At 44.8% G+C, this 114359-nt stretch carries 122 protein-coding genes, 5 pseudogenes and 1 riboswitch (2 of these 128 running past the window's edge); of the genes and pseudogenes, 91 read left to right on the top strand and 36 right to left on the bottom strand.

What is annotated here, in order from left to right:
* The 3 genes from Y79_RS0102980 to spo0E form a co-directional block, all read left to right on the top strand.
* Positions 1-251, top strand: the 3' end of a protein-coding gene (locus Y79_RS0102980) for a methylthioribulose 1-phosphate dehydratase (RefSeq protein ID WP_016936355.1). Its footprint begins 379 nt before the window's first position; 251 of the gene's 630 nt are visible here — the last part of the coding sequence; its start codon lies off the left edge, out of view; its stop codon occupies positions 249-251.
* Positions 252-266: 15 nt separating this feature from the next.
* Positions 267-806: a 1,2-dihydroxy-3-keto-5-methylthiopentene dioxygenase gene (locus Y79_RS0102975; RefSeq protein ID WP_016936354.1), complete on the top strand. Its 540-nt coding sequence runs from the start codon at positions 267-269 to the stop codon at positions 804-806.
* A gap of 270 nt (positions 807-1076) precedes the next feature.
* Positions 1077-1337: an aspartyl-phosphate phosphatase Spo0E gene (gene spo0E / locus Y79_RS0102970; RefSeq protein ID WP_016936353.1), complete on the top strand. Its 261-nt coding sequence runs from the start codon at positions 1077-1079 to the stop codon at positions 1335-1337.
* Between the two features lie 207 nt (positions 1338-1544).
* On the opposite strand, the gene Y79_RS0102965 is transcribed toward spo0E, so the two are convergent.
* The gene (locus Y79_RS0102965) at positions 1545-3062 is read right to left on the bottom strand and encodes an ATP-binding protein (RefSeq protein ID WP_155816700.1); all 1518 of its coding nucleotides are present in this window, start codon (positions 3060-3062) and stop codon (positions 1545-1547) included.
* A 200-nt stretch (positions 3063-3262) separates the two neighbouring features.
* On the opposite strand from Y79_RS0102965, the gene mhqR reads away from it, so the two are divergent.
* The gene (gene mhqR, locus Y79_RS0102960) at positions 3263-3709 is read left to right on the top strand and encodes a MarR family transcriptional regulator MhqR (RefSeq protein ID WP_016936351.1); all 447 of its coding nucleotides are present in this window, start codon (positions 3263-3265) and stop codon (positions 3707-3709) included.
* A gap of 35 nt (positions 3710-3744) precedes the next feature.
* On the opposite strand, the gene motB is transcribed toward mhqR, so the two are convergent.
* From motB to clpE, 3 genes are all read right to left on the bottom strand, one after another.
* Complete coding sequence (gene motB / locus Y79_RS0102955; protein WP_016936350.1) at positions 3745-4530, bottom strand: flagellar motor protein MotB; 786 nt, start codon at positions 4528-4530, stop codon at positions 3745-3747.
* The gene (motA, locus tag Y79_RS0102950) at positions 4502-5317 is read right to left on the bottom strand and encodes a flagellar motor stator protein MotA (protein WP_016936349.1); all 816 of its coding nucleotides are present in this window, start codon (positions 5315-5317) and stop codon (positions 4502-4504) included. Before motA ends, motB begins: the two co-directional genes overlap by 29 nt.
* Positions 5318-5483: 166 nt before the next feature.
* Positions 5484-7580, bottom strand: a complete 2097-nt coding sequence (gene clpE / locus Y79_RS0102945; RefSeq protein WP_016936348.1) for an ATP-dependent protease ATP-binding subunit ClpE — start codon at positions 7578-7580, stop codon at positions 5484-5486.
* Positions 7581-7927: 347 nt separating this feature from the next.
* On the opposite strand from clpE, the gene Y79_RS0102940 reads away from it, so the two are divergent.
* From Y79_RS0102940 to queF, 6 genes are all read left to right on the top strand, one after another.
* Entirely contained in the window at positions 7928-8974 is a 1047-nt protein-coding gene (locus tag Y79_RS0102940) for a YkvI family membrane protein (protein WP_016936347.1), read from the top strand.
* Positions 8975-9063: 89 nt separating this feature from the next.
* Positions 9064-10185 carry a hypothetical protein gene (locus tag Y79_RS0102935; RefSeq protein ID WP_016936346.1) on the top strand — a complete coding sequence of 374 codons (1122 nt, stop codon included), beginning with the start codon at positions 9064-9066 and terminating at the stop codon, positions 10183-10185.
* Between the two features lie 111 nt (positions 10186-10296).
* Positions 10297-10341, top strand: a riboswitch (PreQ1 riboswitch).
* A gap of 96 nt (positions 10342-10437) precedes the next feature.
* Positions 10438-11097, top strand: a complete 660-nt coding sequence (queC, locus tag Y79_RS0102930) for a 7-cyano-7-deazaguanine synthase QueC (protein WP_003154679.1) — start codon at positions 10438-10440, stop codon at positions 11095-11097.
* Positions 11098-11538, top strand: a complete 441-nt coding sequence (gene queD, locus Y79_RS0102925; protein ID WP_016936345.1) for a 6-carboxytetrahydropterin synthase QueD — start codon at positions 11098-11100, stop codon at positions 11536-11538.
* The gene (gene queE / locus Y79_RS0102920; protein ID WP_016936344.1) at positions 11531-12262 is read left to right on the top strand and encodes a 7-carboxy-7-deazaguanine synthase QueE; all 732 of its coding nucleotides are present in this window, start codon (positions 11531-11533) and stop codon (positions 12260-12262) included. The genes queD and queE overlap by 8 nt, the downstream gene beginning before the upstream one ends.
* An 18-nt stretch (positions 12263-12280) precedes the next feature.
* Positions 12281-12775: a preQ(1) synthase gene (queF, locus tag Y79_RS0102915; RefSeq protein ID WP_003154673.1), complete on the top strand. Its 495-nt coding sequence runs from the start codon at positions 12281-12283 to the stop codon at positions 12773-12775.
* A gap of 467 nt (positions 12776-13242) precedes the next feature.
* Here queF and Y79_RS01000000119930 read toward each other — a convergent pair.
* Positions 13243-13596, bottom strand: a pseudogene (locus tag Y79_RS01000000119930) (winged helix-turn-helix transcriptional regulator); the annotation flags it as partial.
* 168 nt (positions 13597-13764) lie between these two features.
* Here Y79_RS01000000119930 and Y79_RS0102900 point away from each other — a divergent pair.
* The 4 genes and pseudogenes from Y79_RS0102900 to Y79_RS1000000121920 all read left to right on the top strand — a co-directional run.
* Positions 13765-14511 carry an SDR family NAD(P)-dependent oxidoreductase gene (locus tag Y79_RS0102900; RefSeq protein ID WP_016936341.1) on the top strand — a complete coding sequence of 249 codons (747 nt, stop codon included), beginning with the start codon at positions 13765-13767 and terminating at the stop codon, positions 14509-14511.
* Between the two features lie 155 nt (positions 14512-14666).
* Positions 14667-15276 (top strand): annotated as a pseudogene (locus Y79_RS1000000120570) (peptidase G2 autoproteolytic cleavage domain-containing protein); the annotation flags it as partial.
* Positions 15277-15415: 139 nt separating this feature from the next.
* Positions 15416-15709 (top strand): annotated as a pseudogene (locus Y79_RS0102885) (hypothetical protein); the annotation flags it as partial.
* Positions 15710-15737: 28 nt separating this feature from the next.
* Positions 15738-16150, top strand: a pseudogene (locus Y79_RS1000000121920) (M15 family metallopeptidase); the annotation flags it as partial.
* A gap of 68 nt (positions 16151-16218) precedes the next feature.
* Here Y79_RS1000000121920 and Y79_RS0102875 read toward each other — a convergent pair.
* Together Y79_RS0102875 and Y79_RS0102870 are read right to left on the bottom strand one after the other, a co-directional pair.
* The gene (locus Y79_RS0102875) at positions 16219-16581 is read right to left on the bottom strand and encodes a DUF1433 domain-containing protein (protein ID WP_016936338.1); all 363 of its coding nucleotides are present in this window, start codon (positions 16579-16581) and stop codon (positions 16219-16221) included.
* A gap of 156 nt (positions 16582-16737) precedes the next feature.
* Complete coding sequence (locus Y79_RS0102870) at positions 16738-17100, bottom strand: DUF1433 domain-containing protein (RefSeq protein WP_016936337.1); 363 nt, start codon at positions 17098-17100, stop codon at positions 16738-16740.
* Positions 17101-17150: 50 nt separating this feature from the next.
* Here Y79_RS0102870 and Y79_RS0102865 point away from each other — a divergent pair, with 50 nt between their 5' ends.
* Together Y79_RS0102865 and Y79_RS0102860 are read left to right on the top strand one after the other, a co-directional pair.
* Positions 17151-18566 (top strand): hypothetical protein, encoded by a 1416-nt coding sequence (locus Y79_RS0102865; protein WP_016936336.1) that lies wholly within the window; start codon positions 17151-17153, stop codon positions 18564-18566.
* Positions 18567-18578: 12 nt separating this feature from the next.
* On the top strand, positions 18579-18884 hold the full coding sequence (locus tag Y79_RS0102860; RefSeq protein ID WP_016936335.1) for a hypothetical protein: 306 nt from the start codon (positions 18579-18581) through the stop codon (positions 18882-18884).
* Positions 18885-18987: 103 nt separating this feature from the next.
* On the opposite strand, the gene Y79_RS1000000120320 is transcribed toward Y79_RS0102860, so the two are convergent.
* The gene (locus Y79_RS1000000120320; protein ID WP_016936334.1) at positions 18988-19215 is read right to left on the bottom strand and encodes a hypothetical protein; all 228 of its coding nucleotides are present in this window, start codon (positions 19213-19215) and stop codon (positions 18988-18990) included.
* Between the two features lie 442 nt (positions 19216-19657).
* Between Y79_RS1000000120320 and Y79_RS0102845 the strand changes: the two genes are divergently transcribed.
* Positions 19658-19933, top strand: a complete 276-nt coding sequence (locus tag Y79_RS0102845; protein ID WP_016936332.1) for a DUF3219 family protein — start codon at positions 19658-19660, stop codon at positions 19931-19933.
* A gap of 73 nt (positions 19934-20006) precedes the next feature.
* Here the strand turns inward: Y79_RS0102845 and Y79_RS0102840 are convergent, their stop codons facing one another.
* Positions 20007-20192, bottom strand: a complete 186-nt coding sequence (locus Y79_RS0102840) for a YkvS family protein (protein ID WP_003232446.1) — start codon at positions 20190-20192, stop codon at positions 20007-20009.
* Positions 20193-20355: 163 nt separating this feature from the next.
* Here Y79_RS0102840 and Y79_RS0102835 point away from each other — a divergent pair, with 163 nt between their 5' ends.
* The 6 genes from Y79_RS0102835 (at position 20356) to Y79_RS0102810 (ending at position 26822) form a co-directional block, all read left to right on the top strand.
* Positions 20356-20550, top strand: coding sequence for a hypothetical protein (locus Y79_RS0102835; RefSeq protein WP_012117423.1), 195 nt, complete (start codon positions 20356-20358; stop codon positions 20548-20550).
* Positions 20551-20823: 273 nt separating this feature from the next.
* A complete protein-coding gene (locus Y79_RS0102830) occupies positions 20824-21447 on the top strand; it encodes a cell wall hydrolase (RefSeq protein WP_016936330.1) in 624 nt (207 codons plus the stop codon).
* Positions 21448-21559: 112 nt separating this feature from the next.
* Positions 21560-22900: a polysaccharide biosynthesis protein gene (locus Y79_RS0102825; RefSeq protein ID WP_016936329.1), complete on the top strand. Its 1341-nt coding sequence runs from the start codon at positions 21560-21562 to the stop codon at positions 22898-22900.
* Between the two features lie 62 nt (positions 22901-22962).
* Entirely contained in the window at positions 22963-23457 is a 495-nt protein-coding gene (stoA, locus tag Y79_RS0102820) for an endospore biogenesis thiol-disulfide oxidoreductase StoA (protein WP_016936328.1), read from the top strand.
* Between the two features lie 243 nt (positions 23458-23700).
* On the top strand, positions 23701-25614 hold the full coding sequence (locus Y79_RS0102815) for a heavy metal translocating P-type ATPase (RefSeq protein WP_016936327.1): 1914 nt from the start codon (positions 23701-23703) through the stop codon (positions 25612-25614).
* 113 nt (positions 25615-25727) lie between these two features.
* Entirely contained in the window at positions 25728-26822 is a 1095-nt protein-coding gene (locus Y79_RS0102810; protein ID WP_016936326.1) for a M24 family metallopeptidase, read from the top strand.
* Positions 26823-26880: 58 nt separating this feature from the next.
* Here the strand turns inward: Y79_RS0102810 and Y79_RS1000000121815 are convergent, their stop codons facing one another.
* Positions 26881-27006, bottom strand: a complete 126-nt coding sequence (locus Y79_RS1000000121815; RefSeq protein WP_016936325.1) for a hypothetical protein — start codon at positions 27004-27006, stop codon at positions 26881-26883.
* A gap of 98 nt (positions 27007-27104) precedes the next feature.
* Here Y79_RS1000000121815 and Y79_RS0102800 point away from each other — a divergent pair, with 98 nt between their 5' ends.
* The 10 genes from Y79_RS0102800 to Y79_RS1000000121915 all read left to right on the top strand — a co-directional run bounded on the left by Y79_RS0102800 (position 27105) and on the right by Y79_RS1000000121915 (position 37951).
* Complete coding sequence (locus Y79_RS0102800; RefSeq protein ID WP_016936324.1) at positions 27105-28070, top strand: LacI family DNA-binding transcriptional regulator; 966 nt, start codon at positions 27105-27107, stop codon at positions 28068-28070.
* A gap of 50 nt (positions 28071-28120) precedes the next feature.
* On the top strand, positions 28121-28987 hold the full coding sequence (glcT, locus tag Y79_RS0102795) for a glucose PTS transporter transcription antiterminator GlcT (RefSeq protein ID WP_016936323.1): 867 nt from the start codon (positions 28121-28123) through the stop codon (positions 28985-28987).
* A 230-nt stretch (positions 28988-29217) separates the two neighbouring features.
* Complete coding sequence (ptsG, locus tag Y79_RS0102790) at positions 29218-31314, top strand: glucose-specific PTS transporter subunit IIBC (protein ID WP_016936322.1); 2097 nt, start codon at positions 29218-29220, stop codon at positions 31312-31314.
* A 96-nt stretch (positions 31315-31410) separates the two neighbouring features.
* On the top strand, positions 31411-31677 hold the full coding sequence (locus tag Y79_RS0102785) for a phosphocarrier protein HPr (protein WP_010334034.1): 267 nt from the start codon (positions 31411-31413) through the stop codon (positions 31675-31677).
* Positions 31677-33392: a phosphoenolpyruvate--protein phosphotransferase gene (ptsP, locus tag Y79_RS0102780; protein WP_013352056.1), complete on the top strand. Its 1716-nt coding sequence runs from the start codon at positions 31677-31679 to the stop codon at positions 33390-33392. Before Y79_RS0102785 ends, ptsP begins: the two co-directional genes overlap by 1 nt.
* A gap of 87 nt (positions 33393-33479) precedes the next feature.
* Complete coding sequence (gene splA / locus Y79_RS0102775; protein WP_016936321.1) at positions 33480-33719, top strand: splAB operon transcriptional regulator SplA; 240 nt, start codon at positions 33480-33482, stop codon at positions 33717-33719.
* An 84-nt stretch (positions 33720-33803) separates the two neighbouring features.
* Entirely contained in the window at positions 33804-34832 is a 1029-nt protein-coding gene (gene splB / locus Y79_RS0102770) for a spore photoproduct lyase (RefSeq protein ID WP_016936320.1), read from the top strand.
* Positions 34833-34959: 127 nt separating this feature from the next.
* Positions 34960-36927, top strand: coding sequence for a methyl-accepting chemotaxis protein (locus Y79_RS0102765; RefSeq protein WP_016936319.1), 1968 nt, complete (start codon positions 34960-34962; stop codon positions 36925-36927).
* 79 nt (positions 36928-37006) lie between these two features.
* A complete protein-coding gene (locus Y79_RS0102760) occupies positions 37007-37873 on the top strand; it encodes an NAD(P)-dependent oxidoreductase (protein WP_016936318.1) in 867 nt (288 codons plus the stop codon).
* 6 nt (positions 37874-37879) lie between these two features.
* Positions 37880-37951, top strand: a complete 72-nt coding sequence (locus Y79_RS1000000121915) for an ATP-dependent Clp protease proteolytic subunit (RefSeq protein WP_349816684.1) — start codon at positions 37880-37882, stop codon at positions 37949-37951.
* Positions 37952-38427: 476 nt separating this feature from the next.
* On the opposite strand, the gene Y79_RS0102755 is transcribed toward Y79_RS1000000121915, so the two are convergent.
* Together Y79_RS0102755 and Y79_RS0102750 are read right to left on the bottom strand one after the other, a co-directional pair.
* Positions 38428-38820, bottom strand: coding sequence for a hypothetical protein (locus Y79_RS0102755; protein WP_016936317.1), 393 nt, complete (start codon positions 38818-38820; stop codon positions 38428-38430).
* 302 nt (positions 38821-39122) lie between these two features.
* On the bottom strand, positions 39123-39896 hold the full coding sequence (locus Y79_RS0102750; protein ID WP_016936316.1) for a CAP domain-containing protein: 774 nt from the start codon (positions 39894-39896) through the stop codon (positions 39123-39125).
* A 340-nt stretch (positions 39897-40236) separates the two neighbouring features.
* On the opposite strand from Y79_RS0102750, the gene Y79_RS0102745 reads away from it, so the two are divergent.
* Together Y79_RS0102745 and Y79_RS0102740 are read left to right on the top strand one after the other, a co-directional pair.
* On the top strand, positions 40237-42369 hold the full coding sequence (locus Y79_RS0102745; RefSeq protein ID WP_016936315.1) for a peptidoglycan D,D-transpeptidase FtsI family protein: 2133 nt from the start codon (positions 40237-40239) through the stop codon (positions 42367-42369).
* Positions 42370-42546: 177 nt separating this feature from the next.
* Complete coding sequence (locus Y79_RS0102740; RefSeq protein ID WP_016936314.1) at positions 42547-44367, top strand: PAS domain-containing protein; 1821 nt, start codon at positions 42547-42549, stop codon at positions 44365-44367.
* Here Y79_RS0102740 and Y79_RS0102735 read toward each other — a convergent pair.
* Both Y79_RS0102735 and Y79_RS1000000121435 read right to left on the bottom strand, forming a co-directional pair.
* A pseudogene (locus Y79_RS0102735) lies at positions 44348-45561 on the bottom strand (aminotransferase A). The gene Y79_RS0102740 and the pseudogene Y79_RS0102735 sit on opposite strands and share 20 nt — an antisense overlap.
* Positions 45562-45762: 201 nt before the next feature.
* Positions 45763-45924, bottom strand: coding sequence for a hypothetical protein (locus tag Y79_RS1000000121435; protein ID WP_016936312.1), 162 nt, complete (start codon positions 45922-45924; stop codon positions 45763-45765).
* 188 nt (positions 45925-46112) lie between these two features.
* Between Y79_RS1000000121435 and cheV the strand changes: the two genes are divergently transcribed.
* On the top strand, positions 46113-47024 hold the full coding sequence (gene cheV, locus Y79_RS0102725) for a chemotaxis protein CheV (RefSeq protein WP_016936311.1): 912 nt from the start codon (positions 46113-46115) through the stop codon (positions 47022-47024).
* 42 nt (positions 47025-47066) lie between these two features.
* On the opposite strand, the gene Y79_RS0102720 is transcribed toward cheV, so the two are convergent.
* The 4 genes from Y79_RS0102720 to Y79_RS0102705 form a co-directional block, all read right to left on the bottom strand.
* Positions 47067-47531, bottom strand: a complete 465-nt coding sequence (locus Y79_RS0102720) for a YkyB family protein (protein WP_013352067.1) — start codon at positions 47529-47531, stop codon at positions 47067-47069.
* 122 nt (positions 47532-47653) lie between these two features.
* Positions 47654-48946, bottom strand: a complete 1293-nt coding sequence (locus tag Y79_RS0102715) for an MFS transporter (protein WP_016936310.1) — start codon at positions 48944-48946, stop codon at positions 47654-47656.
* A gap of 75 nt (positions 48947-49021) precedes the next feature.
* The gene (locus tag Y79_RS0102710; protein WP_095240832.1) at positions 49022-49516 is read right to left on the bottom strand and encodes a L,D-transpeptidase family protein; all 495 of its coding nucleotides are present in this window, start codon (positions 49514-49516) and stop codon (positions 49022-49024) included.
* Between the two features lie 74 nt (positions 49517-49590).
* Positions 49591-50454 (bottom strand): metallophosphoesterase, encoded by an 864-nt coding sequence (locus Y79_RS0102705; protein ID WP_016936308.1) that lies wholly within the window; start codon positions 50452-50454, stop codon positions 49591-49593.
* Positions 50455-50597: 143 nt separating this feature from the next.
* On the opposite strand from Y79_RS0102705, the gene fadH reads away from it, so the two are divergent.
* The 14 genes from fadH to Y79_RS0102620 all read left to right on the top strand — a co-directional run bounded on the left by fadH (position 50598) and on the right by Y79_RS0102620 (position 60900).
* Positions 50598-51362, top strand: coding sequence for a 2,4-dienoyl-CoA reductase (gene fadH / locus Y79_RS0102700; protein WP_016936307.1), 765 nt, complete (start codon positions 50598-50600; stop codon positions 51360-51362).
* A gap of 118 nt (positions 51363-51480) precedes the next feature.
* Positions 51481-52038, top strand: a complete 558-nt coding sequence (locus Y79_RS0102690) for a hypothetical protein (protein ID WP_016936305.1) — start codon at positions 51481-51483, stop codon at positions 52036-52038.
* Between the two features lie 132 nt (positions 52039-52170).
* Complete coding sequence (locus tag Y79_RS0102685) at positions 52171-53391, top strand: EAL domain-containing protein (protein ID WP_007409615.1); 1221 nt, start codon at positions 52171-52173, stop codon at positions 53389-53391.
* A 445-nt stretch (positions 53392-53836) separates the two neighbouring features.
* Entirely contained in the window at positions 53837-54076 is a 240-nt protein-coding gene (locus Y79_RS0102670; protein ID WP_003154613.1) for a YkuJ family protein, read from the top strand.
* Positions 54077-54199: 123 nt separating this feature from the next.
* Positions 54200-54718 (top strand): ribonuclease H-like YkuK family protein, encoded by a 519-nt coding sequence (locus Y79_RS0102665; RefSeq protein WP_016936302.1) that lies wholly within the window; start codon positions 54200-54202, stop codon positions 54716-54718.
* 140 nt (positions 54719-54858) lie between these two features.
* Positions 54859-55050, top strand: coding sequence for an antirepressor AbbA (abbA, locus tag Y79_RS0102660; protein ID WP_013352076.1), 192 nt, complete (start codon positions 54859-54861; stop codon positions 55048-55050).
* A gap of 143 nt (positions 55051-55193) precedes the next feature.
* Positions 55194-55637 (top strand): cyclic-di-AMP-binding protein CbpB, encoded by a 444-nt coding sequence (gene cbpB / locus Y79_RS0102655; RefSeq protein ID WP_003154608.1) that lies wholly within the window; start codon positions 55194-55196, stop codon positions 55635-55637.
* A gap of 139 nt (positions 55638-55776) precedes the next feature.
* Complete coding sequence (gene ccpC / locus Y79_RS0102650; RefSeq protein ID WP_016936301.1) at positions 55777-56658, top strand: transcriptional regulator CcpC; 882 nt, start codon at positions 55777-55779, stop codon at positions 56656-56658.
* Positions 56659-56768: 110 nt separating this feature from the next.
* Positions 56769-57242 (top strand): flavodoxin, encoded by a 474-nt coding sequence (locus Y79_RS0102645; protein WP_016936300.1) that lies wholly within the window; start codon positions 56769-56771, stop codon positions 57240-57242.
* Positions 57232-58125, top strand: coding sequence for a WD40/YVTN/BNR-like repeat-containing protein (locus Y79_RS0102640; RefSeq protein WP_016936299.1), 894 nt, complete (start codon positions 57232-57234; stop codon positions 58123-58125). Before Y79_RS0102645 ends, Y79_RS0102640 begins: the two co-directional genes overlap by 11 nt.
* A 26-nt stretch (positions 58126-58151) precedes the next feature.
* Entirely contained in the window at positions 58152-58607 is a 456-nt protein-coding gene (locus Y79_RS0102635) for a flavodoxin (protein ID WP_016936298.1), read from the top strand.
* An 81-nt stretch (positions 58608-58688) separates the two neighbouring features.
* On the top strand, positions 58689-59399 hold the full coding sequence (gene dapD, locus Y79_RS0102630; RefSeq protein ID WP_016936297.1) for a 2,3,4,5-tetrahydropyridine-2,6-dicarboxylate N-acetyltransferase: 711 nt from the start codon (positions 58689-58691) through the stop codon (positions 59397-59399).
* Positions 59400-59469: 70 nt separating this feature from the next.
* A complete protein-coding gene (locus Y79_RS0102625) occupies positions 59470-60594 on the top strand; it encodes an N-acetyldiaminopimelate deacetylase (RefSeq protein WP_016936296.1) in 1125 nt (374 codons plus the stop codon).
* A 60-nt stretch (positions 60595-60654) separates the two neighbouring features.
* Complete coding sequence (locus Y79_RS0102620) at positions 60655-60900, top strand: YkuS family protein (protein ID WP_016936295.1); 246 nt, start codon at positions 60655-60657, stop codon at positions 60898-60900.
* Between the two features lie 33 nt (positions 60901-60933).
* Here Y79_RS0102620 and Y79_RS0102615 read toward each other — a convergent pair whose 3' ends face one another.
* Positions 60934-61740, bottom strand: a complete 807-nt coding sequence (locus Y79_RS0102615) for a mechanosensitive ion channel family protein (RefSeq protein WP_016936294.1) — start codon at positions 61738-61740, stop codon at positions 60934-60936.
* Positions 61741-62034: 294 nt separating this feature from the next.
* Here Y79_RS0102615 and Y79_RS0102610 point away from each other — a divergent pair, with 294 nt between their 5' ends.
* A complete protein-coding gene (locus tag Y79_RS0102610) occupies positions 62035-62493 on the top strand; it encodes a TlpA disulfide reductase family protein (protein ID WP_016936293.1) in 459 nt (152 codons plus the stop codon).
* 468 nt (positions 62494-62961) lie between these two features.
* Positions 62962-63558: a transcriptional regulator Rok gene (gene rok / locus Y79_RS0102605; RefSeq protein ID WP_016936292.1), complete on the top strand. Its 597-nt coding sequence runs from the start codon at positions 62962-62964 to the stop codon at positions 63556-63558.
* A 21-nt stretch (positions 63559-63579) separates the two neighbouring features.
* On the opposite strand, the gene Y79_RS0102600 is transcribed toward rok, so the two are convergent.
* Positions 63580-64554, bottom strand: coding sequence for a coiled-coil domain-containing protein (locus Y79_RS0102600; RefSeq protein WP_016936291.1), 975 nt, complete (start codon positions 64552-64554; stop codon positions 63580-63582).
* Positions 64555-64698: 144 nt separating this feature from the next.
* On the opposite strand from Y79_RS0102600, the gene Y79_RS0102595 reads away from it, so the two are divergent.
* The 14 genes from Y79_RS0102595 to lepB all read left to right on the top strand — a co-directional run bounded on the left by Y79_RS0102595 (position 64699) and on the right by lepB (position 77504).
* Complete coding sequence (locus Y79_RS0102595; protein ID WP_016936290.1) at positions 64699-65301, top strand: molybdenum cofactor guanylyltransferase; 603 nt, start codon at positions 64699-64701, stop codon at positions 65299-65301.
* A 51-nt stretch (positions 65302-65352) separates the two neighbouring features.
* On the top strand, positions 65353-66372 hold the full coding sequence (locus Y79_RS0102590; protein ID WP_016936289.1) for a molybdopterin-synthase adenylyltransferase MoeB: 1020 nt from the start codon (positions 65353-65355) through the stop codon (positions 66370-66372).
* Between the two features lie 17 nt (positions 66373-66389).
* Positions 66390-67682: a molybdopterin molybdotransferase MoeA gene (locus tag Y79_RS0102585; protein WP_016936288.1), complete on the top strand. Its 1293-nt coding sequence runs from the start codon at positions 66390-66392 to the stop codon at positions 67680-67682.
* The gene (mobB, locus tag Y79_RS0102580) at positions 67643-68164 is read left to right on the top strand and encodes a molybdopterin-guanine dinucleotide biosynthesis protein B (protein WP_029575212.1); all 522 of its coding nucleotides are present in this window, start codon (positions 67643-67645) and stop codon (positions 68162-68164) included. Before Y79_RS0102585 ends, mobB begins: the two co-directional genes overlap by 40 nt.
* The gene (locus tag Y79_RS0102575; protein WP_016936286.1) at positions 68165-68632 is read left to right on the top strand and encodes a molybdenum cofactor biosynthesis protein MoaE; all 468 of its coding nucleotides are present in this window, start codon (positions 68165-68167) and stop codon (positions 68630-68632) included.
* Positions 68632-68865: a molybdopterin converting factor subunit 1 gene (gene moaD / locus Y79_RS0102570; protein ID WP_016936285.1), complete on the top strand. Its 234-nt coding sequence runs from the start codon at positions 68632-68634 to the stop codon at positions 68863-68865. The genes Y79_RS0102575 and moaD overlap by 1 nt, the downstream gene beginning before the upstream one ends.
* Positions 68866-69208: 343 nt before the next feature.
* Positions 69209-69907 carry a YknW family membrane protein gene (yknW, locus tag Y79_RS0102565; RefSeq protein WP_016936284.1) on the top strand — a complete coding sequence of 233 codons (699 nt, stop codon included), beginning with the start codon at positions 69209-69211 and terminating at the stop codon, positions 69905-69907.
* Between the two features lies 1 nt (position 69908).
* Complete coding sequence (locus tag Y79_RS0102560; RefSeq protein WP_016936283.1) at positions 69909-71045, top strand: efflux RND transporter periplasmic adaptor subunit; 1137 nt, start codon at positions 69909-69911, stop codon at positions 71043-71045.
* Positions 71046-71738: an ABC transporter ATP-binding protein gene (locus Y79_RS0102555; protein WP_016936282.1), complete on the top strand. Its 693-nt coding sequence runs from the start codon at positions 71046-71048 to the stop codon at positions 71736-71738. It begins immediately after the preceding gene.
* Positions 71735-72928, top strand: coding sequence for an ABC transporter permease (locus tag Y79_RS0102550; RefSeq protein ID WP_016936281.1), 1194 nt, complete (start codon positions 71735-71737; stop codon positions 72926-72928). The genes Y79_RS0102555 and Y79_RS0102550 overlap by 4 nt, the downstream gene beginning before the upstream one ends.
* A gap of 284 nt (positions 72929-73212) precedes the next feature.
* Positions 73213-73968: a DeoR/GlpR family DNA-binding transcription regulator gene (locus tag Y79_RS0102545; RefSeq protein WP_016936280.1), complete on the top strand. Its 756-nt coding sequence runs from the start codon at positions 73213-73215 to the stop codon at positions 73966-73968.
* The gene (gene pfkB, locus Y79_RS0102540; protein ID WP_016936279.1) at positions 73965-74876 is read left to right on the top strand and encodes a 1-phosphofructokinase; all 912 of its coding nucleotides are present in this window, start codon (positions 73965-73967) and stop codon (positions 74874-74876) included. Before Y79_RS0102545 ends, pfkB begins: the two co-directional genes overlap by 4 nt.
* A 14-nt stretch (positions 74877-74890) precedes the next feature.
* Positions 74891-76792: a PTS fructose transporter subunit IIABC gene (locus tag Y79_RS0102535; protein WP_016936278.1), complete on the top strand. Its 1902-nt coding sequence runs from the start codon at positions 74891-74893 to the stop codon at positions 76790-76792.
* Between the two features lie 94 nt (positions 76793-76886).
* Positions 76887-77504 (top strand): signal peptidase I, encoded by a 618-nt coding sequence (gene lepB, locus Y79_RS0102530; protein WP_395940959.1) that lies wholly within the window; start codon positions 76887-76889, stop codon positions 77502-77504.
* Positions 77505-77541: 37 nt separating this feature from the next.
* On the opposite strand, the gene Y79_RS0102525 is transcribed toward lepB, so the two are convergent.
* Complete coding sequence (locus tag Y79_RS0102525; RefSeq protein ID WP_016936277.1) at positions 77542-77811, bottom strand: hypothetical protein; 270 nt, start codon at positions 77809-77811, stop codon at positions 77542-77544.
* A 163-nt stretch (positions 77812-77974) separates the two neighbouring features.
* Between Y79_RS0102525 and Y79_RS0102520 the strand changes: the two genes are divergently transcribed.
* Both Y79_RS0102520 and Y79_RS0102515 read left to right on the top strand, forming a co-directional pair.
* On the top strand, positions 77975-79594 hold the full coding sequence (locus Y79_RS0102520) for an ABC-F family ATP-binding cassette domain-containing protein (protein ID WP_016936276.1): 1620 nt from the start codon (positions 77975-77977) through the stop codon (positions 79592-79594).
* Between the two features lie 110 nt (positions 79595-79704).
* Positions 79705-80613 (top strand): ketopantoate reductase family protein, encoded by a 909-nt coding sequence (locus Y79_RS0102515; RefSeq protein ID WP_016936275.1) that lies wholly within the window; start codon positions 79705-79707, stop codon positions 80611-80613.
* 29 nt (positions 80614-80642) lie between these two features.
* On the opposite strand, the gene Y79_RS0102510 is transcribed toward Y79_RS0102515, so the two are convergent.
* The 3 genes from Y79_RS0102510 to mreBH all read right to left on the bottom strand — a co-directional run bounded on the left by Y79_RS0102510 (position 80643) and on the right by mreBH (position 83189).
* Positions 80643-81875, bottom strand: a complete 1233-nt coding sequence (locus Y79_RS0102510; protein WP_016936274.1) for an aminopeptidase — start codon at positions 81873-81875, stop codon at positions 80643-80645.
* Positions 81876-81975: 100 nt separating this feature from the next.
* Complete coding sequence (locus tag Y79_RS1000000121125) at positions 81976-82110, bottom strand: protein YkpC (protein ID WP_016936273.1); 135 nt, start codon at positions 82108-82110, stop codon at positions 81976-81978.
* 71 nt (positions 82111-82181) lie between these two features.
* Entirely contained in the window at positions 82182-83189 is a 1008-nt protein-coding gene (gene mreBH, locus Y79_RS0102500) for a cell shape-determining protein MreBH (protein ID WP_029575211.1), read from the bottom strand.
* 270 nt (positions 83190-83459) lie between these two features.
* On the opposite strand from mreBH, the gene Y79_RS0102495 reads away from it, so the two are divergent.
* The 5 genes from Y79_RS0102495 (at position 83460) to ade (ending at position 88638) form a co-directional block, all read left to right on the top strand.
* Positions 83460-83744 carry an AbrB/MazE/SpoVT family DNA-binding domain-containing protein gene (locus Y79_RS0102495; protein WP_013352109.1) on the top strand — a complete coding sequence of 95 codons (285 nt, stop codon included), beginning with the start codon at positions 83460-83462 and terminating at the stop codon, positions 83742-83744.
* 171 nt (positions 83745-83915) lie between these two features.
* Entirely contained in the window at positions 83916-85220 is a 1305-nt protein-coding gene (locus tag Y79_RS0102490; protein WP_016936271.1) for an ATP-binding protein, read from the top strand.
* A gap of 1 nt (position 85221) precedes the next feature.
* On the top strand, positions 85222-86049 hold the full coding sequence (locus Y79_RS0102485) for a gamma-glutamylcyclotransferase family protein (RefSeq protein ID WP_016936270.1): 828 nt from the start codon (positions 85222-85224) through the stop codon (positions 86047-86049).
* Positions 86050-86089: 40 nt separating this feature from the next.
* A complete protein-coding gene (ktrC, locus tag Y79_RS0102480) occupies positions 86090-86755 on the top strand; it encodes a Ktr system potassium transporter KtrC (protein ID WP_016936269.1) in 666 nt (221 codons plus the stop codon).
* A gap of 149 nt (positions 86756-86904) precedes the next feature.
* The gene (gene ade, locus Y79_RS0102475; protein WP_016936268.1) at positions 86905-88638 is read left to right on the top strand and encodes an adenine deaminase; all 1734 of its coding nucleotides are present in this window, start codon (positions 86905-86907) and stop codon (positions 88636-88638) included.
* Between the two features lie 32 nt (positions 88639-88670).
* Here the strand turns inward: ade and rnjA are convergent, their stop codons facing one another.
* Positions 88671-90338 carry a ribonuclease J1 gene (gene rnjA, locus Y79_RS0102470; protein ID WP_029575210.1) on the bottom strand — a complete coding sequence of 556 codons (1668 nt, stop codon included), beginning with the start codon at positions 90336-90338 and terminating at the stop codon, positions 88671-88673.
* A gap of 5 nt (positions 90339-90343) precedes the next feature.
* Positions 90344-90553: a DNA-dependent RNA polymerase subunit epsilon gene (locus Y79_RS0102465; RefSeq protein ID WP_016936266.1), complete on the bottom strand. Its 210-nt coding sequence runs from the start codon at positions 90551-90553 to the stop codon at positions 90344-90346.
* Positions 90554-90907: 354 nt separating this feature from the next.
* Here Y79_RS0102465 and Y79_RS0102460 point away from each other — a divergent pair, with 354 nt between their 5' ends.
* The gene (locus Y79_RS0102460) at positions 90908-91681 is read left to right on the top strand and encodes a Cof-type HAD-IIB family hydrolase (protein ID WP_016936265.1); all 774 of its coding nucleotides are present in this window, start codon (positions 90908-90910) and stop codon (positions 91679-91681) included.
* 34 nt (positions 91682-91715) lie between these two features.
* On the opposite strand, the gene def is transcribed toward Y79_RS0102460, so the two are convergent.
* Both def and Y79_RS01000000119920 read right to left on the bottom strand, forming a co-directional pair.
* Complete coding sequence (def, locus tag Y79_RS0102455; RefSeq protein WP_016936264.1) at positions 91716-92270, bottom strand: peptide deformylase; 555 nt, start codon at positions 92268-92270, stop codon at positions 91716-91718.
* A 112-nt stretch (positions 92271-92382) separates the two neighbouring features.
* On the bottom strand, positions 92383-92556 hold the full coding sequence (locus tag Y79_RS01000000119920; protein WP_003154542.1) for a YjcZ family sporulation protein: 174 nt from the start codon (positions 92554-92556) through the stop codon (positions 92383-92385).
* A 246-nt stretch (positions 92557-92802) separates the two neighbouring features.
* On the opposite strand from Y79_RS01000000119920, the gene Y79_RS0102445 reads away from it, so the two are divergent.
* The 5 genes from Y79_RS0102445 (at position 92803) to lpdA (ending at position 98855) form a co-directional block, all read left to right on the top strand.
* Positions 92803-93471, top strand: a complete 669-nt coding sequence (locus Y79_RS0102445) for a YkyA family protein (protein WP_016936263.1) — start codon at positions 92803-92805, stop codon at positions 93469-93471.
* A gap of 420 nt (positions 93472-93891) precedes the next feature.
* Positions 93892-95007, top strand: a complete 1116-nt coding sequence (gene pdhA / locus Y79_RS0102440) for a pyruvate dehydrogenase (acetyl-transferring) E1 component subunit alpha (RefSeq protein WP_013352119.1) — start codon at positions 93892-93894, stop codon at positions 95005-95007.
* A 3-nt stretch (positions 95008-95010) separates the two neighbouring features.
* Positions 95011-95988 carry a pyruvate dehydrogenase complex E1 component subunit beta gene (pdhB, locus tag Y79_RS0102435; protein WP_016936262.1) on the top strand — a complete coding sequence of 326 codons (978 nt, stop codon included), beginning with the start codon at positions 95011-95013 and terminating at the stop codon, positions 95986-95988.
* 124 nt (positions 95989-96112) lie between these two features.
* Positions 96113-97438 (top strand): pyruvate dehydrogenase complex dihydrolipoyllysine-residue acetyltransferase, encoded by a 1326-nt coding sequence (pdhC, locus tag Y79_RS0102430; protein ID WP_016936261.1) that lies wholly within the window; start codon positions 96113-96115, stop codon positions 97436-97438.
* Between the two features lie 4 nt (positions 97439-97442).
* Positions 97443-98855, top strand: coding sequence for a dihydrolipoyl dehydrogenase (gene lpdA, locus Y79_RS0102425; protein ID WP_016936260.1), 1413 nt, complete (start codon positions 97443-97445; stop codon positions 98853-98855).
* Positions 98856-98904: 49 nt separating this feature from the next.
* On the opposite strand, the gene Y79_RS0102420 is transcribed toward lpdA, so the two are convergent.
* Entirely contained in the window at positions 98905-99279 is a 375-nt protein-coding gene (locus Y79_RS0102420) for a hypothetical protein (RefSeq protein WP_016936259.1), read from the bottom strand.
* A gap of 248 nt (positions 99280-99527) precedes the next feature.
* Between Y79_RS0102420 and Y79_RS0102415 the strand changes: the two genes are divergently transcribed.
* Complete coding sequence (locus tag Y79_RS0102415) at positions 99528-100322, top strand: polysaccharide deacetylase family protein (RefSeq protein WP_016936258.1); 795 nt, start codon at positions 99528-99530, stop codon at positions 100320-100322.
* Between the two features lie 113 nt (positions 100323-100435).
* The gene (locus Y79_RS1000000120550) at positions 100436-100555 is read left to right on the top strand and encodes a GapA-binding peptide SR1P (protein WP_076982563.1); all 120 of its coding nucleotides are present in this window, start codon (positions 100436-100438) and stop codon (positions 100553-100555) included.
* Between the two features lie 47 nt (positions 100556-100602).
* Here Y79_RS1000000120550 and Y79_RS0102410 read toward each other — a convergent pair whose 3' ends face one another.
* Positions 100603-102075: an aminotransferase class I/II-fold pyridoxal phosphate-dependent enzyme gene (locus Y79_RS0102410; RefSeq protein ID WP_016936257.1), complete on the bottom strand. Its 1473-nt coding sequence runs from the start codon at positions 102073-102075 to the stop codon at positions 100603-100605.
* A 179-nt stretch (positions 102076-102254) separates the two neighbouring features.
* Between Y79_RS0102410 and Y79_RS0102405 the strand changes: the two genes are divergently transcribed.
* Entirely contained in the window at positions 102255-102521 is a 267-nt protein-coding gene (locus tag Y79_RS0102405; RefSeq protein ID WP_016936256.1) for a UPF0223 family protein, read from the top strand.
* A 35-nt stretch (positions 102522-102556) separates the two neighbouring features.
* On the opposite strand, the gene Y79_RS0102400 is transcribed toward Y79_RS0102405, so the two are convergent.
* Positions 102557-103189 carry a DUF1054 domain-containing protein gene (locus Y79_RS0102400; protein WP_016936255.1) on the bottom strand — a complete coding sequence of 211 codons (633 nt, stop codon included), beginning with the start codon at positions 103187-103189 and terminating at the stop codon, positions 102557-102559.
* Positions 103190-103427: 238 nt separating this feature from the next.
* Between Y79_RS0102400 and Y79_RS0102395 the strand changes: the two genes are divergently transcribed.
* The 3 genes from Y79_RS0102395 (at position 103428) to Y79_RS0102385 (ending at position 104986) form a co-directional block, all read left to right on the top strand.
* Positions 103428-103616, top strand: a complete 189-nt coding sequence (locus Y79_RS0102395; protein ID WP_003154513.1) for a hypothetical protein — start codon at positions 103428-103430, stop codon at positions 103614-103616.
* Positions 103617-103749: 133 nt separating this feature from the next.
* A complete protein-coding gene (gene suhB, locus Y79_RS0102390) occupies positions 103750-104547 on the top strand; it encodes an inositol-1-monophosphatase (RefSeq protein ID WP_016936254.1) in 798 nt (265 codons plus the stop codon).
* A complete protein-coding gene (locus Y79_RS0102385) occupies positions 104534-104986 on the top strand; it encodes a GNAT family N-acetyltransferase (protein WP_016936253.1) in 453 nt (150 codons plus the stop codon). The genes suhB and Y79_RS0102385 overlap by 14 nt, the downstream gene beginning before the upstream one ends.
* Positions 104987-105035: 49 nt before the next feature.
* Here the strand turns inward: Y79_RS0102385 and Y79_RS0102380 are convergent, their stop codons facing one another.
* On the bottom strand, positions 105036-106601 hold the full coding sequence (locus Y79_RS0102380) for a M4 family metallopeptidase (protein ID WP_016936252.1): 1566 nt from the start codon (positions 106599-106601) through the stop codon (positions 105036-105038).
* Between the two features lie 322 nt (positions 106602-106923).
* Between Y79_RS0102380 and Y79_RS0102370 the strand changes: the two genes are divergently transcribed.
* Genes Y79_RS0102370 through Y79_RS0102355 form a run of 4 tightly spaced genes read left to right on the top strand, consistent with a single transcriptional unit; the run spans position 106924 to position 109932 of the window.
* A complete protein-coding gene (locus Y79_RS0102370) occupies positions 106924-108861 on the top strand; it encodes a hypothetical protein (protein ID WP_016936250.1) in 1938 nt (645 codons plus the stop codon).
* The gene (locus tag Y79_RS0102365) at positions 108851-109120 is read left to right on the top strand and encodes a hypothetical protein (protein ID WP_016936249.1); all 270 of its coding nucleotides are present in this window, start codon (positions 108851-108853) and stop codon (positions 109118-109120) included. The genes Y79_RS0102370 and Y79_RS0102365 overlap by 11 nt, the downstream gene beginning before the upstream one ends.
* Positions 109121-109642, top strand: coding sequence for a sigma-70 family RNA polymerase sigma factor (locus Y79_RS0102360; protein WP_016936248.1), 522 nt, complete (start codon positions 109121-109123; stop codon positions 109640-109642).
* Positions 109639-109932, top strand: coding sequence for a zf-HC2 domain-containing protein (locus Y79_RS0102355; RefSeq protein WP_016936247.1), 294 nt, complete (start codon positions 109639-109641; stop codon positions 109930-109932). The genes Y79_RS0102360 and Y79_RS0102355 overlap by 4 nt, the downstream gene beginning before the upstream one ends.
* A 37-nt stretch (positions 109933-109969) precedes the next feature.
* Here the strand turns inward: Y79_RS0102355 and Y79_RS0102350 are convergent, their stop codons facing one another.
* Together Y79_RS0102350 and Y79_RS0102345 are read right to left on the bottom strand one after the other, a co-directional pair.
* Positions 109970-110587 (bottom strand): hypothetical protein, encoded by a 618-nt coding sequence (locus Y79_RS0102350; protein ID WP_016936246.1) that lies wholly within the window; start codon positions 110585-110587, stop codon positions 109970-109972.
* A 309-nt stretch (positions 110588-110896) separates the two neighbouring features.
* A complete protein-coding gene (locus tag Y79_RS0102345) occupies positions 110897-111085 on the bottom strand; it encodes a YlaF family protein (RefSeq protein WP_016936245.1) in 189 nt (62 codons plus the stop codon).
* Positions 111086-111196: 111 nt separating this feature from the next.
* On the opposite strand from Y79_RS0102345, the gene typA reads away from it, so the two are divergent.
* Positions 111197-113035: a translational GTPase TypA gene (gene typA / locus Y79_RS0102340; RefSeq protein WP_016936244.1), complete on the top strand. Its 1839-nt coding sequence runs from the start codon at positions 111197-111199 to the stop codon at positions 113033-113035.
* A 55-nt stretch (positions 113036-113090) separates the two neighbouring features.
* Positions 113091-113411 (top strand): YlaH-like family protein, encoded by a 321-nt coding sequence (locus Y79_RS0102335; RefSeq protein WP_015239793.1) that lies wholly within the window; start codon positions 113091-113093, stop codon positions 113409-113411.
* Positions 113412-113452: 41 nt separating this feature from the next.
* Here the strand turns inward: Y79_RS0102335 and Y79_RS0102330 are convergent, their stop codons facing one another.
* Entirely contained in the window at positions 113453-113662 is a 210-nt protein-coding gene (locus tag Y79_RS0102330) for a YlaI family protein (RefSeq protein ID WP_016936243.1), read from the bottom strand.
* Between the two features lie 102 nt (positions 113663-113764).
* Positions 113765-114359 carry the 3' portion of a YhcN/YlaJ family sporulation lipoprotein gene (locus tag Y79_RS0102325; protein ID WP_016936242.1) on the bottom strand. It continues 32 nt past the right edge of the window, so only the last 595 of its 627 coding nucleotides appear in the window; the start codon falls outside the window, past its right edge — the gene reads right to left on this strand; its stop codon occupies positions 113765-113767.

Raw genomic sequence — 114359 nt, 5'->3', positions numbered from 1 at the left:
CGCTCGGATTGTGGGAGGAAAACGCGTCGGTGACCGTTCCGATCATTGACAATCCGGCGCACATCCCGGCATTGGCCGAAAGCTTCGCGCGCCATGCAGATGCCGGATCAGGCGCGGTATTAATCCGCAATCACGGCATTACAGCATGGGGGCGGACCGCGTTTGAGGCGAAAAGGGTGCTGGAAGCCTATGAATTTTTATTCAGCTGTCATATCAAGCTTCTGTCACTTCGGCCGCAGCTTGTAAAATAAAAGGAGGAACGCAAAATGGCGACAATCAGAATTCATGACGAAAAGAATACGATCATTGAACATCAGGAAGAAGTAGCGCGCTTTTTAGACGAACAAGAGGTGATCTATGAGCAGTGGAACATTGAAAAACTTCCGCCTGAGCTTTCGGAGAAATACGATCTAACCGAAGATGAAAAAAACCGGATTCTCACAGTGTTTGATAAAGAGATTCAGGATATTTCAGCCCGGCGCGGCTATCAGTCTCAGGATGTCATTTCTTTATCAGATACAACACCCAATCTTGATGAGCTGTTGAACAATTTTCAAAGAGAACATCACCACACGGATGATGAAGTCCGCTTTATCGTCAGCGGGCACGGCATCTTCGTCATTCAGGGCAAAGACGGCACTTTTTTTGATGTCCGTTTAAATCCGGGGGATTTGATTTCGGTTCCGGAGAACATCCGCCATTACTTTACGCTTCAGGAGGACCGCCGGGTCGTCGCAATCCGAATCTTCGTGACGACTGAAGGGTGGGTGCCGATTTATGAAAATGAAAGTGTGCAAAACGGATAGATGTCCGAACCTCTCATGCGGTCAGCCGCATGAGAGGTTTTTTATTGTAATATAAAATCTCTGTTTTTTTATGCATTAAATGGGCGCATTTTGTTTATATCATTACCTGAATGGGTATTATTCTCGTAATCATACTAAAGATTCCAATATGAAATGAAAAATTAAGTTATTTAGTAAAAAAATGTTTACAAATAAAGTATAATCTGTAATAATGCTCAATAACCCAATCAAACTTGTTTCCTATTCTTTTAGCGGTGAGGGGTGAAGTGAATGGGCAGTTATTCTGAACAAGAAAAATTGCTAGTATCTATTGATGAAAAGAGAAAAATGATGATAGATGCGGCTAACAGGCAGGGGTTTACAGGATATGACACGATCAGACACAGCCAGGAACTGGACAGTCTGATGAACGCGTATCAGCAGCTGATAAACCGTGAACGCACACATCACCAAGGAATACAGGGCCTTGTGAAGAAAATAGGCTTGTTCTCCCGCGGTGACGTCATGCCTGCATATGAAGCAAACAAATGATTGATGATAAACAGATAACGAAGACTGAATGCGCTTCATGATCAACCGCCGCATCCGAAAGATGACCGCGTGCAGTCAGCGGGTTTTTCCGCTGGCACAGCTCACGAAGCGCCTCGTATCTATCTGCCGGCTATGTTGCCGTTCCCCGGTATATCCTCTTACACATATTCTCCTTATATAAAAAACACCCTGTTTCAGGGTGTTTTTTCATCGTGAAGCGGCAGGGAGGGTAATGGTGACCTCTGTGCCTTTATCGACTTCACTTTGAATGTCAATCGAACCGCCGTACATCAGCACGATCCGTTTACATACGACAAGACCGAGGCCGGTGCCTTTTTCCTTTGATGTGACAAACGGAAGGAAAATGTGCTCAAGCATATCCTCAGAAATACCCATTCCGTTGTCGGCCACCTTAATGACTGCTTTATGGTCGAGGGCCTCTAAATAGATGGACAGCCTGCCGCCTTCCTGCATTGATTCGAGCGCGTTTTTCGCGACATTTAAGATCACCTGTTTAATATGGTCTTTCGTGCAGTTGACCTTGAGCGGCCGATTGACGAGAATCTCCACATTCACTTCCACATTATAAAGATTCCCTTCCGAATAAATAATCGGCATAATCTCATCAAGAATATCCTGCAGCGAGTTCACTTCCAATCGTTCCGCGGTCGGTTTGCCGAGCACTAAAAACTCACTGACAATCTGATTGATCCGTTTAACTTCCTGCTCAATAATTGAGAAATACAGCTGATCTTCCTCCGTTTTATATTTTTTCTGCAAAAGCTGAATGAAGCCGCTGATCCCTGTAAGCGGGTTGCGTATTTCATGAGCGGTGCTTGCGGCAAGCGTTCCGATCAGCTCCAATTTTTGTGCCTCGTTTTGAGCGCGCTCCAGCTCGGTCTTGCGCTTAAGCAGATAATATTGAACGAGGATGAACAGAATATTCAGCAGCACGGCAATACTGGACATCGGCAGCAGCACGCTTTTGGTCAGCTCGTTCAGCTCTACCGGTTTCGGGTAAACATTGATATTCCAATTAATATCATCCAGATAGCCGCTGACGGGTTTCACGCCTTCTGACTGATCTGCCCGTCCGCTGGCAAATATCACTTTATCCTCATGGGTTGCCTTGACATAAACGTCGGGGCTCAGCATATTGATCATATTTCTCAAATAATCGACTTGTATGGCGGCCACGAAATAATCCGTGACCTCCCGGTTTGCGTCTAACACCGGCACGCAGATCGTAAAGATGCGCTGGCCTGTAATTCTGCTGGAGTAGTCGTTTGTGATGACCGTTTTTTTCGTCTTTTTTGCCTTCGTAAAATACGGTCTGTCGGCCAAATTCACCTTTGTTTTCAGATCGGTCGTGCTTGCGATGACGTCACCTTTGGAATTCAGCATATACAATCCGCTGAATCTGGGTTCATCCTCAAAAGCCTGATCGAGAATTTCATTTATCTTTTCTTCATTGACAGGCTTATCGACAGCGATCGCAAGTGTTGTCATCCGGGCTTTTGTTTCACCGATTAAATAATTGAGCTTATTGCGGTGAAGATTGAGCATCATACTGGCTTCCTGTATGTGTTTATCGGCTATTTTCTGCTTTTCTTTTTCATATATGAAAAAGCTGATAATAAGTGCCGGGATGATCACCAATATGAGATAAAGTTTGATCTTTCCCCGGGCACCTTTAAATGTATTCACTCTGCATCGCTCCAACATTACACTTGAATAGAGGTATTATATCATTGTTTATACTTCTTTAATAAGAAAAAATAACCAAAATGCTATAAAAACAAATTATTTTATTAAGGTCCGTCAAAAAGAAGAGAAATTTTGGAAAGATTTTTGTTGACATTTTTCATTTTGTTTATTAATGTTTCTCTGTAACGGTTTCTTTTGCAAAAAGGATGATTGAATGTATGACGGATAAAACAGAAAACTCATTGAAATTATTTATTGTACTGTCGCGTGCATACCGGTCCATAAACGACCATATGAATAAACATATTCATAAGCACGGCCTGAATCCGACAGAATTTGCTGTGCTTGAACTGCTGTATCATAAAGGCAACCAGCCGCTGCAGCAGATCGGCGACAAAATTTTATTAGCGAGCGGAAGTATTACATACGTTGTTGACAAATTAGAGAAAAAAGAACTTCTCATCAGAAAAGCCTCGCCGACTGACAGGAGGGTGACTTTCGCACAGATTTCCGAAAAGGGAATCCGTCTTTTGGACGATATTTTCCCTGATCATGCAGCCGAAATTAAAGAAATGATCAGTGTGCTGAGTGATGAAGAGATAGAAATGTGTACGGAAATGCTGAAAAGAGTGGGATTAAACGCTAAACATTTTCATCAGAAATAAAAAAGGAAGCCATTTGAAAGGCTTCCTTTTTTATATTACTGATTTTGGTCAGTCGCGGCGTTTCTAGGCTGTATCAATACCTCGACACGCCTGTTTTTGCTGCGTCCTTCCGCGGTTTTGTTCGACGCAGCCGGCTTATACTCACCGAAACCTTTGGCGCTGAATACTTTTGCATCAAGTTTCGGGTTTTCTGTAAGAATAGCCATGAAGTTGACGGCCCGCATGACGCTTAAATGCCAGTTTGATTGAAATTGTGAGTTTTTAATCGGCACATTGTCCGTATGCCCGCTGATGATAATGTTCCTTGGCGGATTCAGCACAAGGAGATTCGAGATTTCCTTCGCAAGCGGAATATCTTCCTGGCGGATATCCGCCCGTCCTGAGTCAAAAAAGATACTGTCTTTAATGGTAATTAAGAGGCCTTCTTTTGTCAGCTTTGTTTCCAGCTGATGTTCAAGCTTTTTGTTTTTTATAAATTGTTTGACTTGCTTTTGCACACCTTCAAGCTCTTCGCGGTCGGCTGCTTCTCTTTCTTTCTTTTTCTGTTCTTTATCTTTTTCCTTGTCTTTTTTTAACTGATCAACGCCGTCTTTTTCATTTTCGGGAGGGGTGACGCTTGAATATTCAAGGACCCCCGTGCCTCCTGTGAAAACGGCGTTAAATGATTTAGACAGCATTTGAAATTTCGCCGCGTCGACAGAACTCATGGCGAACAATACAATGAACAGAGCCAAAAGAAGGGTGAGAAGGTCCGCGTACGGGATCAGCCAAGACTCATCCACATGCTCGTCATCATGCTTCTTCTTCTTTTTTCTCGCCATTGGTTGCCTCTCCTTCTTGTTCAATGACTTTTGCTCGTTCGTTCGCAGGGAGATACATGAGAAGTTTTTGTTCGATCACTTTCGGCGCCTGTCCTTCAAGCACCGACAGAACGCCTTCAATCATGATTTCACGCAGTTTGACTTCCTGTTTTGATTTACGTTTCAGCTTGTTGGCGAAAGGATGCCATAGTACATATCCCGTAAAGATCCCGAGAAGGGTGGCGACAAACGCCGCACTGATGGCATGTCCGAGCGCCTCGGTATTGTTCATATTGGAAAGAGCGGCGATAAGACCGATGACCGCACCCAAAACGCCGAGTGTCGGCGCATATGTGCCGGCTTGGGTAAAGATAGCCGCGCCGGCCTGGTGTCTGTCCTCCATCGCTTCAACTTCCTCAGTCATAATATCTCTGATAAATTCTGCGCTTTGTCCGTCAACCGCCATGCTCAGTCCGTTTTTCAAAAACGCGTCATCCACGTCTTCGATGCTTGCTTCCAATGCGAGCAGACCTTCCCGTCTGGCGATTTGCGCCCATTGAGAGAACATGGGAATTAATTGCGCAATGGTCAGCTGTTTGTTTTCTTTAAACAGCACTTTAAAAAGGGCAGGCACTTTTTTGATTTCTTTTCCGGGGAATGCGATGATTACCGCAGAAATCGTACCGAACAAAATAATCAGAATAGCTGCCGGGTTAGCGAGTGCGCTTAAGCTGACCCCTTTCAGCACCATGCCCACGCTTAAAGCAATCAGGGCGAGGATGATACCGATAATCGATGTTTTATCCATAGTTTTCACCAAATCCTTTATACTAGCTTTCTATGGTTAATATCGGTGGCAGTGGATGGAACTTTAGGGTGAATGCGAAATTGTTGCCGAATTCTTCACAGTTTCTGCCCTCCGGCATGGCAAAAGATACAAAAAAGCGGCTCCCCGGACAGGGAACCGCTTTTTCTTATTGTGCATGGACTTTGATGCCGTCTTCTTCCATTACGACATGGAAGGCTTTTATTTCATTGTCATCCAATAAGAGATCTGTCATTTCGTCTTCGAGCAATTCTTGGATGGTTCTTCTGAGCGGGCGTGCTCCGAAAGCAGGGTGATAGCCGATTTCAGCGATTTTTTCTTTCGCATCATCGGTGACGCTCAGGCTGATGCCGCGCTCTTTTAATGTGTCTTCAAGCTCTGCGAGAAGCAGGCTGACGATTTTCACGAGATGTTCTTTTTTCAGGGATTGGAATTCAATAATGCTGTCAAACCGGTTTAAAAACTCCGGTTTGAAGAACGCGCTCAGTGAATCAATCAGCGTTTGTTCTTCCATGACGCTTTCTTCAGATTGGAACCCGACCTTTGCTTGTTTTTCGCCGGTTCCCGCGTTGCTTGTCATAATCAGAACGGTATCTTTGAAGCTGACCGTTCTGCCTTGGCTGTCTGTCAGACGGCCGTCCTCCATAATCTGCAGGAACATATGCTGGACGTCAGGGTGCGCTTTTTCAATCTCATCAAGCAGCACGATGCTGTACGGATTGCGTCGCACTTTTTCCGTTAATTGCCCGGCTTCATCATGTCCGACATATCCCGGCGGTGAACCGATGATTTTAGAAACGGCGTGTTTTTCCATGTATTCACTCATATCGAGCCGGATGATGGAATCTTTTGTACCGAACAGTTCATCTGCGAGTGTTTTTGATAACTCGGTTTTTCCGACCCCGGTCGGTCCCACAAAGAGGAAGGAGCCGACAGGTCTGTTTTTTGATTTTAAGCCGGCGCGGCTTCGTCTGACTGCTTTCGCCACTTTTTTCACGGCTTTTTCCTGACCGATGACGCGCTCATGAAGGCGCTCTTCAAGTTCCTTCATTTTGACTTGTTCATCAGCCTGAAGTTTTCCGACCGGAATGCCTGTTTTCTGTTCAATGATGGCTTGAATATGCTCCGCCCCGATTTCTGAAGAAGCGGCCGGTGTTTCATGCGCCAGCTGCTTTTCCAACGCCGCTTCTTCATCGCGCAGTTTCGCGGCAAGCTCATAATTTTCTTCCTGAAGCGCTTTTGATTTCTCCGCGTCAATTGCTTTAAGTCTCTCAGCCGCATCTTCTTCATTTACGGTATCAAGCTCCAGGTTTGCCTTAGAACCGGCTTCATCTAACAAGTCGATCGCTTTATCCGGCAGATGGCGGTCCTGAATGTAGCGGGAAGAAAGTGTAACACACGCTTTGATCGCTTCATCGCTGAATGTGACGCCGTGGTATTTCTCGTATTTATCTTTAATGCCTTCAAGAATGCTGATGGCTTGTTCGATAGAAGGCTCGTGAACCATGACAGGCTGGAAGCGTCTTTCAAGCGCTGCGTCTTTTTCAATCTGGCGGTACTCTTTCAATGTTGTCGCCCCGATGACCTGCAGTTCACCTCTGGCCAGCGCCGGTTTCAGGATGTTTCCGGCATCCATTGATCCCTCGGCAGAGCCGGCGCCTACGAGAAGGTGAATCTCGTCAATGAACAAAATGACGTTTTTCCGCTCTTTTAATTCGTTCATTAATTGTTTCATTCTTTCTTCAAACTGGCCTCTGATTCCTGTGTTGGCGACGAGGGAAGCGACATCAAGCAGATAAAGTTCTTTGTTTTTCAGTTTGTTCGGCACATCGCCTTCAGCGATTTTAAGCGCCAAACCTTCTGCAATAGCCGTTTTGCCGACACCGGGTTCACCGATAAGCACCGGGTTGTTTTTATTCCGGCGGTTCAAAATTTCAATTACGCGCGCCACCTCATCATCGCGTCCGATCACAGGGTCAATCAGACCTGCTTTTGCGCCGTTTGTGACGTTTTGAGCGAGCTCATCGAGCAGACCCTTTTTACGGCTGTCCTGCTGTTTATTTTGACCGGGAGCGAAGCCTTGCTCAAACGGGAATCCGAAAGATTGCGGACCCATGCTCATAGCCGGTTTGCGGGTTAATTCTGTATAACATGTTTCACATAAAACGAATTGTCTTTGAATGGAATTGACTTGCATGTTCAGGCGAATCGTCGCCTCGTTTTTCTGACAGTGTTGACAACGCATTTGCCAAAACCTCCTTGTTTGATCTTCTTTGACCAAATGAATTAGAAAATAAGGCCTTAACTTTGACCTTCTTTGATGAATAGTATACTCTGACCTTCTTTGACTTTCAAGTGTTTTGTTTTAAACCGCGAAAAATCAAAGTTTACAGCATGAAAAGCGGCATTTGAAATGTTTGACCTTTCTTGATGAAGAGTATACGCCGGTCCTTTTTTTCTTTCAATATTTTTGCTTAAAGGGGAGAGCTGAATTCGTTTTTGGGGAAGGATGATTTGTTCTTCTTTTCAGGCGACTTGTCTCATATGCTGATAAAAAGGCCTGGACAAATCTGCGCATAGCCGGAGGGTGAAATGGGACAAAGAAAAGGTTCTGCAAGTCAGCTTGCATTCGTATACGTAGGAACGGTTGTAGGAGCCGGTTTTGCCACGGGACGGGAAATCGTTGAATTTTTTCTGAGGTTTGGCTGGATCGGTCTGTTCGGTATCGTGGTAAGCGGTCTGATGTTTACATATTTAGGCGCCAAAATCATGATTATTTCCAAACGGATTCATGCAGCATCTTATCAGGAATTGAACACATATTTATTCGGCCGGTCCATCGGACGCGCCGTGAACATATTTATGATGTTTATCTTGCTTGGAGTGACCTCCGTCATGCTGTCCGGAGCGGGAGCGCTGTTTCATGAACAGCTTGGCTGGCCTGCACAAGCGGGGATCCTTCTGACGATCGTCCTGAGTTTTGCCGTCATGACAAGCGGCGTAAAAGGTGTGTTCGGCGTTAATGTATTGGTTGTGCCGCTTTTAATTTCCTTCTCTTTTATCGTTGCTGCTGATTCTTTTGTATTTACAAGTGCGAGAAATGCGGACGAATGGGTATGGCCTGACAAGTGGAACTGGCTTTTGTCCGCCGTCTCTTACGGCGCGTTAAATTTATCGCTTGCCCAAGCCGTCCTTGTGCCGCTTGCGAACGAAATGTCTTCAGAGAAAGTGATCAGAAGGGGGGCTTATTTAGGCGGCGCTCTGTTGACACTGGTGCTTGTCGCGAGCTTCTTATCATTATCGGTGCTGCCGGATGTGCTGGAGTTTGACATTCCGATGGCTCAAGTTGTGTATTTGTATTCGCGCTCGCTTCATATCATCTATTTGTTTATTATTTTCGGGGAAGTGTTTACGTCGGTTATCGGCAATTTATATGGATTGGAAAAACAATTAAACAGTTTTCTTCATATAAAAAGTACATATATTTACGGCGGCATTTTGGTGTTTGCGTTTATTGTCAGTCAAATCGGCTACGGACAGCTGATTTCCACCGTTTATCCGGTGTTTGGATATGTGAGTCTGGCCTTTATCGGCGCATTGGTTTGCAAAAAAGTCCCGAAAGAAAAACAACGTAAATAAGGAAAATGTCTGTATTTTTTGGGAATTCCCCTTCTTTTTTCCTGCCATTTCTGTATAATGAATTGGGAAATGATGGGGAGGAGTAAGAGATGAAAGATCGACGTGTATTATTGGGATTTATTTTTATTTGTATCGGCATTGCGTTTTTTTTACAGAAGGCGGGAGTTATACATCTTTCTGCCGGTTCGGCGTGGCCGTTTCTTTTCATTATAATGTCCGCGGGGTTTCACGCCGGATTTGTTTTTTCGAAAAAAACGCCTGAACAGACGGGACTGCTCGTTCCCGGCGGTCTTTTTCTTGTGCTGGGCTTCCTGTTTTGTTTTGAGACGGCAACAGGATGGGCGTATTCAGGCGTGACGTGGCCTGTTTATATATGGGCGCCTGCTCTCGGTCTGTTTGAGCTGTGGTACTTCGGCGGTAGAAAGATCGGCGTATTGATTCCTGCTATGATTTTGGCAGGGACGGGTGCCCTATGCTTTGCCGGTATGCTGTTGACAGGGCTGTGGCCGCTTTTGATCATTGCAGTAGCGCTTCTGTTTCACGCCGCTGCCTTCATGCAGCCGAAAAAAAGAACGGGCCTTCTCATTCCGGGCGGAACATTGCTTGTGATTGGCGGGTTATTATGGTTTGAAACGCTGACAGACTGGACATACGCAAATATGACATCGCCTGTCTACCTCTTTGCCGTAGCGTTCGGCCTGGTTGAAGCCTGGCTGTTCGGAAGAAAGCAAAGGGGGCTATTGGCTGCTGCTGCGATTCTGTGCGCAATGGGAATTTTCGGCATATTCACCAATGTAAATGAAGTCATCAGCGAACGCGGCTGGCCCGCACTCATTCTTTTGCTTGCAGCCGCTTTTCACATTCCGATTTTCGGTCCGAAACCGGTCAAAAACGCAGGACTTCTCGTACCGGGCGGCATTTTATTGGTTACGGGGATCTTGTTTGTTTTTGAAACGGCGACCCATTGGGCCTATTCCGGTGTGACATGGCCTGTTTACCTGTTGGCGGCGGCATTCGGTTTATTTGAACTGTGGCTGTTCGGCGGGAAACAAAAGGCGCTGCTCATTCCGGTTGCGGTTCTGACCTTGACCGCGCTATGCTTTACGCTGATGTATCAGCCGATCATCCCGGTTTCTGTTTTCTGGCCTGCCTTATTTGTGCTGATCGGTATTGCACTGATGGCATTTCCGAAAAAGAAAAGCCGGGCTTAAATCGGTTTTTGCAGCCTGACACAGGTTTCAGGCTGTTTTTTTTTATTGTCAGGGGAAACGGCATTATGGTATGATAGCAAAAGTGAAAAAAAGAAGAAAATCCGTATTGATGCGGGAGAGGTTCTAGCTACACCCTCTATAAAAAACTAAGGACGAGCTGTATCCTTGGATACGGTTTTTTTATGTTTTTTAGGGCGCCTTCTCCGAGAAAGGCGCTTTTTTTATTGAATGATAGATAAGGGAGAGAAAGACATGAAAAAAGAAAAAGCGGTTGTGGTGTTCAGCGGAGGCCAAGACAGCACGACGTGTTTATTATGGGCTTTGCAAAACTTTGAAGAAGTAGAAACCGTTACATTCCATTACAATCAGCGTCATCAAGAAGAAATTGATGTAGCTAAATCGATTGCCGAAAAGCTCGGTGTCAAAAATCATCTGCTTGATATGTCTCTTTTAAACCAGCTTGCGCCAAACGCGCTGACACGGGATGATATCGAAATTGAAGCGAAGGACGGCGAACTGCCGACAACATTTGTGCCGGGGCGCAACCTTGTATTTTTATCCTTTGCATCGATTCTTGCATATCAAATCGGCGCACGCCACATCATCACCGGTGTATGCGAGACTGATTTCAGCGGCTATCCGGACTGCCGGGACGAGTTTGTCAAGTCCTGCAATGTCACCGTCAACTTGGCGATGGAAAAGCCGTTCGTCATTCATACGCCGCTTATGTGGCTGAACAAAGCGGAAACATGGAAACTTGCTGATGAGCTCGGCGCGCTTGATTTTGTAAAGAATAACACATTGACTTGCTATAACGGCATCATTGCGGACGGATGCGGAGAATGCCCGGCATGTCTGCTCCGCAATAAAGGATATGATGAATATATGAAAATGAAAGGGGAGCGGAACTAATTGCTTTCTCAAATTTACCCGCAGGTTCAGCATCCTTATTCGTTTGAGCTGAATAAGGACATGCACATTTCAGCCGCGCACTTTATTCCCCGTGAAAGTGCCGGAGCGTGCAGCAGAGTCCACGGCCACACGTATACAGTAAATATTACAGTTGCAGGGGATGAACTGGATGATTCAGGCTTTCTCGTGAATTTCAGTGTGCTGAAGAAATTGGTGCACGGCGCTTACGATCATACATTGCTGAATGACCATGACGAATTTTCCGATGATGACCGATATTCGCTGCCGACAACCGAAGTCGTAGCCAAAACGATTTACGATAAAGTTCAGTCCTACCTCGAAACACTGGAGAATCAGCCGGTCTGCGTCCAGGTTTTTGTCAGGGAAACCCCGACAAGCTATTGCGTATACCGCCCGAAAAAAGGTGATTTGAATGGCTAAAGGAATCCCGGTTTTAGAAATTTTCGGACCGACGATACAAGGAGAGGGCATGGTCATCGGCCAGAAAACCATGTTCGTCCGCACGGCAGGCTGCGACTACTCCTGCAGCTGGTGCGACTCCGCCTTTACATGGGACGGCTCAGCCAAAAAAGATATCCGCTGGATGACGGCGGAAGACATTTACCGCGAGCTGAGAGAAATCGGCGGAGACGCCTTTTCCCATGTTACCATCTCAGGAGGAAACCCGGCGCTGTTAAAGCAGCTTGACGCGCTGATTCTGCTGCTGAAAGAGCATGGTGTGCGCGCCGCTTTAGAAACGCAGGGAACGGTCTATCAGGATTGGTTTACAATGATTAACGACCTGACAATTTCACCGAAGCCGCCGAGTTCAGGGATGACAACCGACTTTGCAAAGCTCGATCACATCGTATCTTCGCTTGATGCGGCTGAAAGGCTTAGCGCAGTCAGCTTAAAGGTCGTCATTTTTAATGATGAAGATCTGCAATTCGCGAAAACCGTGCATAAGCGGTATCCGAATATCCCGTTTTATCTTCAGGTCGGAAACGATAATGTCCACACGACGGATGATCGGGCATTAATTGCGCATCTGCTCGAAAAATATGAAAAACTCGTTGATAAGGTTTCTGCTGATTCGGATCTGAATCTCGTCAGAGTCCTGCCTCAGCTTCATACATTGCTTTGGGGCAATAAACGGGGAGTTTAATAGAAAGGGAGAATTTACATGACAAGAAAAGAATCAGAATTAGAAGGAGTTACACTCCTGGGGAATCAAGGGACAAACTATTTATTTGAATATGCGCCGGAGGTTTTGGAATCATTCCCGAATAAACACGTGAACCGTGATTATTTCGTTAAATTCAACTGCCCGGAATTTACGTCGCTTTGCCCGAAAACGGGACAGCCGGATTTTGCAACTATCTACATCAGCTATATTCCGGACGAAAAAATGGTGGAAAGCAAATCGTTAAAGCTGTATCTTTTCAGCTTCCGCAACCATGGAGACTTCCACGAGGACTGCATGAACATCATCATGAATGACTTGATCGAATTAATGGACCCCCGCTACATTGAAGTATGGGGCAAATTCACGCCAAGAGGCGGAATCTCCATTGACCCGTATACAAACTACGGCAGACCGGGAACAAAATATGAAAAAATGGCCGAACATCGGATGATGAATCATGATATGTACCCGGAGACGATTGACAACCGGTAATTATTCCGTTGTGTGATACGGAGTGTGAAACGAAGTGGGGTCACAGTAAAAGCGGGAAAAGTCACACATGAAAATGGCTCTACTCGTGGGAAATGTATTAAAAAGTGTGACCTGAGGTGCAACCTGAACTGTGACTTTTATGCAGTGAAAAATTGATAGTACAGAAGCAGATAAAGGCGTACAATTTGTACGTCTTTTCTTTTTTATCCGAAAGAAAAAATGCCTATCTAGAGATCACAGGCATTAAATATTATTATCAATATCTTCATTTATTTTTTGGCTAAGTTTCTGAACCTTCTCTTTAACATTTGAAACAGCTCTTTTTTGAATGTCATCAAAGTTCTCCTGAATATAGTTCATGACACTTCTTATTAGAACTTACTTTCAAAATTGAATATCTCATTTATTTCTGACTGTTCTTCATCTGTTAGGTGATGGTATTGAAGTTGTTTAGCATTTACTTCAGCAGCTACATGTTCTGGTTGTACAATTTCATATTCACCTTCTGCATACTCTTGCTCCGCATAATGGACTCCCCATTGACAGAGCTCCTGCAAGATAGGTTTAAGAGATTCTCCAAGTTCAGTGGATGAATATTCAACCTTCGGCGGTACTTGATTATACATCTTTCTGCTCACAAGTCCACTGGCTTCAAGCTCTCTAAGTGTTTGAATCAGCATTTTCTGAGTTATATTTGGGACAATGCGCTTTAATTCACTCGTTCTCTTTGGTCCATTCATTAAAAAGTATAATACAAGACCTTTCCATTTTCCTCCAATAACTTCCTTTGTCACTTCAAACCCACAGCTAAATTTTTTCATGTCTAAAGCTCTCCATTCCACATTTATTACTTTTTAGTTACTATATCACAAAAAAGTGGGTACTTCCGATAATGTGCTTACTGAAGGATACTATATCTTGTAAGTTGTTCTTCAAGTACTTAAAGGTACTAGACATAAAATAATATTAATTCTAAAGGAGTGTTAAGTATGGGTAAATTTGAAGGTAAAATAGCGCTTGTAACGGGTGGAACAAGTGGGATTGGTCTTGCTACAGCACAAAAATTTGTAAACGAAGGTGCATATGTTTATATCACGGGACGTAGACAAAACGAACTTGATAAAGCTGTTAACCAAATTGGCAAGAATTTAACCGGTGTTCAAGGTGATATTTCTAAGCTTGAAGACTTAGACAAACTATATGACATGATAAAGCAGGAAAAAGGTAAGTTGGACATTCTTTTTGCTAATGCAGGCACCGGCAACTTCCTTCCATTAGGTGAAATTACTGAAGAGCAGGTTGATAGAACGTTCGACATTAACGTTAAAGGAACCATCTTTACTGTTCAAAAAGCGTTATCACTATTCCCGGACAAAGTAGGTTCTATTATTGTAACGGGCTCTACTGTTGGATCAATTGGCAACCCGGCGTTTAGTGTATATGGAGCATCTAAAGCAGCATTAAGAGCACTAGTTCGCAACTGGATTCTTGACCTAAAAGGCACTGAAATCCGTGTAAATGTGGTTAGTCCAGGAGTTATTCTTACACCTGCATACGATGAGCTTTTTGGTGATGCACTTGAGGGAGCCATGGAAAATACGAGAAATACTGTTCCAGCTGGAAAAGTTGGGACACCTGAAGAAGTAGCAAACGCTGTATCTTTCCTTGCTTCAGACGAAAGCAGTTACTTGACGGGTGTTGAATTGTTCGTAGATGGCGGGCTAGCACAGGTATAATTTCACTGCGCAGAGATTACAAATAGTCCCCAAAAAAGGTTAATGGGGATTTACTTGAAGAAGTCGTATAAAAAAGTCGTTCTCCTTAAAGGACAGGGAATTCGACTTTTTTATGTTTGAATTTGATTAACGTTGTAAATTCGCATTTTCCTGGGGCTACCACTAATGCTAAATGGGAAATAGACTCACAAAACGGTAACATTTTAGGTGCTGGTCGTGTTGAAAGTGCTTCAAACTTCAAGGACTATGCTGAGTATTTTGAATCTGCAGATGGCAAAAAGATTGAAAGTGGATACCTTGTAACCCTTGAAGGAGATAAGATTCGCAAGGCTTTAAAAGGTGATGAGATGCTAGGTGTTATTCTGAGACAGCGGGCGTGGTATTAGGTAGTGCTGAGTTTTATTGGAATGACAGATACTTAAGAAATGATTTCGGTGGATTGATCTATGAAGAAACTGAAGTTGAATACACAGATAAGGATGGGAACATAAAAACTGAAAAGAAAAGCCTTGCTAAGCCCAATCCGGATATGATCCTGAATTAGACTACACTTCACGACAGGAGCGTGATGAGTGGCATGTTGTTGGACTTATTGGACAGGTGCATTTACGTATTGGTGATACTGTTCAAGCAGGTGATAAGATTATAGCTAAGAATGGTAAGGGATCCAAAGCGGAAGACAACACAGGATTAACAGTCATGAAAATTAAGCAGCCATATGATTCTAATAAGGGATATGGTGTAGCAATAGCATTTATCAGATAAGGAGGTAATAACGATTTATAAGGAATTAGTATTAAATGATGAGGATATTCATGTGAATAAGTCATTTAAGGATAAAGTTGGGGAGCTGCTTCAACAGTTCACATCAGATTTCAAAGCTAAAATGGAAGAATTGTTACAACAGTTCACTGCACATAGTTTTAATCAAATCCGGCATACCTCTGATGCTGAGCGTAAGAAATGGAACGGAGCTGTCACATATGTCAACATCATGCTAAAGAATGGGGCTACAGCAGGTACGCGGACACCAATGTACGCAAAATGGGGAGCGTTTTTAATTTTAAGGGGGCATGTGAAAACAGATCCGGAAATCATTTTCGGCTCAATTCCGGTTGAATTCGTACCATACGGAGGTGCAGTAAAATCAGTACCACTTAGCGGAACAGGTGGAACAGCCAATCTGATAATTTACGATTGGTGGTTATTCTAAATCTCATACTAAATGGAATGGTTATGGTGCATCTGATATTAAGAAATTTATTGCTTATGCCAAATCAATTGGCTTTGAATGGGGTGGAGATTGGACAGGGTTTGTAGATCAGCCACACCTTCAATTCAACTATAAGGGCTATGGTACTGATACTTTTGGAAAGAAAGCATCTTCTGCACCTTCAAAATCCACAAATTCAGGCATAAAATCAGTCGGTAAGATTAAAATTGTAGGTGTATCAAATGCTGCAATTATCATGGACAAACCTGACCGTATTAAAGCTAAGAACATAGGTGCAATTGGGCTTGATAAGACAATTGTATCGCTGGGTCTGTTAGAGGTTCAAACAATTCTAAAGGATACTGGGAGATCATTCATAACGGTAAACGCCGATATGTGTCTGGTCAGTATGGCAAAATGGTTTAAGTAAATAAATAGTCCCCTTAAATTTCTTTGAGGGGACACTTTTGTTTATTTGATGATTTATCCTCTTTTTAATATTCACATGGCTTATCTTCGCATTCTGGCTTTTCTTTAGCATCAACATAAGACGATGTTATAGTGTCATTTGACTTGTCATAAATCCCCCAAAACTCTTTTTCTTTGTTGCCGTTCAAATAACCCTCTGCATTAATCCCTCCCATTGGATCTATTTCATATTTGTCCGAGAAATCAATTTTATCTATACCTTCATAGTTGGCATTTATGTAATCAGTCATTCGTTTTTTAGCTTTATCAAATAACTCTAGTTCTGCAGTCTTAACTTTTTCTTGCTTTTCATCATATTGGTGTTTCATGTATATTCCCCCAAGTGTTATTAGAGCTAGAGTAGTAAGTATAATTATGGATTTCTCCATAAAACCATCCTTCTTGTCGTATAATGAGAGTGGATTATCATTTTTTTGAAAAATCTATTGAAGTGGGTTAAGAAAAGTATCCGATCCTTTGATAATACTAATGAGTTTTGAGAAAGCATAAAAGACCCCTCTACTCTATGGTGAGGGGTTGTATACTTAATACTCACATACGTTATCTTCGCACTCAGGCTTCTCGGTTGCATCCACAGTGAAAGATATGACTTTGTCATTACCTTTATCATAGATTCCCCATATTTCTTTTTTCTTATTTCCATTGAGGTAACCATTGATTTCAATGCCACCCATTGGGTTTACCTCATAATCATCAGTGTAATTAATTTGTTCAATACCTTTATAGTTTGTTTTAATAAAGTCAGTCATTCTTTTTTTAGCCAAAGAATACAATTCTTCTTTTTTAGCTTCTTGGGCTTCCATTTTTTTGTCGTGTTGTTCCTTCATAAATATCCCTCCAAGTGTTATAATAACCAGAGATATAAGGATAATTATGTATTTTTTCATAAAACCATCCTTTCTGTCTTACATTTTACATGAGGGAAGGGGCATTGTACATGAATACAAAGACCGACATACCTAATCTATCAGATGAAGACTATTTTTCTCTCAGTCAAAATACATACAGTGAAAAGAAAATGAAAAAAGCCTATGAAAATAAGACACCACTTGTAAATGATTCAAAAAAGGCTTTTTACGTAGATAAAATCAAAAAAGACCCAGACACAGGCCTAGATGTTTACGTATTTGTCCAAGCCAAGAAAAAAGAAGGTAAATGGGTAAAACCAAAAAAACCAGAAAATGTCGTTGTAGGTTTTCAAGGAACAAATCAGGAACAAATTAAAGCTGATGTTATAAGTGCAGATGGCGGCAACGTAGTCATGGGTAAAGACCCGAAAAAGAAAGTCCAATACATAATGAAAAAGGATGCATCTGAAAACTCTAAAGCTATTGCCAAGTATAACGGCAGTATGGAACAAGCAATGATGATTAAGAGTGGAGAATACAAAATTGTCACTAAGACATCTCAATTTGATCAAGGTGATAAGCTCGTTGCCAATGAAGTGAAAAAGTATGCTGGCACTAACACAGTGATTTCGACAACAGGTCACTCACTTGGAGGGGCAGATGCGGAATACGCTGGTGTAAACAATAACGTTTACAGTGTAGCTTTTAACAACCCTTCCATTGTTAAACTGCACGATGAAGAAACACAGAATAAAATCAAAAATGGCGAATTTGATTTGTATCATAAGGCAATTATTAACCCTGATGATATGGTGGGCTCAGGATGGTTTTTAGAATACGACAGACACAACGGAACAACCATATATACGAAAGATCCAAGCATCGCACGTCAAGATCGAGCAAACCGGCTTAATCCGTCTCTAGGTATTCCTGGTGTTTTAGGGAGTCTTATTACTTCTTTCTATGGCCAAGCATTTGCAAAAAATCCTGATACTCATAGTTTAAATGATTCGAATTTTAAATTTGATAAGAATGGTAATATCCAGAGTGTTGATGGCAGCAAAGGTGTTTATAACCAGAATATCGAATCATTCTCATCTTTCTCAGGCATGAATGGCCAGACAATTAAAGTGGATGCTAAATATGCAAAAGAATTAGCTAAACGATTACAGGCAGCTATCGAAGACTTAAAAACAAAGAAACAAGCAATTGAACGATTCCCTCATGATCACAGCAAAATGGTGTATGACGTAAAATCGATTTGTGGTAAGAGATTGGGAGAATTCAAGGATCTAGAACCAAGCGATGTTGATAAAGCTGTATTGTTTCACGCACCTTATGTGAAAGATGGGGCAGCATTTTATGACTCAGAAGAACAGTATCAAACTGAGGCTTCTCTTCATTATTTGATTAGAGATTTAGAGGATATTAGTGAGTTTATTGTTAAAATGGCTGAGGATTTAAAAGATAAGGATAATGAATTAGCAAGCTGGTTACGGTTATAAGGGGGATTTAAATTGCCATATGGAGTTAATATGGATGCAGATGAATTTTACAGACGGTTACAACAGAATGAGGAATTAAAAAAAATTGTGGGTTCAAGTTTAAAAACTCATTGCCAGAACCTAAAAGAAGACACAAAAAACGCATCAGACTTTTCTTCAGCACAACAGGTTATAGCTGAAGTGTATGTTGCTTTACTCTCTTCATTTGAAGGTAAAGCTAAAGAAGCATTAGTACAAAGGCTTAATGAAAATGCAACAATGCTGACAAATGCTACAGAGAACAGAAGTGCTTTTCTGAGGAGTATAAGGACTAAATAATTAAAACAACCTCTTCACTTTAGATGTGAGGGGGTCTTTTTAACTTATGATGTAGCAAAATTCGCAGACGTCTGCGAAAATACTCAGTTATTCAATCTCTCTTCTAATTCATGAATTCATGAATACGTCTTTCTAAACTAGAGAATTTCTTATCGTTATAACTATGATCAAGTTCGATGTTCTTGTTGATCAATTTGAGCATCGACATAACTTCTTCAGGTTCATTTTCCTCTATACGGGAAACTGTATCCTTGATTTCCTTTACATCCTGTTTAACTTCAGCAATATCCTTTGATAACTGCTGAATAGCTTCTAATATTTGTTTCTCCATCCCGTTCACCTCTCCTTACAGTATAACAGCTATTGCAATACTTTTGATTATCCGAAATTTGGACAATCCAATATTTCAATGGTTTTGTTTAACGGTTTGTAGAATTCTCCTCTACAAACTCTACAACCTAAACCCCGCCTTTTAAGCGGGGGTATTTTTCGTCTGTGGCGCGCCGCCGGAAAGGTGCATGATATCCGCACAGACCTTGTATAATGAAAAGAGAAATCATCTGGACAAAAGAAAAAGACGAGTAAACCCGGGGGGAGTATACTCGCCGCTTCATTACGTGACGGGTGCTGGATGGCAGCTCGTCTGTTTCATTATAAAATGGGGAACGTATGTTTGTAAAGGCCTGCGCCGTTTTTTTCTTATCCGGAGCGGAACAATTGTAAATGAATGATCAGCATGATAGCATGTCCTGTAAAAAGAAGGAGTGTTCGTCATGGAGCCGTTAGAGTTAAACGGTGTAAGGCTTGAAATGTATGACTGTAAAGAAAGTGCGGGCAAAAACGGCCGCGTCATCTCATTTATATTGAAGGTGACCTCTGAAACGTATCATGACATCGCCGTCCTTTTGTATGAAAAAACATTTGAAATTAAGGCGCCCGATCGGGGTCTTGAATTCCGCGGCAAAATAACCAACTACCATACATCCATCACAAATCTTTACAATAAAGATGAGACCGGAGATTTTTTCATTGAAATGACGGAAATCTGAAATCATTTGAAAAAGCTGCCGGGCGGCAGCTTTTGTGCGGGATATGTAAATGGTTCGGATTGTTCAGTGGGGGTTAATAGGAGTCTCTGATGATTTTATAATTTTTATGGTTGACGACAGTGAGGGAATCTAATTCAAGATCACGATAATTATCCATGATGGTTACATCAACGATGACGGAGTTTTCATTTACCTTTTCAACAACACCGGTTAATCCGTTTTTAAATTCAATGACGTTTCCAACCTTAGCAATTTTCACGAGCTTCCTCTCCTTTATCATAAATCCTGTTTGAAAATATTTTGCAGTATTTTCTTTAAGAAGTAAAGCGATATGGGTATCGGCCTGCTCAATCATTGTCCCGGCGGGGGAAAGATGGTATATTGATTTTCGGGAAAAAGCCGAGAAAAGGAGGCTGTGTTCGTTGCTGCCTGAAGAAATATCAGAACGTATCAACCAAATGCGCACCGGTGAAATCAAAGAATTCAGGGTGCAGAAAGAACATTTTCTTGCATTTCGAGCGGTTTTATCGAAGCAGGAAGATTTTAAGCATTTCCGCGGTATTGCACAGCAGGGCGGAGATGTTGTTTTCCAGTATTTAGAACAGCCAAGAAGCTGACGGCTCCTCACATATGAGGAGTCTTTTTTTTGTTTTCGCTGCTCATTTCATCTTGCTGTAACAGATGTAAACAAAATGTAAAATCCCTCCGATGGATACTTTTACTGTAATTTGGTTAATGTTGTGAAAATGACGGCCGTTTTTCTGCCAATAATAAGGCCGTTAACGAACTTCTTCCATCATAAAAGCTGATTGGGAGTGTTGGAAAATCTTTAACCGTGAATTTGCGCACTGCTCTTGTTAAGGTAGTGAAGTATTTAAGGAGGAAAGCGTATGACGACAAAATTTGCTGCCTTGGCTGTCTTTTTTCTTTGTTTTATGCCTGCAACAAAAATTGAACATACAGAAGCTCTGTTTACTTTAGCGAAGAAGCCAAAGCAAGAATCCAGCACACTGGTTGCTGATTTAAATAGAAATAGTTCGGTTCCGAAGTTTTCAAAAACTGACCAGAAGCATTCGATCCATCTGATAAAGCTGTCATCTCATCTTGAGCAGAAAGCCAAACCGGAGAAAACGGCTTATCAGCCGCCGAAAAAGACGTATTCCAGTGCCGACAGGGAACTTCTGTCACGTCTCGTTCACGCAGAAGCGAAGGGTGAGTCTTATAAAGGAAAGGTCGCGGTAGCCAGCGTCGTGCTGAACCGGACTGAAAAGAAAGGCTTCCCGGATACCATTCGGGGTGTGATTTATCAAAGGAATGCATTTGAACCGGTAGCAAACGGAAGCATTAATCAAAAGCCGGATAAGGATTCCATCGCCGCCGCAAATGAGGCGCTTAACCATCCGGGCAGAGAAACGAACGCATTGTTTTTCTACAATCCGAAAACAGCTTCTGACCATTGGATCCGTTCCCGAAAAATTATCGAACGGATCGGCAGACACGTATTTGCTATGTAAGCATAGCGGGACAAATATCCCGGCTATGCTTTTTTCAATTTTAAGAAATCGAAAATATTTTCAGAACTTGTCTCATATGATGATGAAAGAACGAGAGACAAGGAGAGACACCATGAATCGATTTGTGAAAGGGATCATTCTTTTATCCATCGCCGCCTTTTTCGCTGAATGTCTGGAATTTGTCGTGAATATGATACTGGCGCGGGAGCTTGGCGAGCATGGGATGGGGCTTTACATGAGCATTCTGCCCACCATTTTTCTCATTATCGTGATCGCCAGTCTGGAGCTTCCGATCTCCATCTCAAAATTCATCGCGGAATCCAATCAGAAGCTGCATGAAAGCATGCTCCGGCATGCCTTCAGAATGACCGCCGTATTTACCGCGTTTTCAACCGCGGCCGCAAGCATCGCGCTGCCGTTCATTCCTGTATTCGATACGTACCACCCTTTTATTAAAGGGATTGTCATCGGACTGATTCCCGTCGTCGCTTTTACATCCATCGCCAGAGGCTATTTTATGGGTGTGCAGCAGATGGGGAAAATCGCGGTTGCGAATGTTTTGAAAAAAATCATTCAAGTGCTTTGTCTGTTTATCTTTTTTCAATGGTACTCTTTTGAAATTGATATGGCCGTGCTCATTTCGTTATTTGTGCTGGTCGCAAGTGATGTCGTGGTGTTCGTATACTTGTATACGCAGTTTATTTTGGCGAGGAGGACGCTTTCCGGCCATCAGCACATCCATCTCCGCGGCAAGGATGTGCGGAAACGTCTTCTGGCGGTATCCATTCCGACAACGGGACTTCGTATTTTTCACGCGGTGACAAATGCCATTGAACCTTTTTTAGTAAAAGGAGCGCTGCTGGCCTCAGGGGCGGCCGGGGCAGCCGCGATTGATCAATACGGCATGCTTGCCGGTGTAGCGGTGACGATCGGTTCGTTTCCCGCATTTATCGCTCATTCACTGATGGTCGTCATGATTCCGAGCATTTCAGAAGCGTACGCGCTGTCTCAATATGACATTGTACTGAAACGGCTGAGACAAGCGATTTTTATTACATTCGGCTATGGCATTCCGGCAGTCTGGATCATGTTTCAGTTCGCCGGCCCGCTGACCCATTTATTTTTTCAGTCTCCGGAAGCGCAGTATTTTTTGCAGCTTTTGTGGCCGTATTTTCTTTTTCAGCTGTTTGTGATGCCGCTTCAGGCCTGTCTGATCGGCATCGGTCATGTGAAAACGGCGTTTTATCATAATGTATGGAGCAGCATTGTGGGTCTTTCGATGATGTATGTGCTTGGTTCTATGCCGAATCTGCAAATGCTCGGCATTATACTTGGCATGAATACCGGCATGATTCTTCTGACAAGTTTACATTACGCGACGATCTGCAAAGACCTCGGTGTCTCCGTGTTCCTGACCGGCGGCGGAAGAACAGCCCCCCGGATCGAGAGCTGAAAAGACTGATACATTTCAGTAAGGAGGGGCAAGCTATCCGAAACGCGTGAAAGGAAGATCTTATGCATAAAAACCGTCTTATTGCATGCGCAGTCCTTTTGATAGCTGCCTCTCTCTGGATGCCTGAAGCAAAAGCCTCATCAGAAAAACAGGCAGTTCCCGCCGTGTTTCTGATGAAGACGATTGAAGGAGACGAGATATCGGTCCCGAATAAAGGGCAGAAAACCATTTTGCATTTTTGGACATCGTGGTGTCCGCCGTGTAAAAAAGAACTGCCACAGTTTCAAACGTATTATGAACAGCATCAATCCGATGATGTAAGTCTTGTAACGGTAAATCTCATGAATGCTGAGCGAAACAAAGAGGCCGTTCAAAACTTTGTCAATCAGCACCATCTCACATTCCCGGTCGTTCTTGACTCTAAGGGCGAGCTTATGAAGGAATACGGGATCATGACGATTCCCACGTCATTTCTGCTGAATGAAAAAGGAGAAATCGAAAAAAAGATTGTCGGTCCGATGACCGCTTCACAATTAAAAGAATGGTCTGAGAAATAAAAAGGAGCGGGAGGATTACCTCCCGCTCCTTTTTTGCATATCATGAACAGCTGAAGGGATTATAATGATAATTATTATCAAAAAGAAATTAAAACAATTATAATTGAAATCTTTCGCCGGCGTGCTATAATAAAGAAAAACACCGCGATATTACTGTGAAAATGCTGCCTGTAAGGCGGCAGTTTTGCTTTTATCAGGGAAATGAAGATGATTTGCGTTCTCAATTAGAGAGGAGAATTCATAATGAATGAACAAGTGGTGACTCAAACCCATTCACAACAGCAGACTCAAGAAGAGCGGTCCGGAAAAAAGTGGCTCCAGCATGCGGAAATCATTGCGGCTCTCGTATCGGGCGCCCTTATTCTTGCAGCCTGGTTTTTCACCGAAGCAAAAGGCCTGTCCGTTACTTTGTATATCCTGGCCTTTGTGATCGGCGGATTTGCAAAAGCGAAAGAAGGAATTGAAGATACGCTGGAGACGAAGGCTTTAAATGTTGAACTGCTGATGATTTTTGCGGCTGTCGGCTCTGCCCTTATCGGGTATTGGGCGGAAGGCGCTGTTCTTATCTTTATTTTTTCGTTAAGCGGCGCGCTGGAAACGTATACGATGAATAAAAGCAGCCGTGATTTAACCTCCTTGATGAAACTGGAACCGGAGGAAGCGACCCTGCTTAAAGACGGACAGGAAAAGCGGGTGCCGGCCGCTGAACTCAAGATCGGCGACATGATCGTCATTAAGCCGGGCGAACGCGTAGCGGCAGACGGGATCATCGAGTCAGGCGCGACGAGTCTTGATGAATCGGCGCTGACGGGTGAATCGATGCCGGCGGAAAAAACAGCCGGAGATTCTGTGTTTACAGGAACGGTAAACGGAAACGGCTCTTTAACGGTCCGAGTTACGAAAACAAATGAGCAGTCTCTATTCAGAAAAATCATCCGTCTGGTGGAATCGGCTCAAAACAGCGTGTCACCGGCTCAGGCATTTATTGAGCGTTTCGAAAGTGTCTATGTAAAAGGCGTGCTTTTAGCCGTGGCTTTGCTTTTATTCGTTCCTCATTTTGCTTTAGGCTGGAGCTGGAGTGAAACCTTTTATCGGGCGATGGTGTTTATGGTGGTCGCCTCCCCGTGCGCTCTTGTCGCTTCCATTATGCCCGCTGCGCTTTCTCTTATTTCAAATGGAGCCCGCAACGGATTGTTGGTTAAAGGAAGTGTGTTTTTAGAGCAGCTGGGAAGCGTCCGGATGATTGCTTTTGACAAAACAGGCACGGTCACAAAGGGACAGCCTGCAGTTGCTGCATTCCAAGCGGCGGAACAAGTGAATGAGGATGAGGTCATGCAAGCGGTGTATGCGATTGAAAAGCAATCAAGCCACCCGCTTGCAAAGGCGATAGCTGCATTTGCCGAAAGCCGGGGCGCTGTGCCTGCAGGCCATACATCGATTGACGAGACGTCCGGGTTCGGTGTTCAGGCCGATATAGAAGGCGTCAAATGGATGATCGGAAAAGCTGGATTTGCAGGGAAAGAGGATGCAGACGCTTTTTTGAAAACAGCGGGAAATGAGTTAAAAGATAAAGGCTGTACGCTGGTTTTTGTTAAGAAAGATGACAGGATAGCGGGCTGTTTTGCGTTAAAGGATCAAATCCGGCCAGAAGCAAAAGCCGTAATGGCTGAGCTTGAATCACTCGGGATTAAAACGGCCATGCTTACCGGAGATCAGCCTGAAACAGCGGCTGCCATCGCAAAAGAGGCTGGCATGACGACGGTTGTTGCCGATTGTCTGCCTGACCAAAAGGCAGAGGAAGTAAAGAAACTGAAAGAAACATACGGCACAATCGCCATGGTCGGAGACGGCATTAATGACGCGCCCGCTCTGAAAACCGCTGACGTCGGTATTGCGATGGGAGGGGGAACGGACGTGGCTTTAGAGACGGCTGACTTGGTCCTGATGAAAAATGATCTTCATAAGCTTGTGAAAATGTGCAGGCTCTCACGGAAAATGAACCGGATTATTAAGCAGAACATCGTTTTTTCGCTCTCGGTCATCTGCCTGTTGATCTGCGCCAACTTCCTGCAGGTGATGGAACTGCCGTTTGGCGTTATCGGGCATGAAGGAAGCACGATTCTGGTCATACTGAACGGACTCAGATTATTAAAATAAACAAAACAGCCGCACATCGGGCGGCTGTTTTTTTAAATGTTCGTTCACAGCATAAACGCCGGAAAACTGATAGAATGAATAAAGAGCCACTTTGGTAAGGAGGAAAAACAAAAATGAACAGATTACAACGTGTTTCAGATTGGCTGAAAAAAGAAGGACACGATGCGGCGTTTATACATACAAAGGAAAATGTATTTTATTTGACTGATTTTTATACGGATCCGCATGAGCGGTTAATGGGATTGTTCCTGTTTCAAGAACAGGAGCCGTTTTTCGTCTGTCCGGGAATGGAAGCCGGACAAGCCCGCAGTGCCGGGTGGGAGCATGAAATTATCGGCTACGGCGATCACGAAGACCCGTGGGAGCTGATCAAAGCCGAGCTCACAAAACGAAATGTGCGCCTTGATTCCATCGCGGTTGAAAAGGATTCGATCTCGCTTTCACGTTCAGAACAACTCAAACATGCTTCAGGGGGCGCCGCGTTCGCTTCGGCAGAAGAAACGCTCAACCAATTCCGTCTCGTAAAAGATGAGAAAGAAATCAGCATTCTCAGGGAAGCGGCAAAACTTGCGGATTACGGAGTTGAAGTCGGTGTCGCAGCGCTTAAAGAGGGCGTGAGTGAAACTGAAGTGCTGGCGCAGATTGAGTTTGAGCTGAAGAAAAAAGGCGTGCAGGGCATGTCGTTTTCAACGATGGTGCTGTTCGGAGAAAAATCAGGCCAGCCTCATGGCAATCCGGGTACAGACCGTCTGAAAAAAGGCGATTTCGTTCTGTTTGACCTGGGTGTTATTCTTGACGGCTACTGCTCAGACATTACGAGAACATTCGCATACCAATCAATCAGCCCGAAACAGGAAGAGATTTACGAAACGGTGCTTAAAGCTGAAAAGGCGGCGCTTCAATTAAGCAAACCCGGTGTGAGAATCGGCGATCTTGATTTAAAAGCCCGCGGCATTATTGAAAAAGCCGGATACGGAGACTATTTCCCCCACCGCCTCGGCCACGGACTCGGGATTTCGGTTCATGAATATCCATCAATGAGCAGCGCGAACGACACGCTCCTCAAAGAAGGTATGGTGTACACGATAGAACCGGGGATTTACGTGCCGGATGTAGGCGGCGTGCGCATTGAAGACGATGTGTTTGTCACAAAAGACGGCGCCGAAGCATTAACGCAATATCCGAAAGAATTAACGATCCTGAAATAGAAAGCTTTGTGATAAAAAAGGACGGTTCTGGAACGCAGTGTCCTTTTTTATCACCTTGTTAAATGAAAAAGTCATCAAAATGCTGAAATGGTTTGATATCATGCTTTTCCCGCAGCGGCCGCATAGCAAGATAACTGCCGCCGAGTATGGCCAGACACAAACCGATTAAGCAAAGAATCCCCATCACTGTAATTCTCCTTTCAAATGAATAGGCTGTATTTGTTTTTAGCTTACTGTATGAAACGCATTCCAGATCAAGGAAAAAAAGAAAGGGGGGACGCCATGGCTACGATCAGAGACATTGCCGGCGCTGCCGGAGTTTCTGTTACAACAGTATCAAGAGTATTAAACGATCATCCTTATGTAAGCGAAGACAAAAGAAAAAGAGTGAAAAAAGCGGTACAATCGCTCGGGTATACGCGCAACATCCATGCCGTGCATTTATCCAAAGGCTTTTCCGATATGATCGGCGTTGTGCTGCCGTCGGTGAATCTTCCGTATTTTGCAGACCTTGTCGCGGGTATTGCCGAGGCTGCCGAAGCCTCAGGCGTGCATCTTTCTTTATACCAGACGGATTATCAGCAGCAAAGAGAACGCTTTGCTTTATCACAATTACAGGAGCGCCAGGTGGATGGCCTGATTATCTGCTCCAAAGCAATTTCCGATGAGCAGCTGCTTACCGTGAAAGAACCCATTATTCTCTGCCAGCACACTGATGCCGCTGAGCTGTCCTCAATCAGTAATCCGCATGGGGAAGCATTTCGGCACGGCCTGGATTATCTGATAGAAAAGGGACACCGAAAAATAGCGATCAGCCTGGCCAGAAAAAAGGGAAAAAACAGTCAAGTCCGCATTGCCGCATACAAAGAGGCGCTGAAGAAGATCGGCCGGCCTTACAGGGAAGAGCTGGTTGTGGAAAAGGCGCTGACGCTGCTTGACGGGAAAGCCCTTTTTCACAGATGGAAGAGCTGGGATGACAAACCGACTGCGCTGTTTGCGGCGAATGATCAAGTATCCGCCGGTCTTTACCTTGAAGCCAAGGCAAACGGGACGCGCATTCCGGAAGAGCTGGCGATTTTGAGCATCGACAATCACGCTATCAGCAAGATGTTAGGTATTTCCACAATAGATATACAAACGAAAGAAATGGGAAAGCAGGCTTTTCACATGCTTAAGAATCGGATCAGCGGCGGGCCTCCGGCAAGGAAGATTCTTGATTACCGTCTTATTGAACGATCAACCGTCTAAAAAAAGAATTGACGCGCTTTCTGTTCGTTTTGTACGATATGAGGTATTGAATGACAAAGGAGCTGAGGATCATGAAGGGGTCCTTTACAGTTGAGAAGGTATTAAATAACAATGTGCTGATCGCAACACATGATAGATACAGTGAGGTCGTCTTGATCGGAAAAGGAATCGGCTTTGGAAAAAAACAAGCGGATGTCATTGAAGATAAAGGGTATGACAAGATGTTCATCTTAAAGGATGAAAAAGAACAAAAACAATTTAAAAAGCTCCTCGGTTATGTGGACGAGACACTTGTCGACATCTCCAATGACGTCATTTATCATATCAGGAACCGAACAAGCCAACCGTTAAATGAACATATCCATATTGCGCTGACGGATCATATCGCCTTTGCGGTAAAGCGGCTGCAGCAGGGCTTTGACATTAAAAACCCTTTTCTTATGGAAACCGAAACGCTTTATCCGGAAGAATTTCAGATTGCCCGTGAAGTCGTCGGCATGATTAATGAAAAGACTGGAATCTGCCTTCCGGAAGGGGAGATCGGCTTTATCGCTCTTCATATCCACTCCGCCCTGACGAATCGGTCCCTTTCAGAGGTCAACCAGCATTCGCAGCTGATGTCCCGGCTCGTTCAGGTGATAGAGGAATCTTTCCAAATGAAAGTCAATAAAGAAAGCGTCCACTATTTGCGGCTGATCCGGCATATCAGATTTACCATAGATAGGATTAAACGGGAAGAGCAGACAAAAGAACCAGAAAAGTTAATGTTATTATTGAAAAATGAATACCCGCTATGCTACAATACTGCTTGGAAACTGATAAAAATCTTACAGCAAATGCTGAAAAAACCAGTTCATGAGGCGGAAGCGGTTTATCTCACGCTTCATCTGTACCGATTAACCAATAAAATTTCATAATTTCAGTTGAGACCTTTAAAAACGTGTCACTGATTCGATCAGGCATGAGTGATTGAGGGTAAAAAACGGGAAGAACGGCCCCGTTATTTTGCACACCCTTTTTTACTCATGCTTTTTGTTGTGTAAAAGGGCAAATGTAAACGGTTAAACTGAAGACTTGCGCCTGTGAATTCGTTGTCATGAATTTTCGCTGTAAGGTCACACTAGCTAACAGGGGAGGTACATTCTTTATGTTTAAAGCATTATTCGGCGTTCTCCAAAAAATCGGCCGTGCTCTTATGCTTCCGGTTGCGATTTTACCGGCTGCGGGGATCTTGCTTGCGTTAGGGAATGCCATGCAGAACAAAGATATGATCCAAGTCATGCATTTCTTAAGCAATGATAACGTTCAGCTTGTGGCGAACGTCATGGAAAGCGCCGGCCAAATCGTATTTGACAACCTGCCGCTTCTTTTTGCAGTAGGGGTTGCGATCGGTCTTGCGAATGGAGACGGTGTTGCCGGAATCGCGGCCATTATCGGATACTTGGTCATGAACGTATCCATGAGCGCCGTGCTTATGGCAAACGGCAGTATTCCGTCTGACAAAATTGAACGCGCTAAGTTTTTTGCGGAAAACCATCCGGCCTATATTAACATGCTGGGGATACCGACTTTGGCGACGGGCGTGTTCGGCGGTATTATCGTCGGGGTTCTGGCCGCGTTATTGTTCAACAAGTTTTATAAAATTGAACTTCCGCAGTACCTCGGATTCTTTGCGGGTAAGCGGTTCGTTCCGATTATCACATCAATTTCTGCATTAATTCTCGGTCTTATTATGTTAGTAATCTGGCCTCCAATCCAGCATGGTCTGAATTCCTTCTCAACGGGACTTGTGGAAGCGAATCCAACCTTGGCGGCCTTTATTTTCGGAATGATTGAACGGTCATTGATTCCGTTCGGTCTTCATCACATTTTCTACTCGCCGTTCTGGTATGAATTTTTCAGCTATAAAGATGCCGCTGGAGACATTATCCGCGGAGATCAGCGGATTTTCATGGCTCAGATTAAAGACGGCGTACAGCTGACGGCAGGTACATTTATGACCGGGAAATATCCGTTTATGATGTTCGGCCTTCCTGCGGCAGCGCTTGCAATCTATCATGAAGCGAAGCCTGAAAAGAAAAAACTTGTAGCCGGAATCATGGGTTCTGCCGCTCTGACAAGTTTCTTAACGGGAATCACCGAGCCGCTTGAATTCTCATTCTTGTTTGTGGCTCCTATCCTGTTTGCGATTCACTGCGTATTCGCGGGGCTTTCCTTTATGGTCATGCAGCTGCTGCATGTAAAAATCGGCATGACCTTCTCAGGCGGTCTGATTGACTACTTCCTGTTCGGAATTCTGCCTAACCGGACGGCTTGGTGGCTTGTCATTCCGGTCGGCTTAGGATTAGCCCTCATATACTACTTCGGTTTCCGGTTTGCGATCAGGAAGTTCAACTTGAAAACGCCGGGCCGTGAAGAAGAAGCTGCAGATGAAGGGGCAGGCGCATCAGGCGAAGCCGGCGACCTTCCTTATGAAATCCTTCAGGCGATGGGTGATCAGCAAAACATTAAACACCTTGATGCTTGTATCACGAGACTTCGTGTTACGGTCAACGACCAGAAGAAAGTGGATAAGGCCCGCCTGAAACAGCTTGGCGCATCAGGCGTCCTTGAAGTCGGAAACAACATTCAGGCCATTTTCGGCCCGCGCTCTGATGGTTTAAAAACTCAGATGCAGGATATCATCGCTGGACGCACGCCGCGCCCTGAACCGAAAGTATCCGCACAAGAAGAAGTCAGCCAGCAGGTTGAAGAGGTTATCGCGGATCCGCTCCAAAACGAGCAGGGTGAAGAAGTGTTCGTTTCTCCGATCACCGGCGAAATCCATCCGATTACGGATGTGCCTGACCAGGTGTTCTCAGGGAAAATGATGGGTGACGGTTTTGCGATTCTTCCGGAAGAAGGAATCGTCGTATCGCCTGTCCGCGGAAAAGTGCTGAATGTTTTCCCGACAAAACATGCGATCGGCCTCCAGTCTGACGGCGGAAGAGAGATTCTGATTCATTTCGGAATCGATACAGTCAGCCTGAAAGGTGAAGGATTCACTTCTTTTGTTTCTGAGGGTGACCGGGTTGAACCGGGGCAAAAGCTGCTTGAAGTTGATCTTGAGGCGGTTAAACCTCATGTTCCTTCATTAATGACACCGATTGTCTTTACAAATCTTGCTGAGGGTGAAACGATTTCCCTTTCGGCCGAAGGTACTGTAAAACGGGAACAAAAAGATATTGTGAAAATCGGAAAATAAGCATATAAATACGCCGTGCTTGTCAGATGACAAGTACGGCTGTATGATATAATATTGTGTAGTAAAATAGCTTTAATTTAAAGGAGAATGATAATCATGGCACAAAAAACATTTAAAGTAACAGCAGATTCCGGAATCCACGCTCGTCCTGCGACAGTTCTTGTACAGACTGCAAGCAAATATGATGCTGACGTAAACTTAGAATATAACGGCAAAACAGTAAACCTTAAGTCTATCATGGGCGTTATGTCTCTAGGTATTGCTAAAGGCGCTGAAATCACAATTTCTGCTGCCGGCGCTGACGAAAACGACGCTCTTAACGCTTTAGAAGAAACAATGAAAAGCGAAGGACTCGGCGAGTAATGCAAGAATTAAAAGGAATAGGCGCTTCAGCCGGAATTGCGATTGCAAAAGCATACCGGCTTGAAGAGCCGGACTTAACGGTTGAAAAGAAAAACATTGCTGATGCTGCGGCTGAAGTAAGCCGTTTTGATGAAGCGATTGTACGTTCTAAAGAAGAGCTTGAGAAAATTAAAGAGCATGCTTTAAAAGAACTGGGACAAGACAAAGCTGATATTTTCTCCGCGCACCTTTTGGTTCTGAGTGATCCTGAGCTGTTAAACCCGGTAAAGGAAAAAATCAGCACAGATTCAGTTAATGCGGAATTCGCTTTGAAAGAAACGGCTTCCATGTTCGTGACCATGTTTGAATCAATGGATAACGAATACATGAAAGAGCGTGCGGCGGATATCCGTGACGTAACAAAACGTGTGACAGGCCACCTGCTGGGCGTGGAAATTCCGAACCCGAGCATGATCTCAGAAGAGGTTGTCATCGTGGCTGAAGATTTGACACCGTCTGATACGGCGCAATTAAACCGTCAGTTTGTAAAAGGTTTTACAACTGATATCGGCGGACGCACTTCACACTCCGCAATCATGGCCCGTTCGCTTGAAATCCCGGCTGTTGTCGGAACAAAAGCGGCTACAGGCACAATTGAAAACGGTGTTACGGTGATCGTAGACGGCATCGATGGTGATGTGATCATCGATCCTTCCAGTGAAACGTTAAAGAAATATGAAGAAAAGCACAGTGCCTACCTGGCGCAAAAAGCTGAATGGGCTAAGCTCGTCAATGAACCGACTGTTTCAAAAGACGGCCATCATGTAGAGCTTGCCGCAAACATCGGCACCCCTGATGATGTAAAAGGCGTTCTTGAAAACGGCGGAGAAGCTGTAGGGCTTTACCGTACGGAATTCCTTTACATGGGACGCGACCAGCTTCCGACAGAAGACGAGCAATTCGATGCTTATAAGACGGTTCTTGAGCGTATGGAAGGAAAATCAGTAGTCGTGCGGACATTGGATATCGGCGGCGACAAAGAGCTTCCTTACCTGCAGCTTCCTAAAGAAATGAACCCGTTTTTGGGCTACAGAGCCATCCGCCTTTGCCTTGAAGAACAAGAAATCTTCAGAACTCAGCTGCGTGCGCTGCTTCGTGCAAGTACATACGGAAACTTAAAAATCATGTTCCCGATGATTGCGACAGTAAACGAGTTTAAACAGGCGAAAGCGATTCTTCTTGAAGAAAAAGAAAAACTCGTCAAAGCCGGCGTAACGGTTTCTGACGATATTGAAGTCGGTATGATGGTAGAGATTCCGTCTACAGCCGTTATCGCAGATCAGTTTGCCACAGAAGTTGACTTCTTCAGTATCGGAACAAATGACTTGATCCAATACACAATGGCTGCTGACCGCATGAACGAGCGCGTGGCTTATCTGTATCAGCCATACAATCCGGCGATTCTCCGTCTTATCACGCTTGTCATTGAAGCCGCTCACAAAGAGGGCAAATGGGTCGGCATGTGCGGAGAAATGGCAGGAGACGAAATTGCGATTCCGATTCTTCTCGGCTTAGGCTTAGATGAGTTCTCAATGAGCGCTACATCCATCCTTCCGGCAAGAACGCAGATCAGCAAGCTTTCTAAAAAAGAAGCTGAATCATTCAAAGAAACAATCTTGTCTATGAGCACGACTGAAGAGGTTGTCGCATTCGTTAAAGAAACTTTCAATAAGTAATACAACAGCCAGACGGTGTAAGCCGTCTGGTTTTTTTCATATTCGGAAAAAAGGGGGGAACAATAACTTTCAACAGGAGGGATTATCATGACAAAATCATTTGGAGCGGGGGATACGGTCTACGTCATTTACCGCAATCCGCATGCCGCCAATGTTGCCCATATTAAAGAGGCGGAGATCGTTCATCACCCATACCATGAGGGGGAACTGTCTCTATTTTTACACGAAACCTATCATCCGCTGGCCGAAGATGATGCGGTCTTTTCGACATATGAAGAAGCGGAAGCGCTTTACAGCGAGCTTTTTGAAGAAGACCGGCACCACTGATCAAAGGAAATGTTTACAACGCATATTCACTCTCTTTTGGACGGAAAGTAACAACATGAGACTATGTAAAGGGAGTGTCTGTCTATGCTGAAGCCGTTTGTTCCCCAGCTTGTTTATATTGAACCGCGAGCGCTCGAATACCCGTTAGGACAAGAGCTGAAACATAAGTTTGAAAACATGGGGCTTGAAATCAGAGAAACGACCTCGCATAATCAAGTCCGGAATATTCCGGGGAAAAATCATTTGCAGCAATACCGGAACGCGAAATCAACCTTGGTGATCGGCGTCCGGAAAACATTGAAATTCGATTCTTCAAAGCCATCCGCCGAATATGCCATTCCGTTTGCGACGGGCTGTATGGGGCATTGCCACTATTGCTATCTGCAGACGACGATGGGGTCAAAGCCTTACATCCGGACATATGTCAATGTGGAAGAGATTCTGGACCAGGCTGATGAGTATATGAAAGAACGGGCGCCGGACTTTACAAGATTTGAAGCCTCTTGTACGTCTGATATCGTCGGAATTGATCATTTGACACATACATTAAAAAGAGCCATTGAGCATTTCGGACAAAGCGAATTGGGAAAGCTCAGATTTGTGACCAAATTTCATCATGTCGATCACTTGCTTGATGCGAAGCATAACGGAAAGACAAGATTCAGATTCAGCATCAATGCGGATTATGTCATTAAAAACTTTGAACCGGGAACTTCTCCGCTCGACAAACGGATTGAAGCCGCTGTCAAAGTCGCTAAAGCGGGCTATCCGCTCGGCTTCATCGTGGCGCCCATTTATATTCATGATGGCTGGGAGGAAGGCTATAAGGAACTGTTTGAGAAGCTGGATGCGGCACTTGATGAAGATGTCCGGCATGACATTACCTTTGAACTGATCCAGCACCGTTTTACAAAACCGGCCAAACGGGTGATCGAGAAGAACTATCCGAAAACAAAGCTTGAGCTGGATGAAGAAAAGCGAAGGTACAAATGGGGGCGTTACGGAATCGGCAAATATATATACCAAAAGGACGAAGAACATACCTTAAGGGAAACGCTTGAGTCTTATATCGAAACCTATTTTCCGAAAGCGAAAATCGAATATTTTACGTAAGGCGGAGCTGTCGGCATGACGGCTCTTTTTTTTGCTGCGTCAAATGACGGAAATTTTTGATATTTATTTCAAGGTTTATTCATTTTCTTGGCCGAAAGACCGATATAACTCTCAGGAGGGGATGGTTATGTTTAAAAAAATGCATATCAAAATTGCTGTGTTTGTATCGGCAATGCTTATCGTAACGGTTGTTTTTTTAACGGTATCTTCATATTTGACATTAAAGCCGATGATGACAGATGAAGCAAAACGCACGACAGAAAATGTCACCAATTCACTCGGTCAGAACATTGAGCTTCAGCTGAAAAATGATGAGACTGTATTATTGAGATTAGCAGGCGGTGAATTGTCCCGCACGTTTTTAACAGATGGGAATAAAGAAACCGCGCGGCTCTTTAACGATGAGTTAAAGCAGATCGGGCAGAATGACAAATATGTCGCGCTTGCATACGTCGGAACCGCAGACAAACAAATGTTTACATATCCGAAGGCTGACTTTGCCAAAGACTATGATCCGACAAATAGAACGTGGTATAAAATGGCGGCCGAAAAACCCGATACGGTTGTCTGGACTGAGCCTTATAAAGATGCTGTGACAGGGGATATGATCGTGACGGCTTCAAAAGCCATTCAAAACAGCGGAACCGTCATCGGAGTGGCGAGCTTAGATTTGAAGCTGTCATCCATTCAGAGCATGGTCAATCAGCAAAAGGTTCCGTATAAAGGATTTGCGTTTTTAGCGGATGAAAACGGTTCTCTTCTGGCGCATCCTTCAAAACAGGGGAAAAATATTTCGGAAGATCAGGCGTTAAAAGACATCAGCTCAGACAAAGAAGGCATCAAAGAGCTGCAAGGGAATATGGTCGTCTATCAAACGATAAAAGAAACAGGATGGAAGGTCGGAACGCAGTTTGAAAAAGATCAGCTAATGGGAGTAGCCGACAAAATGAATACAGTGAGTATTTTTATGTCACTGATCGCTCTTGTGATTACGATCGGGCTCAGCTATTTCCTTGCGAAAACGATAACCGGGCCGATTCAGCAGCTGATCGCCAAAACAAATTCGGTCTCAGCGGGAGATTTAACCGTCCGCGCCCAGACTAAATCAAAAGATGAAGTAGGCGAATTAACAAAAGACTTTAACCAAATGGTTGAAAATATGAAAGAAATGGTCGAACAGGTCAAGACTTCTTCAGAAAAAGTGTCCGATACATCTGACCAATTAACCGTCATTTCACAAGAGACAAATGAAACGAGCGGACAAATCGCAAAAGCGATAGAGGAAGTCGCCGCCGGAGCGACTGAGCAAGCGTCAGAGGTTGAGACGATCAATGAAAAATCTGAAAATCTCTCTGTTAAAATAAGAGGAATCGCCGATCGCGCGGGCAGCATAAAACAACTCTCAAAATCTTCAGAGGACGCCAGCTACAAAGGCCTGGATGCGCTCGGCCAGCTGCTGATGAAGTCAAATGAAGCCAATTCAGAAACGAAAAAAGTAGAGGCCATGCTGACTGACCTGGAAAACCAAACGAAAAACATAGAGGAAGTCGTAACGGCAATATCCGCCATTTCGGACCAGACAAATCTCTTGGCGCTGAATGCGAGTATTGAAGCCGCAAGAGCGGGAGAAAGCGGACGGGGTTTTGCCGTCGTCGCTGAAGAAGTCCGCAAGCTTGCTGAACAATCAGCTCTTTCCTCCGGCCATATCAGTGAGACGGTCCGGCTGATTCAATCAGAGACGAAAGAAGCGTCGCACGCAATGATCGAGGCAAGCAGAATGAATGATGAACAAAACAGCGCCATTCATGAAACGGGCGAAGTGCTCAATCTGATTACGACGGAAATGCAGTCTCTCGTTCAAGGAATAGATCATATTTACAATGACATTCAAAAAATGAGTGAAGAACAAGCCGCGATACAAGAAGCGATTCAAAGCATCTCCGCCATTTCTCAAGAATCAGCGGCAGCCGCGGAAGAAGTGAATGCCTCAACTGATGAACAGCTCGTTACGCTTGAAAAAGTGAAGCAATCGACCGACATGTTAAAGAGCGCGAGCGAAGATCTGATCAGCGCCATTTCTAAATTCACCTTGTAACGCGGACTCTATCAGCCTGTCATATGGTAATATAGACATGAAATCGTATATATGAATCGCAGCAGGGGAGGAAAGCGCAGTGAACAAAACAGTCGGATTTATCGGTTTAGGTGTCATGGGAAACAGTATGGCATCGCACATTTTAGAAGCGGGCTATCCCGTTTTAGTCTACACGCGTACGAAACAAAAAGCGGAAGAGATTCTGAATAAGGGAGCGGTCTGGCAGGAGACGGTCAAAGACCTTTCGGAGAAAGCTGACATCATTATTACCATGGTCGGCTATCCGAGTGATGTCGAGGAAATCTATCTCGGTGAAAACGGCATTCTCCGTCATGCAAAAGAAGGGGCGTTTGTCATTGACATGACGACATCAAAACCGTCTCTGGCGAAGAAGATTGCGGAGAAAGCCAAAGAAAAATCGATTCACGCCCTGGATGCACCCGTTTCCGGCGGTGACATCGGCGCCCAAAACGGAACGCTTGCCATTATGGCCGGAGGAGAAAAAGAAGCGTTTGAAGCATGTCTGCCGCTTTTCTCCGTAATGGGGGAAAATATTCAGTATCAAGGGCCGGCAGGGAGCGGCCAGCATACGAAAATGTGCAACCAGATCGCGATTGCAGCGGGAATGGTCGGAGTGGCTGAAGCGATGGCTTACGCTGAAAAATCCGGTCTGAACCCGGAACAAGTGCTGAAAAGCATTACAACCGGAGCTGCCGGAAGCTGGTCATTGTCCAACCTCGCTCCCCGTATGCTGAAAGGCGATTTTGCGCCCGGCTTCTACGTGAAACACTTTATTAAAGACATGGGAATTGCTCTTGAAGAAGCGGAGCTCATGGGAGAAGAAATGCCTGGATTGTCGTTGGCCAAATCATTATACGACAAGCTTTCCGCGCAAGGAGAAGAAAACAGCGGAACTCAAAGCATTTATAAGCTTTGGGTGAAATAAAAAAGATTGCCCGAACGCGACTATTTTATGGATGCTGAGGAAGCGAATACTTACGGTATTGTTGGTAGTGTTTTATAAACAATGATCTGCAAATCTTGTATTCTTAGGGCCTTAATGAAGACAGGAACTTGGCAGGATAATGTATTAATGTGTATCCGTTTATAATATTCTACTGTTTGGAATCCCCCTCGTTTGTTTGATGCAGACTGTCTATTATAAATCAAAAGGGGGATTTCCGAATAATTATAAGGATTAATACAACTTTCCAACAGTAGGATGTATCATGTTTGATTCAACTATGAATTCGAGTAACCCAAATGTACATAGTAATAAATCGAGTTGATTCCCGCAATTAAAACCTAATAATTTGGCATCCAAAATTGAAATTCTATAGATTAGCCTTCTAGCAAAACTGAAAAATAAAAGAGGATGTATCGTAAAAATTCAAGAGATTTACGAAAACATCCTCGATTCAGAGATTTCATCATTACATGTTGTTTTTTGAGAATTCCAGATGAAATCAACGTTAAATCCATTTGTTAGCAATATGAATTTTAATGTTGTACAGTAATATAGTGTTTCAGTTCTCCTATATGGGTTTGAGTTCCCCAGGTCAATGCTACTTGCACATCATACTTGCCTGCTGGAATATTTTTCGTCAAAAAGCTTACTTTAAAATTGCGAACATTATGTCTATTAACATCTATATATTTGACTATATCTCCTTTTTTATTTTCAAGAAAAACTGTAACACCCCAGTTTACCTCATATTTTGAAGGCACAGTACCTGTTACGACAATAGAAGTAGCGTGTTTTGAGTAAGTATTAGCATCTGTTTGGAATTTAATTGCTCCTTTTGAAGTCATGGCTAACGCTTCTGAACTGTTTGAGAAAATCCCGAATGTCAAAAGAGCAACTGTGAATAGTGTCATTACAATTTTTTTCAACTGAAACTTCCTTTCTCCATTTTTATTTAGAAATCCATTCAATATATTACTAAATTTTGAAAAAATATTCAACGGAAAATAGGTAAATTCTACTTTTTATTATAAAAAAGTATTACTAAAGAAGTAAAGGGTAGCAAAACCATTTTAATCCTCACGTTTATGATTTTACAAAAAAGCTCCCGGCACCTCGTGCCGGGAGCTTCAAATGTTTATAAATTTATAAAGTGTTAGGCCCTTTTTTCGCCGTCTCAGCCACTTTTTCGACAGACAAAAGATTGCCCCGCGGGGCAATCTTTTTTTGTTTATTTTCCGATGAATTGCTGTGTCCAGATGTTTCCTGATTCTACATAACCGACACCGATTTGAGTGAACTCAGGATTCAGGATGTTCTTTCTGTGGCCTTCACTGTTCATCCAAGCTTTAACGACAGCTTCAGGAGTCGGCTGCCCTTTGGCGATATTTTCACCGGCAGTTTTATAAGTGATTCCGAAAGATTTCATCATATCGAAAGGTGAACCGTAAGTCGGACTTTGGTGATCGAAATAGTTTTTGTCTTTCATATCTTGTGATTTTGCGTGAGCTGATTTGCTTAGTTTATCATCAATCTGCAGAGGTTTTAAGCCTTGCTTTTGTCTCTCTGCGTTTGTCAATTCAACGACTTTCTTTTCATACGCACTGACAGATGAAGGAGTTTTCTCGCTGCTGTTGTTTGTGTTATCTGTCTGTTTTGCATTGTCAGCCGTCTGGTTTTGATCGGCTTTCGGTTTTTCAGCAGCTGCCGGAGCTTTTGCAGGTGTTTCTTTTTGAACGTCTTTAACTGTCATATCGGAATGCTTTGCGTGTTTTTGCAGCTGCTGTTTCAGTTCTTTCTCATTTTTAAAGCTCAGCTGTTTCGCGCTCTTTTTCATATGTAGTTTTTCAACAGCCTCTTGAAGAGTCAGATGCTGTACGGTGTTTCCTTTTTTCACAGTAACGACGTGCTGGCATGACAGCTCTTTGGCAGATGCCTGCTGAATGCCTCCGAATGTAATCAAACTGACTGCCGCGGCGGCAGATAAGAGAAATGCTTTCTTCATAAGTTTATAGCCTCCCAGAGAAGTTGTTTTTTTCTACATGAAAAATCTTATCACAGCTTTTTTGTCATAATGCAGGCATTCATTTCCTTTGACAACAAACTCTTGTCATAATTGTAATTGAGCATAGAAAAATGGCTTTATATCAGGAGAAACGATCTGTATTTATATTTTAAAATCCGTTACATTACTTCAAGTTATTTGAAGTGTTAGATATTTTTTAAGATAATTTGATCTTGACAGTTTTTTTTACCTGTTTTCGCTGTAACAACTTTTACAAAAATGTTACAATTAAAATCTGTTTATGTAAATATATTCAATGATTTGAGAGGTGTAACAGAAAGTGGCTGAAGTCGCGCGTGAACCAAAGAAAAAAACGAAACGTTACAGAGCGCTGAGAATGAATCTCTATTTTTTAGTTGTTTTCCTTCTCTTTACGGCACTGATTTTTAAACTCGGCATCGTCCAGATTGTCGAAGGGGATAAACACCGCCAGAATGCGGAGAAGGCAAATGCAAAAACCGCCTATTACCCGACACCGCGGGGAAAGATGTATGACAAGCGGAACAGGGTGGCGGTTGATAACCAGGCTGTGCCTGAAATTGTATACGTTTCTACCTCAAAAACCTCGGCAAAGGACAAATTGAAAACGGCAAAAAATCTCGCCGCACTGATCCATATTGATACTGAATTTATGAAGGATCGAAATATCATTGATTACTGGCTTGCCGCACATCCGAAGAAGGCGGAAAAGCTTATGAAGGATTCAGAAAACAGCCTGAAATCCCAAGAAGTGTACAAACGCCAGATTGAACGCGTCCCGAAGCAGGAGATTGATGCGATCAAAAAAGATAAAAAAGAGCTGCAAATTGCGGCGATTTATACGCGTTTTTCAAGCGGCAACGCCTATCAGCCGCAAGTCGTCAAATCAATGGACCCGAATAAGCTGAACGGAAACGGAAACAGCGGTTCACTGCTTGACGAACATGACAACAACAAGCAAAAACCGAAAAGCGACCTGACATATGAAGAAGTTTCCGTCGTATCCGAACACCTGAAAGAGCTCCCCGGCATTGACGTAATCAATGACTGGACACGGAAATATCCGTACGACAAAACGCTGTACTCTCTGTTCGGCGGTGTGACGACACCGGAACAGGGATTGTTAGGCGAACGGAAAGATTATTACGTCACAAGAGGCTACTCACTGAATGACCGGGTGGGAAAAAGCTACATCGAATATCAGTATGAAGACTATTTAAACGCACATAAAGAAAAAGTAGAGTATGTGGAAAACAGCAAAGGTGAAGTCGTCAGCCAAAAGCCCGTCGATGAAGGCAGCAGGGGCTACGATCTGCAGCTCTCGCTCGATATGGAATTACAATCGAAAGTCGAAAAAGTCATTGAAAAAGAGCTGAGAAGAAGCCGCGCCGCAGGCAACTATATGGTTGATAGAGGATTTGCCGTCATGATGGACCCGAACAACGGGGATATTCTCTCAATGGCGGGGAAACGCATTGATCTCGAAACAAATAAAATACAGGATTTTGCGATCGGAGCATTTACGACCCAATATGAGATGGGCTCTGCTGTTAAAGGAGCGACTGTTCTCGCAGGTTACCAAAGCGGCCTCCCGCATTATAAAACGTTTGTCGATGCACCGCTTAAGTTTAAAGACGGCACGGAAAAGCAATCGTGGACACAAATGGGGACCATTACTGAGCTTACCGCGCTGCAAAGAAGTTCAAACATATATATGTTTCATGTGGCCATGCATATAGCCGGCATTACCTACATCCCGAACGGCACGCTGCCTGCCGGGTTAGACGATATTAAAAAAATGCGCAACTACTACGCCCAATTCGGCCTGGGTGTGAAAACCGGGATTGACCTTCCTCAGGAATCAGCGGGAATGCAGTCAAATCCGCAATTGGTCGGGGGATTGCTGCTGGATTTTGCGATCGGACAGTTTGATACGTATACGCCGCTTCAAATGGCTCAATATATTTCAGCCATCGCAAACGGCGGGTATCGCGTCCAGCCGCGGATCGTCACAAGCATTCATGAACCGGACAGCAAAAACAAAATTGGAAAAGCGATTGAACAGCGAGATATTAAAATTTTGAACAAAGTAAATAACAGCCCGAGCGATTTTGACCAAGTTCATAAAGGAATGAAGTTGGTCACAAGCTCACCTCAAGGAACGGCTTATTCAACATTCCAAGGTTCAGGCGCCGATGTTTCCGGTAAAACGGGAACCGCGGAGACGCACTATTACGGCACGAACAAAAACTGGTGGGGGAAATACACGTATAACCTGACCTTTGTCGGCTATTATCCGTCAGAACATCCACGAGTGGCATTCAGCGTTGTCGTTCCGTCTGTTCAGGATGATCACGATCATGTCAGCAAAAACATTGCCAAAGGAGCAATTGACGCTTACAAAGAACTTGAAAAGAAATACAATAAAAAATAACAAATGAAAGGGCGGCCGAACATCTCGTGCGCCCTTTCTTTCATTCAGGAAAATTGACGTTCACAATAAGAATAGAAGGAGAATGCTCATTTTTTAGCGAATCAATCTAGTGGAAATTCTTTTAATATCAGCCCGTGACCAGCCTGCAGTGTGAGTAAAATGCAAAGGAGGGATTCTGTGGAACAGGATACTCAGCATGTCAGACAGCTTCAATCGAAAACCGATCTTCATGCCGTTTTGACGTCTAATGGGCGTATTATGTATATTTCTGCAAACTGCAAATCGTATTTCAGTTATTCCCAGGAAGAAATGATCGGATCGTTTCTCAAAACGTTCCTGCATGAGGAAGATCAATTTTTGGTTGAAAGTTACTTCTATAATGAGCATCATTTAATGCCTTGCACCTTTCGCCTTATTAAAAAAGATCATACCATTGTTTGGCTTGAAGCAGGTGTGGAAATTGTCACACCGCAAATGGAGGGGACAGATCGGGAAATTATCCTTAAAATCAAGGTGCTTGAGGAGAAGACACCGTGCAGGTCTTATATGTATGAACAAAAGAAGCAAAAGGCGGAACAACAGTCAGCAGAAGCGGCTGGAAACGGCGAATTTGAGCGTCTTGTTGAAACGCTGCCGAATCCTCTATACGTCAGTATCAACGGCACAATCGCCTACGCCAATAACGCGATGCTTGCCATGCTGGGAGCCGACAGCAAAGATGAGGTGATCGGCAGACGCTCTTATGAGTTTATCGAAGAAGAGTATCATGACATTGTGAAAAACCGAATTGTGCGGATGCAAAAAGGGATGGAAGTCGGAATGATTGAACAGACGTGGAGAAGGCTTGACGGCACGCCCATTCATTTAGAAGTGAAGGCGGCGCCGACGACATATAAAAATCAGCGGGCGGAATTACTGCTTCTGATTGATATTTCTTCGCGGAAAAAATTCCAGACGATTCTTCAAAAAAGCAGAGAGCGTTATCAGCTCCTCATTCAGAATTCAATTGATACGATCGCCGTGATTCACAATGACAAATGGGTATTCATGAATGAGTCGGGCATTTCGCTTTTTGAAGCAGAAACCTATGAAGATTTAATCGGAAAAAACATCTATGATCAGCTTCATCCCTGTGATCATGACGACGTGAAACAGCGGATTCAACATATTATCGACCGAAAGACCGAGTCCGAAATCATTAAACAATCGTGGTTTACTTTTAAAAACCGGCTGATCTATACGGAAATGGTCTGCATTCCGACGACGTTTTTCGGAGAAACGGCCGTGCAGGTCATTCTGCGTGACATTTCTGAGCGGAAGCAGACGGAGGAATTAATGCTGAAGTCGGAAAAGCTGTCTATCGCAGGGCAGCTGGCGGCGGGAATCGCTCACGAAATCCGCAACCCGCTGACGGCGATCAAAGGATTTTTACAGCTCATGAAGCCGACGATGGAAGAAAACGAACATTATTTTGACATTGTGTTTTCTGAACTGAGCAGAATCGAATTAATTTTAAGTGAACTTTTAATGCTTGCCAAACCTCAGCATAACGCAGTGAAAGAGCGTGTAAACTTAAAGAAAATTATAAGTGAGGTAACCGCTCTTTTAGAGACGCAGGCAAATCTTAAAGGGATTTTCATCAAAACGGATTACGAACGGGACAGCATGTTTATTAACGGTGATCAAAATCAGCTGAAGCAGGTGTTTATCAATCTGATAAAAAATGCCGTTGAGTCGATGCCTGATGGAGGAACAGTCCACATTCTCATGACAGAAGATGAATATTCCGTCAATGTGACGATCAAAGACGAGGGTGACGGGATACCGGAAAACGTGCTGAAACGGATAGGCGAACCGTTTCTGACGACGAAAGAAAAAGGAACCGGCCTGGGGCTGATGGTCACATTCAACCTTATTAAAAACCATCAGGGAGCCATCCAAGTAGACAGCAAACCGGATAAAGGCACTGCTTTTCACATTACATTCCCGAAACAATAAAAAACAACGGCGTAACGCCGTTGTTTAAATAGTCTGCATGGATTCTCTCGTTTTTAAAATAAATGCTTCCAGCCGGTCCAAACCTTCTCTCAATGTATCCAGTGAATATGCGAATGACAGCCTCACATACCCTTCACCCAACTTTGAAAAAGAGCTGCCGGGCACTAGAGCCACACCTGCATCCTCTAAAAGAGCCATACTAAAATCAAACGATGACATTCCGAATGACTTAATGGAAGGGAAGATATAAAATGCGCCTGACGGCTTTACGACGTCAAGCCCCATTGACACAAGACGGTCATATACATAATCAAGCCGCTTTTTATACTGTTCTCTCATAATAAGCGCATCATCAACGCCGTTTGTCACCGCTTCAAGCGCCGCTTTCTGGGAGATCGAGGACGCGCATGTTACACTGTACTGGTGAACTTTTAAGATATGCTTGGCAATGTCTTTCGGTGCGAAAATGAAACCGATTCTCCAGCCCGTCATGCTGTGTGATTTTGACAGCCCGTTGATCACGATCGTCTGGTCTCTCAAAAAAGACGCGATTGAGTAATGCGGTCTGTCATAGGTTAATTCGCTGTAAATCTCATCCGACAGTACAAAAACATTTCTGCCTTTCAGCACGGCTGCGATGTTTTTCAGCTCTTCTTCTGACAATGTCACTCCGGTCGGATTTGACGGATAAGGAAGAATGACGCATTTTGTTTTAGGCGTCAGCGATTCTTCAATGAGCCGCGCCGTCAGCTTAAATCCGTGTGTCGTCGTGTCCACATGAACGGGAACGGCGCCTGACATGCGGATAATCGGTTCATAGCCAGGATAAATCGGTCCGGGCAGAATGACTTCATCGCCGGGAGATAAAATCGTCCGCAAAGACGCGTCAATCGCTTGGCTCGCCCCGGTTGTGACGATGATTTCCGTTTCGGCTTCATAATTCAGATCCGCTTTTTTCTTCATATAAAGCTGTACGGCCTGTCTCAGCTCAAGACCGCCCGCATTCGGAGTATACGCCGTAGCGTTCTCGTCGATTGCTTTTTTGGCCGCCGCTTTGACATGGTGCGGCGTGAAGAAATCCGGCTGGCCGATCGTAAGCGAAATCACATTATCGTGCTGAGCTACAAGATTTGAGAATTTGCGAATTCCTGAAATTTCAATTTCTTTTACATTCGGATTAAGCAAATGTTCCATAATTCATCACCTTATACTATATATTGAGTTTATCCTATTTTACCACTAGCTGAGCATTTGTCATCTATTTAAGTGAACTATCCCGAGTATATGTCCGATATGTGAAAACATACCTTCTTTCAGAAAAAAATAAGACAACCAGCTGAAATGATTGTCTTCATTGTATCATGATCTATCTATTGTGATATGTGGCGAATGTCATTAATACCCGTATTCAAAGCTGATGTTTTCCCGCCATACGATATACGGAGCGGGCTTATCGCGACACTCATTCGCTTCTTTTTTCATTTGCAGGTAAGCCGTTTTGCTGATATCTTCTAACACCGTCATTTGATCTTGGTCGAATATAACTACTGTACCCATTTATTACACCCTTCTTCCTGAAAAATCCTTGACTATTTTACCACTCGATGTCAAAAAGTCAATGGGATATCGGAAAAAAGAATCTTTTTATAAAGAGTTCATGGCCAGTTGGACCGAATACATTCACTTTTTCCGTTTACAGCCGATATAAACAGTACAATACTGAATGCGGATAGCGAGGGATTGAATTGTCTTTACAACAATACGATATTTTATTGGATTCAGGCACAAATGAATTAGAAATCGTCAAATTTGAAGTAGGCGTCAATACATTTGGCATAAATGTGATGAAAGTCCGGGAAATCATTCAGCCGGTAGATGTCACATCTGTGCCCCAGTCTCACAAAGACGTAGAAGGGATGATTAAGCTGAGAGGCGAAATTCTTCCCGTCATCAGCCTGTACACCTTTTTCGACGTTGATGCCGAAGGGGCAAAAGACGATAAATATATCGTGACAGAATTCAACAAGCGGAAAATCGTCTTTCACGTCGGTTCCGTATCACAGATCCACAGGGTGTCCTGGGAGGCGATTGAAAAGCCGACTTCGCTGAATCAGGGCATGGAGCGGCACTTAACGGGTATCATTAAACTGGAAGACACGATGATCTTTTTACCTGATTATGAAAAGATCATTTACGACATTGAATCGGCATCCGGAGTTGAGACTTACCATGTCCATCAGGAAGGATTTGATGAAAGACGGGCGGGTAAAAAACTGATTATCGTAGAAGATTCGCCGCTTCTGATGCGCCTTTTGACGGATGAACTGACTGAAGCGGGGTACAGTGAAATCGTTACGTTTGAAAATGGAAAAGAAGCGTATGATTATGTCGTGGAATTGACGGATAAAGGAGCAAATCTGTCAGACCATATTGACATGATCATCAGTGACATTGAGATGCCGAAAATGGACGGGCACCGTTTGACGAAGCTCCTTAAGGATAACCCGCAAAGCTCTGACGTGCCGATTATGATCTTTTCGTCCCTGATTACGGATGACCTGCGCCACCGGGGCGAAGTCGTCGGAGCGGATGAACAGATCAGCAAGCCTGAAATCAGCGAGTTAATTAAAAAAGTGGATACGTACGTGATTGAATAGAAAAAAGCCGATGCGTCATGCATCGGCTTTTTTGCGGCGGAATTAAAAATAACTCTCACCAAGTTTTTTAAACACGGGTTTATGATAAGCGGGCTGCTGCCTGTTGGCGGCCAGCGGTTTTTCCTTTAAGCCCACATATTTTTGCAATAAGTTTTTCGCTTTTGTCAAAGACATTTGTGCTTTAGGATTGCGGTACGATTGATTTAACGTACCTAAATGCGGAAGATGCTGGAAGTCTTCTTTTGTTGGAGGCATGTGAAAATAGTAGTCTCCGATAGAGATAAGTACGTCTGACTGCTGTTGGCTAAACCTGGGATTATTTGAAAAGTGAAGCCCTATTTTTTTCCCTTTGCCTTCTTTCACAAGCTTTTGTAATGCCCGTTTTTTCAGCAGATAAAGGTATTTAGGGTTGGGGGCGGTTTTTGCATGGCGGTTCACAGTATAAACAGCTTTTGAAAGATTCTCGATGGTTGGCTGCAGCTCTTTCGAATAAGCGTGGTCGTCCATTATTTCTCTCCTTTGCGTTGATCAAGTTCATATATAGATTATACTTTTTTAGCGTTGAAATGCAAATATTGAATATAAAAATACGCCTTTTTCTGATGAAAAGGGCGCATTTTTTTCCTTTATTAGACAGGATTCGCATGTTTTTCAGAATCAGCTTTTAATGATTGCTGCACATCGATTTCCGCCGCCTCGGCGCTGTACTTCGGAAGGGCGATAAAATAGAACACAAATACCGCCAAAATCACGATTCCCATGCCGTAATAAAGGTAATCAATATTGGAAACGAATTTCGGAAATAACAGGGCGACAAGTCCGAGTGTAATCGATTGGGCAAACATCATAAAGGGATCCTGCCAGCCGCTGACCCGGCCCATTATTTTCGGATGAACGATTTTCGGCATCCAGCCGCCGATGGCGATATTGACAGGTCCGATGCACATTCCGAGGACAAAAGCCGACGCATAATAAATCCACAGCTGATCCGTATAGCCGAGGACAAAAATGAGCAGTCCGGCAGCCAAAATCGGAAGCGACATCAAATGATGCGGTTTGACTTTTTTCGCGATCATCGTTCCGATCACACTTCCGGCAAGCAAACCGAAGCCGAGTGCGACGGTGAAGATGGAAGTGTGTGATTCGTAATGATCGGGCGCAAGTCCGTATTTCATCGTAAACATCGGCAGTACGGCAAAGCCGCCGTTGACAAATCCAAAAATAAAAAATCCGAAAATAAGAGAAGCAAGCAATTTGTTTTTAATAATATATACGATCCCTTCTTTAAAATCAGCGACCGAGTCTTTCAGAAACGAATCTCCCCATTTAAAAGGGCCGTTCGGCTGACGGGCTTCTATCGGAATGCGGCAGGCGCGAATCAGAAAGCCTGACACAATAAAGCTGACAAAATCAAGGATAATGGCTCCGTGCACACCGATCGTTTTATACATAAACGCACCCATACCGACGCCGAATACCATAAAGATGCTGAACAGGATCTGGTTAAGTCCCGCTGCTTTCGCATAATGCTCCTTAGGCAGAATAGCTTGTACAAGGCTGGCTTCCGCCGGGAAAAAGAACTTGGTCACGGCGCTTCTGATGAACAAAATGCAGAACACGAGAGGAATATTCCCGCTGTATAATGCCGCAAACAATACGATCGTCAGTCCCGCCCTGATCCAGTCACAATTTTCTGCGACCTTTTTCCTGTCGAGCCGGTCAGCTGCGACACCGACAATCAGAAATACGAAAACTGTCGGCAGCGAATACATCAGCTCTGCCAAAGTCGTGTATGCCGGCTGGTTGGCAAAGCGATCCAGCAAGTAAAAAGCGAAAGCCATATTACCTACAGTCGTTCCCATTTGAGAAGCGAGTGCTGCGAAAAATAAACGGACAAAATTGCGATTTTTAAATATATCCATAAACACGCTCCTTACCCTAAAGGTCCCACTGTAATATATTATCATCAGCTCGTTCCATAAACAAATGAGATCTTTCTATCTGATAATCGTCACCCTTGTTCCATTAGGGACGGTAGCGGCAAGTTCAGTGACGTCCTGATTATACATGCGGATGCAACCTTTTGATACCGCTTTGCCGATGGAGGAAGGATTATTTGTCCCGTGAATGCCGTAATGGAGCTTAGAGAGGCTGAGCCAATAAGCGCCGAACGGGCCTCCGGGCTTAGGCTGGCGATTCACGATGTAAAATTCCCCGGTCGGCGTGGTCGTCAATATTTTTCCGACTGCGATCGGATACGTACGGATGAGCCTGCCAAGGCGGTATAACTCCAGTTTCTTCGCTCCGATATACACGACAATGGAATAGGGAATAGTGGATGGGTCGGGAAGATTCGGTATGATAATATGCTGTCCCGCATAAATGACCGATTGGATTGAGGGATTTGCCTGAAGGAGAGCGGCCGTGCTTATTCTGAAGTCTTGCGCAATGCTTGAGATGGTTTCTCCTTGTTTCACTTGATAGGTCAGCAGTTTCATCACCCTCCTTTTTGTTCTTTTCCATATACATATTAAGGAGGGGCTGTTTGTGCATCGGGATAAAAGTCTTATTTTTGTACGGTTTTCAATGTGAACAGCGTGATTTCCGGTCTTGCTAAAAATCGATACGGCAGCCTTGTCGTACCGAGCCCGCGATTGACATAAACGGTTGTGTCATGCAGTGTATACATGCCGTCGGTATACGTTTTTCCGTAAGGGGGCGTAATGAGAGGCCCGAAAAACGGAAGCTGCACCTGACCGCCGTGAGTATGTCCCGACAGCTGCAGGTTTACGGGATGTCCGCCGATTTTGAGTGCGGCATCCGGCTCGTGAACGAGTAAAATGGAAAACGCATCTTCGGAAAGACGGGATAGAGTGCCTGCATAATCTGGCTTTCCGAGCATTAAATCATCCAAAGCCGCAAGTTCAATCCGGCTTCCATCTGCCAGCTGCACCTGGCGAAAGCCGTTGCGAAGCACTTGAAAATCAGCCGCTTCCATCAGCGCCTTGTACGTGTTCGTGCCGTAGCCTCCGTGGTCATGGTTCCCGTATACACAAAGTTTGCCGAAAGGAGCTTCAAGCCTTTGCAGCACGGCGAGCGCATGCTGATAATCATGATATAAATGCGGCTTATCAATTAAATCTCCCGTAAAGATAAGCAGATCAGGCTTCAGCTGATTGATCTTTTCCGCTGTTTTATTCAAGTCTTCGGTTGTAAACACGTCACTGAGATGCGTATCGCTGAATTGAACGATTTTAAAATTGTCAAAGCCGCGTGGAATCAGGCGGCTGGTAATTGTATGCCGGGTGATTTCAATCATACGCGGTTCAATATACCGGGCATAGCCGTAGCCTCCGCAAGCCGTCGCAAGAGCCGCGCCAAAAATGCCGAATCCTCTTTTTAAAAATGTTCTTCTCGTCATTTTCTCCATATGTAAAACCAACCTTTGTCAGAGTTTTTCTATTATATCATCAGCTTGGCCGGAAAATCCCTTCTCAGCATGTAATGACGGGCAGAGACATCTGTGATAGAATTGTGAATGATTATTCATTCAATAAAAGGGGTGGGGTTGTTATGGATAAGAAAGCGGTAATCATTACAGGCGGTTCAAGCGGCATGGGAAAAGCAATGGCGAAAAAACAGGCTGAACTGGGATGGCACGTCATGGTGACGGGGAGAAACCAGGAAGCACTTGAGGAAACTAGAAAAGAAATTGAGACCTTTGAGGGACAGGTTGCCTGTTTTCAAATGGATGTCCGTTCAGAATCCGCCGCTTCAGACATGATGACAGAAGCGGTAAAGGTCTTTGGCCGGCTTGATGCGCTGATTAACAATGCGGCCGGTAATTTTATTTGCCCGGCAGAAAAGCTGACGCCCAACGGATGGAAAGCGGTTATTGAGATTGTTTTAAACGGCACTTTTTTTTGCAGCCAAGCCGCGGCAAGGCATTGGATCGAGCAAAAGCAGAAGGGTGTCATATTGAATATGGCCGCCACATACGCATGGGGAGCGGGAGCAGGGGTCGTTCATTCCGCTGCAGCCAAAGCGGGGGTATTGTCACTGACAAGAACGCTGGCCGTTGAATGGGGGAGCAAATACGGCATCCGCACAAACGCGATAGCCCCAGGCCCGATTGAACGAACAGGCGGTGCGGAGAAACTGTTTGAATCGGAAAAAGCAATGTTCCGCACTATGAACAGTGTCCCGCTTGGCCGGCTGGGCACACCGGAAGAAATCGCCGCGTTGGCAGCGTTTTTGCTTTCTGATGAAGCGTCCTACATAAACGGGGATTGTATCACAATGGACGGCGGGCAGTGGCTGAATCCTTATCCGTTTTAATTTTTCGTATGTATATTGACTATTTTGCAAAACAAGCGAACGTCAAAGCCGACCGTTCGCTTGTTTTATTTTCTATTCAAAATTATGATATAATTTTGAAAGATTAAGGGGCGATTAAGTGAAGAAATTATTAAAATGGTTTGTTGTACTATTTTTAAGCAGTTTAGTTATCATCTTTAATATTTGGTACTTTATTATTTGTGCTTTTACTCCAGAGTATTATCAAAATACCCATCTTACATCTGATGAAATAATCAGATTTGAAAAGCTATATCACATCGATTTTCCTGATGAAACGAAATTTATTAAAGCCAGGGAGTATTTGAGCGGGCTCGGAGGCGATACATCGGCTGTATTATATGTGTCTCTCCCGACCAAGCTGGCGGAAACAAATTTATCTGATTATACGTATATGCCAATAAATCATACTGATCATGCCGGTTCAATGTATGGAGTTGACGTTTCCAAGAGTGTTGGCGGGTTCACAACCCTTACATTTGGCACGTTAGATAAAAAAGGAACTTTCTTTCAGTTGAAACATGATGATGATTGGGTGTTTAACAGTACCGATTGGAGTCATTACTTTTGGACAGCTGCCGGTTATAATGCTCTTATATTTATACTTTTATTTGTGATTGTGAAACAAATGAACAACGTCCTTAATGAACCGGTCTAAAGAGTGATCTTAAAAATGTCCCCCTTTTACTTTAAGCTGCTGCCATACTGCCTCCTTTTCCCCTGATCTAAACATTTGTGGTGCTGATATAATTGTGTATAATCAGACAAAGATAGAGAAGCAGGTGATAACATGTTGGACCCACTTGATATACTGACGAATATTGATGATGTCATTCCGTATTACCAAGCGATTTTTAACGCTGAGGAACAAAGAGTCGTAGGCTACGAAGTGCTTGGCCGGATTTTGGCAGATGCGGAGATTGAGAGCCTAGGGCCGTTTTTCTTAGATTCCGGCATTCCGGAAGAATATAAGCTTGAGGTCGATGACAGAGTCATCAGGCAGGCGCTGGAGAGGTTTAAAGAAGCTGATCGTGATCTGTTGATTTTTATCAATCAGGATGCGAATGTATTGATGCTTGACCACGGCGAAAGCTTTCTTGAGCTTTTGAAAGAATACGAAGAGCAGGGCATTGAATTGAACCGTATTGTGCTTGAGATCACCGAGCACAATTTCGAAGGCGACATTGAACAGCTGTATCATATGCTTGCCTACTATCGTACATACGGCATTAAAATCGCGGTGGACAATATAGGTAAGGAGAGCAGCAACCTGGACAGAATCGCGCTCCTTTCACCGGACCTTCTGAAAATAGATTTGCAGGCGCTGAAGGTATCTCAGCCGTCACCATCCTATGAGCATGTGCTGTACAGCATTTCATTGCTGGCGAGAAAAATCGGCGCCGCGCTGCTGTATGAAGATATAGAAGCTGATTTCCAGCTCCAGTACGCATGGAGAAACGGAGGCCGATTTTTTCAAGGCTATTATCTGCAGGCGCCGAGCGGCGATTTTATAGACCGGAGCCTGTTAAAAGCACGCTTGAAAACAGAGTTTCAGCAATTTATCACGAGAGAAAAAAAGAAGCTGGAGACAGTATACGAACACTCTGAGAATTTTTATAAGCGGGTCAATCAGGCAGTTTCCGAGCTGAAGAAAACCCATCAGGCGGATGATGAGTTTATTAAGAAACTGGCGGAAAACCTGACGGACTGCTGCTTCAGAATTTATATGTGTGATGAAGAAGGCTATCAGCTGACGGGAAATGTGTTCAAGCAATCAGGCGAATGGCTTTATCAGCCTGAATACATGGAGAAAAACTGGAGCTGGCGTCCGTACTTTCTAGAAAACATCATGAAGATGCGTAATTCAAGAAAAGGCTTTTTCAGTGACCTGTACAGTGATATTGAAACGGGTGAGATGATCAGAACCTTTTCATACCCGATGGATGACAATATGTATTTATTTATTGATCTGCCTTACTCTTATTTATATGAACAGGACGGATTACTATAAAGCGGCTGCTGTAAGCCGCTTTTTTTTATAAATGTGAAAAAGTTTAAAAAAATGATTGACAATGATACTGATAATCATTATCATTTAGTTATAGAGAGAAGTTACTCTCTGTTCCCCAACCCCTCTATCAGATCAAGATCCGAAAAAGCTTGGCGCTACCCCCGCCAAGTTTTTTTATGCCTTCCTGCGCATAAAAAGGCTTCTTCTCACATACATCTGACAATGGCGGCTCAAAAAGCGAAAAATCATTTATAAAAGGTGTATGACATTCCGAAAAAAGCTTCAAACTATTCGAAAACACGGTTTTCCCGTTTATTTTCTTATTGAAAATCCAGCGGGAAAATGCCATCCCGGTCTACTTTATGGTATGATGCTCTGTAGAACTTGTATTATAATAAATACTTGTTGATTTGAAGTTGTTTTTTGAAAGGAGTCTTTTTTTAGAATGTCACAATTAATGGGTATCATCACACGGCTGCAAAGTCTGCAAGAAACAGCCGAAGCGGCTAATGAGCCGATGCAGCGTTACTTCGAAGTAAATGGTGAGAAAATATGCAGTGTTAAATATTTTGAAAAGAATCAAACGTTTGAGCTGACGGTTTTCCAAAAAGGTGAAAAACCTAACACATATCCGTTTGATAACATTGACATGATTTCTATTGAAATTTTTGAGCTCCTTCAGTAATTTGGTTTGATTTTTCAGGCTGACCAAGCTTCCCGTCTTCCGCAAGCGGAGCTTTATTAAATCATGCAAAGGAACCGTGCTCGTTCGTTTGGTTGTAGATTTTGGAAAGAGGAGTGTCCGTACATGGCTGATTCTTTTCTGTTTTATAATCTTTCTGAGGCACAGATGACCTTTCAAGACGTGATGGAGCGGCTGAAACGCTTTGTCAATAAAGACCCCCGATCAGCATACGTGCTGTCTGTGGGGACTGATTCACAAGTTTACCGCGACTTCACGAAGTTTATTACGGCTATACACTTGCACCGTACAGGCAAGGGAGCTTGGGGCTGTTTGAAAAATCACGATCTCGCCAGACCGATACATAGCCTTCGCGAAAAAATTTCGCTGGAAACCGCATTCAGCCAGGAGATGGCTGCGCATATCCTCGACGGACGTTTCATGGAAATTACCGATTTGCTCCTGCCTTTCGCTGATGAAGGAGCGGATCTTACATTTGAAGTGCACTTAGATATCGGCCAAAAAGGGCTGACAAAAGAATTGATACAAGAAATGACCGGCCGTATTACCTCGATGGGCATTGAAGCGAAAATCAAGCCCGATTCCTGCACAGCATTCAGTTATGCCAATCGTTACACAAAATAATATGTCATACAGAATCCGCAAATTGTCGAATTATGCGGTTGACGATTTTTTTCTGTTTACTTATCCTAGCGGTAGAGCTGAAAGCAAATATCACCTTGCTTTCAGAGGTATTCAGTTAAAAATAGGGGGCCTGATTACGTATGAGTCTTATCGGTGAACGATTTACGGAAGAAGAACAAAAACTTCTGCTGAATATCCTGATCAATCATGAATATGCCATTGAGCTTTTGACCAGCGAAATCAACGATATAGAAGCAGGGTCAAAAAGCGTTGATGGAACCACTTATAAAAAACTCGTAACGCTTTATGACCGTTTCCGGAACGAAAATTAATCAGCGGCCTATAAATTGATACTCGATTGCAAAGAGTATCTTTTTTATTGACGGAAACTTTTCGACAAAAAATGATAATGTTTATATTATTGCGATATAGGGAATACATGTCTTGATGAAAAATGTAAAGGGGTCGAAGTGACATGATTAGCTTACAATCAGATCAGCTTCTTGATGCAACAGTCGGACAATTTATGATCGAGGCGGATAAAGTGGCGCACGTACAAGTCGGAAACAACCTTGAGCATGCTCTTTTAGTGCTGACGAAAACCGGCTATACCGCTATTCCAGTCCTTGACGCTTCGTACCGTCTGCACGGTTTGATCGGCACAAATATGATTATGAACAGCATTTTCGGACTTGAGCGGATTGAGTTTGAGAAGCTGGATCAAATTACGGTTGAGGAGGTCATGCTGAAAGACATTCCCCGTCTTCACATCAATGATCCGATTATAAAAGGGTTCAGCATGGTCATTAACAACGGATTTGTTTGCGTTGAAAATGATGAAGGTGTCTTTGAAGGCATCTTTACGAGAAGAGTCGTATTAAAGCAGCTGAGCAGTCATATCAGGTCATTGAATAAGTAGGCTCGCACGATCAGCCTATTTGTTCTTTGTATGCCAGAAAAAGAAAACGTATACATATTGGTCGCACTTGCTTCGGCAGCCTTTAATTTATTAGAATGGTAGATAAGAAATACGAGAAGGCATTGAAAAGGAGGACGACATGCAGCTTCAAGAGCTTCATATGCTCGTAGTTTTAGCTGAGGAATTAAACATGAGGAAGGCTGCCGAACGGTTATTCGTGTCACAGCCGGCTCTGTCCCAGCGATTGCAGACCATTGAAAAAGCCTGGGGAACAAAGATCTTTCTAAGATCTCAAAAAGGACTCACGGTAACGCCGGCAGGAGAAAAAATCATACAATTTGCAAATGATGTCACGGACCGGCAAGAGAGAATAAGAGAAAATATTGATGAACTTGAAGGGGAAATTCACGGCACATTGAAGCTTGCCGTCGCCTCCATTATCGGGCAGCACTGGCTTCCGAAAGTGTTAAAAACATATGTGGAGCGTTATCCGAATGCAAAGGTTTCCCTCATTACAGGATGGAGCAGCGAAATGTTGAAAAGTCTGTATGAAGATCAGGTACATATCGGCATTATCCGGGGAAACCCGGAATGGAAAGGCCGAAAAGAATATCTAATGACCGATCATTTATATTTGGTCGATACGGAAATTTCCTGCATTGATGATATAGCCCATACCGACCGGCCGTTTATCCAGTTCAAAAGTGACAGTACATATTTTCAGGAAATTCAGCATTGGTGGCATCAAAAATTCAAAACCTCGCCGAAACAGACGATCCTCGTCGATCAGATTGAAACGTGCAAGCAGATGGCGCTGCACGGAATCGGTTATGCCATTTTGCCGTCAGTCACCTTAGCTGAGGAAGACAAAGTAAATAAAATGCCCCTGCTTGATACAAAGGATCATCCGATCGGCCGCGACACATGGCTGCTCGGTTATGAGCCGGCATTTGAATTAAAACAGGTGCAGGCTTTCGTTTCTGTCATCAAAGATATGCTGAAGCAGGAGAGCCCTTTTTAGAAAGACAGCAATAGGCTGTCTTTTTTTATTTTTTATTGACAATGAAAATCATTATCATTTAAAGTAGTGTATATGTTATTGAAAATCATTATCAATTACGGGGTGATCATATGCAGAAAGCATTAATGATATACGCAAGCATGTCGGGAAATACGGAGGATATTGCCGGCATTATAAAAGAAACACTGAGTGAGCACCAGATTGCAATTGACTGCCTTGACATGGACGAGGCAGATGCAGATTGTCTCGAAGCATATGATTATGTTTTTGTCGGCACATACACATGGGGAGATGGTGATCTTCCTTACGAAGCGGAAGATTTTTATGAAGATATTCTGCACCGCCAGCTAAACGGACTGAAAACGGCTTGTTTCGGTTCAGGCGATCACGCCTATCCGAAGTTTTGTGAAGCGGTTACGCTGTTTTGCGATGCGTTTGAACAGGCCGGAGCCAATTTATATCCGGAAACGCTGAAAATCGAATTAGCGCCTGAGACGGCTGAGGATCAGGAATGCTGCAAAGAATTTGTCCGCGGTTTTCTTGCATGGGCCGCTCACCAAGGAGACCGGTGCCATGTTTCATAAAGGCGCGACGGCTGTCATGGCATCAGTGTCTTCAGGATTTTTTGTCGCAGTAAAAGGCGAAGGCATTTTTCATTTTTCCGCAGAAGAAGGCTGGAAAAGGCTGTACCGGATGAAAAGCAAGATTCATGTGCTGACCTACATCGGGCCTTACATATTCGCGGCGGGGGAAAAAGGCGCCGTCCTCAGATCGGCCGATCAGGGAAAGACCTGGACGGCATCCCGATTTCCGACCAGCGCCTCCGTTTGGGCCGTTGCCGGGCGCAATGACGGGTTCGTCTGTGCGCACGGCACGCACTGCCTCTACTTATCTGATGATTTCGGCGTCACTTGGCATGTGGCTAAGCCCTTTTCACATTTAAAGGAGCTGCCTGTCATCCGCTCGCTTTGTTTGCACGGTCAGACGATTTATATCGGCACCCGGATTCATATGAATTATGGCGGCATTTGGGCGTACGATCTGACAGAAGACCGCATCCGGCGTATAAGTCGTGAAAGACAGCGCATGACGGCTTCCATGCTTATGTACAAGAAGGACTGGCTCATTGCCGCAAAGGGTGCGGCAAAGGGAGAACGGGGCGAGGTTGCCGTCCGAAACGTGCGGACGGACGAGGCGTTTGTCATTACAGCCGCGCCTGCCGTACGGGAAAAATCATTTCTCGACGTTTCTGAGGATGACGGTATTATTTATGTCACTTCGGCACAGGACGAAAACGGATTTTCGCGCATTTACCAAGCTGATTTCGCCGCCGGAGAATTAAAATGGTTTGATACGATCCGCGGTCACGGATGGCGGGTGGCCAATCAGAAAGAAAGCTTTTTTTGTGCGGGCCTTTACGAATGTAAGTTTGTCAGACCGTATGAGGCGGCCCGGCTCGCACATTAGTTTCTATACATAAAGGAGAGACGGAGATGGGGAAAGTATTGCTTGTTTATGCGACAATGTCAGGAAACACCGAGGCAATGGCGGATTTGATTGAAAAAGGGCTGATCGAAGCACAAGCATCTGTTGACAGATATGAAGCGATGGATATCCATGCCGAACTTTTTAATGACTATGAGTATATTTTATTAGGCACATATACGTGGGGAGACGGGGATCTTCCTGATGAAATGCTCGATATCGCTGAAGATATGGAAAACCTGGAGTTTGCAGGGAAAACATTTGCTCTGTTCGGTTCCGGAGATACGTCCTACGCGTTTTTTTGCGGAGCGGTTGACGAATTAGAAAAAGTGATCACGGCCCGGGGAGGACGGGTGGTGCTGCCACCGGTCAAAATTGAAAACAACCCTGAAGGCAGCGAGGAAGAAGAGCTCAGGGAATTCGGAAGACAGTTTGCCGCACTGTGCAGACAGCCGGCAGAATAAAGGCTTGTTCCTTTTTTTCTTGTTTTTGCATCCTTCCTTTGTTACAGTAATGAGGTAGAAAATCAGAGGAGGACAATACATATGAAAATGATGGATGCAAATGAAATTATTTCATTTATTCAAAATAGTACAAAATCAACGCCTGTAAAAGTGTATGTAAAAGGCGATCTTGAGGGAATCAGCTTTGGCGATTCCGCTAAAACATTCCTGAACGGCCAATCCGGCGTTGTTTTTGGCGAATGGGCTGACATTAAAGCGGCAATTGAAGAAAACAAAGACAAAATTGAGGATTACGTCATTGAAAATGACCGCCGCAACTCTGCGATTCCGATGCTTGACTTGAAAGATGTAAAAGCGCGCATCGAGCCTGGCGCTATTATCCGCGACCAAGTCGAAATCGGCGACAATGCCGTTATCATGATGGGGGCGTCCATTAATATCGGTTCAGTCATCGGCGAAGGCACAATGATTGATATGAACGTTGTGCTCGGAGGACGCGCGACTGTCGGAAAAAACTGTCACATCGGAGCGGGTTCTGTATTAGCGGGTGTTATTGAGCCGCCAAGCGCTAAGCCTGTTGTCGTAGAAGATGACGTTGTGATCGGAGCAAATGCGGTTGTGCTTGAAGGCGTAACAATCGGAAAAGGCGCGGTTGTCGCTGCGGGAGCTATCGTAGTAAATGACGTTGAGCCATATACCGTTGTAGCAGGAACACCAGCGAAAAAAATCAAAGATATCGATGAAAAAACAAAAGGCAAAACAGAAATCAAACAGGAATTACGCCAGCTGTAAGGAATGGTTTGATAGAATGGGCGTGGATGATAAAATCCACGCCTTATTCTTATCTTAAGGAGGAATACATATGGAAAAAGAGCGGCTCATAGCGATCCGGAGAGATCTGCACCGCATCCCGGAAATCGGCTTTCAGGAATATAAAACACAGCAGTACCTGCTGAATATATTGAAACAATATCCGGAAGAACGAATTGAAATCGAAACGTGGAGAACCGGCATCTTTGTCAAAGTCAACGGCACGGCTCCGGAAAAAATGCTCGCCTACAGAGCGGATATAGACGCTTTGTCGATTGAAGAGCAGACGGGGCTTCCGTTTGCATCTGAACATCCCGGTTTTATGCACGCATGCGGCCACGATATGCACATGACCATCGCGCTCGGCATTATTGATCACTTTGTCCGTCACCCGGTCAAGCATGATCTGCTCTTTTTATTCCAGCCGGCTGAAGAAGGACCGGGCGGAGCGGAACCGATGCTTGAAAGCGATGTGCTGAAAAAATGGACGCCGGATTTGATCACGGCTCTCCATATAGCACCTGAACTGCCGGTCGGCACAATCTCCACCAAAAGCGGATTGCTGTTTGCCAATACGAGCGAGCTTGTCATCGACCTTGAGGGGAAAGGCGGACATGCGGCATATCCGCATACAGCAGATGACATGGTCGTCGCCGCAAGCACGCTTGTCACGCAGCTGCAGACGGTCATATCCAGAAATACGGACCCGCTTGACAGCGCGGTAATTACTGTCGGAACGATTACCGGAGGCACGGCGCAAAATATCATCGCAGAGCATGCTCATCTGGAAGGAACGATCCGGACGCTTTCTGAAGAATCAATGCGTATGGTGAAAAAGCGGATTGAAGAACTCGTCAAAGGAATTGAAATCGGCTTCCGCTGCAAAGGGAAGGTCACGTACCCGTCCGTTTATCATCAGGTTTATAATACAAGCGGCCTGACCGAAGAATTTATGCAATTTGTCAGTGAGCATCATCTTGCAGAAGTGAAAACGGCGAAAGAAGCGATGACCGGAGAAGATTTCGGGTATATGCTGAAAAAATATCCCGGCTTCATGTTCTGGCTCGGTGCCGATTCTTCCCACGGGCTTCATCACGCAAAGCTGAATCCGGATGAAGCTGCGATGGAAACCGCAGTAAATGTCATGGTCGGATATTTTTCGGAGTATGCCAATTAAATCCGAAAAGAAGAATAATCTAACAAAAATTGAGCATTCTACGTAACGGAGGTGTTCAATATGACGAAAAAAATTGGAATTGAACAATCTTTATCGGATGTAGAACAGGCGTTAAAACAAAAGGGATATGACGTAGTGATGATGAAGACTCCTGAGGATGCGAAGGATTGTGACTGCTGTGTCGTAACCGGACTTGACAGCAATGTCCAAGGCATTGCCGATACGTCAACTCAGGCTCCCGTCATTACGGCTTCCGGAATGACAGCTGACGAAATCTGCAGCGAAGTAGACAAAAAATTTCATTAAAAAGAAAAAACCGAAGCTTATGCTTCGGTTTTTCTATTCGGCAGAAGCGGCGTTTTTCAAACGGTCGAGCGCGATTTTCATTTCTCTCCGCAGCACGCGTTCAACCCGCCATTGCTCCATATTTTCTGTTTTGGCGATGATTCTGATGACCATTTCTGATGTGCTTAAATCCTGAACCCCGATGACGTCCGGTCCTTCCTTAATCTGCGGAAGCTCAAGGGCTGCTTTGTCACAGGCGTTTTGCAGGACTTGAATGGTTTCATCAAGATTTTTTTCAAGCGGCACCTTAATATCGACAAGCGCCTGCATCGTTCCGCGAGAATGGTTGCTCACATTTGTGATCCCCCGGTTGGGAAGATAGTGAAGCGTGCCGTCAAAGCTCCGGATTTGCGTCGTACGCAGACCGACCTGCTCGACAATGCCGCTGTAGCTGGCAACCGTAATATAATCACCAACATCGATCTGTTTTTCCAAAAGGATAAAAAATCCGGTGACAATGTCACTGACAAGTCCCTGAGCGCCAAAGCCGACTGCAAGACCGACCACGCCGGCGCCTGCTATGAGAGCGCTCGGATTGTAGTGAAATAAATCCAATATCATGACGATAAAAACGAAAATCAGTATGTATCCGTACACATTCAGCGCGAGACTCCGCAAAGTATAAGCGCGGCCCGTAGAAAGGTTATTTTGCTGCTCGAATTTCTGGAACAGATGTTTAATCAGCTTTTTGCCTGCCGTTCTGAAAATAAAATACGCTAAAATAATAAGTGCCAGCTTTATGATGAAAATCCCCGCAGAAGTGATGAGCCCGGCCCAATCAAAGTGTTTTAAATCAATCATAGTGATGTCTTCCTTTCAAGTCTATTGCAGAAAAAGCTAAAAGTTACTTACCCGTTTTACAATAGGATAAACCTTTTAATAGAAATCAGTTTTTTACAGTTATGATTTATTCTATTGAACGGTTTCAATCTCATTATTTTCGTGAAGATACTAACTAAAGGATCTCCGCTCTCATTTTAACATGTCGGTTCAGCCAAATCATTTACTTTGGAGGGAAAACAGCCGGATGTTGCCCGAGCGAAGTGAGAGTGCGGACGAAAGAACACAAATCTTTTTCATTAGGAGGGACATCAGATGAAATTACATCAGCAAATGCCTGAATTGACAGGCGCCAAAGCCTGGATTAACGGAGAAGTCACGAAGGAACAGCTGATCGGTGAAAAGCCGGCATTGATTCACTTCTGGTCCGTCAGCTGCGGCATGTGTAAAGAAGCGATGCCTGAGGTGAACGGGCTTCGTAATAAATATAAAGATCAGCTGAATGTGGCAGCCGTTCATATGCCCCGTTCCGAAGATGATCTTGACCTTGAGAAAATCAAGGAAACAGCGGCTGAACACGATATCTCTCAGCCAATTTACGTGGACAGCGATCATACGCTGACTGAAGCATTTGAGAATCAATATGTGCCGGCTTATTACGTTTTTGATAAAACCGGACAGCTCCGTCATTTTCAAGCGGGAGGAGCCGGGATGACAATGCTTGAAAAACGCGTCAGCCGCGTACTTTCAGAAATGGAGCAGGCTTCTGAATAATTGGGACAATCTCCGTCGGACTATTGTCTCGGTTCTGCAAACCCTTTGCCGTTAGGTAATAGGGTTTTTTTGTGCTTATTGGATAAAAAATTCCAAAATGACATGTGTGATTGTTGAGCTGGAGTGAAAACGAAAATGAAGAAAAACGGGAGAAAACACGCTGTATCGCATGTTTTCTCCATATCTTTAGCTTTTACATATTATAGTCGAAAATTGTAGATATTACGCTAATTTTCATTAAACAAGTAATTTCAAGTTATATTTTGAAGGATTTGAATAAAATGGAACACCGCCCAGAATCCCCTATATGACGAGGGTTTTTGTATAGAAAGTACCATTTTCAGAAAATAAGCAATTTTTCATAGAGTAAATAAAATAGTAAAATGCTAAAATAATAGTTGATAAAATTACTTTTGTAATCTAATATCTAAATAAAAGCGTTTAAATTTTTGACAGGGGGTTTTACACATGTTTAATGAAAGAGAAGCGCTGCGCTTACGTTTAGAACAATTGAACGAGGCAGAGGTAAAAGTCATTCGTGAATATCAAATAGAACGAGATAAAATATATGCAAAACTGAGAGAATTAGACAATACGGGCAGCCTGTCCGATACAAAAAAAGAGTTTCGTCCGGAGAAAAAAAGTGACTCTCTCCCAGTGCTTGCAGAGCTTGCGGCACAGGAAATGAGAAGCTACCAAAAGCCGCAGACACAGCCTCAATCCTCACAGCCGCAAATGCAGTCTATTACGTCTATTCCCGCCGGGATCCCGGACGGTTCTACAAGAAGAAGAAGAGGGACGGCAAGACCGGGTTCAAAAGCGGCAAAACTGCGCGAAGCAGCCATTAAAACTTTGAAGCGCCACAATGCGGCGATCAAAAGTTCGGAGCTGCAAAAGGAAATTGAGAAGGAAAGCGGCCTTGAAATTCCTAATATGACAACGTTTATGCAAAGTTTAATTAAAATGTATCCGGAAGTGAAAAAACCATACCGCGGCCAATATATTCTTGAGGGAGAAATTTCTCAGGAAACAGAAGAAACGGCAAATGATACGGCTGCTGAATAAAACAGTAAAAAACTGCTTGCGTTACTCAAGCAGTTTTTTTGTGCTGTCCCGCGTATCTTTTAACGCCTTTTTTTCAAGCTTGACGACATATTTCTGGAACGGTTTTTCTTCATCAGCCCGTTCTTTCACCGCGTCCAGCTTTTCTTCAAACGACTGATCACGGGACTCTGATTGTGCAAACTGTTTTTGCAGGGAGATGACTTGTTCGGTGACCGCTTTAAGCAAGTCTTCTGCCTGAACAGTCCCGGCCGCAGCAGAAGGAAGTTCCAGCTCTTTTTCTGCCGGTTCCGCCGTCCGGCTGTCAATATCAGCAAAATGACCGGCAATCCAAGCATCACTTTCGTCCAGCTGCCTTTTGTACGAGAGAATGGTTTCTTGAAATAACTTTTCTTTCGTTTTTTCTATTTCTACAAGCCGTTCTTTTGTTTCTAGTATTCGATCTCTCATATGATTAATTTCTATTTTAATATGTTTGAGCTGGTATTCTTTTTCTGTCATTTGTGTTTGCAGCCGGATATTTTCTTCTGCAGCAGCCTGAAAACGCCGTTTCGTATCTTCGTGAGAAGTCTGTTCCGTTTCCATTGCGGTCTCAAGTGAGCGGATACGGGTATGTAAGTTTTTATTTTCTTCTTCAAATTTTACATTCGTAAGATGGAGACGGTGTTTTTCTTCCATCTCATTTTTCCGCCGAAACGTTTCCTTCTGCAGCAGTTCTTGCAGAATGACGATTTTATCGAGCAGCCCGGCCCTGATTTCATGCAGAGACCGTTCCGTGTTACTTGTCTGTTTGTGTTTTTGAGCCATTGCTTCCAGTTCGTCAGTAAGCTTGTGAAGCCGCTCTTTAATATTGGCGTTTTCCTCCTGAAGCTTATTGTTTTTTTGATGAAAGTAGCTTGCTTCAAACTCCGAAATCAGTTTTCTGCATCTCGAAAGTTCAGACTTCAAATAAAGGTTCTCTTGAGAAGTGTCGTGGAAAAACGGACCTGATATTTTCATAAGAACCATCTCCCTCATGATGTTAACACTACAATATGGAATAGGACAGACGGCTATTCCTCTTAATTAAATTGACAAGCACTGTAATATTGTATTTCGGCTGAGGCGTTTGCTATGCTTTTATATAGAATGGGGAGAGATGACATGAAACAGGTGAATGTAATATTAGCAGGGGGAGCTTCCCGAAGGTTCGGGGAACCGAAAGCTTTTGCAAAGTGGAAGGGCGGCATGTTTTATGAGCAGGCGAAAAAAGCCTTCGGCTGCGGAGAGCCGGTGATTATCAGCCGCCCTGAGCATATAAATAAGTTCTTAGCAAACAAAGAGAGACATGTTTTCTCCGATGTGCCGCAGTTTCGGGGAATGGGGCCGCTGGCCGGCATATATACGGCAATGAAACAAACGGAAGGCGAAACATACACGGTCATATCCTGTGACACGCCGCTCGTGACTAGAAAGACCATGGCAGCGCTTGAAATGAAGCTGACCGGAAATGTGGACGCTGTCATTCCGATTTGTGAAAACAGAGAGCAGCCTCTCTTGGCTGTTTATCATAAACGGGTGCAGGAGGTGCTTTTTGATCAGCTGGCACAAAACAAGCTGAAAATGGCAGACATGCTGAAACATCTGTCTGTCTGTTATGTGCAGGCTGAAGACATCGGCGCCGGGCCGGAAGAGTTCGTCAATATCAACACCCGGGATGATTACGCCAGACTTTTGGCGCTTATCGAGTCTTCACATCAGGACTGATTGTGAGGAAACATGGTATGATGGAAATAAAAATGCAAGGGGACAACACAGATGGAAGAGCGCTATTCGCGGCAGACAAGATTTAAGCCGATAGGGGAAAAAGGGCAGAAGGCGCTGGCTGACAGCAGTGTCCTGATTGTCGGGGCCGGGGCCCTCGGAACAGCCGCAGCAGAGGGGCTGGCAAGAGCCGGAGCAGGCCGTATGGCGATTATTGACCGGGATTATGTGGAATGGAGCAATTTACAAAGACAGCAGCTGTATACAGAAGAAGACGCGAGGGAGCGCCTGCCGAAAGCCGTGGCGGCAAAGACGCGTCTTTTGGCGATAAACAGTGACATACATATAGATGCTTATGCGGCCGAAGGTACGGCGGAAATGCTCGAACCGCTGATCGAACAAGCGGATTGCATCGTGGATGCGACAGATAATTTTGAAACGAGAATGGTCATCAATGATCTGGCGCTGAAAATGAAAACGCCTTGGATTTACGGTGCCTGTGTCAGCAGTCAGGGGATGTGTATGACGATTATCCCGGGGGTTACGCCGTGTTTATCCTGTCTGTTTGAGCAAATACCCGTGGGCGGAGCGACATGTGATACAGCAGGGATCATACCTCCGGCGGTTCATATCGTCTCTGCTTATCAGCAGGCTGAGGCGCTGAAATTGCTGACAGGTAACCATGAAGCGGTAAATCGGCGCTTTTTTACGTTTGATGTGTGGAATAACACCAATATGAGCGTAAATGTGGATCAGACCAAACGGGATCATTGCCCTTCCTGCGGCGCGGAGCCTGTATACCCGTACCTGCAGCCTGAAAATAGGCCAAAAGCAAGCGTGCTGTGCGGAAGAGATACCGTTCAAATCAGATCGGAAGCGTTAAAGAGGCTGGACAAAGAAGAGCTCGTCAAACGTCTGAAGCAGATCGGCAAAGTCGAAGCAAATGAATTTTTGCTGCACATGGCGTACGAACGCTTCAGGATCGTTATTTTTCAAGACGGACGGGCTCTGATTCACGGTACAAACGACATCAAAGAAGCAAATTCAGTTCTGGCCAGAGTGATCGGACTGTAGTAAGGGGAGGTATTGCTATGCTTGAAAAAAGAACGCCGATTCAGGTGGGCGAAGCAGTCCGCCGGGTGAGCCGGTATAAAAAACAGGGGGATACCGAATGGGTGCCGCTGGAGGACAGCCTTCACCGCTATTTGGCAGAAGATGTTAAGGCGGACCATGATGTGCCTGCCTTTGACCGTTCTCCGTATGACGGTTTTGCCATCAGGGCGTGCGATTCAAAGACGGCTTCCCGTGATAATGCCGTCACGTTTGAAGTCATTGACCATATCGGAGCCGGCGCCGTGTCAGAAAAAGAGCTCGGACCATATGAAGCGGTCCGCATTATGACAGGGGCGCAGATTCCAAAAGGCGCGGATGCCGTAGTGATGCTTGAGCTGACAAAAACGTATTCTGAAAACGGCACGGATTACATGTCGGTGAAACGCCCTTTCCATGCGGGTGATAATATTTCATACCAAGGAGAAGATGCAAAAAAGGGCAGCTCGCTTTTAAAAAAAGGAACGAAAATCACGCCGGGCGTCACCGCTCTTTTGGCAACCTTCGGCTATGCTTCTGTTCCTGTGGTGAGAAAGCCGGTGGTCGGAATTATCGCCACGGGAACCGAACTTCTTCATGTAAGCGATCCGCTTGAACCGGGCAAAATCCGCAACAGCAACGCGGCCATGGTGTATGCCCAGATCATTGAAGCGGGTGCGGTGCCGCTGAACTTAGGCAAAATTTCCGATGATTTTGATGACAGTTATGCGGCGGTGAAGGAAGCCATGAAAAAAACCGATTTTCTGATCACGACCGGCGGCGTGTCAGTCGGTGATTTTGATTTTCTTCCTGACATTTATGCTAAGCTCGGAGCGGAAGTTTTATTTAACAAAGTGGCAATGCGCCCGGGGAGCGTGACAACTGTCGCACGGGCCGATGACATGCTGCTGTTCGGCCTTTCAGGCAATCCGTCAGCATGTTACGTCGGTTTCACCCTGTTTGTCAAACCGATGATTCAGTCTTGGCTTCTGAATGAAAAACCTCACGCCGGATGGGCGGAAGCCGTGTTAACAAACGACTTTCCGAAGCCGAATCCGTTTGCGAGATTTGTGAGGGCGTTTGTTTATCATAAGGACGGAAAGATGATGGCGTCACCGGTCGGTCTCGACAAATCAAGCTCAGTCACATCTCTTGCCGAAGCAAACGCGTTTATCCTTCTGCCGGGAGGAACGAGAGGATATGAAGCGGGACGGACGGTTCACGTGCTTCTCATCCGCGATGAGAATGGAAGTGAGTGGCCGTGGTCAATTCTTTCCCGATCGTCCAGATCGTAGGGTTTCAAAACAGCGGTAAAACAACGTTTATCGAACGTATACTGAAAGCGGCGCCGAAAGAATGCACGGTTGGATGTTTAAAGCATCACGGACATGGCGGAGAGCCGGAACCTTTTTCTGACGGAAAGGATTCAGAGCGCTTATCAAAAGCCGGTGCCGCGGTTACGGCAGTAGAAGGGGACGGGGTCTTGCAGCTTACGGCGCGAAAAAAATGGGATCTGGCTGGTTTGATCGGCCTGTATGAATATTTGGGAATCGACTGTCTTCTCATTGAGGGTTTTAAACATGCGCCGCATCCGAAAATCATTATGATTAAAAGCAGCGAAGATTGGCAAAAGCTGAAGCATTTGGAGCGCGTGCTCGCGGTTGTCAGCAGAAGTACGGAGCATATGCCTGCAGATGCGGGCATACCCGTATTCCATGCGGATGATCCGGCTGCCATTATGTTTGTGCTTTCGCAGCTGAAAGGGGGATCTGCATAAATGGAACGTTTTCAAATTACAAGGGAACCTATCATTGCGGAAAATATCGTAAAAAAAGTTGAAAAGCGCGAAGCCGGGGCCATCACAACGTTTATCGGCACGGTCAGAGAGTGGACTGCCGGACGGCGGACGGTGCGTCTTGAATATGAAGCATATGAACCGATGGCTGTTCAAATGCTTTCTCAAATCGGCGATGAAATCAGCGCGAAATGGGAGGGAGCCGAAGCTGCGATCACTCACCGCGTCGGCGTCCTTGATATCGGAGAAGCAGCGGTCGTAATCGCCGTGTCTTCTCCGCACAGAAAGGCGGCATATGAGGCGAATGAATATGCCATTGAACGGATAAAACAGATTGTTCCGATTTGGAAAAAAGAGATCTGGGAAGACGGCGAAGAATGGATAGGCGATCAGCTGGAAACGATGCCTTATCCGAACGGAAAACCGGATTTAAATAAAGGGGAATCATGATGATTAAAGTACTTTTGTTTGCCGGGCTTGCGGAGCAGGCAGGAACACCGGTCATTGAACTTAACGAAAAGGAGGCGGCAGCGTCTGCTGTAAAAACGCTGTTAAAAGAACGATACGGCCTCCAGACGATAGACAATGCCATGATCGCAATCAATGAAACTTACGTAAAAGACAACAGCATCGTAACAGAAGGCGATACCATTGCCTTTATCCCGCCCGTAAGCGGAGGGTGAATAAAAGCCGGATGTGCATCATTGCCATCCGGCTTTTTTGCACAGTACGCCGATAACATCGGCAAGAAAGGCTGAATTCCAGGGGGAGACCAAATGGAATTTAAAGGGGATTTTTAATTGTGCGGTTTTCTTTACATACACAGGCTTAAAACGGCGTCACACAAGATTTTTAGCCTGCTTTTATATCAGTCCGGCGCTGGTTGTTTTTTACATAATTATGGAACTTACATTTAAGATTTTGTGTTACAATTTAGCATAAATACGCAAACGGCAAAAAAATTGAAACTTTTATAAGCCGGATGCGTACGTATAAACAGAATAATACATAGGAGGCATCAGCAATATGGAACCAAATCTGGAAAAAAACAATACGGCAGTAACGGAAAAGCCGTCAATTTTCGGCGTCATTACAAGTCCTGTTGTGCAGTTTAAAAGATTAAAAGAACACCCGGTCATCGGCCTTCCTCTCCTGATTGTCATCATTCTCATCGCGGCGGGGAGTATTTTGCGCGGGCTCGGAATGAATTATGAAGAACTGCTGAACAGCTCATCTCTTGACGGACTGACCGATGATCAGATTGAAATGACCAAAACCATTGCGAAATTCGGCTCGATTTTCGGAGGAATTTTCGGGGGCATTATCGCTCTCTTTATCGTTCCGCTTATTTATTGGCTGTGCGTCAAAATTTCAGGCGGCGTGACAACTTATAAAAAAATGCTCTCACTCGGCCTCTTTACTGCATTTATTACTAACATCGGCTTAGTCATTAACGGACTTGTCATTTATTTTACCGGTGCGGGCTCACTGTACCCTGTCACATCTTTGGCGAGTGTCATACCGGCCGGAGATGGCGTATCGGTCTTTTTAAGCGCGATCGATATTTTCAGCATCTGGAGCTATATTCTGCTCGCGTTAGGTCTGCGCTATACCGGCGGCATTTCTAAAAAAGCAGGCTGGATTTCCGCAATTGTCCTGTTTGTTATTATGCTTTTGGTATCGGCAGTCGGAGGACTGTTAGATTCAGTGGCAGCAGGTGTATAACATGAAAAAACTTTGGATCGGAATCGGCATCGCAGTCATTGTAGCAGTATTCATCAGTATCAATATTTATAAGTCGGCCGCTCCCGCGGGCGGCAGCGCCGGCGAAAAAGTCGATACCGGGACTATGGAAAAAAGAGAAATCTCATCTGCGGTCATGGTTCCGGGAACACTTAAATTCTCCAAAGAACAGTATGTTTTTTATGAAGCGGACAAAGGAACCCTTGATAAAGTAAAAGTAAAAGAAGGCGACAAAGTAAAAAAGGGATCGTCGCTAGTCACTTATACAAACGAACAGCTCAACCTTGATAAAGAGCAAAATGAGTTGACAGAACAATCAAAACGGCTGCAAATCGAACAAATTCAAGAAAAACTGCAAGCCTTAAACAGTAAAGAAAAAGATCTGGCAAAACAAGCGGGAGAAGCGGAAGCCAAAAAACAAATTGAATCCGAACGGACTGATCTGCAGCTACAGCAAAAAACGGCTGAAATTGAATTAAAGCAATCTGACCTGCAAAAGCAATCTCTTGAAAACCAGGTGGCGAACCTCAATGTCAAGAGTGAGATGGACGGGACGGTTATCTCGGTAAATCAAGAAGCCGCTTCTAAGAAATCGGATATTCAAGAACCGGTAATACATATAGGCGATCCGGAACACCTGATCGTTGCTGGCAATTTGTCTGAATACGACACATTGAAAGTGAAAAAGGGACAAAGCGTTACTATTACCTCAGACGCCATCCCGGATAAAACATGGAAGGGAAGGGTGACGGCTGTCGGTCTCGTTCCGGAACAAAAGTCAGGAGCTGCTTCTGGTGAAAGTACGGAACAAGCCGTGCAGTATCCGTTTCAGGTCAAGCTGATCGGAAAGCTTCCGGAGGGCAAACCGGGGTTTAAACTCATTATGAACATTGAAACCGACAAGCGGAAAGCCGATACGCTGCCGTCCTCCGCAGTCAAAAAAGACGGAGATGAGCACTGGGTCTTTATGGTAAAAGACGGGAAGGCCAAACGCGTGAAAGTCAAAGTGGGCGACACCTCGAATCAGTTAACGGAGATAAAAGAGGGACTTTCAAAGAATGATAAAGTCATTCTGAATCCGGCTGACGGTTTGACTGACGGAACGGATGTGAAAGCATAGATGATTCAGCTTTCAAAGGTGAAAAAAAGCTATCAGATCGGCAAGGAAACGTTTGATGTCCTCCGTTCAATCGACCTGACGATTGAAGAAGGGGAATATGTATCCATTATGGGACCGTCGGGATCAGGTAAATCTACGATTATGAATATCATCGGCTGTCTGGACAGACCGACATCAGGCAGTTACAGACTTGCGGGAGAAGATGTATCTTCATGCACGGAAAAAGAGCTTGCGGCGGTCCGGAACAAATCAATCGGATTTGTCTTTCAGCAATTTCAGCTGCTGCCGCGATTGAATGCAAGAAAAAATGTCGAACTTCCCATGATTTACGCAGGTATCGGCAAAAAAGAGCGTGAGGAACGGGCGGAATATGCGCTGGAAAAAGTCGGCTTAGCGGATCGGATGCTTCACATGCCGAATGAGCTGTCCGGCGGCCAAAAGCAGCGTGTCGCGATTGCAAGAGCCATCGTTAACGAGCCGAAGCTTATCTTGGCTGATGAGCCGACCGGCGCGCTGGATACGAAAACAAGCATTTCCATTATGGAGCAGTTCACAGAGCTTAACGCAGAGGGCGTGACCGTGGTGCTTGTCACACATGAGCGTGAAGTGGCGGATTGTACAAACAGAGTGATTTTCGTCCGTGACGGCAGTATCGTTCCCCGCGATTCTGAGCAGAGGAGAGTGGGGGAATGAGCCTGTTAGAAAATCTCCGGATGGCTCTCAGTTCCGTCAGAGCTCACAAGCTGAGATCGATTTTGACGATGCTCGGCATCATTATCGGCGTCGGTTCAGTAATCGTTGTTGTGGCTGTCGGCCAGGGCGGAGAGCAAATGCTGAAGCAATCCATCAGCGGGCCGGGCAATACAATTGAATTGTATTATCTGCCGAGCGATGAAGAATTAACAGCCAATCCGAACGCTTTGCAGCAAGCGAGTTTTACAGAAGAAGATATTAATGGATTAAAAGGAGTGGACGGCGTAAAGCAGGTTGTCGCTTCCGCTGTAAAATCAATGACGGCCCGTTATCATGAAGAAGAAACGGACATTACGCTGAATGGCATTAACAGCGGCTACACGGACGTAAAAAAGCTGGACGTTCAGGATGGGCGGACATTTACGGATAACGATTTCCTTTCCGGGAAAAGAGCGGGCATCATCTCGAAAAAAATGGCTGAAAAGCTGTTCGGGAAAACATCTCCGCTCGGAAAAATCGTCTGGGCCGGCGGACAGCCCGTAGAAGTAATCGGTGTATTAAAAGAAGAGAGCGGATTTTTATCACTAGGGCTCAGTGAAATGTATGTTCCGTTCAACATGCTGAAAACGTCTTTCGGCACAAATGACTACAGCAACGTTTCGATTCAGACGGAATCCGCTGACCAAATCAAAATAACTGGAAAAGAAGCGGCCCGCCTCTTAAATGACAATCACGGCACAAAAGAGGCCTACCAAGTCATGAATATGGAAGAAATCGCCGCGGGCATCGGTCAGGTCACGACCGTCATGACGACAATCATCGGTTCGATCGCCGGTATTTCTCTCGTCGTCGGCGGAATCGGGGTCATGAATATTATGCTCGTATCGGTAACGGAACGGACAAGAGAAATCGGCATCCGCAAATCGCTCGGTGCCACGAGAGGACAGATTCTGACACAATTCTTAATTGAATCCGTTGTGCTTACTTTAATCGGCGGCTTAATCGGAATCGGTCTCGGCTACGGGGGAGCATCACTCGTTTCCCTTATCGCGGGCTGGCCGTCGCTCGTTTCCTGGCAGGTGGTTTGTATCGGCGTGCTGTTCAGTATGCTGATCGGTGTCATCTTCGGTATGCTGCCGGCCAACAAAGCATCCCGCTTAGATCCGATTGAAGCGTTACGGTATGAATAGTGAAACCTCCCCATGCAGTCCGCATGGGGTTTTTTCTGTGTTTTAAAGATTGAATGAATATAATAGACTTTTTTCATTTATGATAAAAAGAAATGTCATACAATTGTCCCCCTTTTTGTCGAATTTACAGTTTACAAACCCTATGTACATACGTTAATATGAACAAATGTGAAAGATTTTGATAGTTATTGAATGAATTTGAGTGATTTTAGTTGCTCGAAGTAAAAAAAGCGTTTACAATAATCTTGTAGGTGAAATGAATACGTTTTCAAAGGAGGCGGAATATGCTCACTCCTGAAAGGTATCAGCTGATCCTTGATCAGATTGAAAAGCGTGACGTGGTAAAGATTCAAGAGCTGATAAGCATGACAAACGCTTCTGAATCAACAATCAGAAGGGATTTATCAACGCTTGAAGAGCGCGGGTTTTTAAAGCGCGTTCACGGCGGGGCATCTAAGCTTTCCAACAGCCGGCAAGAACCCGATATGCTTGAAAAATCCTCCAAAAACCTTCAAGATAAGCTGAAGATTGCAGAAAAAGCGGCATCTTTATTAGAAGAAGGTGACTGTATTTATCTTGATGCGGGAACAACTGCATTGCATATGATTGATTTTATAGATCAAACAAAGGACATTGTGGTTGTCACAAACGGAGTTATGCATATCGACGCTTTAATAAGGAAAGGGATCCCCTTTTATCTTCTCGGAGGATATGTGAAGCATCGAACAGGTGCGATGATCGGCGGCGCCTCATTATCGGCGGTCAGCCAGTACCGGTTTGACAAAAGCTTTCTCGGAGTGAACGGCGTGCACATTGAAGCCGGTTTTACAACACCCGATCCGGATGAGGCTCTTCTGAAGACAAAGGCTGTGAGACAGGCGAAAAACGCGTATGTTTTAGCCGACCCTTCCAAATTCGGCGAGATTTCTTTCGCAGCGTTCGCCGCTTTGGGCGATGCCGTTATCATTACCACTGAATCTGAAGAACTTGCATTCGATAATTACCAAGAAAAAACTGTCGTAAAGGTAGTGAAATCATGATTTACACTGTAACCCTCAATCCGTCTGTTGACTATATCGTTCACGTTGAAGATTTTGCCGTAGGCGGTTTAAACCGTTCCAGCTATGACACGAAGTACCCCGGCGGGAAAGGCATTAATGTTTCGAGATTACTGAAAAGACACCATGTGCCGTCAAAAGCATTGGGGTTTGTCGGCGGATTTACCGGAAATTATATCACGTCATTTTTGCAGCAGGAAGGTCTGGAAACGGCTTTTTCTGAGGTGGATGAAGACACGCGTATAAATGTAAAACTGAAAACGGGCGATGAAACGGAAATTAACGGTCAGGGCCCGACGATTTCAGACGAAGTGTTCAGTGCCTTTTTAGAACAGTTCTCCGCTCTGAAAGAAGGAGACATCGTCGTTTTAGCGGGAAGCATCCCATCTTCTCTTCCGCATAACACGTATGAAAAAATTGCTGAGGCATGCAGAAAGCAGAATGCCCGGGTGGTGGTAGACATCTCTGGTGAAGCGCTTATGAAAGCGACAGAAATGAAACCGTTTTTGATGAAGCCGAACCATCACGAGCTTGGCGAAATGTTCAATACGGTCATTGACTCAGCCGAAGCAGCCGTTCCGTACGGCAAAAAATTAATTGAACAAGGCGCTGAACATGCGATTGTTTCGATGGCTGGCGACGGTGCGCTTTTATTTACGAAAGAGGCGGTTTTCCTCGCTAATGTTCCTAAAGGAAAGCTGGTCAATTCGGTAGGCGCGGGTGATTCCGTTGTCGCGGGTTTCCTTGCGGGGATCTCAAAACAGCTGCCTTTGGAAGACGCGTTCCGTTTAGGTGTTGCTTCCGGAAGCGCGACGGCGTTTTCTGAGGAGCTCGGAACTGAAGAGTTTGTACAGCAGCTTCTTCCTGAAGTTAAAGTCACACGTCTATAGAGGAGGAAAGAAAAGTGAAGATAACTGAGCTGTTAACAAGAGATACAATTCATCTCAATATAGAAAGCAAAGAGAAAGAAAACGTTATCGATGAAATGGTGACAGTGCTTGACAAAGCCGGCAGATTAAATGACAGAGAGGCTTACAAAGCAGCCATTTTAAATCGTGAAAGCCAAAGCTCGACGGGAATCGGCGAAGGCATTGCCATTCCTCACGCGAAGACGGCGAGCGTCATTAACCCGGCCATCGCATTCGGACGTTCAAAAGAAGGTGTGGACTATGAATCATTAGACGGTCAGCCGGCACACCTGGTCTTTATGATTGCGGCAACCGAAGGAGCGAACAATACGCACCTTGAAGCATTATCAAGACTTTCAACGCTTCTCATGCGTGAAGAAATCCGCAAACAGCTTCTTGAGGCTGAATCAGAAGATGCGATCATTGACATCATCAATCAGCATGACAAAGATGACGATGAGGAAGAAGAGCAGGAAGAACAGGCAGCGCCGTCAGGAAAGGGCAAAATTCTTGCGGTTACTGCATGTCCGACAGGTATCGCTCATACATTCATGGCTGCTGACGCACTGAAAGAAAAAGCGAAAGAGCTCGGTGTCGACATTAAAGTAGAGACAAACGGCTCAAGCGGAATCAAGCATAAGCTGACGGCTCAGGAAATTGAAGATGCGCCTGCGATTATCGTAGCAGCTGATAAACAGGTTGAAATGGAGCGCTTTAAAGGCAAACATGTTCTTCAAGTGCCCGTAACGGCCGGTATCAGACGTCCTCAAGAACTGATTGAAAAAGCCGTTAATCAAGATGCCCCGATTTACGAAGGCAGCGGCGGAGGATCTGCCTCTTCTAATGAAGACGGCCCGAAACAGAAATCAGGCACAAGCATCGGAAGCACTTTCTATAAACACTTAATGAGCGGTGTCAGCAACATGCTGCCATTTGTCGTCGGCGGCGGAATCCTCGTGGCGATTTCATTCTTCTGGGGAATTCATTCAGCTGATCCGAAAGATCCGACATACAACACGTTTGCTGCAGCGCTGAACTTTATCGGCGGCGATAATGCGTTAAAACTGATCGTTGCCGTTCTTGCCGGATTCATCGCAATGAGTATTGCGGACCGTCCGGGGTTTGCGCCGGGTATGGTCGGCGGATTTATGGCTACGCAGGCGAATGCCGGATTCTTGGGCGGACTGATTGCCGGATTCTTAGCCGGTTATGTCGTAGTCCTGCTGAAAAAGCTGTTTGTCTTTATTCCTCAGACTCTTGACGGATTAAAACCTGTATTGATTTATCCGCTGCTCGGTATTTTTATCACCGGTGTCCTGATGCAGTTTGTCATTAACACACCTGTAGCAGCGTTTATGAATTTCTTAACAAATTGGCTTGAAAGCCTTGGAACCGGAAACCTTGTCTTAATGGGGATTATTTTAGGCGGTATGATGGCTATCGACATGGGCGGCCCGCTCAATAAAGCGGCGTTCACTTTCGGTATTGCGATGATCGGCGCCGGAAACTATGCCCCGCACGCAGCCATCATGGCGGGCGGAATGGCTCCGCCGCTTGGAATTGCACTGGCGACAACATTCTTTAAACATAAATTCTCTAAACGTGACCGTGAAGCCGGTATTACGTGCTACTTCATGGGAGCTGCTTTCGTTACAGAAGGCGCGATCCCGTTTGCGGCGGCTGATCCGCTTCGCGTCATCCCTGCAGCCGTTATCGGTTCTGCGGTAGCGGGCGGACTGACAGAGTTTTTCCGGGTAACGCTCCCTGCACCGCACGGAGGAATATTCGTTGCATTCATTACGAACCATCCGCTGCTTTACTTAATGAGCATCGTGATCGGAGCGGTTGTAACGGCGGTTATCTTGGGAATCGTCAAAAAACCGGTAGTAGAGAAATAAGCAAAAAGCGTCCTTTACGGGCGCTTTTTTCAATCATATGCGCATAGAAGCGTTATGTATTTTGTGATGAGTTGTGATAAAGTAAAGATAGTACATGAACCGTAACAGTGATCGTCTAGGAGGAACCACGTTGACTGAAGAACAAAAACCTACTTCTGAAAAATCGGTAAAAAGAAAATCCAACACGTATTGGGAATGGGGAAAGGCCATCATTATAGCGGTCGCTCTTGCGCTTTTAATCCGCCATTTCCTGTTTGAACCGTACTTAGTGGAAGGATCATCAATGTACCCGACATTACATGACGGTGAAAGGCTGTTTGTCAACAAAAGCGTCAATTATATCGGAGAAATCGAGCGGGGGGACATCGTCATTATTAACGGCGATACATCGAAAGTCCATTATGTAAAGCGGCTCATCGGAAAACCCGGAGAAACGGTGGAAATGAAAAATGATACGCTTTATATAAACGGCAAAAAAATCGATGAACCGTACCTCGCGAGCAATAAAAAAGAAGCGAAAAAACTGGGAGTCAACCTGACGGGAGATTTCGGCCCCGTAAAGGTTCCGAAAGGCAAATACTTCGTCATGGGCGACAATCGGCTGAACTCAATGGACAGCCGGAACGGACTCGGTTTAATTGCCGAAAAACGGATCGTCGGCACCTCGAAGTTTGTGTTCTTCCCGTTTCATGATATGCGTCAGACAAAATAAAAACGCCGCGCTGCCCGATTCGGACGGCCGGCGTTTTTTATTTGGCAAACGAGGCGGCGATGGCAATGAACATTACCGTGGCCAGCACTGATCCGACAATGGCCAGAACGCTGAAAAAAAGATGCACCTGCTGCTTCTCTTTGCCGCGTTTTTCAAGCATCCGTTTTGAAAAGAGATGCGAAAACGTGTAAATGAGGGCGATTCCGACGTACAAGCCGATGTCACGTGCGGTAAAGCCTGTGACGGCCAGAAAAACCCCGGTAAAGAAAATCATAAGACAATATTCTGTGAGTGTTAAAAGCTTCAACTTGTTCCTCCGTGATGAATATGTATATATATCTATTGTATCACAGGGCTTCGGGTTTGGCGCTTGCGTCTTTTCAAAACCCTTATATTCGCAGGGAAACATTTCTCTTCCCCTTTATTCATGGTATACTTTTATTGATGTTAGACACGATGGAGGATTATAAATGATTGCTGTAAATAATGTGAGCTTGCGTTTTGCGGACCGCAAGTTATTTGAAGATGTCAATATTAAATTTACGCCGGGCAATTGCTACGGATTAATAGGCGCAAACGGTGCCGGAAAATCAACATTCTTGAAAATTTTATCCGGTGAACTGGAGCCTCAGACCGGCGATGTTCATATGAGCCCGGGCGAACGCCTTGCCATCCTGAAGCAGAACCATTTTGAATATGAAGATTACGAAGTTCTGAAAGTCGTCATTATGGGACATAAACGTTTATACGAAGTCATGCAGGAAAAAGACGCAATTTATATGAAACCGGATTTTTCTGATGAGGACGGCATCCGCGCCGCTGAGCTTGAAGGAGAGTTTGCGGAATTAAACGGATGGGAAGCTGAAAGTGAAGCCGCTATTTTGTTAAAGGGTCTGGGCATCTCTGAAGACCTGCATACGAAGAAAATGGCGGACTTAGGCGGTTCAGAAAAGGTGAAAGTGCTTTTGGCACAGGCGCTGTTCGGCAAGCCGGACGTTCTGCTGCTTGATGAACCGACGAACCACTTGGATCTGAAAGCGATTCAGTGGCTGGAAGAGTTTCTGATCAACTTTGAGAACACAGTCATCGTCGTATCCCACGACCGTCACTTTTTAAATAAAGTGTGCACACACATCGCCGATCTTGATTTTAATAAAATTCAAGTGTATGTCGGCAACTATGATTTCTGGTATGAATCCAGCCAGCTTGCTTTAAAGCTTTCTCAGGAAGCCAATAAGAAAAAAGAAGAGCAGATTAAACAGCTTCAGGAGTTCGTGGCCAGATTCAGCGCCAACGCCTCTAAATCAAAGCAGGCGACGTCAAGAAAGAAACTCCTTGATAAAATTACGCTTGATGATATCAAACCGTCATCACGCCGTTATCCTTATGTCAATTTCACGCCGGAACGCGAGATCGGAAATGACGTGCTGCGGGTAGAAGGCTTAACGAAAACGATTGACGGCGTTAAGGTGCTTGATAACGTCAGCTTTATTATGAACAGAGAAGACAAAATCGCGTTTACGGGCCGCAATGAGCTTGCCGTTACGACATTGTTCAAAATCATTTCCGGGGAAATGGAAGCTGACAGCGGCACATTCAAATGGGGCGTTACCACTTCTCAGGCGTACTTCCCTAAAGACAACAGCGAATATTTCGACGGCAGCGATGCGAACCTTGTAGACTGGCTCCGCCAATACTCGCCGCATGACCAAAGCGAAAGCTTTCTGCGCGGCTTCTTAGGACGCATGCTGTTCTCTGGGGAAGAAGTCAACAAAAAATCAAACGTTCTTTCCGGAGGAGAAAAAGTACGCTGCATGCTTTCAAAAGCGATGCTTTCCGGCGCGAACATTTTAATTCTGGATGAACCGACAAACCACTTAGACCTGGAATCCATTACAGCGCTTAACAACGGTTTAATCAGCTTTAAAGGCGCTATGCTGTTTTCATCTCATGACCATCAGTTTGTACAGACAATTGCCAACCGCATCATTGAATTAACGCCTAAAGGCATCGTTGACAAACAAATGTCTTATGATGAATTTCTTGAAAATGCGGATGTGCAGAAAAAGCTTGAAGAGCTATACGCGTAATAAAAAAGCAGAGGAGACTCTGCTTTTTATTTGTGAAAAAAGTTTTCAATCTTCTGACTTCCCGTTACAATAAGGAACATATGAATTGAAAAGAGACGGAGGAATGCATCATGAAGTTTTTAGTTGTCGGAGCAGGGGGAGTGGGCGGTTATATCGGCGCCCGTCTTGCAGAGAAGGGAAATGACGTTACGTTTCTCGTCCGCAAGAAGCGGGCGGAACAATTAAAAGAGACGGGATTGACCGTCAAAAGTGCAAATGGTGATGTTTCAATCAAGGCGAAAATAATCATGGCAGGCGAAGAAGGAGAGTTTGACGCCGTTATCATCGCATCAAAAGCATATTCTTTGCAGGACGTCATTGGGGATGTCAAACCGTTTGTCAAACCTTCGTCGGTCATTATTCCTTTTTTAAACGGGTACAGGCACTATAACGAGCTGTTCGAAGCTTTTTCAAAACGGCAGGTGTTAGGAGGCCTCTGCTTTATTGAGAGCGCCCTTAACGAAAAAGGGGACATTCTTCATACGAGCGCTGCCCACCGCTTTGTGTTCGGTGAATGGAGCGGGGAACGCACAGAACGTATAAATGAGCTGGAAAAAGCGTTTGCGGGTGTGAAAGCGGATGTCATCATCAGCCGGGATATTGAAAAGGATATCTGGAAAAAGTACATGTTCATTGCCGCGCAGGCGGGAGTAACCACTTTGTTTCAACAGCCGGTCGGACCGATTTTAGATACAGAAGGCGGCCGCAATACGGCAAAGCGTCTTTTTGCAGAAATCGGAGCCATTTTCAAGGCTGCGGGCATTCCGAAGGACGCTGACCTTGAAGAAGAGAGTTATCGTACGTTGACAAGCATGTCTTATCACATGAAATCGTCGATGCTGAGAGACATGGAAAATGGCCGGGTGACAGAAGGTGATCATTTACACGGTTTTCTGCTTGAGAAAGCGAAAGGCTTGTCAGTTGATACCCCTGTTTTGGAAACTGTCTTTGCCAACCTGCAAATGTATGAAGCAAAATAAAAAAGGAGGCCGAAGCGCCTCCTTTTTTATTAAAATGCCCAGTTTCCGTTTCTGAAGATCGGTTCTCTTTTGCCGTCAGCAGTAATCCCGTCGATATTCATATCTTTGGAGCCGACCATGAAATCTACGTGCGTAATGCTTTCATTTAATCCCTCTTTGACAAGCTCTTCCCGTGTCATTTGTTTGCCGCCTTCGATATTAAAGGCATACGCGCTGCCGATCGCCAAGTGGTTTGATGCGTTTTCATCGTACAGTGTGTTGTAAAATAAAATATTTGATTGTGAAATCGGTGAATCGTACGGCACTAAGGCCACTTCTCCGAGATAATGCGAGCCTTCATCGGTTTCGACGATGCCTTTTAAAATCTCCTCGCCTTTTTCAGCTTTCACATCAACGATGCGGCCGTTTTCAAAGGTAAGTGTAAAGTTATCAATAATGTTGCCGCCGTAGCTCAGCGGTTTCGTGCTGGAAACCGTGCCGTTCACCCCATCACGCTGCGGAAGAGTGAAAACCTCTTCTGTCGGCATGTTGGCCATGAATTCGTGCCCGCTCTCATTCACGCTTCCTGCGCCCGCCCATACATGTTTTTTCGGCAATTCAATGGTTAAGTCTGTTCCTTCAGCTTGATAATGCAGGGCGCTGTAATGTTTTTTGTTCAGGTGTTCCACTTTCTCATGAAGGTTTTGATCATGTTTTTTCCATGCTTCCACTGGGTTTTCTTCATTTACGCGGGTCGTTTTGAAAATTTCTTCCCATAAAAGCTGAACGGCTGTTTCTTCCGGCTGATCCGGGAACACTTTTTTCGCCCAGCCTGTTGAAGCGGCTCCGATCACCGTCCAGCTGACTTTATCTGATTGAATATATTGTCTGTATGTATGCAATGCTTTTCCGGCGGCTTTTTGGAACGCTGCAATCCGTTTCCCGTCAGTGCCTTTTAACAGGTCGGGGTCGGATGAGACGACAGAAATAAACGCAGCTCCTTTTTTCGCGAGCTCTTCTTTGCCTTTCGCTTCCCATTCAGGATATTCTTCAAACGCTTCAAACGGGGCCATTTCGTATTTTAATCTGGACAATTCATCGTCCTGCCAATTTACGGTGACGTTTTTTGCGCCTTTTTCATACGAATGTTTAGCCAGCAGTCTGACAAGTTCCCGGACATCGGTTGAGGCATTGATTACGACATGCTGTCCTTTTTGGACATTGACGCCGACTTCTACCGCCAGCCGAGCATATGTATTTAACTTTTCAGTAAACGAACTCATCGTTCATTCCTCCTCATCGGTTTTTCTCATCATATCAAATATCGCCTCATAAAGAAAAGAAAGGAGCGTAAATGAAAAAGACACAGCCTTTGCTGCGTCTTTACGGATGATTCAGTTTTACGGTGCTGCCGGCCGGAGAATGGGGCATATTGGCCAGCGAAATGCTCATACCCCCCAAAATAATTCCGCTTAAAATGACAGCTACCGCTACGCGTCTTCCCACATCTCTAAGCATATGCTTCCTCCTTAATGTTTCTCCAGTTCTCACAATATGAGCCGGCCGGAGAAAAAAGAAGCACAATCTTATTATTTAATCGCTTTTTGCAGCTTGTCGATGACGTCTAACGAACGCCCCGTGCCGATAGCCACTGATTCAAGCGGATTTGCGGCCAAATGAACGGGAACGACGATTTCTTCTGTCAGCCATTCTTTCATCCCGTTTAAAAGCGAGCCCCCGCCAGTTAACACGACGCCGCGGTCAACGATGTCCCCGCTGAGTTCCGGCGGACAATCTTCAAGAGTCGCTCTGATGGCTTCAAGAATATGTAGGAGCGATTCACGCATCGCGTGCTGAATTTCATTTGACTGCAGTCTGATCGTCTTCGGCAGACCGGTTACGAGGTCACGGCCGCGGATTTCCATCGTTTCCGGCACATGTTCAATCAATGCAAAACCGATTTCCATTTTCACTTGTTCTGCCGTACGTTCTCCGATCAGCAGGTTGTATTTTTTTCTGACGAACGAAGCGATATCTTCATCAAGCTGGTCGCCGCCGATTCTGATAGAGTGGCAGGACACGACGCCTCCGAATGAGATGATGGCGACTTCAGTCGTACCGCCTCCGATATCCACGACGACGTTTGCGACCGGCTCGTCAACCGGCAGGTCGGCTCCGATTGCAGCTGCTACGGGTTCTTCAATTAAGTGAACGTTTTTTGCTCCGCAGTTTTTGACAGCGTCACTGATGGCGCGGCGTTCAACGGCTGTTGATCCTGAAGGCGTGCAGACGACGACATTCGGTTTGCGGAAGGTCATCCCGATTTTTTTTCCGGCTTTTTTCATAATGTGTTTTAATAAGTCAGTTGTCATATCATAATCAGCAATGACACCGTCTTTCATCGGCCGTACGGCGACGATTTTCCCCGGCGTCTTTCCGATCATGTTTTTGGCATCTGTTCCGATGGCAAGCACCGCTTTCGTTGTTGTATCTACAGCGACAACGGAAGGCTCGTTTAAAATAATTCCTTTATTTTTACTGTAAACAAGTATATTAGCGGTTCCTAAGTCGATTCCGATCTCAGTTGATTGAAACATATTTTCACCCAATCCCTATCCTGATTTAATTGATTCTACATTTAAAGTTTCTGAGAAAAACCACGATTTTTGGGGGTTTCCGCCGGGAATGAAATGTTTTTGTAAAAAAGGAGGGAAAGTCTGTATCCCGTATTTCAAAAAGGCTTTCTTCTGTAAAAAAACATTCATTACCGGATGCGGAGAAACTTTTGCTCCGTTACTTTCGTCTACGTTTATGAAGGATTTTCCTTGGACATATATAAGAGACATTAAAGGAAGTAGGGGATTTCTATGAAATCAATTGGTGTAGTAAGAAAAGTAGACGAACTAGGGCGTATTGTCATGCCGATTGAATTGAGAAGAGCATTGGATATCGCTATTAAAGATAGTATTGAATTTTTTGTTGACGGAGACAAAATTGTCTTGAAAAAATACAAACCGCACGGCATTTGCTTAATGACCGGAGAAATTACTCCCGACAATCAGGAATACGGCAACGGTAAAATCATCTTAAGCCCTGAAGGAGCGAAAATGCTGCTTGAGGAAATCGAGGAAGCGTTAAAAGATAAATCATAATGATAAAAAGGGCGGAGCGTCATTCCGCCCTTTTATTATGAACTTGTGCAAAAACTCACGGTAAAATCAAGCAAACCTGCTCAAATAATTGGGAATAGTTATCATTTTTTAGTCAATAATGCGGTCAACAATGTTACAATATATGTAGAAATGCTAGCGGCAGGTGGGACTATGGGAAAATATCAAGCGCGTATCATTTCATTAATCTTGGCAATGATTTTTATTATGTTTTGGGATTATTTATTTTATATAATTGAACGGAATCCGATTAACTGGCCTGTTGATATCACTTTTACCACTGTCACGTTAATCAGCGTCTGGCTGCTGGCTTATTATGTAGATCATAAAAAGCAGCTGCTGGCGGAGCTGAAGGACAGCGAGCAGAAAGCAAAGGCGCTTTCAGATGAGAAAAACCGGATTATGGACAATCTGCAGGAAATTGTTTTTCAGACGGATTCACAAGGGAATATTACATATTTGAATCAAGCTTGGACGGCGATTACGGGCTATTCCATCAGCGAATGTATGGGCACGATGTATAATGATTATTTTATAAAAGAGAAACATATCATTGATTATATTATCTCCCAAATTAAGCAGCAGTCCCCGTCAGGAATGTTCACGGCTAAATATATTAAAAAAGACGGCACTATCTTTTGGGGAGAAGTTCATTATAAGCTGTATTATGACCGCAGACAGAAATTTGTCGGAAGCCTGGGAACGATGTCTGATATCAGTGAACGGAAAAAAGCGGTTGATGAGCTTCTGGAAACGAACGAACGGCTCGCCATGCAATCTCAAAAGCTGGCTATCGCCGGTGAACTTGCGGCAGGAATCGCCCACGAAGTAAGAAATCCTTTAACATCAGTCAGCGGCTTTCTCCAGCTGATGAAAGCTCAGTATCCGGAACGAACGGATTATTTCGATATTATTTTTTCGGAAATTAAAAGGATAGATCTTGTGCTGGGAGAGCTGCTTCTGCTCGCCAAGCCGCAGACCGTGACGTTTACCGCCCATCATCTCAACCATATTTTAAGGCAGGTGGCGACGCTTCTTGACACAAACGCGGTGCTGTCAAACACTGTGATTGAGAAGGATTTCAGGCAGACTGAGTCCTGTATGGTCAACGGTGACGAAAACCAGCTGAAACAGGTATTTATCAATATTATTAAAAATGCGATTGAGGCGATGCCTGACGGCGGGAATATTCATATTTACACAAAACGGGATGAAGAATACGCGGTGATCAGCATACAGGATGAAGGAAACGGCATGTCGAAAGAAAAGCTTAAAAACATCGGGAAACCGTTTTTCTCGACAAAAGATCAGGGAACAGGCCTCGGCCTTCCGATTTGTTTACGAATTCTCAAGGAGCATAATGGTAAACTTAACATTAAGAGCAAAAATGGAGAAGGCAGTACGTTTCAGGTATTTCTGCCTTTAGAAGCGGCTGCTGTCCAAAAGGAGGAAAACTAACTTGCTTCTTTTTGTATACGGTTTGTTACGGAAGCGTGAAGAAAACCATGAGCTGCTGAAAGGCGCTCCGTGTGTGTGCGAGCAGGCCGCGATAAACGGCGTGCTGTATAAAACAGAAAAAGGTCAGCCCGCGGCGTCTTTAGCAGAAACAGCTTTTGTATACGGAGAATTGTATGAAACAGATCATCAGATGATCCGTAAGCTGGATGCGCATTATGCCGATTTTGACCGGGAGGAAGTCGCCGTGACGACGGATCTCGGGAATAAAACCGCCTTCGCATATGTCGTAAAGCCTGAACAGTGTGCTTCATTCAGCCGGATCAAAAGCGGAGACTGGAAAGAATATCGTTTTATGAAAAGAGAGGATGACAGCCCGGTTTATTATTTCGCTTACGGTTCATGTATGGATAATGCCCGTTTTAAACAGGCGGGGGTCGATCACTTTTTCGCCGAGCCGGTCGGAGGGGCGGTTGCTGAAGGGTATTCAACGAGATTCACGTTAAGGCGTCCTGACGGTTCCAGAGCCGATCTTGTTGAAGACGGCGGCCGTACTGAAGGCGTGCTGTACAAGCTCCCGTTTGAAGCGGCAACCTATCTGTATAAAAGGGAAGGTGTTGATAGCCATACATATCGTCCCGCGTTCATAGAAGTGAATGCCGGCGGCCGTATATACAGGGGCTGCCTGACGTTTCTTGTGCTTGATAAAGCTGAGGAAATTGCGCCTCCGGGTCACTATCAGGAAGAAATCGAACGCGGAGCAGACTTGTATTTATCGCCCGCCTTTTCAGAAAAGCTCAAACGCCATATGAACTCATTGCCGAAAATGTGATACTATTCCTATTAGAGATATTGTTTAAAGGAGTACTGTTATGAGAAAAGAGTTTGCCGTTATCGGTCTCGGACGCTTCGGCGGGAGTATTTGCAAAGCATTAAGTGAAGAAGGCCTTGAGGTCATGGCGATGGATATTGATGAAGATAAAGTAAATGAATATGCCAAAATCGCATCACACGCCGTCATCGGCGACTCAACCGATGAATCGGTGCTGAAAAATCTGGGGCTGCGCAATTTTGACCACGTCATTGTGGCAATCGGTGAAAATATACAGGCGAGCATTTTAACGACGCTGATCTTAAAGGAACTCGGCGTGAACACGATCACGGTCAAAGCGCAGAACGACTATCATGAAAAAGTGCTTGCGAAAATCGGGGCCGACCACATCGTCCACCCTGAACGTGACATGGCAAAACGCATCGCCCACAACATCGTATCAAATAATGTGCTTGATTATTTAGAGCTGTCTGACGAACACAGCATCGTGGAGATCGTAGCCAACAGCAGGCTTGCGGGCAACACACTGCTTGATCTGGACATACGCGCGAAGTACGGCATTAACATCGTGGCCATCAAGAGAGAAAAAGAAGTAATCGTATCTCCGCTGGCGACTGAAATGATCCAAAAAGACGATATTCTCATCGTTATCGGCTCTCTTACGGACATTTCCCGATTTGAAAAAAGAGTGCTTCATACAAAGTGAAAAGCCGTCCGTAAAAGGACGGTCTTTTTTATATGTCAGAATAGAAAGACATTTATCGTGTAAGCGGTATATTCTGCAGTTTTTATTGACTATGATCAGGCGATCCGATAGCATATTGTACCATATAAAGAAAAAGAGGAGGCCTCATTTTGAACAAAGAAACACTGGCTGAACGGCTGAATGCATCGGCCGGCCGACAAAAAGCCGATACCGTCATTAAAAACGGAAAAATCATGGATGTATTTAACCAGGAATGGATTTCTGCAGATATCGCCATTACGGACGGAGTGATCGTCGGGTTGGGTGAGTATGAAGGGGAAGAAGTCATTGATGCAGAAGGCCAAATGATCGTTCCGGGCTTTATTGACGGACATGTTCATATCGAGTCCTCTATGGTTACTCCGATTGAATTTGCAAAAGCAGTCCTCCCTCACGGAGTGACGACTGTCATTACTGATCCTCACGAAATCGCGAACGTTTCGGGGGCAAAAGGCATTTCATTTATGATAGAGCAGGCGAAAAAAGCGCCGCTGAACATCCGTTTCATGCTTCCTTCCTGTGTTCCGGCCGCAAGCTTTGAACGCTCGGGAGCCGTATTAAAAGCCAAAGATTTAAAGCCTTTTTATCAGGAAAAAGAGGTGCTGGGGCTGGCGGAAGTAATGGACTACGTGTCTGTTGCGGAAGGTGAAGAGGATATGCTTCAGAAACTGCTTGATGCCAAGCATTATGGGAAACGGATTGACGGGCATTTAGCCGGACTGTCTTCAGATATCATCAATATATACAGAACCGCGCTAGTGTCAAATGATCATGAAGTGACGACGAAAGAAGAGGCGCTGGACAGAATCAGGCGGGGAATGTATGTCATGCTGCGCGAAGGATCGGTGGCCAAAAATACGCTCAATGTGCTGCCGGCGGTGAACGAAAAAAATGCGCGCCGCTTCTTCTTTTGTACGGATGATAAACATGTGGACGATCTGCTTTCAGAAGGAAGTGTGAACCACCAAGTCAAAATGGCAATAAAAGCGGGACTTGATCCATTCCTTGCGTATCAGCTCGCCAGCTTAAATGCGGCCGAGTGCTACGGCCTTGAAACAAAAGGCGCGGTGGCACCGGGTTTTGATGCAGATCTCTTGTTTATTTCAGATTTGCGGGAGGCTTCCGTCACAAAGACCTTGGTCGCCGGCCGGACCGTTGCCGAGAACGGCTGCCCGGTTTATGAGCAGTCCGCCGGCTCTTATTCTCCGGATCAAGCGCTGTTGGATACAGTACGGCTGAAAGCGCCGCTGACTGAATCAGATTTTCATATGCCGATTCAAGAGGGCAGGCTAATGAATGTAATCGAAATCATACCAAATCATTTAGAGACGAGGAAAAAAGAAGTCCCTGCACCGTCTGCCGGCACATTTTGTCCTGATACAGAAAATGATTTATTAAAAATCGCCGTCGCTGAACGCCACAGCGGAGAAAAAATGATAGGTCTCGGGATTGTACAAGGGTTCGGATTAAAAGAAGGCGCCATTGCCACAACCATTTCTCACGATTCCCACAACATCATCGCTGTCGGTACAAACGATGCCGATTTGGCAAAAGCAATCAACAGGCTGCGTGAAACCGGAGGAGGGCTGACAGCCGTGAAAAACGGAGAATTGCTTCACTCTGTCCCGCTTCCGATCGCCGGGCTTTTGTCTGATAAGTCTGCGGAATGGGTGAATGACAGCCTGGGCGTGCTTCATGAAAAGCTTCCTCTGCTCGGATTCACCGGTAATTTCAATCCGTTTCTTACATTATCGTTTTTAGCGCTTCCGGTGATTCCGGATATTAAAATGACGGCAACCGGTCTGTTTGATGTCAAAGCCTTTCAGCATATTCCGCTGCAATAAAAAAACTGCACTCATCACGAGTGCAGTTTTTTTTAGACCTCCATAATGATCGGAAGGATCATCGGACGGCGTTTTGTTTTTTCATATAGGAACGGAGCGAGCGTGTCGGTAATTTCGTTTTTAATTTCGGACCACTGCGTTGTTTTTCGATCCATTACTTTCTCAAGATGGTTCGAAATGAGCTGCTGTGCGTCGTTGATTAAATCACCGGATTCTCTCATGTATACAAAACCTCTTGAAATTAAATCAGGTCCTGCTGATACTTTAAAGTCGTCCATGTTGATGCTGACAACAACGATAACAAGGCCTTCTTCTGAAAGAATGCGGCGGTCGCGGAGCACGATATTGCCGATATCACCGATTCCGCTTCCGTCAATGTAAACGGAGCCGGACGGGATTTTGCCTGCCACGGCGGCTTCTTCGCCTTTGAGCGCCAGCACTTCGCCATTGTCCATAATAAAGCAGTTTTCTTCAGGAATGCCGCAATCAGTCGCGAGTTTGACGTGCATTTTCTGCATTCTGTATTCCCCGTGAATCGGCATGAAGAACTTCGGTTTAATCAGGCGGAGCATTAATTTTTGTTCTTCCTGTCCGCCGTGTCCGGATGTATGGATGTCATTCAGCGAACCGTGAATGACTTCTGCGCCCGCACGGTACAACTGGTTGATGGTGCGGCTTACGCTGATTGTGTTTCCGGGAATCGGAGAAGAAGAAAAGACAACCGTATCTCCGGGATTAATGGATATCTGACGGTGCGTGCCGTTAGCGATGCGTGATAGCGCCGCCATCGGTTCACCCTGGCTGCCCGTACATAAAATCGTTACTTTATTGGCAGGTATACGGTTGATTTCGTTATGCTCAATAAACGTATTTTTAGGGCAGCTGATGTAACCGAGAGTCTGTCCAATTTCAATAGCCGATTCCATACTGCGTCCGAATACGGCAACTTTTCTGCCGTTTAAAACGGCAGCTTCAATCACTTGCTGAAGACGGTGAATGTTCGAAGCGAATGTCGCAAATATAATTCTGCCGTCCACTTTTCGGAAAATATCGTGAATGCTTTCGCCTACACGGCGTTCTGACATGGTGAAATCGGGCACCTCACTGTTCGTGCTGTCAGAAAGCAGGCACAAAACGCCTTCTTTCCCGATTTCGGCCATCTTTGTCAAGTTTGCCGGTTCGCCTACCGGTGTGAAATCGAACTTAAAGTCTCCGGTATGTACGATATTGCCCGGCGGTGTTTTGACGACGATTCCGTATGAATCCGGAATGCTGTGTGTCGTTCTGAAGAAGGATACAGACGTCTTCCGGAACTTAACGATGTCGTCTTCACCGATGATGTTTAATTTTGTCTGTCTTAACAGTCCGTGCTCTTCAAGTTTATTCCGAAGTAAGCCGATCGCGAGTTTACCGCCGTAAACGGGAATATTGACTTGTCTGAGCAGGTACGGAATACCGCCGATATGGTCTTCGTGACCGTGGGTGATAAACAGACCTTTAATTTTGTCTTCGTTTTTTACTAAATACGTGTAATCGGGGATTACGTAATCAATGCCGAGAAGTTCATCTTCAGGAAACTTAATTCCCGCATCAATCAGTACAATCTCATCCTGAAACTGCACCCCGTACGTATTTTTCCCGATCTCGCCCAATCCGCCGAGGGCAAAAACGGCAGTCTGGTCATTTTTTACAAATTTCATTCCGCTCATAACTCCAATACTTTAAAATTTTCGCTCTGCTTCTCATATTCTAAAAAAGCACCGTCCACAGGCTGAACAAATTCAATGTTGTATTTCTTATCTTTCAGTTTTGTTCTGACGTCCCGTTCTGAAACGCCCTCAATGTAAAGTGAATCTGTATTTTCCCGTACAGGTACTTCGTCAGCCTTCTTTTGATAAAATACCTTATAAATCATCCAAATCTCTCCTTAAATGCCGTATGTTAGACTCGCTTATTCTATTATATTCGAAAACGGATTATAAGGAAAGTCTCGAGCAAAAAAGGGACTTTCAAAAACCGAAAGATCCCTTCTACGCGATGACTTTTTTCCGGAGCATTCCGCCCCACTGTCTTCTGAGTTTCTTCCGTAACCGGCGCAGCATCATATACCTCCTTTAAAGCCCTTTATAGCAGTAGTATGCGGCAAAACCGGATTTGTTTTCGTGGGTAAAATTGGAATTTCGTCAAGGCTGTTTGCCGGAAGAAAAACTTTCTGTATGATGAGATTGAACAAGACACGACTGATAAACGGGATAAAGGAGAAATTGACATGAAACCAAAACTGATCTTTTTTGATATTGACGGCACGATCTATGACCATGATAAACATATCCCCGATAGCGCAAGAAACGCCGTGGCGGCGCTTCAAGAGGCCGGCCATCACGTTTTTATCGCCAGCGGGCGGTCTCCGTTTATGGTAAAGCCGATTCTGGAAGAGCTGGAGATTGAATCATTTATTTCATACAACGGCCAATATGTCGTGTTTGAAGGCGATGTTATTTATAAAAATCCGCTGCCGGAAGATGCAGTCGCGCGTTTATTAAAGCAGGTGGCAGAAGGGGAGCACCCCGTCGTATTCATGGCGGAAGACACGATGAAAACGACCGTTCCGGGACATCCGCACGTCTCCGAAGGAATCGGCAGTCTGAAAGCGCCTTATCCCGAAGTTGATGAAACATTTTATAAAGGAAAAGATATTTATCAGCTGCTTTTATTCTGCCGCGGACATGAAGAAAAAGCATACGCAGCTTTTCCGGAGTTTGATTATGTCCGCTGGCATGAACTGTCAACGGATGTGCTTCCGAAGGGCGGTTCAAAAGCGGAAGGCATTAAAAGAGTGCTTGAGCGCCTTCCGTACAGCATAAGCGACACTTATGCCTTCGGCGACGGACTAAATGATCTAGAGATGATCCGTTTTGTCGGCACCGGGGTGGCGATGGGAAATGCAGTTCCGGAATTAAAGGCTGCCGCTGATTTCGTCACAAAGCCGGTGGATGAAGAGGGAATCAGCTGGGCTGTCAAAGAACTGGGGCTTTTGAAATGAAGAAAACCGGCACTTAAAGAAGTGCCGGTTCTTTTTAACGGTCAATAGCAATGGCGTTTTCAGGTTCTTTTAACGGATTTTCTTGATCGATATGATCGTAAAACATCACACCGTTCAAATGGTCGATCTCATGCTGAAACACGATGGCCGGAAAACCTTTGAGGCGGATGTCAATCTGTTCCCCTTCAAGCGTCGTCGCCTTTACTCGGATGCGTGCGTAGCGCGGCACATAGCCGGGAATGGGTTCGTCTACTGACAGGCAGCCTTCTCCGCTCGTCAAGTAGCTTTTTTCTACTGAGTGGCTGACGATTTTAGGGTTGAAAAGGGCATAGCTGTATAAAGTGCCTTTCGCATCTTCAGCATGAACGGCGATCATCCGTTTTTTTACGTTTATTTGAGGAGCGGCAAGACCGACTCCGGGACGAAGGTTGTATTTCTCGGCTAATTCAGGATTTTGGCTGTTTTTCACAAACTCAATCATATCAGCAAGTTGCTGTTTTTCTTCGTCAGAAGCGGGAAGCCGGACCTCTTCAGCGATCTCTCTGAGCACGGGATGTCCGTCGCGGACAATATTTTCCATAGTAATCAAGAAACTTCACTCCTAAAGCTTAATATGTAAATTATAGCGAACTTCCTTATCGCGGCGCAACGAAACAATTGGCCGGCCATAGCAGGCCGGCCGATGTTCATGGTGTATAAGGTCAGCAGCCGCAGCCTAAATAAGCGGCACCGACGATGATTAATAAGATAAACAATACGACGATTAATGCGAATGTGCGGCCGTAACCGCCTCCGCAGCCGTATCCGTATCCGCCATAACCGTATCCGCCGCAACAACCGCCGCCAAATCCGCCGCCAAATCCATATCCGTACATAAAAAAACCTCCTCTTTGAATTACGCTGACCCTTTTCAGCAGGGCCGGCGTCTACTATAAACTATGTAAAAGCCAAAAAGATGTATGGTCATCCGCCCTGTTTTCTCAATTTTTTACGCAAGTACGCTCTGGCGAAGCTATAAATGTCTTTGCCCAAAAATTCCGGGAATACCAATTACAGCTCAGCTATTGTCAAAAGGCGTTCTGGCTTCTATAGTGGAAATTGTCAAGATTGGGGGATTTTAAGTGAATATGTTACAAAAAAAGATGCTGGCGGGAATCGGAGCGCTCGCCGCCGCAAGTATGCTGCTTGCAGGCTGCGGGGAGAAAGACCCGGTTGAAACAATTCATGATTCGATGGAAAAAGCCGTACAGGCGGAAAAACCGTTTCAAAAAGAGCAGAAAACATTAGAAAAATTAGAGAAAAAGGAAGATGAGCTGTATAACGAAGTCATTCAGCTGAATATGAATGATTACGAAAAAATCGTCTCACTTTCGGATGAGGCCCTTAAAAACGCGGAACAGCGCAAGCAGCATCTGAAAACGGAAAAAGACAGCATGGACAGTTCGAAAAAAGAATTTGAAACCGTCACACAAACAGCCGGATCGATTAAAGACCGGTCCATTAAGAAAAAGGCGCAAGCAGCAGCCTCACATATGGAAAAACGCTATGATTTATACGGCGGACTCTATAAAGACTATATGAAAGCCATTCAATATGATAAAGAATTGTACAGCGCCATTAAGAAAAAAGACCTGACTGCAGAAGACCTCGACAAGAAGATCGGCAAAGTGAACGATTCCTACAAAAAGGTATTAAAGCGGGGCGGAGCGTTTAACAAGCAGACGAAAGAGTATAATCAGGCCAGAGAAGAGCTGTATAAAGAGGCCGGCTTTCATGTCAATGAAAGCTGAAAACGATGAAAGGTGCCGGATGCCCGGCCCTTTTTTTATGCGGAAAAAAGGATTCTGAATTCTATTGTAGTACAGCAGGTGTATGTATACTAGTACAGTTTCGGCGGATGAACAGCTTGTCCCGCCGGAAAAATATAAAGCGAATACATTTATTTAAAATCAACATTTAAAACGATTGACGGGTCTTCTTTATTTAGTGTAAACTTATCCATGTTAAGCGGTGTTGTATCAGTCTTTTACAACTCCGAAATAATACAGTTCAGATCAGATAGTGATGATCCTACATAAAGGTTTCGGCAAACTGGGGATAGGCTAAATATATACGACTTGCTGCTAATACTTTAGGGTATCCTAAGTTTGTATGTATACAGGAATGCACGTCTAATGACTGTTTAAAAGAAAGGAAGAGGTGACTTTAGTATGGCTGCAAAAACGAAAAAAACAATCGTTGACAGTAAGAAGCAATTTGATGCCATTAAGAAGCAGTTCGAAACGTTCCAAATTTTAAATGAAAAGGGAGAAGTCGTGAATGAAGCGGCGATGCCTGATTTAACAGATGATCAATTAAAAGAGCTTATGCGCCGCATGGTATACACACGCGTGCTTGATCAGCGCTCTATCTCATTAAACCGTCAGGGACGTCTCGGTTTCTACGCTCCTACTGCCGGCCAGGAAGCTTCACAAATCGCAACGCATTTCGCGCTTGAAAAAGAAGATTTCGTTCTTCCGGGCTACCGCGATGTGCCTCAATTAATCTGGCACGGTCTGCCGCTTTACCAAGCGTTCTTATTCTCCCGCGGACACTTCCGCGGAAACCAAATGCCAGATGATGTGAACGCCCTTTCTCCGCAAATCATTATCGGTGCTCAATACATCCAAACTGCCGGTGTAGCGCTCGGTCTTAAAAAACGGGGTAAAAAAGCCGTAGCTATCACATACACAGGTGACGGCGGCGCCTCTCAAGGGGACTTCTACGAAGGAATCAACTTTGCCGGAGCTTACAAAGCGCCAGCAATCTTCGTAGTGCAAAATAACCGCTATGCGATTTCAACTCCTGTTGAAAAACAATCAGCGGCTCAAACAATCGCTCAAAAAGCGGCCGCAGCAGGTATTGTCGGCGTTCAGGTTGACGGTATGGATGCCCTTGCGGTGTACGCTGCAACTGCTGAAGCGCGCGAACGCGCAATTAACGGCGAAGGCCCGACACTGATCGAAACACTTACGTTCCGTTACGGTCCGCATACAATGGCCGGTGACGATCCGACTAAATACCGCACGAAAGAAATCGAAAACGAATGGGAGCAGAAAGATCCGCTCGTCCGTTTCCGCGCTTTCCTTGAAAACAAAGGCCTGTGGTCTGAAGAAGAAGAAAGCAAAGTAATTGAGGCTGCAAAAGAAGAAATTAAGCAGGCCATCAAAAAAGCAGATGCTGAACCGAAGCAAAAAGTGACTGATTTAATCAAAATCATGCACGAAGAATTGCCTTACAACCTAAAAGAGCAATTAGAAACTTATACACAGAAGGAGTCGAAGTAAGCCATGGCGCAAATGACAATGATTCAAGCAATCACGGATGCGTTACGCACAGAACTGAAAAATGACGAAAATGTCTTAGTTTTCGGAGAAGACGTTGGTGTTAACGGCGGCGTATTCCGTGCGACTGAAGGATTGCAAAAAGAATTCGGTGAAGACCGTGTATTTGATACGCCGCTTGCTGAATCCGGTATCGGCGGTCTCGCTCTTGGTTTAGGGTTAAACGGTTTCCGTCCGGTTATGGAAATCCAATTCTTCGGATTCGTATATGAGGTAATGGATTCAGTTTCAGGCCAAATGGCCCGTATGCGCTACCGTTCAGGCGGCCGCTGGAGTTCTCCGGTGACAATCCGTTCTCCATTCGGCGGCGGGGTTCACACTCCTGAACTTCACGCTGACAGCTTAGAAGGCCTTGTGGCTCAGCAGCCGGGTATTAAAGTCGTTATTCCGTCTACTCCGTATGACGCAAAAGGACTTTTAATTTCTGCAATCCGTGACAACGACCCAGTCGTTTTCTTAGAACATATGAAACTTTACCGTTCTTTCCGTCAGGAAGTTCCTGAGGAAGAATACACAATTGAGCTTGGAAAAGCTGACGTGAAACGCGAAGGTGCTGACCTTTCTATCATCACATACGGCGCAATGGTTCATGAGTCGCTTAAAGCTGCTGAAGAGCTTGAAAAAGAAGGCGTTTCTGCTGAAGTTATCGACCTTCGCACTGTAAGCCCGCTTGATATCGATACGATTATCGCCTCTGTTGAAAAAACAGGCCGCGCAATTGTCGTGCAAGAGGCTCAAAAACAAGCAGGTGTCGGCGCCAACGTTGTAGCTGAAATCAATGACCGCGCGATCCTGAGCCTGGAAGCTCCGGTACTGCGTGTCGCAGCGCCTGATACAGTATTTCCTTTCTCGCAAGCTGAGAGCGTATGGCTTCCAAACCATAAAGACGTTCTTGAAACTGCGAAAAAAGTTCTTGAATTTTAATCAGGCTTCATAACAGGAGGGAAAGACACACGTTCTTTTCCTCTATTATAAACCTGTTTTTAAAGGTTCAATGCTTGCGTATGCATAACTAAAATTTGCTTAATCAACTAGGAGGTCGAAAACTGTGGCATTTGAATTTAAACTTCCGGATATCGGGGAAGGTATCCACGAAGGCGAAATCGTAAAATGGTTTGTTAAGCCAAACGACGAGGTAGAAGAAGACGATGTACTGGCTGAAGTGCAAAATGATAAAGCAGTGGTAGAAATTCCTTCACCTGTTAAAGGAAAAGTATTAGAATTAAAAGTTGAAGAGGGAACGGTTGCAACTGTTGGACAAACGATTATTACGTTTGACGCACCTGGTTACGAAGATCTTCAATTTAAAGGAAGCGACGAATCCGGCGATGCGAAAACTGAAGCGCAAGTTCAGTCTTCCGCTGAGGCAGGACAGGACGTAGCGAAAGAAGAACGCGCAGCAGAGCCTGCAAAAGAAACTGGCGCAGGACAGCAGGACCAAGCGGAAGCTGATCCGAACAAACGCGTGATCGCTATGCCTTCTGTACGCAAATATGCACGTGAAAAAGGCATTGATATCCGCAAAGTAACAGGTTCAGGGAATAACGGACGTGTTGTAAAAGAAGATATCGACAGCTTTGTAAACGGCGGAGCTCAAGAAGCGGCACCGCAAGAAACAGCGGCGCCTCAGGAAACGGCTAAACCTGCAGCGGCTCAGGCTCCTGAAGGCGAGTTCCCTGAAACACGCGAAAAAATGAGCGGTATCCGTAAAGCGATTGCTAAAGCAATGGTGAACTCTAAGCATACTGCACCGCACGTAACTCTTATGGATGAAGTTGACGTAACAAATCTTGTTGCTCACCGCAAACAGTTCAAACAAGTTGCTGCTGATCAAGGCATCAAGCTGACTTACCTGCCTTACGTCGTAAAAGCCTTAACATCCGCTCTGAAAAAATTCCCTGTTTTAAACACATCTATTGATGATAAAACAGATGAAGTGATCCAAAAACATTACTTCAACATCGGAATTGCAGCGGATACTGAAAAAGGCCTGCTTGTGCCGGTAGTGAAAAATGCCGACCGTAAAGCCGTTTTCGAAATCTCTGATGAAATTAACAGCCTTGCTACAAAAGCGCGTGAAGGCAAGCTTGCACCTGCGGAAATGAAAGGCGCTTCTTGCACAATCACAAATATCGGTTCTGCCGGAGGCCAATGGTTCACACCGGTTATCAACCACCCAGAGGTTGCGATTCTCGGTATCGGCCGCATCGCTGAAAAGGCGATCGTCCGCGACGGTGAAATTGTAGCTGCTCCTGTCTTAGCTCTTTCTCTCAGCTTTGACCACCGTATGATTGACGGAGCAACTGCACAAAATGCGTTAAACCACATCAAGCGTTTACTGAACGATCCACAACTTATTTTAATGGAGGCGTAATGTTATGGTAGTAGGAGATTTCCCTATTGAAACAGATACTCTTGTGATTGGTGCGGGACCTGGCGGCTATGTAGCTGCCATCCGCGCTGCTCAGCTTGGACAAAAAGTAACAGTCGTTGAAAAAGCAACTCTTGGAGGCGTTTGTCTGAACGTCGGCTGTATTCCTTCAAAAGCGCTTATCAATGCAGGCCATCGTTACGAGAATGCAAAACACTCAGATGACATGGGGATCACTGCTGAGAACGTAAAAGTTGACTTTACAAAAGTCCAAGAATGGAAAGCTTCTGTTGTAAATAAGCTTACCGGCGGTGTTGCAGGTCTTTTAAAAGGAAATAAAGTGGACGTTGTAAAAGGCGAAGCTTATTTCGTAGACAGCAACTCTGTACGTGTAATGGATGAGAACTCTGCGCAAACATACACATTTAAAAACGCGATCATTGCTACCGGTTCTCGCCCTATCGAATTGCCAAACTTCAAATATAGCGAACGTGTTCTGAACTCTACAGGCGCACTGGCGCTTAAAGAAATTCCGAAAAAACTCGTTGTTATCGGCGGCGGATATATCGGTACCGAGCTTGGAACAGCGTATGCAAACTTCGGAACTGAATTGGTGATTTTAGAAGGCGGAGATGAAATTCTTCCTGGCTTCGAAAAACAAATGAGTTCTCTCGTTACCCGCAGACTGAAGAAAAAAGGCAACGTTGAAATCCATACAAGCGCTATGGCTAAAGGCGTTGAAGAAAGACCTGACGGCGTAACAGTTACGTTCGAAGTAAAAGGCGAAGAAAAAACGGTTGATGCTGATTACGTATTAATCACTGTCGGACGCCGTCCGAACACTGATGAGCTCGGCCTTGAGCAAGTCGGTATCGAAATGACTGACCGCGGTGTCATTAAAACGGACAAGCAGTGCCGAACAAACGTATCGAATATTTACGCAATCGGTGACATCATTGACGGCCCTCCATTGGCTCACAAAGCGTCTTACGAAGGTAAAATCGCTGCGGAAGCTATTGCGGGAGAGCCTGCTGAAATCGATTACCTCGGTATTCCGGCGGTTGTATTCTCTGAGCCTGAACTGGCTTCTGTCGGTTACACTGAAGCACAGGCGAAAGAAGAAGGCATTGAAGTCGTTGCTGCTAAGTTCCCGTTTGCTGCAAACGGACGCGCGCTGTCTCTTAACGAAACTGACGGCTTCATGAAGCTGATCACTCGTAAAGAAGACGGTCTTGTGATCGGTGCGCAAATTGCCGGCGCGAGCGCTTCTGACATGATTTCTGAATTGAGCCTGGCGATCGAAGGCGGAATGACTGCTGAAGATATCGCAATGACAATTCACGCTCACCCGACATTGGGCGAAATCACAATGGAAGCTGCCGAAGTGGCAATCGGAAGCCCGATCCATATCGTAAAATAATCATTGCAAGAAAATGAACAGCCCCCGCTTTTAAAAGCGAGGGCTGTTTTTATTGTGCAAGCACATGCTGCATAGGCTTGATAATATCCTCTTTTTTCTTTACCGCGCCTTCAATCTTCATGACGACATGCCGGTGATTGACTACCATCAGTGCCGGGAATGTGTTGATTTCTTCTTCCCAGCCCTTTCTGTTGTCATAAACTTTCATTTGATCAACATGATGGGGGTATTTCTTTTCTAAATCAAGAATCGCATCGTAGTAAGGAACTTCTTTATCTATATGATTTTCATCGGAAAAAAACAAGATTTGAGTGTGATGAATGCTGTCGATCCGGTTATTTTTGAACGGACTGACAGTAGAAACCGAACAGCTTGACAGAACGAACAGCATCAAAAAAAAGGGAATCACCGTACGGTAGCGCATCTATCTTACTCCTCTGTTTTATATAATATATTGGTTCATCCATTTATAAGGACTATATCAAGTGTATCACGATAGGTGAAAAACCTAAGGCTTGTTACTTAATTGTTATATAATTGAAACCGTTTTTAATGAAGAAATAATACGTGTGACAACTTGTGAAGCCGATGTGTAAAAAAGGCACATTATTTTTCGTGAGAGCGCTGTTTTTTCGTTATACTGTGGGCAAAACCATATCAGGAGGGATTGTCATGTATAAAGCCGCTGCCGCCGTTATATGGATGTGCTTGCTCGTCGGCTGCCAATCAACTGAAAAAACGCAAACAAATAAACAACCCCATTCTCAAGCTGCGGTCAATCATGCTAAACAGGAAAACACTCATACAAAAGAGGAAAAACAGAAGGCAGAGCCCCGTTACTATATCAATCCGAAAACCTTTGCCGTGGAAAAACTGGATGACCAGAAAGACAAAAAACCGATTGCATTGTTAACGATAGATGATGCACCCGATCAGCATGCCGCTGAGATTGCGGACAAACTGCATGATCTCCATGCGTCAGCGATCTTTTTTGTGAACGGCCAATTTTTGAAAAAAGATGAAAATAAGAAAGCGCTTCAGCATATTCATGAGTTAGGCTTTATGATCGGAAATCATACAATGACTCATCAAAATTTAAAAGACCTTTCCGAACAAAAACAACGGGAAGAAATCATCGGCGTCAATAAAGCCGTTGAAAAGATAACCGGGGAGAAACCGGCGTTTTTCAGGGCGCCTTTCGGAAGCAATACGGACTACAGTGACAAACTTATAAAACAAGAAGGTATGGTGAAAATGAACTGGACCTTCGGCTACGATTGGGATCAGAAATATCAATCCAAAAAAGCGCTTACCGATATCACGCTGAGCAGCCCTTATCTGCGGGACGGCGCCAACATATTGATGCATGACCGGAAGTGGACGGCCGAAGCCATGCCGGACATTGTAAAAGGATTGCGTACTAAAGGATATACCGTGATTGATCCTCGAGCTATAAAAAGACCGTAAAAAATAAATGTGTTATACAATTTATCGGTTGACATATTAAATGTGACATAATAATATAATAACAACAAGTAAGAATTAAGCGTTTTCAAATTCTGAGAAATGGGGAATGAGAGATGGGTACGATTGTTTGCCAAGACTGTAACGAAGCGATTCATTACTTTGAGGATGAGAAGGTAACGACGTTATACGGAACATGCTGCGGACAATGCCGGTGTCATCTTGAAGAAGAGTAAAAAGTGTAAAAAAGCCCGAAACGATTTCGTTTCGGGCTTCTTTATCTTTATTGGATGGCTTTTTGTTCTTTGATGACTCTGATCATTTCAAGCGTCGCGTCTTCCGGACCCTGCACGGGAAGGCCGGCGTCCAGGTTTTTGAAAATGTAGCTGATGTTTTCTTCAGTAATGATTTCGCCCGGAATAAAGATCGGAATTCCCGGCGGATACACCATGACAAACTCTGCAATGATCTGTCCCGCGGATTCTTTTAACGGAATGACTTCCGTATTTGCATAAAACGCGTCTCTTGGCGTCATCGCTAACAGAGGAATTTCAGGAAGCAGAACTTCCGTTTGCTGATGAGCATATTCATTGGCAGCAGCCTGCTTTGAAATGTCTGTAAGCGCGTTTACGAGGCGGTCGGCATCTCCTGCTCTGTCTCCGGGAGTGAAAATACATAATATGTTATACAAATCGGACAGCTCGACTTCGATATTATATGATTCGCGCAGCCATTTTTCAATGTCATGCCCGGTCAGGCCGAGGTTTTTGACCGAAATGATTAATTTAGTCGGATCATAACTGAAGGCGGCTTTAGATCCTGTGATTTCTTCGCCGACACAGCGAATGCCTTCAATTTGATTGAGGCGTTCCCGTGTCTGATTCGCCAGCAGAATCGTATCTTCAAGAAGGCCGCGGCCTTCTGTAGCGAGCCGCTTTCTTGCGACATCAAGTGAAGCGAGAAGCAGATAGGATGTTGATGTTGTCGTCAGCATGCTTAAAATCGACTGGACTCTTTCTTTGGACACAAGGCCTTCTCTCACATTTAAAATGGAACTCTGCGTCAGAGAGCCGCCTAATTTGTGCACACTTGTGGCTGCCATATCAGCGCCCGCCTGCATGGCGGACAAAGGAAGCTTATCATGAAAATGAATATGCACGCCGTGCGCTTCATCGACAAGAACAGGCACATTGAAAGAATGCGCGAGCTTGACGATGCTGCTCAGATCAGCCGCCACACCGAAATACGTCGGATTGATGACAAGCAGACCTTTTGCGTCAGGGTGCTCAGTCAAAGCCCGCTCGGCAGACTCAAGCGTAATGCCGTGAGAAATCCCAAGCTCATCGTCAATTTCCGGGTGTATAAAAATCGGCACCGCTCCGGAAAATACAATGGCCGTCATAATGGATTTATGAACGTTTCTTGGGATGATGATTTTATCTCCGGGTCCGCATACGGCCATGACCATCGTCATAATGGCGCCGCTCGTCCCTTGTACGGAAAAGAAGGTGTGGTCTGCGCCGAATGCTTCTGCGGCCAGGTCCTGCGCTTCTTTAATGATGCCCTTTGGCGCATGTAAATCATCCAAAGGTTCAATATTAATTAAATCTATGCTTAACGCGTTTTCTCCGATAAATTGTCTGAATTCCGGATCCATTCCCGCGCCTTTTTTATGGCCCGGAATGTGGAATTGGACAGGCTGTCTGTCCGCGTGCTTTTTCAGTCCGCTGTACAGGGGTGTTTCATGTTGCGGCAATTGTTTTCCCACCTTTATCATAATACCTACGGATTAGTTTGTATTACATTCAGTATGATTACCCGTTTTTTAAACGTAAAACAAATGAATTATATTATGAACTTGAAAGAAAGTAAAGAACAATTTATGATCTATGGAAGATGCTTATTTTGAGCATGATTATAAAGGAGTGAAGACATTTGGAATATCAATATCCGATGAATGAAGACTGGACGACAGAGGAGGCCGTGGATGTCATTGCGTTTTTTCAGCAGGTGGAAAACGCCTATGAAAAAGGAACTGACCGCAACAGGCTTCTGGATGCGTACCGCCGCTTTAAAGAAATCGTTCCCGGAAAGGCGGAGGAAAAGAAAATCTGCAGCCAATTTGAAGCGGACAGCAGCTATTCCCCGTATCGGACTGTGAAAGAGGCGAAACAATCAGATCAAGCGGTTATCAAAATGTAAACAAAGCGAGCCGGAAACCGGCCCGCTTTTTTATGTTATGAGACTTTCTGAGTCAGTGTGTATAAAAAGGAAAGCTTCTTAAAAGTATCTTCAATGGTTTGCAGGAATTCATTGTTGTTCATGTTGATCACGTCTTCTTTTTGCAGCTGAATGCCGCATAAAAGCTCTGCTTTTTTTACGGTCTGCAGACGTTCAAATAATGTTTTCAGCTGCTCCTGATCCATGTCGGACTGCTTGTACGCACCTGGCTTCGTATGATCCGGCGACCATACAAAATGACCGGGAATCTGTTTTGTGATTTCCTCCTGCTTCGCTTCCAGCAATCTGCCGTATTCCTCTTTTATCGGAGACTCATAAATGATGGCAAACCATACAAACATATGGGTATCCCATAGTCCGATCTGGAAGTGGGGGAGCTTCTTATAGCCGCGTTTGCTGTTTGCAAAGGCAACCCAGCTGTCAGCCGGCGGGTTGACAGATCTTCTCGCGTGCTTGGCGACATGAGGGAACATTTCATCTCCGGTCAATGCCGACAATGTCGGTGCGAAATGTTCTCCTAAAAGAGTCAGCTTCGGACGCACTTGTTCTTTTAACACCTCCATGCGCGGATCTAATCCTTCTATTGTAAATGTGTCAAAGTCTTCTTTTGTAAAACGCATCTGAGTCATCTTTTTCCTCCTTATCGTAAGTATTCATATTTTACCACAGCCCCTGCCGGCCGCAAAAACATTGAGAACGTTTGAGCGGAGAGGAGTGGTGGTAAAAAATGAATAGGTAAACACACAATTTTAAGAATGTTGTTACAGCCGAATATAAGTTTCCATAGGATATAAGAAGTATCATTAATAATGAATTGGAAAATGGGATGCTTTTTTAACAAATGATCTCTGGAAGGGGCGAAAGACAATGAGGCAAGTGGTGAAGGAAGGATTCAGGGAGGAAAAAAATAACCGTGTAGCTGTCTGGAGACTAGAGGTTGATTATGAATTGGCAACCCTTTATGAGGCCATGCAAAAAGAGAATGAAGATCAAATCGATCTCAGTAAAAGAAAACTGGAACGTCTCAGAAAAGAATGGATTCGTCTTAACGGATAAAGAATAGTAAAAACGAACCGCAGGAAATGGTTCGTTTTTACGTGAGAAGGCATTTTTTTCATTTTCCTTGCTTTTTAATTGTTTTTATCAGTATGCTATAGAGTAAGCTATACATAGAAAAGAGGTACACGGTATGACAAATTGGACGGAAATTGATGATATCGCAAAACAATGGGTAAAAGAAGCCGGAACGAGAATCAGACAATCCATGCAGGAAAGCTTGACGATTGAAACAAAATCAAATCCGAATGATTTAGTCACAAATATGGATAAAGAGACGGAACGCTTTTTCATTGACCGTATACAGGGAACTTTTCCCGGACACCGCATCCTCGGCGAAGAAGGGCAGGGAGATAAGCTCCGCTCCCTGGACGGAATCGTTTGGATCATTGATCCGATTGACGGGACGATGAATTTTGTCCATCAAAAGCGGCATTTCGCAATCTCCATCGGTATTTTTGAAGACGGAAAAGGCAAAATCGGCTTAATTTATGATGTGATGCAGGACGAGCTGTATCATGCATTCAGCGGAAAAGGGGCATATCTGAACGACACGCCGCTTGCTCCTTTAAAAGAGGTTTCTATTGAAGAATCGATTATTGCAATCAATGCCACATGGGTGACGGAAAACAGAAGAATCGACCCGAGTATTTTGGCGCCGCTCGTAAAACGGGTAAGAGGAACGCGTTCCTACGGCTCGGCGGCACTTGAGCTGGCCAGTGTTGCGGCCGGCCGCATTGACGCATACATCACAATGAGGCTCGCGCCGTGGGATTACGCTGCCGGCTGCGTGCTGCTGAACGAAGTCGGCGGCATTTACACGACAACAGACGGCGAACCGTTTACGTTTTTAGATAACCACAGCGTGCTTGCGGGAAATCCGGCGATACATAAAATCATCTTTGACGACTATTTACATGCTGACAGATAGGGAGTTTGAAGAAGAAGATCTGGAATTTCTGGAGCAGCTGGCGGCGGCACACCCGGTGTGGAGAGCCGAAGAATTCGGAACAAAAAATGCGGCGGAGTTTATGCTTGCATACTCCATGTACAATGGAACGTGGCTCGTATGGGAGCTTGACGGCGCTCCTGCCGCCGTCAGCTTTCACTTAGAATGGGCGCCTTCAAACGGAAAACCGTGGCTCGGGACTGTGGCCGTCGCCCCAGAGGCAAAAGAGAAAGGAATCGGACGGGCGGTCATTGAAGAGATTGCCGGCCGGCTGAGAGCGGAGCATAAAGCGATGTTTGCAGCCGTTCCCCTGGACAGGCAGGAATGGGTGCTGTTTTTAAGCCAATGCGGTTTTGAACAGCTGAAGCTTGAAAAAGACGATCGGGAAAAGACATATATGATCATGGTGAAGCCATTGTGAAATATATCAGATATAAAAAAGAGACCGGATATCCGGTCTCTTTTCTTATTTACAAGCCGACTGAATTCCAGGCCGCTTCTACGCTTGCAGCATCCTGAGAGCCGTAAAGGTCCCGTGCTGATTGAATCAAAGCTGCTTTTGCATCTTTAAAGGTTGATGACGGAGTGAGGTATACCGTCAGGGCGCGATAGTAAATCTGCTCCGCTTTGTTCACGCCGATTTTTGTAATCGTATTGTAAGCGGCTTTGTTCGGAATTCCGCTGTTTGTATGCACACCGCCGTAGTCGCCGGCATCAGTGTTCGGAAGGTTTTTGTAATTTTTGTAGTTGTCAGGCTGTCCGTATTTTGTCGGATTTGATAAGCTGCGGAGAGCCGGCTGGCTGACCGTAATATCTTCACCGATATCCCAGTCCTCAGTATCGTTGAAGTACCCGAATACATCAGAGAAGGATTCATTTAAAGCGCCCGGCTGATTTTCATAGTTCAGGTTGGCTGTTTCCTGTGTAACGCCATGTGTCATTTCATGGGCCGTTACGTCCATTGAACCGGAAAGAGGCGAGAAGAATGAACCGTCACCGTCTCCGTAAATCATTTGGTCGCCGATCCAGGCTGCGTTATTGTATCTGCTGCCGTAATGAACGGAGGATACGATCTTGCCGCCTCTATTGTCGTAGCTGTTGCGTTTAAACTTCTGATAGAAATAATCATACACTTTGCCGAGGTTGTAATGCGCATCAACGGCAGCGCGCTGAGAAGAAGTTGTAAACTGGTTTGTGGTGCTGGATACGAGTGTGCCCGGCAGGTTATACTCGCGGTTTTGCAGATCGTACGTAATAATTTGTGTTCCGGTAGGTTTAGAAAGATCGCGCAGCACATATTTGCCGCTTTCAGAAGAAATATTTAATGAGACCGTTTTTCCTTTAAGAGTCGTACCTGTTCCGGTTGCAGCCGCATGTTCCACTTTGTTTTGCTTTTTCAGGATTTTCCCAGTTTCTGCATCAACGGTTACTTCCCAGTTTGCAGGTTCCGGTTCGATATAGCGGATCGTTACATCATAGGCGAGGCGGTATTTTCCGTCTTTTGTAGCTGCTGCTTTGAGCTCGGCTTTATTTTTGTTTGCGACGTTTCCGTTAGAAACGGCTTCAGGTGATTTGCCGATTGCTTTAAAAGCATGGTCCAGCGCCTGATTTGCAGATAATTTTTTGCTGTTTGCCGTTTTGGCAGAAGCATCGTTGTTTAATTCACCGTTAATCGCATAGACGTTGTTGGATTTATCAACGTGAATAATGACTTGAGAGTCTTTCACAGGCACACCGTTCACGACAGGCACATAACGGAAGTGTTTATAGCCGAGATCATCGGTTGTTTGGTCAATCAGCTTCAGCCTTTCAGAAGGATTGCCTTTAAAGACTTTGCCGTTTTGTTTCAAATATTGCTTGATTGCTTTGTCACTGACAGAAGGCAATTCAGATTGCACCAAAGAATGCTTCGGCACAAAATTTGTCATGTTTTCTTTAAGCTGAGGATTCTCAGCGGCCTGAACACCCGGCAGACTGATCGTTAAACCTATAAAAGAAGCGGCGACAGCAACAGACAATTTCTTACCTAAACCCACAATAAATCCCCCTTTTTGAAAATAATGAAAACTTATATTGTTATAATAAACCAGCAATCTCTCATTCTGCAATATAAAACTAGACTCCGCAGCTGAATTGATAGAATCGTCCCGTACAGGCTCCTGGGAGGCGGTGTCAGGGGATAAGCCGAGAGGCACGTGTCGGAATAGACATGAGTCGAATGACGCGATTTCTTCTGAAAAAAATGACAGATGAAGACGGGAAAAATGATAGGGGAAAAATGTTAGGATCTTTAAAACTTTTTTTAATGCCGGTTGTCTAAACGGGTGAGGCCTTAATAAACGTAAAGGATTGTTACAGATGTCAGAGATTTTCAGTCATTTTATTCAGCATTTCGACAGATATTTCATTTTGAGCAGACAGAGTGTGTTGATCATCCAGTGGTCGTCCGTCTGCCTTGCTGTTTTATACGGGCTGACTTTCCATCCGAAAATCAGCTCTGAAAGAGTTTGGTTTTATGGCGGGATCATGCTTCGGGCCGTATTATTGGCTGGCATAACGATTGAATTGGTTCATCAGGTGCAGAGCACTCACTTTAGCGCGCACTATTTGACAACGGAAGAAAGAGAGCTTCTTCCGATCGTTCATCTCTTAATGTACGGATATGTGCTGCTCACCGCGTTTCACTATATGCTGATGCCGCAGGAGCAGAGGGGAAAGGGCATGTTTTATACGTTTGATCTCACTGTGGTGACACTGCCCGTCATTCAGCTGATCTTCAGTTTTTTTGCTTTCTGGAACAGCAATCGTGACACGATGGCTGCAGAGGATATCGTCTCCTCGCTGTGTTCCGTTGCGGTTGTTTTACTCCTTCTGATTTCTATGAATGTTTTATTTTTTAAAATGTATTGGAAACCGAGGCCGGTTTTTATCGGCGTGTTTTATGCAGCGGTCATCGGGCTATTGGTGTGGGTGCTCTCTCCGTCCTCGGCCGGGGTATCAAAAGATTACGGCAGGCTTCTCCCGTTTACGGTGTATTTAACAATGGCGGGTTTTCTGATGACCCACCATTTATTTCATCGGTCAGACAGGATCAGACGGCGGACGAAAAGCTTTCTTGCGGCGGCCGCGGCCGCTGGTTTTATTGTCTTTTTGAATCCGGTGTACAACGCAGGAGATGCCGCATTTGCGGTTTCAAAACCGATAGCTGAAGATTCTGTTGATTATGTGGGCGAACATATTACTTCAGACCAGGCGGAACGGATCCTTACGTCATTTTTTCCCGCTGAGAATCCGATTTATTTGACAGAAACCAATCAGGATCTCCATTACTTTTACCGCTTTAAAACGGAAGATTATGAAGCGGAAGTGGACGAGGTTTCCCGAATGATTACAAATTATCAATATCTTAAAAAACCGGAAGGCCGGACATTAACAGAAGAAGAGTACCGGAAAAAGTCGCTGGATTTCTTGTCGGTACACGGCCGAAAACTAAAAACACAAGGCATTCAGACAACAGTGAGAAAAGAAGACGGACAGTTTGTCGTGGAGATCGCGCCGAAAAGACAAGGGAAGCATCACGAACAAACGGGTGCTGTATTTTACTGGGAAAAAGAAACGATCATGGGTTTTTCAGAAGACCCGTCTATTTATCAGCTTCAGTCGCTGCCGCAGGTGCACATGAAGGAAAAAGACATAATGAAAGCATCAAAAGCCGTCTTTCATACGCTGCAAATGCCTGGTCAGACATTTGAAATCACAAATACAGATATCAACAGCCTGATCGGCAGCAGTGTGACCGTAACAGCGAATAACGGGGCGGAGCTGGTATTTGATGCCGAATCCGGGCGCCTTGTGAAAATCAGAATCTCATCAGGCAGCACCGTTTTGACAAAAAAAGAACTTCAGAAGAGGCTTTTTACATTGCTGGGCGCGGATACTTCAAAGCTTAAGCAAATTGACAAATCGGAAGACGGTCTCGTTTTTGAAAACCTTGAAGGAACATCCGTTTTTACGCTCCGAAATGAAGAAGGCATGATAGAGGCCTCATCCTGCGGACAGGTAAGCGCCAAAACATTCCCGCATACATACAGAGACGGGGAAACAGCCTTCAAAAGAGTGGCGGGGGCATATAACGGCATCATTTATAAAAAGCGGGTGAAGCCTGTCAAAGCGGTGAAAGACGGCGTAACATATAACGCATGGCTCGTTATTATTCAGCCGTTCGGTTCAAACCGCCATGACGCATATGTAGTAAACGCGGATACTTACGAGGCGGTGAACCTTTATGAACAATAAAGAAAGAAAGGCTGTCTTCTTCGATTTATACGACCTGTATAAGGAAGGGGAACTTGAAGGCGGTACGCTTCAATGGATGAAAGAACATGAACCTGAATTTGGAGCAGAGGCGGAAAACAGAAAAAGACAGAATGAACATGATATGAAGCCGCCGCCGGGCGACATCCGCCAAATTAAATATATGAAATGCCTGACGTATGGACTGTATGGTTTCTTCATTGTGCTCTCAATCTGGATGACAGTGTGGTTTTATTTTTAAATGAAAAACAAGGTGTCAATTGAACAGTTGTACCGTGAACATTATCAAGATATTATGTATTACCTTTACAGACGCACACATCACGCTGAGACCGCTAAAGATCTCGCTCAGGATACATTTATGAAAGCATTTAACGGGCTTGAGTCATTTAAGGGGCACTCGTCTATCCGCACGTGGCTCTATGCAATTGCCCACCATACCTTCATCAATTGGTACAGACGGGACAGAAAATACCAATTTTCAGATATCACCTTGAATGAAGGGCTTCAGCAAACAACATATGAACTGCCGGAGCATTACGTTGACCGGACAGACACAAAGAACGCGCTGGCCGGGCAGATTCAGCGTCTGAAAAATGATCAGCAGACCGTTTTAATTTTAAGGGAATTTCAAGAGCTGTCATACGAAGAGATTGCTGATATTTTGGGTTGGAGCCTGCCGAAGGTGAAGAGCACCTTATACAGGGCGAGAATGCAGCTGAAACAGCACTTGGCGGAAAAAAGGAAGGACGGACACATATGACTTGCTGTTTAGTGAGAGATTTACTCCCTTTATATATTGAAGGCGATTGTGAAACAGAAACAGAGCGGTATATTTTCCGCCATCTTGATACATGCGGTGAGTGCAAAAGGGTATATCATATGATGAAGGAGCCGCTTGACTTTGGCGAAGCTGAGATGAAGGCGCCGGACGGTTATGAAGACGAGGAGAGGCGGTTTCAGGAAAGATATTACGGGAGGCTGCTGACAAATGCCGCCTGTATGTTCGGAGCTGTATTTCTCATCATGCTTGCGCTTAAACTGCTGAATTAAAAAAACGCCCGGCTGAATGACCGGGCGTTTTTTTCGTTTACTCAGCCGGGTGAAAGGCTGTATAAATGCTTTCAAGTAATTCCTGCGGCAGTGAATTAAAGAATTCAGCACACAGCTTCGCTTCTTTTTTACCTGCACCTGCTTTTTCAGCAAGCTCCTGATCAAACGTATACACGCCGTCTTCTTCAACCAGAGCAGATTGAAGAATATGAAGACTCTGGGAGAAAGCGGTGAACAGCTGATCAACGATAAGAGCTTCTTTTTCCGTAAAGCCGAGCTCCACTGCTTTTTCTTTATTAAATGTATATTCGCCGTCCGTTTTCTCGATACATTGGGAAAGGACGGTTAAAAATTCCGTTGAGCTGTCCCACAGCTTTTGAATGGTCTGTGCGGCTTCTTTATCTAATCCCAATTCAACCGCTTTTTCACCGTCAAAATAATAGACGCCGTCTTTTTCGTAAATGGATTGGCTGATGATGTCTAAAAGCTTTGCCGCATCTTCCGGTGTTTTCTCGGCAAAAGCCTGCAAGACAGGCGATTCATTTGCCTGAATTGTTTTTGCACCGGCAGACTCAAGCGGACTGAATGCAAGCAAGGCGGCTGAAGCAGTTGCAGCGGCAGTTACAGCGGTTTTCTTCAAAAAAGATGTTTTCATTTTGTTCTCTCCTTGTCATGTGTATTTGCTTACAGCCACAAGTATAAAAATCCAGTGATGGAATTGAAATAGGAAGTTTGGTATTTTCTTCATAACAATACCGGACTAATTCCGGCTGCCTTTTCTGAGGGACTCTGCTGTTGTCACTAGGATGCATACTGCTGTTTCCGGCTTCTTGACTAGGCGGCGGGGGAGATAAGCCTTACATCCCACCGGTTTTGAGGATGCAAAAAAGCCTGAATGTTTCATTCAGGCTTCATACAATATTGTGCTTTTCATGTTTACGGAATTTTGCAAAGGGTCATGCTTTTAATCAAGCAGTCCCTGTTCGCGCATTTTTTTCTTTACAGTGAAACCGCTTCCCATCATGGCGATAACGAGAACAATGCTTCCGATGACACCCCATGCGCTTTTCTCAGCGATTGATACGCCGATCAGCATCATGCTGAAGACTGCTGCGAATGCAAATAATAATAAGAGCCAATTCAATTTTTTCATATTTCCATCCCCTTTAACGTCATACTTTCAGTTTACAGAAAAACGTGACGCTTTTAAAGAGGATGTGTGGTATAATATGAAAGTTATCTAATTTTTTTAGGAGATGAAAATGTGAAACTTCGAAACGATCTTCGCAATATCGCGATTATTGCCCACGTTGACCATGGGAAAACGACTTTGGTAGACCAATTGCTTCACCAAGCCGGAACCTTCCGTGCCAACGAAAATATTGCCGAACGCGCAATGGATTCAAACGATCTTGAACGTGAACGCGGTATTACAATTCTCGCGAAAAATACTGCGATTAACTATAAAGATACACGCATTAATATTTTGGACACTCCGGGACACGCCGACTTCGGCGGAGAGGTTGAACGGATTATGAAAATGGTTGACGGCGTTCTGTTAGTCGTTGACGCATATGAAGGCTGCATGCCGCAAACCCGTTTCGTTCTGAAGAAAGCCCTTGAGCAGAACTTAAATCCGGTTGTCGTCGTAAACAAAATCGACCGTGATTTCGCCCGCCCGGAAGAAGTTATCGATGAAGTGCTTGATCTGTTCATCGAGCTGGATGCAAACGAAGAACAGCTTGAGTTCCCTGTCGTCTACGCTTCTGCGATTAACGGAACGGCAAGTCTTGATCCGAAAAAGCAGGACGAAAACATGGAATCACTGTATGAAACGATTCTTGAACATGTCCCTGCGCCGGTTGATAACGCCGAAGAGCCTCTTCAATTCCAAGTGGCGCTTCTTGATTACAATGACTATGTCGGCCGTATCGGTATCGGACGCGTTTTCCGCGGCACGATGAAAGTCGGCCAGCAGGTTTCATTGATGAAACTTGACGGAACGGTCAAATCATTCCGTGTAACGAAAATCTTCGGTTTCCAAGGATTGAAACGCGTGGAAATTGAAGAAGCGAGAGCGGGAGACCTCGTTGCCGTTTCCGGTATGGAAGACATCAACGTCGGTGAAACGGTTTGTCCGGCTGACCACCATGAGCCGCTGCCGGTTCTGCGTATTGATGAGCCTACGCTTCAAATGACATTTGTCGTAAACAACAGCCCGTTTGCAGGCCGTGAAGGCAAATATGTCACAGCCCGTAAAATTGAAGAGCGTCTGAACGCACAGCTTCAAACAGACGTCAGTCTTCGTGTCGAACCGACGGCATCGCCTGACGCATGGGTTGTTTCAGGACGCGGTGAGCTTCACCTGTCTATTTTAATTGAAAACATGCGCCGCGAAGGTTATGAGCTTCAAGTGTCTAAACCTGAAGTTATCATTAAGGAAATCGACGGTGTAAGCTGCGAGCCTGTTGAGCGCGTGCAGATTGACGTGCCTGAAGAGCATACCGGTTCTGTTATGGAATCAATGGGTGCGAGAAAAGGCGAAATGCTCGATATGATTAATAACGGAAACGGCCAGGTCCGCCTGATCTTTACCGTACCTTCACGCGGGCTCATCGGCTATTCTACTGAGTTTCTGTCACTGACACGCGGTTTCGGTATCCTGAACCACACGTTTGACAGCTATCAGCCGATGCAAAAAGGCCAAGTCGGAGGCCGCCGTCAGGGTGTGCTCGTTTCCATGGAAAATGGAAAAGCGACATCTTACGGAATTCAAGGTATTGAAGACCGCGGCGTGATCTTCGTTGAGCCGGGCACAGAAGTATATGAAGGCATGATTGTCGGCGAACATAACCGTGACAATGACCTTGTCGTCAATGTCAGCAAAATGAAACAGCAGACAAACGTCCGTTCCGCAACGAAGGATCAAACGACTACGATTAAGAAAGCGCGCATTATGTCGCTTGAAGAATCACTCGAGTACTTGAACGATGATGAATACTGTGAAGTAACACCGGAATCCATCCGTTTAAGAAAGAAAATCCTGAACAAAAACGAACGTGAAAAAGCGGCGAAAAAGAAAAAAACAGCAGGAATGTCTTAATCACTTGCAGAATTTGAAAAGATAGAACCCGAACGGAAAAGGGGAGGGGATCTTTTTGAATGAAGTAAGTGAACGGCTGTCGTTCTTTGCTGCGCTTTACCAAGTGGATGAGCATCCGCTGACGGGAATGTGGCTGTTATACGGAACGATCGTCGTGCTCTCGGTGATTGTATTTAAACTCGGCTTTGCCAAAAGGCTGCCGGTTTTAAAGGCTGCGGCAGTTTATCTCTTTCTCGTACTCGGCTGCACCGTGCTGACTTTTTTCGGTGTGTTTCTGCCGGTCGGAGAAGGGCTTGTTGTCGCCGCCTTGATTTTGATCATTTACAAAATCCGTCTGCACCAGTCCAAAAAAAGCCAGTCAGCTAAACCGCAATAAAAAAATGACCCTGCCTTTCGGCGGGTCATTTTTTTATTGGTTTATTTTTTCACTTTATCTTTTTTCGTTTTTTGCCCTGGATGAAAGGAGAAGTGTCCGGTATTCAGCCGCGCCTCTGTTTTGACTTTGATTCGGTCATGGCATTCCTGGCACATATATGTATGAATCGGACGGTTGCGGAGGCGTTTGGCTGTCAGTGTTTCATCATCAATTTGTTCAATTTTGTCGCAAATGGAACATTTAACTCTCATTGATTTTTCACCTCTTTCACTATGACAAGCATTATATCATGGATGACCCGCCTGCCAAAGGGAAAGAAAGCAGCGCCCTTCCTTTGTAGCGGGCGCTGCTTTTTACCGGCGGTTATTCATGTGATGATCCGATTGATCATTCTGCTCGTTTTGCAGCTTGTTCTGATCTCTTTGATTCAGCTGGTCATCATTCGATTTAGTCGGTGATTCTTTTTCATTGTCGGTCACATCATTCGGAACTTCCGGCATGACACGTCCGACGATTGCGGCGAGTTCGTCCAAAATGCCTGAAACCGGACGTCCGGCCTTAATATCGCTGCCCATGCCTCTCAGGCGGGAGACTGTATCAGGATCAGCGACGACAACGGCATTGGCGCCGTAAGGATCGTTTTTTAATGCTTGGGCAACGGTGTATTTAATGCTTTCCACTTTGCTCCGTTCTAAATTGTCATCCACATCGATTCCGACGACTGAGTATCGCCCGAGTACGACCGCGGTGGCGTCTGTAATGCCTGGGATTTTTTCAGTCACTTCGACTAGATGCTTTGCAATGTCTGTCCGGCCGGGATTCGCAGCTGTTTCAGGAGCTGTATCACTCACATGAATCGGTTTTGCTCCGCCCTGATCGGTTGATTCGTTTTGGATATTGCTGCGTCCGCGGCTATCCTGTACAGCTGTGCAGCCGGTCAGAATAAAT

Origin of the sequence: Bacillus siamensis KCTC 13613, from assembly GCF_000262045.1 — a bacterium.
GTDB classification, from domain to species: Bacteria; Bacillota; Bacilli; order Bacillales; family Bacillaceae; genus Bacillus; species Bacillus siamensis.
Note: the sequence above shows the minus strand (reverse complement) of the source record. Positions and strands in the feature narration are given on the sequence as shown.

Excerpts from the sequence above, each read along its gene's own strand:
- Y79_RS0102345 (WP_016936245.1), bottom strand. The coding sequence starts at position 111,085 with ATGAAAAAATTGAATTGGCTCTTATTATTATTTGCATTCGCAGCAGTC.
- pfkB (WP_016936279.1), top strand. The coding sequence starts at position 73,965 with ATGATTTACACTGTAACCCTCAATCCGTCTGTTGACTATATCGTTCAC.
- Y79_RS0102870 (WP_016936337.1), bottom strand. The coding sequence starts at position 17,100 with ATGAAAAAATACATAATTATCCTTATATCTCTGGTTATTATAACACTT.
- Y79_RS0102350 (WP_016936246.1), bottom strand. The coding sequence starts at position 110,587 with ATGAAAACATCTTTTTTGAAGAAAACCGCTGTAACTGCCGCTGCAACT.
- Y79_RS0102560 (WP_016936283.1), top strand. The coding sequence starts at position 69,909 with ATGAAAAAACTTTGGATCGGAATCGGCATCGCAGTCATTGTAGCAGTA.
- Y79_RS0102625 (WP_016936296.1), top strand. The coding sequence starts at position 59,470 with ATGGAAAAAGAGCGGCTCATAGCGATCCGGAGAGATCTGCACCGCATC.
- Y79_RS0102685 (WP_007409615.1), top strand. The coding sequence starts at position 52,171 with ATGTTGGACCCACTTGATATACTGACGAATATTGATGATGTCATTCCG.
- Y79_RS0102935 (WP_016936346.1), top strand. The coding sequence starts at position 9,064 with ATGAAAGATCGACGTGTATTATTGGGATTTATTTTTATTTGTATCGGC.
- Y79_RS0102465 (WP_016936266.1), bottom strand. The coding sequence starts at position 90,553 with ATGATTTATAAGGTATTTTATCAAAAGAAGGCTGACGAAGTACCTGTA.
- Y79_RS0102940 (WP_016936347.1), top strand. The coding sequence starts at position 7,928 with ATGGGACAAAGAAAAGGTTCTGCAAGTCAGCTTGCATTCGTATACGTA.
- Y79_RS0102800 (WP_016936324.1), top strand. The coding sequence starts at position 27,105 with ATGGCTACGATCAGAGACATTGCCGGCGCTGCCGGAGTTTCTGTTACA.
- fadH (WP_016936307.1), top strand. The coding sequence starts at position 50,598 with ATGGATAAGAAAGCGGTAATCATTACAGGCGGTTCAAGCGGCATGGGA.
- Y79_RS0102715 (WP_016936310.1), bottom strand. The coding sequence starts at position 48,946 with ATGGATATATTTAAAAATCGCAATTTTGTCCGTTTATTTTTCGCAGCA.
- Y79_RS0102365 (WP_016936249.1), top strand. The coding sequence starts at position 108,851 with ATGAACAATAAAGAAAGAAAGGCTGTCTTCTTCGATTTATACGACCTG.
- Y79_RS0102330 (WP_016936243.1), bottom strand. The coding sequence starts at position 113,662 with ATGAGAGTTAAATGTTCCATTTGCGACAAAATTGAACAAATTGATGAT.
- Y79_RS1000000120320 (WP_016936334.1), bottom strand. The coding sequence starts at position 19,215 with ATGGAGAAACAAATATTAGAAGCTATTCAGCAGTTATCAAAGGATATT.
- motB (WP_016936350.1), bottom strand. The coding sequence starts at position 4,530 with ATGGCGAGAAAAAAGAAGAAGAAGCATGATGACGAGCATGTGGATGAG.
- stoA (WP_016936328.1), top strand. The coding sequence starts at position 22,963 with ATGCATAAAAACCGTCTTATTGCATGCGCAGTCCTTTTGATAGCTGCC.
- suhB (WP_016936254.1), top strand. The coding sequence starts at position 103,750 with ATGACAAATTGGACGGAAATTGATGATATCGCAAAACAATGGGTAAAA.
- ptsG (WP_016936322.1), top strand. The coding sequence starts at position 29,218 with ATGTTTAAAGCATTATTCGGCGTTCTCCAAAAAATCGGCCGTGCTCTT.
- splA (WP_016936321.1), top strand. The coding sequence starts at position 33,480 with ATGACAAAATCATTTGGAGCGGGGGATACGGTCTACGTCATTTACCGC.
- clpE (WP_016936348.1), bottom strand. The coding sequence starts at position 7,580 with ATGCGTTGTCAACACTGTCAGAAAAACGAGGCGACGATTCGCCTGAAC.
- Y79_RS0102640 (WP_016936299.1), top strand. The coding sequence starts at position 57,232 with ATGTTTCATAAAGGCGCGACGGCTGTCATGGCATCAGTGTCTTCAGGA.
- Y79_RS0102460 (WP_016936265.1), top strand. The coding sequence starts at position 90,908 with ATGAAACCAAAACTGATCTTTTTTGATATTGACGGCACGATCTATGAC.
- Y79_RS0102370 (WP_016936250.1), top strand. The coding sequence starts at position 106,924 with ATGTCAGAGATTTTCAGTCATTTTATTCAGCATTTCGACAGATATTTC.
- ccpC (WP_016936301.1), top strand. The coding sequence starts at position 55,777 with ATGCAGCTTCAAGAGCTTCATATGCTCGTAGTTTTAGCTGAGGAATTA.
- ktrC (WP_016936269.1), top strand. The coding sequence starts at position 86,090 with ATGAGAAAAGAGTTTGCCGTTATCGGTCTCGGACGCTTCGGCGGGAGT.
- glcT (WP_016936323.1), top strand. The coding sequence starts at position 28,121 with ATGACAAAGGAGCTGAGGATCATGAAGGGGTCCTTTACAGTTGAGAAG.
- Y79_RS0102720 (WP_013352067.1), bottom strand. The coding sequence starts at position 47,531 with ATGGACGACCACGCTTATTCGAAAGAGCTGCAGCCAACCATCGAGAAT.
- Y79_RS0102585 (WP_016936288.1), top strand. The coding sequence starts at position 66,390 with ATGCTTGAAAAAAGAACGCCGATTCAGGTGGGCGAAGCAGTCCGCCGG.
- Y79_RS0102415 (WP_016936258.1), top strand. The coding sequence starts at position 99,528 with ATGTATAAAGCCGCTGCCGCCGTTATATGGATGTGCTTGCTCGTCGGC.
- Y79_RS0102555 (WP_016936282.1), top strand. The coding sequence starts at position 71,046 with ATGATTCAGCTTTCAAAGGTGAAAAAAAGCTATCAGATCGGCAAGGAA.
- Y79_RS0102575 (WP_016936286.1), top strand. The coding sequence starts at position 68,165 with ATGGAACGTTTTCAAATTACAAGGGAACCTATCATTGCGGAAAATATC.
- Y79_RS1000000121435 (WP_016936312.1), bottom strand. The coding sequence starts at position 45,924 with ATGGGTACAGTAGTTATATTCGACCAAGATCAAATGACGGTGTTAGAA.
- Y79_RS0102595 (WP_016936290.1), top strand. The coding sequence starts at position 64,699 with ATGAAACAGGTGAATGTAATATTAGCAGGGGGAGCTTCCCGAAGGTTC.
- queE (WP_016936344.1), top strand. The coding sequence starts at position 11,531 with ATGGCTAAAGGAATCCCGGTTTTAGAAATTTTCGGACCGACGATACAA.
- Y79_RS0102645 (WP_016936300.1), top strand. The coding sequence starts at position 56,769 with ATGCAGAAAGCATTAATGATATACGCAAGCATGTCGGGAAATACGGAG.
- Y79_RS0102360 (WP_016936248.1), top strand. The coding sequence starts at position 109,121 with ATGAAAAACAAGGTGTCAATTGAACAGTTGTACCGTGAACATTATCAA.
- pdhA (WP_013352119.1), top strand. The coding sequence starts at position 93,892 with ATGGCTGCAAAAACGAAAAAAACAATCGTTGACAGTAAGAAGCAATTT.
- spo0E (WP_016936353.1), top strand. The coding sequence starts at position 1,077 with ATGGGCAGTTATTCTGAACAAGAAAAATTGCTAGTATCTATTGATGAA.
- lpdA (WP_016936260.1), top strand. The coding sequence starts at position 97,443 with ATGGTAGTAGGAGATTTCCCTATTGAAACAGATACTCTTGTGATTGGT.
- Y79_RS0102845 (WP_016936332.1), top strand. The coding sequence starts at position 19,658 with ATGGAGCCGTTAGAGTTAAACGGTGTAAGGCTTGAAATGTATGACTGT.
- lepB (WP_395940959.1), top strand. The coding sequence starts at position 76,887 with ATGAACCGTAACAGTGATCGTCTAGGAGGAACCACGTTGACTGAAGAA.
- Y79_RS01000000119920 (WP_003154542.1), bottom strand. The coding sequence starts at position 92,556 with ATGTACGGATATGGATTTGGCGGCGGATTTGGCGGCGGTTGTTGCGGC.
- Y79_RS0102810 (WP_016936326.1), top strand. The coding sequence starts at position 25,728 with ATGAACAGATTACAACGTGTTTCAGATTGGCTGAAAAAAGAAGGACAC.
- Y79_RS0102395 (WP_003154513.1), top strand. The coding sequence starts at position 103,428 with ATGAGGCAAGTGGTGAAGGAAGGATTCAGGGAGGAAAAAAATAACCGT.
- abbA (WP_013352076.1), top strand. The coding sequence starts at position 54,859 with ATGAGTCTTATCGGTGAACGATTTACGGAAGAAGAACAAAAACTTCTG.
- mreBH (WP_029575211.1), bottom strand. The coding sequence starts at position 83,189 with ATGTTTCAATCAACTGAGATCGGAATCGACTTAGGAACCGCTAATATA.
- moaD (WP_016936285.1), top strand. The coding sequence starts at position 68,632 with ATGATTAAAGTACTTTTGTTTGCCGGGCTTGCGGAGCAGGCAGGAACA.
- Y79_RS0102825 (WP_016936329.1), top strand. The coding sequence starts at position 21,560 with ATGAATCGATTTGTGAAAGGGATCATTCTTTTATCCATCGCCGCCTTT.
- Y79_RS0102420 (WP_016936259.1), bottom strand. The coding sequence starts at position 99,279 with ATGCGCTACCGTACGGTGATTCCCTTTTTTTTGATGCTGTTCGTTCTG.
- Y79_RS1000000121815 (WP_016936325.1), bottom strand. The coding sequence starts at position 27,006 with ATGGGGATTCTTTGCTTAATCGGTTTGTGTCTGGCCATACTCGGCGGC.
- Y79_RS0102495 (WP_013352109.1), top strand. The coding sequence starts at position 83,460 with ATGAAATCAATTGGTGTAGTAAGAAAAGTAGACGAACTAGGGCGTATT.
- pdhB (WP_016936262.1), top strand. The coding sequence starts at position 95,011 with ATGGCGCAAATGACAATGATTCAAGCAATCACGGATGCGTTACGCACA.
- rok (WP_016936292.1), top strand. The coding sequence starts at position 62,962 with ATGTTTAATGAAAGAGAAGCGCTGCGCTTACGTTTAGAACAATTGAAC.
- Y79_RS0102545 (WP_016936280.1), top strand. The coding sequence starts at position 73,213 with ATGCTCACTCCTGAAAGGTATCAGCTGATCCTTGATCAGATTGAAAAG.
- Y79_RS0102600 (WP_016936291.1), bottom strand. The coding sequence starts at position 64,554 with ATGAAAATATCAGGTCCGTTTTTCCACGACACTTCTCAAGAGAACCTT.
- yknW (WP_016936284.1), top strand. The coding sequence starts at position 69,209 with ATGGAACCAAATCTGGAAAAAAACAATACGGCAGTAACGGAAAAGCCG.
- Y79_RS0102355 (WP_016936247.1), top strand. The coding sequence starts at position 109,639 with ATGACTTGCTGTTTAGTGAGAGATTTACTCCCTTTATATATTGAAGGC.
- Y79_RS0102765 (WP_016936319.1), top strand. The coding sequence starts at position 34,960 with ATGTTTAAAAAAATGCATATCAAAATTGCTGTGTTTGTATCGGCAATG.
- Y79_RS1000000120550 (WP_076982563.1), top strand. The coding sequence starts at position 100,436 with ATGGGTACGATTGTTTGCCAAGACTGTAACGAAGCGATTCATTACTTT.
- Y79_RS0102830 (WP_016936330.1), top strand. The coding sequence starts at position 20,824 with ATGACGACAAAATTTGCTGCCTTGGCTGTCTTTTTTCTTTGTTTTATG.
- rnjA (WP_029575210.1), bottom strand. The coding sequence starts at position 90,338 with ATGAAATTTGTAAAAAATGACCAGACTGCCGTTTTTGCCCTCGGCGGA.
- dapD (WP_016936297.1), top strand. The coding sequence starts at position 58,689 with ATGAAAATGATGGATGCAAATGAAATTATTTCATTTATTCAAAATAGT.
- Y79_RS0102875 (WP_016936338.1), bottom strand. The coding sequence starts at position 16,581 with ATGGAGAAATCCATAATTATACTTACTACTCTAGCTCTAATAACACTT.
- Y79_RS0102965 (WP_155816700.1), bottom strand. The coding sequence starts at position 3,062 with ATGTTGGAGCGATGCAGAGTGAATACATTTAAAGGTGCCCGGGGAAAG.
- Y79_RS0102550 (WP_016936281.1), top strand. The coding sequence starts at position 71,735 with ATGAGCCTGTTAGAAAATCTCCGGATGGCTCTCAGTTCCGTCAGAGCT.
- splB (WP_016936320.1), top strand. The coding sequence starts at position 33,804 with ATGCTGAAGCCGTTTGTTCCCCAGCTTGTTTATATTGAACCGCGAGCG.
- Y79_RS0102520 (WP_016936276.1), top strand. The coding sequence starts at position 77,975 with ATGATTGCTGTAAATAATGTGAGCTTGCGTTTTGCGGACCGCAAGTTA.
- Y79_RS0102610 (WP_016936293.1), top strand. The coding sequence starts at position 62,035 with ATGAAATTACATCAGCAAATGCCTGAATTGACAGGCGCCAAAGCCTGG.
- Y79_RS0102590 (WP_016936289.1), top strand. The coding sequence starts at position 65,353 with ATGGAAGAGCGCTATTCGCGGCAGACAAGATTTAAGCCGATAGGGGAA.
- mhqR (WP_016936351.1), top strand. The coding sequence starts at position 3,263 with ATGACGGATAAAACAGAAAACTCATTGAAATTATTTATTGTACTGTCG.
- Y79_RS0102750 (WP_016936316.1), bottom strand. The coding sequence starts at position 39,896 with ATGAAGAAAGCATTTCTCTTATCTGCCGCCGCGGCAGTCAGTTTGATT.
- Y79_RS0102785 (WP_010334034.1), top strand. The coding sequence starts at position 31,411 with ATGGCACAAAAAACATTTAAAGTAACAGCAGATTCCGGAATCCACGCT.
- Y79_RS0102865 (WP_016936336.1), top strand. The coding sequence starts at position 17,151 with ATGAATACAAAGACCGACATACCTAATCTATCAGATGAAGACTATTTT.
- Y79_RS0102615 (WP_016936294.1), bottom strand. The coding sequence starts at position 61,740 with ATGATTGATTTAAAACACTTTGATTGGGCCGGGCTCATCACTTCTGCG.
- Y79_RS0102705 (WP_016936308.1), bottom strand. The coding sequence starts at position 50,454 with ATGGAGAAAATGACGAGAAGAACATTTTTAAAAAGAGGATTCGGCATT.
- Y79_RS0102620 (WP_016936295.1), top strand. The coding sequence starts at position 60,655 with ATGACGAAAAAAATTGGAATTGAACAATCTTTATCGGATGTAGAACAG.
- Y79_RS0102665 (WP_016936302.1), top strand. The coding sequence starts at position 54,200 with ATGGCTGATTCTTTTCTGTTTTATAATCTTTCTGAGGCACAGATGACC.
- Y79_RS0102515 (WP_016936275.1), top strand. The coding sequence starts at position 79,705 with ATGAAGTTTTTAGTTGTCGGAGCAGGGGGAGTGGGCGGTTATATCGGC.
- Y79_RS0102900 (WP_016936341.1), top strand. The coding sequence starts at position 13,765 with ATGGGTAAATTTGAAGGTAAAATAGCGCTTGTAACGGGTGGAACAAGT.
- Y79_RS0102670 (WP_003154613.1), top strand. The coding sequence starts at position 53,837 with ATGTCACAATTAATGGGTATCATCACACGGCTGCAAAGTCTGCAAGAA.
- Y79_RS0102815 (WP_016936327.1), top strand. The coding sequence starts at position 23,701 with ATGAATGAACAAGTGGTGACTCAAACCCATTCACAACAGCAGACTCAA.
- Y79_RS0102400 (WP_016936255.1), bottom strand. The coding sequence starts at position 103,189 with ATGACTCAGATGCGTTTTACAAAAGAAGACTTTGACACATTTACAATA.
- ptsP (WP_013352056.1), top strand. The coding sequence starts at position 31,677 with ATGCAAGAATTAAAAGGAATAGGCGCTTCAGCCGGAATTGCGATTGCA.
- queC (WP_003154679.1), top strand. The coding sequence starts at position 10,438 with ATGAAAAAAGAAAAAGCGGTTGTGGTGTTCAGCGGAGGCCAAGACAGC.
- queF (WP_003154673.1), top strand. The coding sequence starts at position 12,281 with ATGACAAGAAAAGAATCAGAATTAGAAGGAGTTACACTCCTGGGGAAT.
- Y79_RS0102975 (WP_016936354.1), top strand. The coding sequence starts at position 267 with ATGGCGACAATCAGAATTCATGACGAAAAGAATACGATCATTGAACAT.
- Y79_RS1000000121125 (WP_016936273.1), bottom strand. The coding sequence starts at position 82,110 with ATGCTTAGAGATGTGGGAAGACGCGTAGCGGTAGCTGTCATTTTAAGC.
- motA (WP_016936349.1), bottom strand. The coding sequence starts at position 5,317 with ATGGATAAAACATCGATTATCGGTATCATCCTCGCCCTGATTGCTTTA.
- Y79_RS0102635 (WP_016936298.1), top strand. The coding sequence starts at position 58,152 with ATGGGGAAAGTATTGCTTGTTTATGCGACAATGTCAGGAAACACCGAG.
- Y79_RS0102385 (WP_016936253.1), top strand. The coding sequence starts at position 104,534 with ATGCTGACAGATAGGGAGTTTGAAGAAGAAGATCTGGAATTTCTGGAG.
- Y79_RS0102510 (WP_016936274.1), bottom strand. The coding sequence starts at position 81,875 with ATGAGTTCGTTTACTGAAAAGTTAAATACATATGCTCGGCTGGCGGTA.
- Y79_RS0102490 (WP_016936271.1), top strand. The coding sequence starts at position 83,916 with ATGGGAAAATATCAAGCGCGTATCATTTCATTAATCTTGGCAATGATT.
- cbpB (WP_003154608.1), top strand. The coding sequence starts at position 55,194 with ATGATTAGCTTACAATCAGATCAGCTTCTTGATGCAACAGTCGGACAA.